Origin of the sequence: Sphingomonas populi (genome assembly GCF_004208535.1) — a bacterium.
Taxonomy (GTDB): Bacteria; Pseudomonadota; Alphaproteobacteria; order Sphingomonadales; family Sphingomonadaceae; genus Sphingomonas; species Sphingomonas populi.
This window is the reverse complement of record NZ_SGIS01000010.1, coordinates 1-112760: the sequence shown is the minus strand read 5'-3', so window position 1 is coordinate 112760 and position 112760 is coordinate 1. Positions and strand designations below refer to the sequence as shown.

At 65.2% G+C, this 112760-nt stretch carries 109 protein-coding genes, 2 tRNA genes, 1 other RNA gene, 1 pseudogene and 2 riboswitches (1 of these 115 running past the window's edge); of the genes and pseudogenes, 48 read left to right on the top strand and 65 right to left on the bottom strand.

Features of this window, described 5'->3' with window-relative positions:
- The 3 genes from EWE75_RS08750 to EWE75_RS08740 form a co-directional block, all read right to left on the bottom strand.
- Positions 1-798, bottom strand: partial view of an alpha/beta hydrolase gene (locus EWE75_RS08750; protein WP_130156521.1) — the 5' portion only. The gene continues 51 nt to the left of window position 1, outside the view; 798 of the gene's 849 nt are visible here — the first part of the coding sequence; it begins with the start codon at positions 796-798; its stop codon lies off the left edge, out of view.
- A gap of 8 nt (positions 799-806) precedes the next feature.
- Entirely contained in the window at positions 807-1586 is a 780-nt protein-coding gene (locus EWE75_RS08745) for an IclR family transcriptional regulator (RefSeq protein ID WP_130156519.1), read from the bottom strand.
- A 94-nt stretch (positions 1587-1680) separates the two neighbouring features.
- Positions 1681-2367: an HPP family protein gene (locus EWE75_RS08740; RefSeq protein WP_231708283.1), complete on the bottom strand. Its 687-nt coding sequence runs from the start codon at positions 2365-2367 to the stop codon at positions 1681-1683.
- 71 nt (positions 2368-2438) lie between these two features.
- Between EWE75_RS08740 and EWE75_RS08735 the strand changes: the two genes are divergently transcribed.
- Both EWE75_RS08735 and EWE75_RS08730 read left to right on the top strand, forming a co-directional pair.
- Positions 2439-3152, top strand: a complete 714-nt coding sequence (locus tag EWE75_RS08735; protein ID WP_231708282.1) for a LamG domain-containing protein — start codon at positions 2439-2441, stop codon at positions 3150-3152.
- Between the two features lie 24 nt (positions 3153-3176).
- Positions 3177-4163: an MBL fold metallo-hydrolase gene (locus EWE75_RS08730; protein WP_130156517.1), complete on the top strand. Its 987-nt coding sequence runs from the start codon at positions 3177-3179 to the stop codon at positions 4161-4163.
- A 66-nt stretch (positions 4164-4229) separates the two neighbouring features.
- Here EWE75_RS08730 and EWE75_RS08725 read toward each other — a convergent pair.
- Positions 4230-4356, bottom strand: a pseudogene (locus EWE75_RS08725) (hypothetical protein); the annotation flags it as partial.
- Between the two features lie 311 nt (positions 4357-4667).
- On the opposite strand from EWE75_RS08725, the gene EWE75_RS08720 reads away from it, so the two are divergent.
- Both EWE75_RS08720 and EWE75_RS08715 read left to right on the top strand, forming a co-directional pair.
- The gene (locus EWE75_RS08720) at positions 4668-5018 is read left to right on the top strand and encodes a hypothetical protein (RefSeq protein ID WP_130156515.1); all 351 of its coding nucleotides are present in this window, start codon (positions 4668-4670) and stop codon (positions 5016-5018) included.
- Between the two features lie 113 nt (positions 5019-5131).
- The gene (locus EWE75_RS08715) at positions 5132-5515 is read left to right on the top strand and encodes a hypothetical protein (protein ID WP_130156513.1); all 384 of its coding nucleotides are present in this window, start codon (positions 5132-5134) and stop codon (positions 5513-5515) included.
- Between the two features lie 97 nt (positions 5516-5612).
- On the opposite strand, the gene EWE75_RS08710 is transcribed toward EWE75_RS08715, so the two are convergent.
- Complete coding sequence (locus tag EWE75_RS08710) at positions 5613-5936, bottom strand: hypothetical protein (protein WP_231708281.1); 324 nt, start codon at positions 5934-5936, stop codon at positions 5613-5615.
- A gap of 363 nt (positions 5937-6299) precedes the next feature.
- Positions 6300-6755 carry a tellurite resistance TerB family protein gene (locus tag EWE75_RS08705; protein ID WP_165388307.1) on the bottom strand — a complete coding sequence of 152 codons (456 nt, stop codon included), beginning with the start codon at positions 6753-6755 and terminating at the stop codon, positions 6300-6302.
- Between the two features lie 448 nt (positions 6756-7203).
- On the opposite strand from EWE75_RS08705, the gene EWE75_RS08700 reads away from it, so the two are divergent.
- Complete coding sequence (locus EWE75_RS08700) at positions 7204-8877, top strand: alpha-L-fucosidase (RefSeq protein WP_130156509.1); 1674 nt, start codon at positions 7204-7206, stop codon at positions 8875-8877.
- Between the two features lie 371 nt (positions 8878-9248).
- Here EWE75_RS08700 and EWE75_RS08695 read toward each other — a convergent pair whose 3' ends face one another.
- Genes EWE75_RS08695 through EWE75_RS24950 form a run of 3 tightly spaced genes read right to left on the bottom strand, consistent with a single transcriptional unit; the run spans position 9249 to position 12873 of the window.
- On the bottom strand, positions 9249-10304 hold the full coding sequence (locus EWE75_RS08695; RefSeq protein ID WP_130156507.1) for an acetate/propionate family kinase: 1056 nt from the start codon (positions 10302-10304) through the stop codon (positions 9249-9251).
- Complete coding sequence (locus tag EWE75_RS08690; protein WP_427915777.1) at positions 10292-12700, bottom strand: phosphoketolase family protein; 2409 nt, start codon at positions 12698-12700, stop codon at positions 10292-10294. The genes EWE75_RS08695 and EWE75_RS08690 overlap by 13 nt, the downstream gene beginning before the upstream one ends.
- A gap of 2 nt (positions 12701-12702) precedes the next feature.
- Positions 12703-12873: a hypothetical protein gene (locus EWE75_RS24950; protein ID WP_165388306.1), complete on the bottom strand. Its 171-nt coding sequence runs from the start codon at positions 12871-12873 to the stop codon at positions 12703-12705.
- Between the two features lie 171 nt (positions 12874-13044).
- On the opposite strand from EWE75_RS24950, the gene EWE75_RS08685 reads away from it, so the two are divergent.
- Complete coding sequence (locus EWE75_RS08685) at positions 13045-13692, top strand: YoaK family protein (RefSeq protein ID WP_130156505.1); 648 nt, start codon at positions 13045-13047, stop codon at positions 13690-13692.
- Between the two features lie 6 nt (positions 13693-13698).
- Here the strand turns inward: EWE75_RS08685 and EWE75_RS08680 are convergent, their stop codons facing one another.
- Positions 13699-14019 carry a Rap1a/Tai family immunity protein gene (locus tag EWE75_RS08680; protein ID WP_130156503.1) on the bottom strand — a complete coding sequence of 107 codons (321 nt, stop codon included), beginning with the start codon at positions 14017-14019 and terminating at the stop codon, positions 13699-13701.
- Between the two features lie 101 nt (positions 14020-14120).
- Between EWE75_RS08680 and EWE75_RS08675 the strand changes: the two genes are divergently transcribed.
- The 7 genes from EWE75_RS08675 (at position 14121) to glpX (ending at position 18951) form a co-directional block, all read left to right on the top strand.
- Positions 14121-14513: a hypothetical protein gene (locus tag EWE75_RS08675; protein ID WP_231708280.1), complete on the top strand. Its 393-nt coding sequence runs from the start codon at positions 14121-14123 to the stop codon at positions 14511-14513.
- Positions 14514-14582: 69 nt separating this feature from the next.
- Positions 14583-14975, top strand: coding sequence for a hypothetical protein (locus EWE75_RS08670; RefSeq protein ID WP_130156501.1), 393 nt, complete (start codon positions 14583-14585; stop codon positions 14973-14975).
- Between the two features lie 147 nt (positions 14976-15122).
- Positions 15123-15485, top strand: coding sequence for a hypothetical protein (locus tag EWE75_RS08665; protein ID WP_231708279.1), 363 nt, complete (start codon positions 15123-15125; stop codon positions 15483-15485).
- Between the two features lie 77 nt (positions 15486-15562).
- Positions 15563-16228 carry a pyrimidine 5'-nucleotidase gene (locus EWE75_RS08660; RefSeq protein WP_130156499.1) on the top strand — a complete coding sequence of 222 codons (666 nt, stop codon included), beginning with the start codon at positions 15563-15565 and terminating at the stop codon, positions 16226-16228.
- Positions 16225-17049, top strand: coding sequence for a 2,3,4,5-tetrahydropyridine-2,6-dicarboxylate N-succinyltransferase (dapD, locus tag EWE75_RS08655; protein WP_130156497.1), 825 nt, complete (start codon positions 16225-16227; stop codon positions 17047-17049). Before EWE75_RS08660 ends, dapD begins: the two co-directional genes overlap by 4 nt.
- On the top strand, positions 17049-17810 hold the full coding sequence (locus EWE75_RS08650; protein ID WP_130156495.1) for a glutaminyl-peptide cyclotransferase: 762 nt from the start codon (positions 17049-17051) through the stop codon (positions 17808-17810). The genes dapD and EWE75_RS08650 overlap by 1 nt, the downstream gene beginning before the upstream one ends.
- Before the next feature lie 175 nt (positions 17811-17985).
- The gene (glpX, locus tag EWE75_RS08645) at positions 17986-18951 is read left to right on the top strand and encodes a class II fructose-bisphosphatase (RefSeq protein WP_130156493.1); all 966 of its coding nucleotides are present in this window, start codon (positions 17986-17988) and stop codon (positions 18949-18951) included.
- A gap of 34 nt (positions 18952-18985) precedes the next feature.
- Here the strand turns inward: glpX and EWE75_RS08640 are convergent, their stop codons facing one another.
- Positions 18986-19477, bottom strand: a complete 492-nt coding sequence (locus tag EWE75_RS08640) for a GNAT family N-acetyltransferase (RefSeq protein ID WP_130156491.1) — start codon at positions 19475-19477, stop codon at positions 18986-18988.
- A 186-nt stretch (positions 19478-19663) separates the two neighbouring features.
- On the opposite strand from EWE75_RS08640, the gene EWE75_RS08635 reads away from it, so the two are divergent.
- Together EWE75_RS08635 and EWE75_RS08630 are read left to right on the top strand one after the other, a co-directional pair.
- Positions 19664-21760, top strand: a complete 2097-nt coding sequence (locus EWE75_RS08635; RefSeq protein WP_206364724.1) for an ATP-binding protein — start codon at positions 19664-19666, stop codon at positions 21758-21760.
- 135 nt (positions 21761-21895) lie between these two features.
- On the top strand, positions 21896-22687 hold the full coding sequence (locus tag EWE75_RS08630; RefSeq protein ID WP_130156489.1) for a FadR/GntR family transcriptional regulator: 792 nt from the start codon (positions 21896-21898) through the stop codon (positions 22685-22687).
- A 71-nt stretch (positions 22688-22758) separates the two neighbouring features.
- Here EWE75_RS08630 and gcvPB read toward each other — a convergent pair whose 3' ends face one another.
- From gcvPB to EWE75_RS08605, 5 genes are all read right to left on the bottom strand, one after another.
- Entirely contained in the window at positions 22759-24333 is a 1575-nt protein-coding gene (gene gcvPB / locus EWE75_RS08625; protein WP_130156487.1) for an aminomethyl-transferring glycine dehydrogenase subunit GcvPB, read from the bottom strand.
- Entirely contained in the window at positions 24330-25688 is a 1359-nt protein-coding gene (gene gcvPA / locus EWE75_RS08620; RefSeq protein WP_130156485.1) for an aminomethyl-transferring glycine dehydrogenase subunit GcvPA, read from the bottom strand. Before gcvPA ends, gcvPB begins: the two co-directional genes overlap by 4 nt.
- Before the next feature lie 120 nt (positions 25689-25808).
- Complete coding sequence (gcvH, locus tag EWE75_RS08615; RefSeq protein WP_130156483.1) at positions 25809-26180, bottom strand: glycine cleavage system protein GcvH; 372 nt, start codon at positions 26178-26180, stop codon at positions 25809-25811.
- Between the two features lie 15 nt (positions 26181-26195).
- Positions 26196-27356, bottom strand: a complete 1161-nt coding sequence (gcvT, locus tag EWE75_RS08610; RefSeq protein WP_130156481.1) for a glycine cleavage system aminomethyltransferase GcvT — start codon at positions 27354-27356, stop codon at positions 26196-26198.
- 62 nt (positions 27357-27418) lie between these two features.
- A riboswitch (glycine riboswitch) is annotated at positions 27419-27528 on the bottom strand.
- A riboswitch (glycine riboswitch) is annotated at positions 27529-27617 on the bottom strand. It lies immediately after the preceding riboswitch.
- A gap of 239 nt (positions 27618-27856) precedes the next feature.
- Positions 27857-28501 carry a hypothetical protein gene (locus tag EWE75_RS08605; RefSeq protein WP_130156479.1) on the bottom strand — a complete coding sequence of 215 codons (645 nt, stop codon included), beginning with the start codon at positions 28499-28501 and terminating at the stop codon, positions 27857-27859.
- Between the two features lie 114 nt (positions 28502-28615).
- Between EWE75_RS08605 and ispH the strand changes: the two genes are divergently transcribed.
- The 8 genes from ispH to bfr all read left to right on the top strand — a co-directional run bounded on the left by ispH (position 28616) and on the right by bfr (position 36138).
- Positions 28616-29587: a 4-hydroxy-3-methylbut-2-enyl diphosphate reductase gene (ispH, locus tag EWE75_RS08600; RefSeq protein WP_130156477.1), complete on the top strand. Its 972-nt coding sequence runs from the start codon at positions 28616-28618 to the stop codon at positions 29585-29587.
- Between the two features lie 122 nt (positions 29588-29709).
- Positions 29710-30669 (top strand): homoserine kinase, encoded by a 960-nt coding sequence (gene thrB / locus EWE75_RS08595; RefSeq protein WP_130156475.1) that lies wholly within the window; start codon positions 29710-29712, stop codon positions 30667-30669.
- Positions 30666-31127 carry a ribonuclease HI gene (rnhA, locus tag EWE75_RS08590; RefSeq protein ID WP_130156473.1) on the top strand — a complete coding sequence of 154 codons (462 nt, stop codon included), beginning with the start codon at positions 30666-30668 and terminating at the stop codon, positions 31125-31127. The genes thrB and rnhA overlap by 4 nt, the downstream gene beginning before the upstream one ends.
- A gap of 69 nt (positions 31128-31196) precedes the next feature.
- On the top strand, positions 31197-32501 hold the full coding sequence (locus EWE75_RS08585; protein ID WP_130156471.1) for a VWA domain-containing protein: 1305 nt from the start codon (positions 31197-31199) through the stop codon (positions 32499-32501).
- A 65-nt stretch (positions 32502-32566) separates the two neighbouring features.
- Entirely contained in the window at positions 32567-34798 is a 2232-nt protein-coding gene (gene purL / locus EWE75_RS08580) for a phosphoribosylformylglycinamidine synthase subunit PurL (RefSeq protein ID WP_130156469.1), read from the top strand.
- 94 nt (positions 34799-34892) lie between these two features.
- Positions 34893-35372: a hypothetical protein gene (locus EWE75_RS08575; RefSeq protein ID WP_130156467.1), complete on the top strand. Its 480-nt coding sequence runs from the start codon at positions 34893-34895 to the stop codon at positions 35370-35372.
- A gap of 80 nt (positions 35373-35452) precedes the next feature.
- The gene (locus tag EWE75_RS08570) at positions 35453-35623 is read left to right on the top strand and encodes a (2Fe-2S)-binding protein (protein ID WP_130156465.1); all 171 of its coding nucleotides are present in this window, start codon (positions 35453-35455) and stop codon (positions 35621-35623) included.
- A 29-nt stretch (positions 35624-35652) separates the two neighbouring features.
- Positions 35653-36138, top strand: a complete 486-nt coding sequence (bfr, locus tag EWE75_RS08565) for a bacterioferritin (RefSeq protein ID WP_130156463.1) — start codon at positions 35653-35655, stop codon at positions 36136-36138.
- Between the two features lie 144 nt (positions 36139-36282).
- Here bfr and EWE75_RS08560 read toward each other — a convergent pair whose 3' ends face one another.
- From EWE75_RS08560 to EWE75_RS08440, 26 genes are all read right to left on the bottom strand, one after another.
- Complete coding sequence (locus EWE75_RS08560) at positions 36283-36567, bottom strand: DUF1467 family protein (protein ID WP_130156461.1); 285 nt, start codon at positions 36565-36567, stop codon at positions 36283-36285.
- Positions 36568-36673: 106 nt separating this feature from the next.
- Positions 36674-38308 carry a ribonuclease J gene (locus EWE75_RS08555; RefSeq protein WP_165388308.1) on the bottom strand — a complete coding sequence of 545 codons (1635 nt, stop codon included), beginning with the start codon at positions 38306-38308 and terminating at the stop codon, positions 36674-36676.
- Between the two features lie 186 nt (positions 38309-38494).
- Entirely contained in the window at positions 38495-39277 is a 783-nt protein-coding gene (locus tag EWE75_RS08550; RefSeq protein ID WP_130156457.1) for a type III pantothenate kinase, read from the bottom strand.
- Between the two features lie 40 nt (positions 39278-39317).
- A complete protein-coding gene (locus EWE75_RS08545; RefSeq protein WP_130156455.1) occupies positions 39318-40022 on the bottom strand; it encodes a biotin--[acetyl-CoA-carboxylase] ligase in 705 nt (234 codons plus the stop codon).
- A gap of 28 nt (positions 40023-40050) precedes the next feature.
- Complete coding sequence (gene nuoN / locus EWE75_RS08540) at positions 40051-41505, bottom strand: NADH-quinone oxidoreductase subunit NuoN (RefSeq protein ID WP_130156453.1); 1455 nt, start codon at positions 41503-41505, stop codon at positions 40051-40053.
- Positions 41502-43028 carry an NADH-quinone oxidoreductase subunit M gene (locus tag EWE75_RS08535; protein WP_130156451.1) on the bottom strand — a complete coding sequence of 509 codons (1527 nt, stop codon included), beginning with the start codon at positions 43026-43028 and terminating at the stop codon, positions 41502-41504. The genes nuoN and EWE75_RS08535 overlap by 4 nt, the downstream gene beginning before the upstream one ends.
- On the bottom strand, positions 43025-45082 hold the full coding sequence (gene nuoL / locus EWE75_RS08530; protein ID WP_130156449.1) for an NADH-quinone oxidoreductase subunit L: 2058 nt from the start codon (positions 45080-45082) through the stop codon (positions 43025-43027). Before nuoL ends, EWE75_RS08535 begins: the two co-directional genes overlap by 4 nt.
- 7 nt (positions 45083-45089) lie before the next feature.
- Entirely contained in the window at positions 45090-45395 is a 306-nt protein-coding gene (nuoK, locus tag EWE75_RS08525) for an NADH-quinone oxidoreductase subunit NuoK (protein ID WP_130156446.1), read from the bottom strand.
- Complete coding sequence (locus EWE75_RS08520) at positions 45392-46003, bottom strand: NADH-quinone oxidoreductase subunit J (RefSeq protein WP_130156444.1); 612 nt, start codon at positions 46001-46003, stop codon at positions 45392-45394. Before EWE75_RS08520 ends, nuoK begins: the two co-directional genes overlap by 4 nt.
- Positions 46004-46123: 120 nt before the next feature.
- Entirely contained in the window at positions 46124-46609 is a 486-nt protein-coding gene (gene nuoI, locus EWE75_RS08515; RefSeq protein ID WP_130156442.1) for an NADH-quinone oxidoreductase subunit NuoI, read from the bottom strand.
- On the bottom strand, positions 46606-47658 hold the full coding sequence (gene nuoH / locus EWE75_RS08510) for an NADH-quinone oxidoreductase subunit NuoH (protein ID WP_130156440.1): 1053 nt from the start codon (positions 47656-47658) through the stop codon (positions 46606-46608). Before nuoH ends, nuoI begins: the two co-directional genes overlap by 4 nt.
- Positions 47655-49655, bottom strand: coding sequence for an NADH-quinone oxidoreductase subunit NuoG (nuoG, locus tag EWE75_RS08505; protein ID WP_130156438.1), 2001 nt, complete (start codon positions 49653-49655; stop codon positions 47655-47657). The genes nuoH and nuoG overlap by 4 nt, the downstream gene beginning before the upstream one ends.
- A gap of 3 nt (positions 49656-49658) precedes the next feature.
- The gene (locus EWE75_RS08500) at positions 49659-50303 is read right to left on the bottom strand and encodes a hypothetical protein (RefSeq protein WP_130156436.1); all 645 of its coding nucleotides are present in this window, start codon (positions 50301-50303) and stop codon (positions 49659-49661) included.
- Complete coding sequence (gene nuoF / locus EWE75_RS08495; RefSeq protein ID WP_130156434.1) at positions 50300-51604, bottom strand: NADH-quinone oxidoreductase subunit NuoF; 1305 nt, start codon at positions 51602-51604, stop codon at positions 50300-50302. The genes EWE75_RS08500 and nuoF overlap by 4 nt, the downstream gene beginning before the upstream one ends.
- Positions 51604-51768 (bottom strand): hypothetical protein, encoded by a 165-nt coding sequence (locus EWE75_RS24945; RefSeq protein ID WP_165388303.1) that lies wholly within the window; start codon positions 51766-51768, stop codon positions 51604-51606. Before EWE75_RS24945 ends, nuoF begins: the two co-directional genes overlap by 1 nt.
- A complete protein-coding gene (locus EWE75_RS08490; protein WP_130156432.1) occupies positions 51765-52436 on the bottom strand; it encodes a complex I 24 kDa subunit family protein in 672 nt (223 codons plus the stop codon). The genes EWE75_RS24945 and EWE75_RS08490 overlap by 4 nt, the downstream gene beginning before the upstream one ends.
- Entirely contained in the window at positions 52436-52774 is a 339-nt protein-coding gene (locus tag EWE75_RS08485; protein ID WP_130156430.1) for a nuclear transport factor 2 family protein, read from the bottom strand. Before EWE75_RS08485 ends, EWE75_RS08490 begins: the two co-directional genes overlap by 1 nt.
- Entirely contained in the window at positions 52767-52949 is a 183-nt protein-coding gene (locus tag EWE75_RS08480) for a hypothetical protein (protein ID WP_130156428.1), read from the bottom strand. The genes EWE75_RS08485 and EWE75_RS08480 overlap by 8 nt, the downstream gene beginning before the upstream one ends.
- Positions 52946-54181 (bottom strand): NADH-quinone oxidoreductase subunit D, encoded by a 1236-nt coding sequence (locus tag EWE75_RS08475; protein ID WP_130156427.1) that lies wholly within the window; start codon positions 54179-54181, stop codon positions 52946-52948. Before EWE75_RS08475 ends, EWE75_RS08480 begins: the two co-directional genes overlap by 4 nt.
- Positions 54181-54948 (bottom strand): NADH-quinone oxidoreductase subunit C, encoded by a 768-nt coding sequence (locus EWE75_RS08470; RefSeq protein WP_130156425.1) that lies wholly within the window; start codon positions 54946-54948, stop codon positions 54181-54183. The genes EWE75_RS08475 and EWE75_RS08470 overlap by 1 nt, the downstream gene beginning before the upstream one ends.
- On the bottom strand, positions 54945-55490 hold the full coding sequence (locus EWE75_RS08465) for a NuoB/complex I 20 kDa subunit family protein (RefSeq protein WP_130156423.1): 546 nt from the start codon (positions 55488-55490) through the stop codon (positions 54945-54947). Before EWE75_RS08465 ends, EWE75_RS08470 begins: the two co-directional genes overlap by 4 nt.
- Entirely contained in the window at positions 55481-55867 is a 387-nt protein-coding gene (gene ndhC / locus EWE75_RS08460) for an NADH-quinone oxidoreductase subunit A (protein WP_069206701.1), read from the bottom strand. The genes EWE75_RS08465 and ndhC overlap by 10 nt, the downstream gene beginning before the upstream one ends.
- A gap of 205 nt (positions 55868-56072) precedes the next feature.
- Positions 56073-56885, bottom strand: coding sequence for an inositol monophosphatase family protein (locus EWE75_RS08455; protein ID WP_130156421.1), 813 nt, complete (start codon positions 56883-56885; stop codon positions 56073-56075).
- A 118-nt stretch (positions 56886-57003) separates the two neighbouring features.
- Positions 57004-57567 carry an elongation factor P gene (efp, locus tag EWE75_RS08450; RefSeq protein ID WP_130156418.1) on the bottom strand — a complete coding sequence of 188 codons (564 nt, stop codon included), beginning with the start codon at positions 57565-57567 and terminating at the stop codon, positions 57004-57006.
- Positions 57568-57609: 42 nt separating this feature from the next.
- Positions 57610-58221 carry a M23 family metallopeptidase gene (locus EWE75_RS08445; RefSeq protein WP_130156416.1) on the bottom strand — a complete coding sequence of 204 codons (612 nt, stop codon included), beginning with the start codon at positions 58219-58221 and terminating at the stop codon, positions 57610-57612.
- Position 58222: 1 nt separating this feature from the next.
- A complete protein-coding gene (locus tag EWE75_RS08440) occupies positions 58223-59230 on the bottom strand; it encodes a L,D-transpeptidase family protein (protein WP_130156414.1) in 1008 nt (335 codons plus the stop codon).
- Between the two features lie 25 nt (positions 59231-59255).
- Here EWE75_RS08440 and EWE75_RS08435 point away from each other — a divergent pair, with 25 nt between their 5' ends.
- Together EWE75_RS08435 and EWE75_RS08430 are read left to right on the top strand one after the other, a co-directional pair.
- The gene (locus tag EWE75_RS08435; RefSeq protein WP_130156412.1) at positions 59256-59849 is read left to right on the top strand and encodes a peptidoglycan L,D-endopeptidase MepK; all 594 of its coding nucleotides are present in this window, start codon (positions 59256-59258) and stop codon (positions 59847-59849) included.
- A gap of 68 nt (positions 59850-59917) precedes the next feature.
- A complete protein-coding gene (locus EWE75_RS08430; protein WP_231708278.1) occupies positions 59918-60994 on the top strand; it encodes a potassium channel family protein in 1077 nt (358 codons plus the stop codon).
- Positions 60995-61110: 116 nt separating this feature from the next.
- On the opposite strand, the gene thiE is transcribed toward EWE75_RS08430, so the two are convergent.
- From thiE to EWE75_RS08415, 3 genes are all read right to left on the bottom strand, one after another.
- Positions 61111-61791: a thiamine phosphate synthase gene (gene thiE / locus EWE75_RS08425; RefSeq protein WP_130156407.1), complete on the bottom strand. Its 681-nt coding sequence runs from the start codon at positions 61789-61791 to the stop codon at positions 61111-61113.
- Between the two features lie 123 nt (positions 61792-61914).
- Positions 61915-62463 (bottom strand): glutathione peroxidase, encoded by a 549-nt coding sequence (locus tag EWE75_RS08420; protein ID WP_130156405.1) that lies wholly within the window; start codon positions 62461-62463, stop codon positions 61915-61917.
- A gap of 95 nt (positions 62464-62558) precedes the next feature.
- Positions 62559-63470: a fructose bisphosphate aldolase gene (locus EWE75_RS08415; protein WP_130156404.1), complete on the bottom strand. Its 912-nt coding sequence runs from the start codon at positions 63468-63470 to the stop codon at positions 62559-62561.
- Between the two features lie 145 nt (positions 63471-63615).
- Here EWE75_RS08415 and EWE75_RS08410 point away from each other — a divergent pair, with 145 nt between their 5' ends.
- Positions 63616-64146 carry a TlpA family protein disulfide reductase gene (locus tag EWE75_RS08410; RefSeq protein ID WP_130156402.1) on the top strand — a complete coding sequence of 177 codons (531 nt, stop codon included), beginning with the start codon at positions 63616-63618 and terminating at the stop codon, positions 64144-64146.
- Here EWE75_RS08410 and EWE75_RS08405 read toward each other — a convergent pair.
- On the bottom strand, positions 64143-65336 hold the full coding sequence (locus EWE75_RS08405) for a phosphoglycerate kinase (RefSeq protein WP_206364723.1): 1194 nt from the start codon (positions 65334-65336) through the stop codon (positions 64143-64145). The two genes, EWE75_RS08410 and EWE75_RS08405, sit on opposite strands and share 4 nt — an antisense overlap.
- A gap of 140 nt (positions 65337-65476) precedes the next feature.
- Positions 65477-66487 carry a type I glyceraldehyde-3-phosphate dehydrogenase gene (gene gap / locus EWE75_RS08400; RefSeq protein WP_130156398.1) on the bottom strand — a complete coding sequence of 337 codons (1011 nt, stop codon included), beginning with the start codon at positions 66485-66487 and terminating at the stop codon, positions 65477-65479.
- A 167-nt stretch (positions 66488-66654) separates the two neighbouring features.
- On the opposite strand from gap, the gene EWE75_RS08395 reads away from it, so the two are divergent.
- The 5 genes from EWE75_RS08395 to EWE75_RS08380 all read left to right on the top strand — a co-directional run bounded on the left by EWE75_RS08395 (position 66655) and on the right by EWE75_RS08380 (position 68086).
- On the top strand, positions 66655-66843 hold the full coding sequence (locus EWE75_RS08395; protein WP_130156397.1) for a hypothetical protein: 189 nt from the start codon (positions 66655-66657) through the stop codon (positions 66841-66843).
- Positions 66843-67145, top strand: coding sequence for a cell division protein ZapA (locus EWE75_RS08390; protein ID WP_130156394.1), 303 nt, complete (start codon positions 66843-66845; stop codon positions 67143-67145). The genes EWE75_RS08395 and EWE75_RS08390 overlap by 1 nt, the downstream gene beginning before the upstream one ends.
- A gap of 12 nt (positions 67146-67157) precedes the next feature.
- Positions 67158-67314, top strand: a non-coding RNA gene (gene ssrS, locus EWE75_RS26235) — 6S RNA.
- A 23-nt stretch (positions 67315-67337) separates the two neighbouring features.
- Positions 67338-67883: a 5-formyltetrahydrofolate cyclo-ligase gene (locus EWE75_RS08385; RefSeq protein WP_130156392.1), complete on the top strand. Its 546-nt coding sequence runs from the start codon at positions 67338-67340 to the stop codon at positions 67881-67883.
- Positions 67880-68086 carry a DUF2842 domain-containing protein gene (locus tag EWE75_RS08380; protein ID WP_130156390.1) on the top strand — a complete coding sequence of 69 codons (207 nt, stop codon included), beginning with the start codon at positions 67880-67882 and terminating at the stop codon, positions 68084-68086. The genes EWE75_RS08385 and EWE75_RS08380 overlap by 4 nt, the downstream gene beginning before the upstream one ends.
- Positions 68087-68218: 132 nt before the next feature.
- Here the strand turns inward: EWE75_RS08380 and EWE75_RS08375 are convergent.
- Together EWE75_RS08375 and EWE75_RS08370 are read right to left on the bottom strand one after the other, a co-directional pair.
- Positions 68219-68295 (bottom strand) — tRNA-Asp (locus EWE75_RS08375).
- Positions 68296-68340: 45 nt separating this feature from the next.
- Positions 68341-69486, bottom strand: a complete 1146-nt coding sequence (locus EWE75_RS08370; RefSeq protein WP_130156554.1) for an AI-2E family transporter — start codon at positions 69484-69486, stop codon at positions 68341-68343.
- 217 nt (positions 69487-69703) lie between these two features.
- Here EWE75_RS08370 and EWE75_RS08365 point away from each other — a divergent pair, with 217 nt between their 5' ends.
- The 3 genes from EWE75_RS08365 (at position 69704) to EWE75_RS08355 (ending at position 74127) form a co-directional block, all read left to right on the top strand.
- Positions 69704-71452: a chloride channel protein gene (locus EWE75_RS08365; protein ID WP_130156388.1), complete on the top strand. Its 1749-nt coding sequence runs from the start codon at positions 69704-69706 to the stop codon at positions 71450-71452.
- Positions 71453-71910: 458 nt separating this feature from the next.
- Positions 71911-72423 carry a hypothetical protein gene (locus tag EWE75_RS08360; protein ID WP_130156386.1) on the top strand — a complete coding sequence of 171 codons (513 nt, stop codon included), beginning with the start codon at positions 71911-71913 and terminating at the stop codon, positions 72421-72423.
- Between the two features lie 81 nt (positions 72424-72504).
- Positions 72505-74127 carry an NAD(P)/FAD-dependent oxidoreductase gene (locus tag EWE75_RS08355; protein WP_130156384.1) on the top strand — a complete coding sequence of 541 codons (1623 nt, stop codon included), beginning with the start codon at positions 72505-72507 and terminating at the stop codon, positions 74125-74127.
- Between the two features lie 340 nt (positions 74128-74467).
- Here EWE75_RS08355 and EWE75_RS08350 read toward each other — a convergent pair whose 3' ends face one another.
- Positions 74468-75019, bottom strand: coding sequence for a VOC family protein (locus EWE75_RS08350; RefSeq protein WP_130156382.1), 552 nt, complete (start codon positions 75017-75019; stop codon positions 74468-74470).
- Between the two features lie 246 nt (positions 75020-75265).
- Entirely contained in the window at positions 75266-76606 is a 1341-nt protein-coding gene (locus EWE75_RS08345; RefSeq protein WP_130156380.1) for a hypothetical protein, read from the bottom strand.
- Positions 76607-76742: 136 nt separating this feature from the next.
- Between EWE75_RS08345 and EWE75_RS08340 the strand changes: the two genes are divergently transcribed.
- A complete protein-coding gene (locus EWE75_RS08340) occupies positions 76743-77609 on the top strand; it encodes an acyl-CoA thioesterase (RefSeq protein WP_130156378.1) in 867 nt (288 codons plus the stop codon).
- Between the two features lie 194 nt (positions 77610-77803).
- On the opposite strand, the gene EWE75_RS08335 is transcribed toward EWE75_RS08340, so the two are convergent.
- The 4 genes from EWE75_RS08335 to EWE75_RS08320 form a co-directional block, all read right to left on the bottom strand.
- A complete protein-coding gene (locus tag EWE75_RS08335; RefSeq protein ID WP_130156376.1) occupies positions 77804-78583 on the bottom strand; it encodes an inositol monophosphatase family protein in 780 nt (259 codons plus the stop codon).
- Positions 78576-79922: a TldD/PmbA family protein gene (locus tag EWE75_RS08330; RefSeq protein WP_130156374.1), complete on the bottom strand. Its 1347-nt coding sequence runs from the start codon at positions 79920-79922 to the stop codon at positions 78576-78578. The genes EWE75_RS08335 and EWE75_RS08330 overlap by 8 nt, the downstream gene beginning before the upstream one ends.
- Positions 79923-79953: 31 nt before the next feature.
- Positions 79954-80871 carry a 4-hydroxybenzoate octaprenyltransferase gene (gene ubiA, locus EWE75_RS08325; protein WP_130156372.1) on the bottom strand — a complete coding sequence of 306 codons (918 nt, stop codon included), beginning with the start codon at positions 80869-80871 and terminating at the stop codon, positions 79954-79956.
- Positions 80872-81241: 370 nt separating this feature from the next.
- Positions 81242-83023 carry an ABC transporter transmembrane domain-containing protein gene (locus EWE75_RS08320; protein ID WP_130156370.1) on the bottom strand — a complete coding sequence of 594 codons (1782 nt, stop codon included), beginning with the start codon at positions 83021-83023 and terminating at the stop codon, positions 81242-81244.
- A gap of 255 nt (positions 83024-83278) precedes the next feature.
- Here EWE75_RS08320 and EWE75_RS08315 point away from each other — a divergent pair, with 255 nt between their 5' ends.
- Positions 83279-84493: a polyhydroxyalkanoate depolymerase gene (locus tag EWE75_RS08315; protein ID WP_130156368.1), complete on the top strand. Its 1215-nt coding sequence runs from the start codon at positions 83279-83281 to the stop codon at positions 84491-84493.
- Between the two features lie 53 nt (positions 84494-84546).
- On the opposite strand, the gene EWE75_RS08310 is transcribed toward EWE75_RS08315, so the two are convergent.
- Entirely contained in the window at positions 84547-85026 is a 480-nt protein-coding gene (locus tag EWE75_RS08310) for a pyridoxamine 5'-phosphate oxidase family protein (protein ID WP_130156366.1), read from the bottom strand.
- Between the two features lie 142 nt (positions 85027-85168).
- Between EWE75_RS08310 and EWE75_RS08305 the strand changes: the two genes are divergently transcribed.
- Entirely contained in the window at positions 85169-86074 is a 906-nt protein-coding gene (locus EWE75_RS08305) for a DUF2167 domain-containing protein (RefSeq protein WP_130156364.1), read from the top strand.
- A 35-nt stretch (positions 86075-86109) separates the two neighbouring features.
- Here the strand turns inward: EWE75_RS08305 and EWE75_RS08300 are convergent, their stop codons facing one another.
- The 3 genes from EWE75_RS08300 to EWE75_RS08290 form a co-directional block, all read right to left on the bottom strand.
- Complete coding sequence (locus EWE75_RS08300) at positions 86110-87330, bottom strand: mannosyltransferase family protein (protein WP_130156362.1); 1221 nt, start codon at positions 87328-87330, stop codon at positions 86110-86112.
- A 132-nt stretch (positions 87331-87462) separates the two neighbouring features.
- Positions 87463-88644 carry a mechanosensitive ion channel family protein gene (locus tag EWE75_RS08295; protein ID WP_130156360.1) on the bottom strand — a complete coding sequence of 394 codons (1182 nt, stop codon included), beginning with the start codon at positions 88642-88644 and terminating at the stop codon, positions 87463-87465.
- A 5-nt stretch (positions 88645-88649) separates the two neighbouring features.
- A complete protein-coding gene (locus EWE75_RS08290) occupies positions 88650-89654 on the bottom strand; it encodes a DNA topoisomerase IB (RefSeq protein WP_130156358.1) in 1005 nt (334 codons plus the stop codon).
- Positions 89655-89756: 102 nt separating this feature from the next.
- On the opposite strand from EWE75_RS08290, the gene EWE75_RS08285 reads away from it, so the two are divergent.
- A complete protein-coding gene (locus EWE75_RS08285) occupies positions 89757-90308 on the top strand; it encodes a type 1 glutamine amidotransferase domain-containing protein (RefSeq protein WP_130156356.1) in 552 nt (183 codons plus the stop codon).
- Positions 90309-90462: 154 nt separating this feature from the next.
- Here EWE75_RS08285 and EWE75_RS08280 read toward each other — a convergent pair whose 3' ends face one another.
- Both EWE75_RS08280 and EWE75_RS24940 read right to left on the bottom strand, forming a co-directional pair.
- Positions 90463-91827 carry a putative O-glycosylation ligase, exosortase A system-associated gene (locus EWE75_RS08280; protein WP_130156354.1) on the bottom strand — a complete coding sequence of 455 codons (1365 nt, stop codon included), beginning with the start codon at positions 91825-91827 and terminating at the stop codon, positions 90463-90465.
- Complete coding sequence (locus tag EWE75_RS24940; RefSeq protein ID WP_165388305.1) at positions 91820-91987, bottom strand: hypothetical protein; 168 nt, start codon at positions 91985-91987, stop codon at positions 91820-91822. The genes EWE75_RS08280 and EWE75_RS24940 overlap by 8 nt, the downstream gene beginning before the upstream one ends.
- A 100-nt stretch (positions 91988-92087) precedes the next feature.
- Here EWE75_RS24940 and EWE75_RS08275 point away from each other — a divergent pair, with 100 nt between their 5' ends.
- From EWE75_RS08275 to EWE75_RS08250, 6 genes are all read left to right on the top strand, one after another.
- On the top strand, positions 92088-93326 hold the full coding sequence (locus tag EWE75_RS08275) for a TIGR04063 family PEP-CTERM/XrtA system glycosyltransferase (protein WP_130156352.1): 1239 nt from the start codon (positions 92088-92090) through the stop codon (positions 93324-93326).
- A complete protein-coding gene (locus EWE75_RS08270; RefSeq protein WP_130156350.1) occupies positions 93299-94120 on the top strand; it encodes a hypothetical protein in 822 nt (273 codons plus the stop codon). The genes EWE75_RS08275 and EWE75_RS08270 overlap by 28 nt, the downstream gene beginning before the upstream one ends.
- Before the next feature lie 37 nt (positions 94121-94157).
- A complete protein-coding gene (gene cysS / locus EWE75_RS08265) occupies positions 94158-95591 on the top strand; it encodes a cysteine--tRNA ligase (protein ID WP_130156348.1) in 1434 nt (477 codons plus the stop codon).
- A 261-nt stretch (positions 95592-95852) separates the two neighbouring features.
- A complete protein-coding gene (locus tag EWE75_RS08260) occupies positions 95853-97439 on the top strand; it encodes a class II 3-deoxy-7-phosphoheptulonate synthase (RefSeq protein ID WP_130156346.1) in 1587 nt (528 codons plus the stop codon).
- A gap of 62 nt (positions 97440-97501) precedes the next feature.
- A tRNA-Glu gene (locus EWE75_RS08255) sits at positions 97502-97576 on the top strand.
- A gap of 311 nt (positions 97577-97887) precedes the next feature.
- Complete coding sequence (locus EWE75_RS08250; protein WP_130156344.1) at positions 97888-104427, top strand: P-loop NTPase family protein; 6540 nt, start codon at positions 97888-97890, stop codon at positions 104425-104427.
- Between the two features lie 303 nt (positions 104428-104730).
- Here the strand turns inward: EWE75_RS08250 and traA are convergent, their stop codons facing one another.
- Positions 104731-107544 (bottom strand): Ti-type conjugative transfer relaxase TraA, encoded by a 2814-nt coding sequence (gene traA / locus EWE75_RS08245; protein WP_130156342.1) that lies wholly within the window; start codon positions 107542-107544, stop codon positions 104731-104733.
- Positions 107545-107715: 171 nt separating this feature from the next.
- Here traA and EWE75_RS08240 point away from each other — a divergent pair, with 171 nt between their 5' ends.
- The 3 genes from EWE75_RS08240 to EWE75_RS08230 all read left to right on the top strand — a co-directional run bounded on the left by EWE75_RS08240 (position 107716) and on the right by EWE75_RS08230 (position 108918).
- Positions 107716-108042 (top strand): conjugal transfer protein TraD, encoded by a 327-nt coding sequence (locus tag EWE75_RS08240; RefSeq protein WP_130156340.1) that lies wholly within the window; start codon positions 107716-107718, stop codon positions 108040-108042.
- Positions 108005-108283, top strand: a complete 279-nt coding sequence (locus EWE75_RS08235; RefSeq protein ID WP_130156338.1) for a conjugal transfer protein TraD — start codon at positions 108005-108007, stop codon at positions 108281-108283. Before EWE75_RS08240 ends, EWE75_RS08235 begins: the two co-directional genes overlap by 38 nt.
- A gap of 92 nt (positions 108284-108375) precedes the next feature.
- The gene (locus tag EWE75_RS08230) at positions 108376-108918 is read left to right on the top strand and encodes a Ros/MucR family transcriptional regulator (protein ID WP_130156336.1); all 543 of its coding nucleotides are present in this window, start codon (positions 108376-108378) and stop codon (positions 108916-108918) included.
- Positions 108919-108991: 73 nt separating this feature from the next.
- Here EWE75_RS08230 and EWE75_RS08225 read toward each other — a convergent pair whose 3' ends face one another.
- Positions 108992-109957, bottom strand: a complete 966-nt coding sequence (locus tag EWE75_RS08225; RefSeq protein ID WP_165388304.1) for a FecR family protein — start codon at positions 109955-109957, stop codon at positions 108992-108994.
- Between the two features lie 16 nt (positions 109958-109973).
- Positions 109974-110504 carry an RNA polymerase sigma factor gene (locus EWE75_RS08220; RefSeq protein ID WP_130156332.1) on the bottom strand — a complete coding sequence of 177 codons (531 nt, stop codon included), beginning with the start codon at positions 110502-110504 and terminating at the stop codon, positions 109974-109976.
- Positions 110505-110616: 112 nt separating this feature from the next.
- On the opposite strand from EWE75_RS08220, the gene EWE75_RS08215 reads away from it, so the two are divergent.
- Positions 110617-110847: a helix-turn-helix domain-containing protein gene (locus EWE75_RS08215; protein ID WP_130156330.1), complete on the top strand. Its 231-nt coding sequence runs from the start codon at positions 110617-110619 to the stop codon at positions 110845-110847.
- 122 nt (positions 110848-110969) lie between these two features.
- Here the strand turns inward: EWE75_RS08215 and EWE75_RS08210 are convergent, their stop codons facing one another.
- The gene (locus EWE75_RS08210; protein WP_130156328.1) at positions 110970-112715 is read right to left on the bottom strand and encodes a ParB/RepB/Spo0J family partition protein; all 1746 of its coding nucleotides are present in this window, start codon (positions 112713-112715) and stop codon (positions 110970-110972) included.
- Positions 112716-112760 lie beyond the last annotated feature (45 nt).

The window sequence follows — 112760 nt, the reverse complement described above, 5'->3', positions numbered from 1 at the left end:
CGACACCGGCAACCCCGGCGTATCGAGCGCGAAACCGTGCGGCGCATCGCCGAAAATATGCAAATCGGCCACCCCGCCGGCCCCGCGCACAGCGCCATAAAGCCGCAGCGCATTCTCGACCGGAACCACCGGATCGTTGCCCGAATAGACGATGAACATCGGCGGCGGTCCGGGCAGAAGCTGCGTGTCGGGCTGGAGCCGATCGTACATCGCTTGCTTCTCGGCAGGTGGCAGCGGCGGCTTGTCGGGCAGCAGCGTGCGACCCTTGGCGTTGGTCGAGAGCGGACCGTAGCCGACCACCAGCACATCGGGCCGCGTCGGCAGCGCGGCGCGGGGCGACGGCGGTTCGGTCCATTCGGCCGGATATTCGGCGGCAAGGCACGCGGCGAGATGCCCGCCCGACGACAGACCAACGACACCCAGCCCGTCCGGCGCCAGCCCGCGCACGCGGATACGGCGCATCGCCTCCCGCGCGTCATCGAGCGGCGCCGACGGCCCCGTCGCCGCCTCGGGAAAGCGGTGGATCAGCACGAAGGCGTGGTAGCCGAGGCCGGTCAGCCACCGCGCGACCTGGACGCCCTCGCGCCCCGCCATCAGCGCGACATAACCGCCACCGCCGAGCACCAGCATCGCCCTGCCGTTGGGCACGGCGGGCGCGAAGCCGAGCAGCACCGGCGCCGCCACCGCCGTCACCACCGCTTGCTCGGGCGGCGCGGCCACGTCCTGCACCGTGAAGGCGTCCCCGCCCACAGTGTCAGCCCATAACGGCCAGACGGTATCGGCGCCGAGGTTCGTCATACGGTCCGCTACTTCGCGCCCTTGTAGCCGATCGCCGCGCTGACCTGATTGGCCGCGCGCGCGACTTGCGCGGCGAGATCGTCGATCGTGTCCTCGGTCAGATAATGTGCCGCGCTGGCGATGCTGATCGCGATGCAGATCTGGCCGCGCGCATCGCGCACCGGCGCGGCGATCGAGCGGACGCCATCGCCGAGCTCGCTGTCGTGAAGCACCAGCCCGCGCTCGCGATTCGTGTGCATCATCTCGATGAAACGCGTGCTGCGCGCCGAGCCGGCGGGTTCGCCGGTCGCCTGCATGTAGAGCTGGGCCCAATGCTCGTCCGGCTCGTCGAGCAGCAACGCCTTGCCGATCCCGGTCTCCGCGATCGGGCGGCGGTCGCCCGGCGAGGTCGCGACGCGCAGCCGCTGCTGCCCGGTCACGCGGTCGAGATGGCGCGACCAGTCGCCCTCACGCTTGCCCGCGAACACGCAGAAGCCGGTGCGTTCGGACAGCAATTCCATGAACGGTCGGGCGATATGCATGAAGTTGATCTGCTCGGTCGCCAACGCGCCGAGCTGGAGCAGTTTCGGCCCCAGCGCGAAGCCGGTCGGCGTCACCTGCAGATACTTGCGCGAGGCGAGCGCCTGCACCAGCCGGTGCGCGGTCGTCTTGCTCATCCCCAGCTTGCGCGCGAGATCGGTCGCGCGGATCGGTCCGGCGATCACTTCGTCCATGATATCGAGCGCGCGCATCAGCGTCTGCGCGCCTTTCACGCCCGCCGGTTCCTGCTTTTCGTCCTGCTCGTCCATCACTCTCGTCTCGCTCCACGCGGCAGCGCGGGTTGCCGGACCTACGCCGAGTCGGTGGCACAAGTCAGCAGCTTTTTAATGGCAGGGCGTATGGTCAGGCTCGGCGGCGGAGGTCTTCGTACAAGGCTCTCAGGTCCGCCGCGTCGATGTCGAGCGTCTCGCCATAGTCGGCGAGCACCGCGTCAAAATCGTCGGGGGTGAGCGCGTCGGGCGCGGGCCGCGCGGTGGCGTGCGCCCGGTGCGGATAGGAAGGGCCGGTCGCGGTGTTGAAGAGGATCGCGACAATCGTCAGCAACACCGAGTTAAGCAGCACCGGCTCCAGTGCGAAACCATAGCCCGCCGCCGTGATGTGACTGCCGCCGAGCACCGCCGTCAGCGCAACCGCGCCGCTCGGCGGATGGACACAGCGCAACGCCGACATCGCCGCGATGCTGATCCCCAGCGCGAGCGCGGCCGCCACCACCGGCTCCGCGACCCAGCGCGCCGCCGTCACGCCGATCAGCGCGGCGATCACATTGCCGCCGACGATCGGCCACGGCTGCGCGAGTGGGCTGGCCGGCACCGCAAACAACAACACCGCCGATGCGCCGAGCGGCGCGATCAGGAACGGCAGGCCGGACGAAGCCGCGCCCATCCACCACGCCGAAACGACCCCGATCAGCACGATGCCGATCGCCGCGCCGAGCGCGCCGCGCATCCGCTCACGCCAGCCAGTCGCGGGCGGCGGCGGTACGAAGGCGGCCCAGAAGCTTCGCATCTCAGGGGTTTCCCGGTCGATCATGATGGTGCGCGTCGCTAACGGATTTGCACGGCACGAGCCACCGATGATAGCAAGCCGGTAACGGGAGGCACATGATGCGCAGGCGAGATCTTTTACGCGGCGCACTGCCGCTGGCCACGCTTGCGATGCCGCGCGTCGCCTGGGCGAGACCGGCCGGTGAGCTGTGGCAGTTCGATTCGCTGCGCTCGGTCGGCGGGCAGGCCGTCGAGCTGGTCGGCGCGCCTACCCTCGTCGATAGTCCGTGGGGACGCGCGACCGCGTTCGACGGCATCGATGACGCGCTGCTGATCGGTCGTCATCCGCTGGTTGGCGCGAAGGCCTTCACCATCGAGGCGCTGTTCCGCCCCGATGGCGGCGCGTTCGAACAGCGCTGGTTTCACCTCGAAGCCGATGACGGCTCGGGTGCGCCGCCGGGCACCGGCAAGACGCGGATGTTGTTCGAGATCCGCGTCGTCGAGCAGAGCTGGTATCTCGATGCCTTCGTCACCGGCCCCGGCTACAAACAGACGCTGATCGACCCGACGCGGCGCTTCCCCGTCGGGCCTTGGTATCATGTCGCGCAAAGCTGTGACGGCCAGACCTTTCGCTCCTTCGTCGACGGCAAGCTCCAGGCCGAAGCGCCGATCACCTTCACCCCGCAGCAATCGCCGGGCGGACCGGGGCGCGCCGCGATCGGGATGCGGATGAACCGCGTCAACTATTTCCACGGCGCGGTCCGCGCGGCGTTCTTCGCGAAGCGCGCGCTCGATCCGAAAGATTTCCGGCTGTTGCCGCGAACACGCTGAATTCCATCCAAGGCCGCTTTCCGAATGCCCAAGCGCAATCCCTATTATACCGGCCCCGTCAGCGATCATTTCGACGGACTGCGCTTCCGCAACGTCGCGGGCGAGCCGGAGACCGATCGCTCACTCGGCGACGTGCTGCGCTGGCGGCGCGCGGCGCCCGACACGCCCTGGCCGGACACGCTGCCGGTAACGCCGGTCGTCCCCGACGCGCGCGTGGCGGGGCTATGCGTGACGATGATCGGCCATGCCGCGGTGCTGATCCAGATCGCCGGCCTCAACATCCTCACCGATCCGGTCTGGTCGCCGCGCGCCAGCCCGCTCGCTTTCGCCGGGCCGAAGCGGATCACCGCGCCGGGCGTGACGCTCGACGCGCTGCCGCCGATCGATGCGATCCTGCTGTCACACAACCATTACGACCATCTCGATGTCGCCACGCTGCGCGCGCTCCACGCCCGCCACGCTCCGCTGATCGTCACCCCGCTCGGCAACGATACGATCGTGCGGCGACACATCCCGGCCGCGCGGACAATCGCGCGTGACTGGGGCGAGCACGCCGAAATCGCGCCCGGCGCCGAGGCGCATGTCGTGCCGGCACTGCACTGGTCTTCGCGTGGCGTACGCGACCGGCGGATGGCATTATGGGGCGGCTTCATGCTGCGCGTCGCGGGCCGGCAGGTCTATTTCGCCGGCGACACCGGCTATGGCACCGGCGCGATCTTCCGCGCGATCCACGCGCGCTTCGGCGCGCCCGATCTCGCGCTGCTGCCGATCGGCGCCTATGATCCGCGCTGGTTCATGGCCGCGCAGCACACCGACCCCGACGAGGCGATCCAGATCATGACCGATCTCGACGCCCGCGCCGCGATCGGCATCCACTGGGGCACCTTCAAGCTGACCGACGAACCCCGCGACGATCCGGCGCTGCGGCTCGCCGCCGGGTTGGCCACGCGCGGGATCGACCCCGCCCGCTTCGTCGCGCTGCAACCGGCGGAGATCTTCACCCCGGCCTGACGCCCACCTGTCCGCCCCGCCCCGTTCGTCCCGAGCGAAGTCGAGGGATGATGGCCAGAGGAGACCTTACCCCCAGTGCGCCCGCTTCGAGGTCTGGCCGATGCCGGGGTTGAAGCTGTTGGTCGGATCGAGCGCGCGATAATGATCGGCGAGCGCCGGCTTGGCGGCAGAGATGGCCGACATTATGCTCCGCCGAAGCGTGAACGTCGTAACCGGTGATCTTCGCCATCTTTAGGGTGCCTGGCGGGGTGATCGTCATGGTCCATGTCATCGATGCTATCGGCGTGGTGGCTGTGCAAGGCTGCGCGCCTTTTTCGCGGCGGGATGGGCGGCTGTACGCGCGGTAGCCCTTCCCTGAGATAGCGCTGGTTTCGTCCCAATTGCAGATGCCAATAGCAGCCCCGGCGGAGGTTCGAATTGCAGGTAGTCGTGGCGTTCCAGCGCTCATTGCCAAGCTCCGACAGACGATCCATAGAGGACCGTCTGAAATAAGCAGGGTGACGAATGTTCATTGTTTGGAGCGGCTTGGGGTTCCTTTCGATCCTTATCGTCGGCTTTGTATCGATCGTCGTCGGGGTAATCTTGGACCTTGTGTTCGGAGCGCTGGGCTACCCTCAACTGATCGTTCTTGCGGCCGACATCGGTCTTTTGGCCGGTGCAGCGGCGAACTGGTATGTCGGCAAGCGCCTCAACAGCGTACCGCCGCGCGAATTGCTCGATACCCAGACGGGTCAGCGCGTACTGCTGACACGCCGCCACAAGCTTTTCTGGATCGAGATGCAATATTGGTCGATCCCAGTGGCGTTGTTCGCAGTGTTAATGCTGCTGACAATGCTGTTAACGCTGCACACCTGATTGTGACGGGGTTTGAGTGAAACAGGGGGTCACGAATGACCGCAAGCGCCCCGTTTCGGTCGTTCCATAGTTGGACGCGTAAGCCTATAAGTTGCGGTAGGAGACGCACTATTGTGGGCAAAATCGAACGGTGGATCAGGCAAAAGCTGGGCTCGGCCGTCGCTGCCGGGAGTGGTGAATGGGCCGCTTCCCCGCCTTCGAATTTCGGGCAGCCGATCTATAAATTCGCAGACGGTTCGATGACGCTCACGCTCTCGGAACTGGGCTTCAGTTATGACGGGCCTACGCCTGGTATAGAGCGTAGGTATGACGAGGTCGAAGCACTCGAGCTCGCGCCTCTTGAGAACATTATGAGGCTACGCGGCGACCTAAACGCTCCGATAACGATCGGGGTGATCATTCGCGGCGCATCTGTTCCCGTCGAGATGAGGTGGCCGCTCCGCGTCTATTCAAATGTGGCTACAGTGCTTGATCGGATCGTGAGAGAGTTAGCCTGATCATACGGGAATGGCTGCTTCCCACCATCTATCGCTGTTCCGGTCTCGTGCCTACCACAACTGTACTTCCAGAAGAGCTTCAATCCTTCGCGCGCCGTCACTCCCAAACAAAGATCGTTCGCAATTTGCAGCCACTCGGTTCCTGTCCTTCTTGAAACAAGCGGACCCGTTTGATCGCCGCCATTTGCGACGACCGCATCCGGGATTGCGACACGAAATAGGCAGTGGCGTGAGCGCCGTTCCAGATCGCGACCTCATACCCATTTTTCACGCGCCGCTGCGCGAATATTGCCGGTTTGTCGGCGGCCGGCGGGGTCAACATCCGCCCCTTCGCAGGCGATGCCCAGCCGATACCTTGAACCTCAAATGAGCCGAACGGGCCTTCCCAGCGAAAGCTGCCGCTATGAATGCCCCCTTCCAACGTTGTTACCTTCTCGCCCGGGAGCAGGTCGATGATTGGAGCGTATCCGCAGAAACGGGCTGGCCCCTCTAGTTCAGTGGTAAGCGCGGGCACTGGGGATACCAGCAGGGCGGCGGCGACGGCCGAATGTATAGACCTCATGCTGGTTCCCGAACGTCGTGTGCCGCTGATATACCAAGGAACCGCGCTTTACGGGAAGGGCAGCTTTCCATCCAAACCCTGCCGCTCCGCTTAGGGCGTCATTCCGCCCTCAGCCGGAACCGACCCCTGCCTGCTGGGCAGGGATCGTGGCGACGACGAACTCGAATGCCAGCGGATAGGCCGATGTGCCCCGCGAACGAACGATGACGCGGGGCACAGATGTCAGTTCAGAAATTCGGAAGGATCGACGCCGAGTTCGCGAGCGATCATTTCGACCGCCTTCTTTTCGCTGGGATCGAAATTGCCGTCCGCCTTGCCGATAACCACGGCTGATCGGACGATCATGCGCGCGACATCCGGGTTGGAGCGGAACTTGCCAATCACCCGCAGCGCCTCGCTGCGACCGACATCGAGGTCGAAATCAAAGCGATCGGCATGGCCGTTGAAAGATTTGATAACCTGATCGACCGGGTAGGCGCCCGTCAACGGGCTGTTCTTCAGCACGCCAACCATCTTTGCCTTTTCGCTGGCATCGATGACGCCATCGGCTGCCGCGACGAGCGTGCTGGCGGCGACCAGGGCCTCAAGGATGTCCTTGTTCTTGAACTTCGTGACTTCGGTCTCCAGAGCGCTTTTGGCGTCCGTGAGTTTGCTTCGTATGGAATCGAACAACGACATTTTACTTCCTCTTCTGCAATTCTCACGGGTCATCCTGACCCGTTCGGTTCGAGCTGAGTCACCGATGCCGACTACGCCCGAGTTGGCTGCCACTTCACAATGGCGGCAACCCAGACGTAGCTCAGCACGGGGGTATGTAGGTATGCCCCGGCCGGTCTGCATCGGGAAGCCCACACGCCGTCATCGAAGGGGCGGGAATACGGCTCATACAGCGGGCATCGCAGCGCAGGATAAGGGCCGGCCGTTCCCATCTGCGCTGATGAACGTCCGCTGCCACTCGGCATAGTCGAAGCAAACGAACGACAACCGCCACCTTTCACCGTTCGACGGTGATTTCTATACGCCCCGAGAGCGGACATTCAACACTCCATCTAGACGCCAACATGCACATGTGCAAAATGGCTTTTACATTTGAGAATTTGAGATGGTTGCGGAAGCGGGAGAGATCATGAAAATCAGTCGGCGCGAAACGCTGGGCGTCTTTGGTGCTGCCGGGGCCGCAGGCGCATTGGGCGGTAGCGCATCTGCTCTTGCACAACCGGTCGCCGGCCCGTTCACCGCCGATTGGGCGTCGTTGGCTAAAGGCTATCGCGCACCCGACTGGTTCCGCGATGCCAAGTTTGGCATGTGGGCTCACTGGAGCGCGCAATGCGTGCCCGAGGAAGGCGACTGGTACGCCCGTGAAATGTACCGGCAGGGCACGCGGGCGAACAAGGCGCATGTCGCCAAATATGGCCACCCGAGCACATTTGGTTTCATGGAAATCGAGAATCTGTGGACGGCGGAGAAGTGGCAACCGGAGCGCCTGATCGCCCTGTATCAGCGCGCCGGCGCAAAGTATTTCGTCGCGCTGGCCAACCACCACGACAATTTCGACACCTATGCCTCGACGCACCATCCCTGGAACTCGACCCGGATCGGGCCGCGCAAGGACATTATCGGCATCTGGGCGAAACTGGCGCGCGAACGGGGCCTGCGTTTTGGCGTGTCGAACCACAGCGCACACACCTGGCATTGGTTTCAGACCGCCTATGGCTATGACCCCGAAGGACCGATGCGCGGTCAGCGCTACGATGCGGCGCGACTGACGGCGGCGGACGGCAAGGGCAAGTGGTGGGACGGGCTGGACCCGCGCACGCTGTATGCCAAGCCGGTAATGCCGCTGCCCGACGGCGTGACGACCATTGTCGAGGCCAATGAGATACACGAGCGTACCGACCGGCTGTGGAGCGAAGCGATCCCGGCGCAGAACCCTGAATTCGCGCGTAACTGGGCGCTGCGCTGTCGCGAGTTGATCGACAAATATCAGCCGGACCTACTGTATTTCGACAATTTCGATCTGCCGTTCCAGCAGATCGGGCTGGAGATCGCCGCGCATTATTACAATGCCAATCGCGCTTGGCATAATGGCAATCTTGAGGCGGTGTTGAACGTCAAGATGGTCCCGCCCGAACGGCGAATGGGGCTGGTCGAGGATGTCGAGCGCGGCGGAAAATCCCATATCGAGACCTATCCCTGGCAGACCGACACCTGCATCGGCGATTGGCATTACGACCGCGCCTTGTATGAACGCGATGGCTACAAGACCGCCGCGACAATCATCCACACGCTGTGCGATGTGGTATCGAAAAACGGCAATCTCCTGCTCAACGTGCCGATACGGGGCGACGGGTCTATCGACGAGAAAGAGGAGCGGATCGTCGAGGAGATCGCGGCCTGGATGGGTCGCTTTGGCGAGGCGATCTATGGCACGCGGCCGTGGCGCATTCATGCCGAAGGGCCGACCAAACCCAATAGCGGCATGTTTGCCGAAGGCGGACCGAAATCACCCTATACCCCGCGCGATGTGCGTTATGTACGCAAGGGAGAAAATGTACATGGGCTGGTCATGGGCTGGCCAGATGACGGAATAGTCCGCCTGACGCTGTGGAGCCGGAACAACCCAGTCGGACGCGGCGAGGTTGAGCGCGTGACGGTGCCGGGGTCGAACGCTCCACTGCCATTCAAGCGGACCGATGCCGCGCTTGAAGTGACGGTGCCACAAGGCCTCCGCAACACCATCGGTATTCCGCTGATACTTTCGGGGCGCGGACTAACGGATGGCAGTTTAGCCGATATCTGAAGGCGCAACCGTCTCCCACGTTCTGCTGCTCGAATCGGCCAGTCTCACCTACCCATAGGGTGATCGGCGCTACCGAGTGAACGCCGGGTATCGCTGAGACCGGCCGTTGCCGCCATCCTCGCGAACGGCCGAGTTGTCCCCACTGCGGCCGTTAAGAGGGGGCGTTGCGAACGAACGCTGCCCACCATTTTTCGCCGTACGTCACACGCCACGACCTGTCCTACACGTACCGTTTCCGCTATATTTCCGGTCCCGCTCTTTGACACTGTCAGCGCCAGCAGCACCGGCTCCGTTCGCACCGCGCGACGGAGCTGCCGCCCATCCGCACGCCCAAAAGTGACACTCCGGCACGGTGCGTCGGATGCACGACCTTAGCCGCCTTTCGGCCCGTGGCGCGCGATCAGCGCCGCGGTATCGCGCGCGATCTGCTCTTCCTCGTCGGGCGCGCAGACGCGTATGCGCACGCTGCCGCCCGCTGCCAAGCCCGCCCAGGCGAGGTCGGCGCAGATCGCATCGCGGGTCGCGGCGTCATGCTCGCCGATGCCGCCGCTGAAGACGAGCAGGTCGATACCGCCGAGGCTCACGATCATCGCCGCGATCTGCTTGGCGACCGACCGGCAGAAGATGTCGATCGCCAGCCGCGCATCGGGCGCAGTATCCTGCACCTCCCGAAGCGCCTTCATGTCGCCGGAGCGATCCGAGATGCCGAGCAGGCCCGATCGTTTGTCGACGAGATCCTCCAGCGTCGCCGCCGTCATGCCCCGCTCGCGCAGCAGGAACAGCAGGAGGCCAGGATCGACATCGCCGCTGCGCGTCGCCATCACGACGCCGCCCGACGGTGTCAGCCCCATCGAGGTATCGACCGAGCGGCCGGCGCGCACCGCCGTCACGCTGGCGCCGCTGCCGAGATGCGCGATCACCACGCGGTCGGGCAGGTCGTCGCCGAGCTGGCGGACGATCGACCGGCACGACAGGCCGTGGAAGCCGTAACGCCGGATGCCCTCGGCACGCAGCGACCTCGGCACGGGCAGCACCGCCGCAACCGGCGGCAGATCGCGGTGGAAGCCGGTGTCGAAGCAGGCGACCTGCGGAATGTCCGGGAAATGCCGCCGCGCTGCCGCGATCAGCGACAGCGCCGCCGGGCCGTGCAGCGGCGCGAAGGCGGACGCGGCTTCGAGCCGTCGGGTCACGTCGGCGTCGATCACGACCGGATCGAACAGGTCCGGCCCGCCGTGGACGATGCGATGGCCGATCGCGTCGGGCGTCGCGCCGTCGAGCTTGGCCACGATCGTCTCCAAGCCCTCGGCATGGCCCGCGCCCGCCACGGTGCCGCCGGCCACGCCCTCACAACGATCGCCGTCGATCGTGAACGCGCCGTATTTGAGCGACGACGACCCGCCATTGAGCGCGAGGATCAACGCGCCCATTGCCAGTCGCGCACCTCGGGCAGATCGTCGCCCTCTTCGGCGACATACAGCTTGTGCCGCTCCATCATCGCCCAATAGCGCGCCGTCTCGGCGGGCACGCGATCCTTCAGGCGCGGCACCCGCTCGATCGCGTCGAGCGCGAGCCGGTAGCGGTCGAGATCGTTCATCACCACCATGTCGAACGGCGTCGTGGTGGTGCCCTCGCCCTTGTAGCCGCGAACGTGGAAATTGTGGTGCCCGGCGCGGGCATACGCGAGCCGGTGGATCAGCGAGGGGAAGCCGTGGAACGCGAAGATCACCGGCCTGTCGGTGGTGAACATCGCATCGAACGCGCGATCGTCCAGCCCGTGCGGATGCGCCTTCTGCGGCTGCAACACCATCAGATCGACGACGTTGACGACGCGGATGCGGATGTCCGGCACATAGTCGCGCAGCAGCATCGCGGCGGCGAGCGTCTCCAACGTCGGCACGTCGCCGGCGCAGGCGAGCACCACCTCGGGGTCGCCGTCATCGCTCGCCCACTCCCAGATGCCCGCGCCGATCGTGCAGTGGCGCACCGCCGCGTCGATACCGAGCCACTGCCGTTCGGGCTGTTTGCCGGCGACGATGACATTGATGTAGCCGCGGCTGCGCAGGCAATGGTCCGCCACCGACAGCAGGCAATTGGCATCGGGCGGCAGATAGATGCGGGCGACGTCGGCGGTCTTGTTCGCGACATGATCGAGGAAGCCGGGGTCTTGATGCGACGACCCGTTATGGTCCTGCCGCCAGACGTGCGAGGTGAGCAGATAGTTGAGCGACGCAATCGGCCTGCGCCACGGGATCGAACGTGTGGTCTTCAGCCATTTGGCATGCTGGTTGACCATCGAATCGACGATGTGGACGAACGCCTCGTAGCAGGAGAACAGCCCGTGCCGGCCGGTGAGCAAATAGCCCTCCAGCCAGCCCTGGCAGAGATGCTCGCTCAACACCTCCATCACCCGGCCATCGGTGCTGAGATCGGTATCGTCGGGACGGGTTTCGGCCATCCACGTCTTGCCGGTGACGTCATACACCGCCTGCAAACGGTTCGAGGCGGTCTCGTCCGGCCCGAACAGGCGGAAATTGGCGGTGGCGAGGTTGAGCGCCATCACGTCCCTGAGATACCCGCCGAGCGTCGCCGTGGCGGCCGCCTTGACGCACCCGGGCGTCGCCACCGCCACGGCATGCGCGCGGAAATCCGGCAAAGTGAGCGGCAGCATCAGCTCGCCGCCGTTCGCATGCGGGTTTGAGCCCATCCGCCGGTGGCCGGTCGGGGCGAGGCTGGCGAACTCGGCGAGGAACTTGCCGTTGCCGTCGAACAGTTCCTCGGGACGGTAGCTGCGCAGCCAGGTTTCGAGCTGGACGAGATGCTCGGAATCTTCGAAATCGGCGATCGGCACCTGATGCGCGCGCCACGTTCCCTCGACCGGCTTGCCATCGACGATCTTCGGCCCGGTCCAGCCCTTCGGCGTTCGCAGGACGATCATCGGCCAGATCGGCCGCACGCTCGGCTCCGTGCCCGATCGCGCGTGGTGCTGGATGGCGCGGATGCGGTGCATCACCGTATCGAGCGTCGCCGCCAGGTGCTGATGGACGATCATCGGATCATCACCGCTGACGAAGAACGGTTCGTAGCCATAGCCGCGCATCAGGCTGGCGAGTTCATCCTCGGGAATGCGGGCGAGGACGGTCGGGTTGGCGATCTTGAAGCCGTTGAGATGCAGGATCGGGAGGACCGCGCCATCGGACGCGGGATTGAGGAACTTGTTACTGTGCCAGCTCGCGGCGAGCGCGCCGGTCTCGGCCTCGCCGTCGCCGATCACGCAGGCGACGACCAGATCGGGATTGTCGAATGCAGCGCCATAGGCATGCGCGAGCGCATAACCGAGTTCGCCGCCCTCATGGATCGAGCCGGGGGTTTCGGGCGCGACATGGCTGGGGATGCCGCCGGGCCAGGAAAATTGCCGGAACAGCCGCTCCATCCCGCCCCGGCTGCGCTCGATCGCGGGGTAACGCTCAGTGTAAGAGCCTTCGAGATAGGTCTGCGCGACCAGCCCCGGCCCGCCGTGGCCGGGGCCGATCACCGCGATCATGTCGACATCCTGCTCGACGATCAGCCGGTTGAGATGGACGTAGAGCAGGTTCAGCCCCGGCGTGGTGCCCCAATGGCCGAGCAGGCGGGGTTTGATGTCGGCGCGGGTGAGCCGGCGCTCCAGCAGCGGATTGGCGCGCAGATAGATCTGCCCGACCGAGAGGTAATTGGCGGCGCGCCAATAGCCGTGCATGCGGTGGAGCAACTCGGCGGACAGCGGCCCCGCCGGTGCGCCGGCTGCCTGATCGGCTTCGGCCTGCCCCACGCCCGGATGTGTCGTCACGCTCAACGCCCCCGCCTCTTCAGAGGGCTTTCGAGGACGCGCGCATCAGCCTCGTCCGAATGCAGGATCGACAGCCGTTGATGGATCATGCGCGCCATGTTGGTGGCCGAGCGATCGGCCATCCCCTGTTCGAACAATGCGCGCCTGCGATGCGTGTTGCGAAGGACCGGCATAGGAGTCTCCCGTGAAGCGGGAGCACGACGGTCTCTCAGCCATCGCGGTGCCCGGGGCGTAAACGACGGTGAGAGCCTATACCACGGTCACGGCCTGCGGCGAAGGCCGAACGGCGGGCGGGATCGCCTGCGGGGTGGAAGCGCGCTCGGCATCCGCGCTATGACCAGCCGATGCGTCACTACGAACACCCTCACCGCCTGCTGGCGATCGGACTCGCCGCGCTGGCGGGCTTCGTCGATGCGCTCGGCTTTTTGAAGCTGGGCGGGATGTTCGTGTCGTTCATGAGCGGCAATTCGACTCGGCTTGCGGTCGGCGTCGCGGGCAACGGGTCCGGCAGTCTGTTCGTGGGCGTGGTGATCGCCGCGTTCGTGATCGGGGTGATGCTGGGGGCCACCGTCGGGCGGATGGGGGGGCAGTGGCGCAAGCAGGCTGTGCTCGGGTTCGTGCTCGCAGAACTGGTGGTCGCGGCGGCGGTGGCGTCGCTCGGCGGTGGCATGGTGGTCGCACCGCTGCTGATGGCAAACGCGATGGGCGCGCTCAACGCGGTGTTCCAGCGCGATGGCGAGGTCAGCGTGGGCGTGACCTATATGACCGGCACGCTCGTCAAATTCGGCCAGCATCTCGCCGCCGCGCTCGCCGGCGGGCCGCGCTTCGCCTGGGTGCCGTATCTACTGCTGTGGCTCGGGCTGGTCACGGGAGCGGTCGCCGGCGCGGCGGTGTTCCCCGCACTGGGCTTGCGCGCGCTGTGGATCGCGGTGGTGGCGACAGTGCTGTTGCTGGCGGCGACGGTGGCTATCGGGCCGGTGCGGGAGGACTGAGCGCACCTATTTTCGGCAGGGATACGCCTTCTTGAACGCCCGCAGCACGACGATGCTGCCCTGCCGGTCGCGATCCGCAGGGTTCTTGTCCATATATTTGACCGTGACCTTGGCGAGCGTCTTGATCGTCGCGTCGGTCGGGATGCAGACCTGCCGCACGTTGCGCCGGTTCGCCCATTGCGTGACGGCGATGCCATCGGCCGCGCCCTCGACATAGCGAAGGCATTGCAGACGCTCGGCCTCGTCGCCCTTGCATAAGGCGTACAGATCCTGCCCGTCCATGAACGTGGCGCTTTCCGCCGCCAGAAGCATCAACAGGCCGATCATGGCACTCTCCTTCTACGCGCTGTTTGCATATCGCGGAGTGATCCACAATCGCAGCCGGGCGGCGGCTTTGGCGATCGGCGCGATCCGGGGTAGAAGGCGGCATGACTCGTTCGATGCCATCGCGCTTTGGCGCGCTCCCGATTGCGTTTGCCCTCGTTGCGGGCGTTTGCTGCTGCCCCGCGTTCGCGCAGGCGCCCGCGCCGTCCGCGACCGACCAGCCCGCACCGCCCGCCAGCGACACGATCCGGCTGAGCGACCGGGAGCGCGATGCGATCCTCGACAGCAACACCGTCGAAAGCGCCGCCGCAGCGCGGGGTGAACTGGGCGAATCAGGCGGTGGTGGACGCGGCATCCACGGCGAGGTCGGCGCGATGATCGGATCGAACGGCACGCGCGGCGCCTATGGCGTGGCGGCGATCCCGCTTGGTGACAATGCCGGGGCGGTGGTGTCGTTTGAGAGCAGCCAGTTCGGCGGATATCGGCGCAGCCGCTGAGCGTGGCGGGGCATTTGATGAAAATCGACATCAATGCGGTAACGCGGATCGCTCGATTTGGATGGGCAGATGAAAGAAATTCGCGCGTTTTTGTTGTCTCCTGTGCCGGCAGCCCTGCTCGGCGCGCTTGTCTCTTGGGCCACCGGCGGCTTTCCGCGCCCTATTTCAATCGCTGTATTCTATCTGTTGCTGCTCTATATAGCGCAATTGCTGTTTGGCTTGGCCGTTCGCGCCTTCCTCATAAATAAGATGCGCAAATCACCCGTAGATTTTGCCTTCGGGGGTGCGGTCATGACCGGAATTCCGTCGATCACCTATCTGCTATGGGCAACGATTCAACGCGAGGCCCATTGGGCCCAGGGGATTGAAGTGCTCGCAGTTTGGTTAGTGCTCGGTGCCCTGACGGGTTTGAGCTATTGGCGCCTTTCGAGGCCGAGCGTCAAAGCGCCAGCGAGAGCCTGAACGGCTGATGTAGGTTGCTCGGGCGACCTAATGACGCCGGCTTCTGGTCCGGTCAGGACAGCACATGATCTATTTACCGTCGTTGAGATCGTCAGGAGAAGCTCCTTCTCCTGACCCCGTCGATGTTTATATCGGAGCTTTACGAACGTGGCGCCAGAAACCCTAATCGAATGGAACGGCGCGACCGTGCGGACATGGCTGGAGCGCCGCATCGTCGCGGCGCGCACGGATCAGGTGCGGGCCGAGCGCGGCGGGTACGAATTTCAGGACGATTGCGACAAGGCGGCGGCCGAGGAGATGGTCTGCGCCGCGCTGAAGGGCAAAGCCTCGGTCGATGTGCAGAGCGCTTTCGCCGAAGAGTTGCGCGGGCTGCTGGCGCGTGACGAGTACATCTGGCGCGGCGTGTATAACGATACGCGGTTCGACCGGCACGTCCGCAGCTACATCCGCAAGCTCGTCAAGATGACCAAGCTCAACAGCGGGTTCGGGAACACCACGCATTATCAGTGACGGCCGATGCCACGATGCGTCGGTTGGCCGATCAGGCCACCTTGCTCCCCGCCCCCACGCCCCCTAGAGCGTCGGCGATGCTTCAGCGCCTCGCTCATGTCCGCAACTGGATCTTCGATCTCGACAACACGCTGTATCCGGCGAGAGCGGACCTGTTCCGCCAGATCGACGCGAAGATGACAGCCTATATCGCCAACCGTTTCGCGGTCGATACAGCGGAAGCCTACCGGCTGCAGAAGAGCTATTTCCTCGGCCACGGCACCACGCTCGCCGGGCTGATGGCCGAGCACGAGGTCGATCCGCACGCGTTCCTCGACTTCGTCCACGATGTCGAGATGGACGTGCTGGAGGAGAACGTTCCGCTCGCCGCCGCGATTGCGCGGTTGCCGGGGCGCAAGATCGTCTTCACCAACGGCGACGGGCCGTATGCCGGGCGCGTGCTGGAGCGGCTCGGGCTGTCGCAGAGCTTTGAGGCGATCCACGACATTCATGCGATGGACCTGATCCCCAAGCCGCAGGCTTCGGCTTACGCGGGGCTGTGCGCCGCGTTCGATCTCGATCCGGCGCAGTCGCTTTTCGCCGACGATATGGCGCGCAACCTCGCGCCGGCCAAGGCGATCGGCATGACGACGGTGTGGGTCGATAACGGCTCCGAACAGGGGCATGACGCCGACCGCGCCTTCATCGACTTTACCACCCACGACATCACGCACTGGCTGCACGACATTCTGGAGGATCAATGAGCGACGACCTGCAAACGACCATCGAGGCGGCATGGGACGCGCGTGATACGATCGGTTTCACGACCGGCGCGCCGGTGCGCGACGCGGTCGAAAGCGCGCTGGCGTTGCTCGATGCCGGCAAGGCGCGCGTCGCCGAGCCGTCGGGGGACGGCTGGGTCGTCAACCAGTGGCTCAAGAAGGCGGTGCTGCTGTCGTTCCGGCTCAACGACAACAGCCTGATCGATGGCGGCGCGGGCGGCGCGGCCGCGTTCGACAAGGTGCCCTCCAAGTTCGCCGGCTGGGGCGAGGCTGAGTTCCGCGCGGGCGGTTTCCGCGTGGTGCCCGGTGCGGTCGCGCGGCGCGGGTCGTTCATCGCCAAGGGCGCGATCCTGATGCCGAGCTTCGTCAACATCGGCGCCTATGTCGGTGAAGGCACGATGGTCGATACCTGGGCGACCGTGGGATCGTGCGCGCAGATCGGCAAGAATGTGCATCTGTCAGGCGGCGCGGGGATCGGCGGTGTGCTCGAACCACTCCAGGCCGATCCAGTCATCATCGGCGACGGCGCGTTCATCGGCGCGCGCGCGGAAGTGGCCGAGGGCGTTCGCGTTGGCGAGGGCGCGGTGCTGTCGATGGGCGTATACCTCGGCGCATCGACCAAGATCATCGATCGCGCGACCGGCGAAGTGCATATCGGATCGGTGCCGCCCTATGCGGTGGTGGTGCCGGGGTCGATCGGCGGCGGGGAGGGCAAACCCGCTTTGTACTGCGCCGTCATCGTCAAGCGCGTGGATGCGCAGACGCGATCGAAGACCAGCATCAACGAACTGCTGCGCGATTGATGCGCGCTTTTGGCCTGTTCGCGCTGCTGTGGGTCGCCGTCGCTCCGGCGGCGGCCGATCCGTTGCCGCTCGAACCGGCCAAGGTGATCGCCACCTTCCCGCATGACACCGGCGCCTATACCGAGGGCCTGTTCTACCGCGACGGCGATCTCTACGAGAGCACCGGCATGGAGGGCCGCTCGACGATCCGGCAGGTCGAGATCAAGACTGGCGCAGTGCGGCGCAAGGTGTCGATTCCACCGTCCGATTTCGGCGAGGGGATCGTCGATTCGGGCGACCAGATCGTCAGCCTGACGTGGCAGGGCGGGCACGGCTATCGCTGGACACTCGGCGGGTTCAAGCGCGTCGGCAGCTTTCGCTATCCCGGCGAAGGCTGGGCGCTGACCAAGGACGCGCACCACATCATCATGTCGGACGGGACGCCGATGCTGCGCTTCCTCGATCCGAAGACGTTGCGAATCGTCAAGCGGGTGAAGGTGACGGCGGATGGCAATCCGGTCGCGAACCTCAACGAGCTCGAATATGTCGATGGCGAAATCCTCGCCAACATCTGGATGACTGACCTGATCGCGCGAATCGACCCCGCCTCGGGGCATGTGATCGGCTGGATCGACGTGAGCGCACTGACCAAGCAGGCCGATGCCGGCGGCGGCGATGCGGTCGCGAACGGGATCGCCTGGGACGCGAAGCAGCGGCGGCTGTTCGTGACCGGCAAGAACTGGCCGCTGCTGTTCGAGATCGCCCCGCCGCATGCGCGGTGAGTGGTAACGCTACCGTCGCCAGCTTGGCTGCGCGAAGTGTTGCGGGCACCACGTGAAGAGTAAAACTCTGAGTAAAAGCTTTCCACCCGCGCGGTGCAAGAAGACTCCCGCTACGCCTCGACAACGTCACATCCGCTGCCTATCCGCAGATCACAGCCATCAGGGGAAACCGTACATGTCGATCGTCAGCAACGTTCTGGACCGCGTCCTCGTCCTCGAAATGGTCCGCGTGACCGAAGCGGCGGCGATCGCCTGCTCGACCCTGATCGGCCACGGTGACGAGAAAGCGGCGGACGCGGCAGCGGTCGATGCGATGCGGACCGCACTTAACAGCCTCTACATGGACGGCACTGTCGTGATCGGCGAGGGCGAGCGCGACGAGGCGCCGATGCTCTACATTGGCGAGAAGGTCGGCTCGGCGATCGGCAAAGGACCGAAGATCGATATCGCGCTCGATCCGCTCGAAGGCACCACGATCTGCGCCACCGCCGGGCCGAACAGCCTCGCAGTGCTGGCGATCGCCGAGGAAGGCGGGCTCCTCAACGCGCCGGACGTGTACATGGACAAGATCGCGGTCGGCCCCGGCTACCCCGACAACATCATCGATCTCGACAAGTCGCCGACCGAGAACGTCAGAGCGGTCGCCGCCGCCAAGGGTGTCGAGCCTTCGAAAATCATGTGTTGCGTGCTCAATCGCCCGCGCCACGAAAAGCTGATCGCCGAACTGCGGTCGCTCGGCTGCGGCGTGATGCTGATCGGCGACGGCGACGTTGCGGGCGTGATCGCGACGACCAACCCCGAGACGACGATCGACATCTACATGGGTTCGGGCGGCGCGCCCGAGGGCGTGCTGGCGGCGGCGGCGCTCCGCTGCGTCGGTGGCCAGTTCAAGGGCCGGCTGCTGTTCCGCAACGACGACGAGCGCGCGCGCGCCGCGAAGTGGGGCGTGACCGATCTCGACAAGCAGTACGACCTCACCGAACTCGCCAAGGGCGACTGCATCTTCGCCGCGACGGGCGTGACCGATGGCTCGCTGCTCGCGGGCGTGAAGCGCAAGAAGGGCGTGATGACCACCGAAAGCGTGGTGATGCGCGCGTCCTCGGGCACGGTACGCTGGGTGAAGGGCGAACACCGGATCTGACGGAATACTCCTCCTCCCCACTGCGTGGGGAGGACTAGAGTGTGCGCTGGAGAAAAAGCACGTCGAGCGAGCGGCCGAATTTTTCGCCGATATCATGGAGCCGACCGACTTCGCGGAAGCCGAGTTTGCCGTGTAGCGCAACCGAGGCGGGTTCGGGGCCGCCGACGACCGCGACCATTTCGCGGAAGCCGGCCGCCGGCGCGGCCGCGATCAGCGCGCCGAGCAACATCGTGCCGACGCCGCTGCCGCGCGCTTCCTCGGCGATGTAGATACTGTCCTCGCACGAGGCGCGATATGCCGCGCGATCCCGAAACTGCGCGGCATAGGCATAGCCGAGCACCCTGCCCTCGCGTTCGGCGACGAGGAAGGGCCAACCGCGCGCAAGAATGTCCGCGATCCTGTCGCGCCAGTGCGCCGCCGTCGGTGGATCGATATCGAAGGTGCCGGTGCCGTGCAGGACGTGGTGCGCGTAAATCGCGGTGACCGCGTCGGCATCGGCTTTGCTTACGGGGCGGATCGTCGTCATGGTCACGCTTTGGCAGAAATACGGGCAGCATCAAACCGTCCCGTTTTCGCGCACCCGGTCGCTCCGCCAGGAATTGCGACCCCCTCCTCCGCCGGCATGTGTTCCATAAGGCTATGAATCCATCGCAATTTCGGTATTTCCGTGCCGCCAACGTGATATGACGCGCGCGTTGAGGACAGGGTCGTCATGATCGACAACAGTATCGAGCCTTTCGACCCGGAAGCGGGTTGGTCGCGACTGGCGGCGGCGAGCGAGCGGCTTGCCACGACTCGTTCGCTCGACGAGGTCGTGGTGGTGCTGCGCGAGACGGCACGCGCGGTCGTCGGCGCGGAGGGCATCGCCGTCGTTATCCGCGAGGCCGATACCTGCTTCTACGCGGCCGAGGATGCGGTCGGCCCACTGTGGATGGGGAGCCGCTTCGCGATCGAAAGCTGCGTGTCGGGCTGGGCGATGCTGAACCGCCAGACGGTCGTTATCCCTGACATCCGCAGCGATGACCGCATCCCGCAGGATGCCTATCGGCCGACCTTCGTGCGCAGCCTGGTGATGGCGCCGGTAGGAAAGCCCGAGCCGATCGCCGCGATCGGCGCGTATTGGTCGGCGGTGCGCGAGCATGACGCCACCGCGATCGCGCGGCTCGAAGCGCTCGCCCGCTCGGCGGCGATCGCGGTCGAGAATGCGCGGCTGCTCGCCTCGATCCGCGACAGCGAGCGTCAGCGTGAGATCGCGCTTGCCGCCGGACGAATGGGGGTATGGTCGGTCGATCTGCCGACCCGCACGCTCAAGACCTCGGCGATGTGCAGGGCCACGTTCGGACGCGATCCCGGGGAAGAATTCTCCTTCGCCGCGATGCGCGCGGCAATCCACCCGGACGATCGCGAAAGCGTCTTCGCGACGATCGCGCAGAGTATTGCCAGCGCCAACGATTGCGATCTCGAACATCGGGTGGTGACGGCCAGCGGCGAGACGTGCTGGATCGCAATCCGCGCACAGCCGACCTATGCGGCGGATGGCACGCCGCTGATGCTCGCCGGCGTCTCGGTCGACATCACTGCGCGCAAGCGGATGGAGGAGGCGCTACGCGACGCCGCCGCCACGTTCGAGCATCTTGTTGTCGAGCGCACGCGCGAACTGGTCCAGACGCAGGAGGCGCTACGCGAGTCGCAGAAACTGGAGGCGATGGGCCAACTCACCGGCGGCGTCGCGCACGATTTCAACAATCTGCTCACCCCGATCATCGGCAGCCTCGATTTGCTGCAACGCCGTGCGGTGGGCGGCGAGCGGGAGCAACGGCTGATTTCGGGCGCGCTCGAATCGGCCGATCGCGCCAAGACCCTGGTGCAGCGGCTGCTCGCCTTCGCACGCCGCCAGCCGCTCAACCCCGGCGCGATCGACATCGTCACGCTGCTGATCGAGATGAGCACGCTGATCGGCACCACGATCGGCCCGCAGATCGCGTTTCACCTCGATATCGCCGACGATTTACCGCTCGCGCACGCGGACGCCAACCAGGTCGAGATGGCGATCCTCAACCTCGCGGTGAACGCACGCGACGCGATGCCCGACGGCGGAGCGCTGACGATCACCGCGAAGCTCGACACCGCCCGGCTGGAGCATCGTGCCGGCTTGAGCGAAGGCCAATATATCCTGTTGTCGGTCGCGGACACCGGCACCGGCATGGACGAGGAAACGCGCACGCGCGCGATCGAGCCGTTCTTCTCGACCAAGGGCGTCGGGCGCGGCACCGGGCTTGGCCTGTCGATGGCGCACGGCCTCGCGCTCCAGCTCGGCGGTGCGCTCGCCGTCACCAGTAAGGTCGGCGCAGGCACGCTGATCGAACTGTGGTTGCCGGTGTCCGATGTCACGATACTCGCGGTCGCCACGCCGCCGGTCGCGGAACCGCCGCTGCAACAGTCGGGCACCGCGCTGCTGGTCGATGACGAGGATCTGGTACGCGCGGCGACCGCCGATATGCTCGCCGAACTGGGTTTCGTGGTGATCGAGGCGCGGTCTGGCGCGGAGGCGCTCGTGCTGTTGGACGCACATGCCAGCATCGATATCCTCGTCACCGACCATGTCATGCCGCATATGACCGGCGCCGAACTGGCGCACGCCGCGATGCTGCGCCGCCCCGGCCTGCGCGTGCTGGTGGTGTCGGGCTATTCCGACGCGGGCGGCCTGTCGCCCGACCTGCCCCGGCTGGAGAAGCCCTTCCGGCAAGCCGATCTCGCGACGCATATCGCCGCGGTGATGCACATGCCGCTGGCGCCGCCCTCCGCCTGATTGGTCAATCCGATCACGGCGATGGTCGCGCGATTGGAAAGAACCCCGAGACAGACCCCGTTCGGATATGGCAGGAAGCGCCGGTGGCGCGCCAAATCGCAAGGGTTGCGGGCGGCCACCGCAGCGGAGTGGGGAATGAAGGCCGGAAGCGAAACACAGGTCGATGGTTCGGGCGAAGGCCGCGACCGGCTGTACCAGCAGCTTGCGCGCAAATTGTTCGAGGATCTGACGTCGGGTCGCTATGCGATCGGCGATCGGCTGCCGGCCGAACGCGACCTCGCGATCGAACATGGCGTCAGCCGCCCGACCGTGCGCGAGGCGATCATCGCGCTCGAGGTGCAGGGCTTCGTCGAGGTGCGGATCGGCGCGGGCGCCTATGTGCGCCGCATTCCGGGCACAGCAGAGACGCCCGGCTTCCACGTCACCGGCTTCGAGTTGATGGAGGCGCGGATCGCGATCGAAGGCGAGGCGGCGGCGCTGGCGGCGGTGCAGATCACCGATGCCGAACTCGATCTGCTCGACGAACTGGTCGAGCGGATCGACCAGCTCAACCGGATGAGCGCCAACCCCGACGATGCTGATGAAACCGACCGCGAATTTCATCAGGTGATCGCGCGGGCGACCCGCAACGCGGCGATGATCAACACCGTCGAGCAAATGTGGCAGTTGCGCGCGAGTTCGCCCGATATCGCGCTGCTGCTCACCAAGGCGCGCGCCGCCAAGGTGAAGCCGGTCGTCGAGGAACATCGTGTGATCGCCGAGGCGCTGCGCTCACGCGATCCGGCGCAGGCGCGGGCGGCGATGCGCGCGCATATCGCGGCGGTGCTCGACCATCTGCTGTTCGCGACCGAAGAGGCGGCTGTCGCCGAGGCGCGGCGCGCGGCGCAGACCACGCGCGAGCGGTTCAGCCGGTTGAGCGGGCTTTAGAGAGCGTCCGTTCGTACCGAGGGTAGCGCAGGCGCCTCGACTGCGCTCGGCACGAACGGAATAGGCGCGCCCTATTCCGCCGCTTGCGCCAGCACCGCGTCCCTCCACACCAGCACCGGCTTGCGCGCCGCCTGCGTCTCATCGAGGCGGCTGCGGGGCGCGAAATGCGGTGCGGTCTTGAGGCTGACGTCACCCGCCTTCGCGCGTTCGGCCACAGAGCGCAGCGCGGCGATGAACTCGTCGATGCCGGCCTTGCTCTCGGTTTCGGTCGGTTCGACCAGCATCGCACCGTGGACGACCAGCGGGAAATAGACCGTCATCGGGTGGAAGCCCTCGTCGATCAGTCCCTTCGCCACGTCGAGCGTCGAGAAGCCCTCCGGGAAGCCATCGTCCGAGAATAAGGCCTCGTGCATGCACGGCCCTGACGCGGCGAAGGGCGCGGACAAAGCGCCCTCCAGGCTGCGCAGGATGTAATTGGCGTTAAGCACAGCATCCTCGGCGACCTGCTTCAGCCCGTCCGCGCCGTGGCTGAGGATGTAGGTGAGCGCGCGGGTGAACATGCCCATCTGGCCGTGGAACGCGACCATCCGGCCGAAGCTCTGTGGGTGGTCGTCGCCGGCGGTCTCTTCCTCGACGAGCGCGAAATGGCCGTCGGCATGCTTGGCGACGAACGGCAGCGGGCCGAACGGCGACAGGGCTTCGGACAGCACCACCGGCCCCGAGCCGGGACCGCCGCCGCCGTGCGGGGTGGAGAAGGTCTTGTGCAGGTTGATGTGCATCGCGTCGATGCCGAGATCGCCCGGGCGGACCTTGCCGACGATCGCGTTGAAGTTGGCGCCGTCGCAATAGACGAAGCCGCCGACCGCGTGGACCGCGTCCGAGATCGTCTTCATGTCGCGCTCGAACAGGCCGCAGGTGTTGGGGTTGGTGATCATCACCGCTGCCACATCCGGGCCGAGCCGGGCGATCAGCGCGGCGCTATCGACGCGACCCTCGGCGGTGGCGGGGATGTTCTCGACCGCATAGCCCGCAAACGCGGCGGTCGCCGGGTTGGTGCCGTGCGCGCTTTCGGGGACGAGGATGACCTTGCGGTGCCCCTCGCCCTTCGCCTCAAGCGCCGCCTTGATCGCGAGGATGCCGCACAATTCACCGTGCGCGCCCGCCTTGGGGCTCATCGCGACGCCGTGCATGCCCGTCAGCGTGATGAGCCACACCGCGAGTTCCTGGATCACCGCCAGCGCACCCTGCACGGTATCGACCGGCTGGAGCGGGTGGACGTCGGCGAAACCGGGCAGCCGCGCCATCTTTTCGTTGAGGCGCGGATTGTGCTTCATCGTGCACGAGCCGAGCGGGAACAACCCGAGGTCGATCGCGTAATTCTGGCGGCTGAGGCGGGTGTAGTGCCGCATCGCCTCGGGCTCGGACAGGCCCGGCAGGCCGATCGCGGTGGTGCGTTCGAGGTTGCCGAGGCGCGGCTTGCCGGCGGGCGGCTCGGCGAGATCGACGCCGGTGGTGAGCGTTGAGCCGACCTCGAAGATCAGCGGCTCTTCAAGCATCAGCGCGCGGTTGCCGGTGACGGTCGCGGGGGCTGCGTTGGCGGCGGTCTCAGGGCGCTCGGGGCGCCAGCCAGCGGGATTGATGCTCATGCCAGTTCCTCCGCGAGCGCCTGGGCCAGCGCTTCGACATCGTCTTCGGTGGTGGTTTCGGTGACGGCGACGACGAGGCCGTTCGCCAGCGCGCCCTCACCCGGATAAAGCCGCCCCAGCGACACGCCGGCGAGAATGCCGCGATCGGCCAGCGCGCGCACGACCGGGCGCGCTTCCTTGCTCAACTTTAGCGTGAACTCGTTGAAGAAGCTGGTGTTGACCAGCTCGACACCCGGCACTTCGGCGAGCCGGTCGGCCGCCGCAGCAGCGCCGAGATGGTTGAGATCGGCGAGCCGTCGCAGCCCGGCTTCGCCCAGCAGCGTCATGTGCGCCGACATCGCCAGCGCGCACAACACCGAGGAGGTGCAGATGTTCGAGGTCGCCTTCTCACGTCGGATATGCTGCTCGCGGGTCGAGAGTGTCAGCACGAAGCCGCGCTTGCCCTCGGCATCGACGGTCTCGCCGCACAGCCGGCCGGGCATCTGGCGGACATATTTGTCCTTGCAGCCGAACAAGCCAACATAAGGTCCGCCGAACTGGAGGCCGACGCCCAGCGACTGACCTTCGCCGACGACGATGTCCGCGTCCATTTCGCCGGGCGAGCGGATCGCGCCCAGCGCGACCGGCTCGGTGACAACCGCGACCAGCAGCGCCTTGTTGGCGTGGCACGCGTCGGCGAGCGCGGAGAGATCAGCGATGCGGCCGAGGATGTCGGGATATTGCACGACCACGCACGAGGTCTCGCCGTCGATCTTCGCGATCAGCGCGTCGATGCCGAAGTCATCATCGAGCGTCGGCAGCGCGGTATCGAGCGCGTCGCCGGTGTATTTCGCCATCGTCTTCGCGACCGAGACGTAATGCGGGTGCAGGCCCGGCGAGAGGATCGCCTTGGCGCGCTTGGTGATGCGGCGCGCCATGCCGATCGCTTCCCAGCACGCGGTCGAACCGTCGTACATCGAGGCGTTGGCGACATCGGTGCCGAGCAGCCGCGCGACCTGGGTCTGGAATTCGAACATCACCTGCAACGTGCCCTGCGCGATCTCGGGCTGGTAGGGCGTGTAGGCGGTGAGGAACTCGCCGCGCTGGATGATGTGATCGACGCTGGCCGGCACATGATGCCGGTATGCGCCGCAGCCGAGGAAGAACGGCACCTGCCCGGCGACCGTGTTGCGCGCGGCAAGCGCGCTCATGTGGCGCTCGACCGCCATCTCGCTGGCGTGCATCGGCAGCCCGGCGATCGGCCCCGACAGGCGCGCGGCCTCGGGCACGTCGATAAACAGGTCATCGATCGAGGACGCGCCGACCACGCTGAGCATCGCCTGGCGATCGGTATCGGTTAAGGGCAGGTAGCGCATTCGGATCTCCTCCCCTCCCGCGTGCGGGAGGGGCTGGGGGAGGGCTTGTCCGCACACATCCGGCGGGAGGGTGGACAGGCCCTCCCCCGCCCCCTCCCGCACGCGGGAGGGGAGAAAGGTTTACTGCTTCGCGACGAACGCCGCGTAGGCGGCTTCATCCATCAGGCTCGCCAATTCCGAAGGATCGGACAGCGTCAGCTTGAAGAACCAGCCCTGCCCTTCGGCATCCTCGTTGACCAACGCCGGATTGTCGGCGAGCGCGGGATTGCCCTCGGTCACCGTGCCGGACACCGGCGCGTAGACGTCCGACGCAGCCTTGACGCTCTCGACCACGGCGGCGTCGCCGCCCTTGGTCAGCGCCTTGCCGGCCTCGGGCACATCGACGAACACGATGTCGCCGAGCTGCCCTTGCGCGAATTCGGAGATGCCGACCGTGCCGGTATCGCCCTCGACATCGACCCACTCATGATCTTCGGTGAAATAGCGGCTCATGGCACGGGCCTCCTGTTAGCGGACGTAGTGGTGGGGAATGAACGGCATCGCGGTGACGGTCGCGTGATGGACCTTGCCGCGCTGCGAAAGCTGGATGCGGGTGCCGATCGCGGCGAGCGCGGCGGGCACATAGGCCATCGCGATCGGCGCGTTGAGGCTGGGCGCGAACCCGCCCGAGGTGACGCGGCCGACTTCACCGCCATCGGCACCAAGCACGGCGGCGCCTTCGCGCACCGGCTGGCGGCCTTCGACGAGCAAACCGACACGCTTGACGGCGGGACCGCCCTCGCGCTCGGCGAGGATTCGCGTCGCGCCGGGGAAATTGGCTTCCTCACGGCGGCGCTTGGAGAGCGCGAAGCCGAGATCGGCGACGACCGGCGTGATCGCCTCGTCGAGATCATGGCCGTAGAGCGGCAGGCCCGCCTCCAGCCGCAGCGAGTCGCGCGCACCGAGGCCAATCGGCTTGACCTCGGGCTGCGCGCACAGTGCGTCGGCGAGCGCCTCGACATATGCGCCGTCGATCGAAATCTCGAAACCGTCCTCGCCGGTATAGCCGGAGCGGCCGATCCACACCGGCTTGCCGTCCCATTCGAATGGCGCGGCGGTCATGAAGACGAGATCGCGCACGCCCGGCACCAGCCGCGCCAGCGCATCGACCGCCTTCGGCCCCTGCAACGCGAGCAGCGCCTGATCTTCCATGTGGTTGATCAGCACGTCCTCGGGCAGTTGATCGAGGAAATAGGCGATATCGTCGAATTTGGTCGCGCCGTTGACGACCATATAGAGGCCCTGCACGTCGAACGGATTCTCATCGGGCAGGCGCGTGACCATCAGATCGTCGAGAATGCCGCCATCCTCGGCGAGCAGCAGCGAGTAGCGCTGACGGCCCGGCTTCAGCCCAGCGATGTCGCCGGGCAGGACCGATTCGAGCGCGCCATCGAGATCGGCGCCGTCTTCGGTGCGGAACAGCAACTGGCCCATGTGGCTGACGTCGAACAGCCCCGCCGAGTCGCGCACCCACAGATGCTCGGGCATTACGCCTTCATATTGGACGGGCATGTGGTAGCCGGCGAACTCGACCATGCGGCCGCCCCGCGCCCGGTGCCACGCGTCGAGCGGCAGCGTCAGGATGGCAGGCTCTTCGCCGGTATCGTCGATCAAATCTGCTTCGCTCATGCCGGTCTCCATGCATAGGTCAGACGGCGAACACGGCGCGCACGCATGCCCGCCACGGTTCACCGCCCCCTCTGTCACGGAACCTGAGAGCTTTCACCAGCCGAATGAACGGATGGTTTACCCCTTCGGTGGGCCGCGCGAGATGTGCGAGGCCGCTTTCCAGAGTGTCGATTCGACCGGCACGGTCCACTTTGCCTGAGAGATTCCGGGGCGGTTGCTCCTTCGGCGGCGGGTCTCCCCGCACTCTCCCGTGCCTGCCCATGCCGGTTGCCCGGCATCGACGGGTTCGGTGTGACGCGGTGCAGCAACGGTGTCAATCGGAGTCGGCGTGGTAAGCGTGAAATAGGCTCCCGGCATCCAGCCCATCCGTGCTGACGGCTCAAAACCCTCCCGTTCGTGCTGATCTTGTCGAAACACGTTTCCCCATCCGCTCGCGTTGAGTTTGGGGCACGCCCTTCGAGGTCGCTCAGGACGACCAGAAAGCAGGTTGCGCCCTCACCTTACCGCGTCGCGTTGTACTTGAGCTGGTCGTCGGTGAGCTGGAAGCCGACCAGCGCCTCGAAGGTGGCGCGGGCGACGGCCTGACGGATGTCGGGGCGGGTCAGCGGGTCGGTGGCGGCATCCTGCTCGCCCGCCTTGCGCTTCTCGGTCAGCTTGTCGCGGACTTCCTTGGGCAAGGTCGCCGCCGAACGATCGACGCTGGCGCCGCCGGTGCCGGTCGCGCTCGCCCGCACGCTGCCGGCATCGAAGTGCAGCGTGACGTGGCCGATGCGCTTGGCGACGACGGCGGTGCCGCCCTGCATCACCGCGACGAAGAACGGCAGCGTCACGTCGCGCGCACCCTCGGCGCTGGCACGGCGCGCGCGCACGTCGAAGGTGACGGTGGTGGCGATGTTCTCGGTCTGGTCGTTGCAGGTCGAGCGGACGTTGGTGAGCGTCGCTACGACGTCGATCGCCTTGGCGTCGCGGCTCTGCGGCGGGTTGAAGAGGGTGATGTCGCCCGTCGCGGCCGGCACGGCGACCGTCGGACAGGCCGAGCGGATCGCGGAAATCCCCCCGGTCTCATCGAAATCGCCGACCGTGGAGCACCCCGCGAGCACCGTGAGGAGAGCGGGAGCGGCGAATTTGCGGCCTGTCAGGAACATACGCACCTTAGTCACGAAGGAAGGGGCCGCGGCTTGTGATCGCCCGGCCCCGATGGCATGGCACCATAGGAAGCGGCTTCCGCCCGTGCAAGCAATCGCGTAGAAGGTTCGGCAATGACCCCCTCTCCCAGCCAAGCGCCCGGCAAACCCCGGCTCGACCTCGTGATCGCCGCACCGCGCGGGTTTTGCGCAGGTGTCGACCGTGCCATCCAGATCGTCGAACTGGCGATCGAGAAACATGGCGCGCCGGTCTATGTCCGCCACGAGATCGTCCACAACAAGCATGTTGTGGACGCGTTGAAGGCCAAGGGCGCCGTGTTCGTCGAGGAACTGGACGAAGTGCCAGACGCGGCGCCGGTGGTGTTCTCCGCGCATGGCGTGCCCAAATCGGTCCCCGCCGAGGCGACCGTGCGCGGGCTGTCGTGGCTCGATGCGACCTGCCCGTTGGTGTCGAAGGTCCACCGCCAGGCCGAGCGGCATGTTGCCAATGGCCGCCACATCGTCTTCATCGGCCATGCCGGCCATCCCGAGGTGATCGGCACGCTCGGCCAGGTTCCAGCGGGGGCGATGTCGCTCCTGGAAACCTGCGCGGACGTGGCAGCTTTCGAACCGGCCGATCCCGACAATCTCGCTTTCCTCACGCAGACGACGCTGTCGGTCGACGACACGGCGGAGATCGTCGCCGCGCTGAAGGCGAAGTTCCCGACCATCCAGGGGCCGCGCGGCGAGGATATTTGCTACGCCACCTCGAACCGGCAGGAAGCGGTGAAGGCGATCGCGCAGGATTGCGATGCGATGCTGGTGATCGGCGCATACAATTCGTCAAATTCGGTGCGGCTGGTCGAGGTGTCACGGCGCCAAGGCACGCCCGCGCAGTTGATTCCTAGCGCCTCCGAACTGGACTTCTCCTTCCTCGAGGGGGTGAAGACGCTCGGCATCAGCGCCGGCGCGTCGGCGCCCGAAGTGCTGGTGCGCGATCTCGTCGCCAAGCTGGCGGAGCGCTTCGACATCGTCGAGCGTGAGGTCGAGACGACGCGCGAGACGATCGCCTTCAAGCTGCCGCGCGGCCTCGAAGCCGCCGCGTGACGGTTTTCTCAATGCCGTTCTCCCGCGCAAGCGGGAGCCCAGAGCCAAGCAGCGCCGCGTTCGTGGCTCTGGACCCCCGCGTGCGCGGGGGAACGGCTTGCTGCAAGCACCGGTAGTTTCACATGGCCGTCTATACTCAAGTGTCAGCCGAGGCGCTGGCCGCTTTCCTGTCGCGCTATGATTGCGGCGAACTGATCTCCGCCAAGGGCATTGCCGAGGGGGTGGAGAACACCAATTACCTCGTCGATACCACCGCCGACCGCTTCATCCTGACGCTCTACGAAAAGCGAGTCGCGGCGGACGACCTCCCGTTCTTCATGGCGCTGCTCGAACATCTCGCCGCCAAGGGCCTCAACGTGCCGCCGGCGATCAAGGATCGCTCGGGGCGCGAGATTCAGGAACTTGAGGGGCGCCCCGCCTGCCTCATCAAGTTCCTGTCGGGCGTGTCAGTGTCCCATCCCACCCCGGCGCAGGCCGAGGCGGCGGGCCGGGCGATGGCCGAGATGCACGCGGCGGTCAGCGACTTCACGGGCACGCGCGACAATTCGATGGGCGTGGCGAGCTGGCGCTTGCTGTTCGAGCGGTGCGGGCGCAGCCTCGATCAGATCGCGCCGGGTTTGTACGACGATCTCGGTCATGCGCTCGATGTGGTGACGGCGGCTTGGCCCGATGTGGGGTTTGACCGGATCGCGATCCATGCCGATCTGTTCCCGGACAATGTGCTGATGCTCGGCGATACCGTCTCCGGGCTGATCGACTTCTATTTCGCCAGCACGGACCTTCGGCTCTACGATCTCGCGATCATGCACACCGCCTGGAGCTTCGATGCCACTGGCGAGACCTATCACGCCGCGATCGGCGAGGCGCTGATTCGCGGCTATGAGAGCCGTTTTCCGCTCCAGCCCTTCGAGCGCGCCGCGTTCGACACGCTGGCGAGCGGCGCGTGCATCCGCTTCGCGCTGTCGCGGGCGTGGGACTGGCTCAACACGCCCGCCGACGCCCTCGTCACGCGCAAAGACCCGCTCGCCTATCTGCGCCGACTTTCCCATTATGCCCCCTCGCTGGTGACACACGTACAATGAGCGAACTCGACAAGGTCGAAATCTTCACCGACGGCGCGTGCAAGGGCAATCCCGGCCCCGGCGGCTGGGGCGTGGTGCTGCGCATGGGCAGCGCCGAGAAGGAGCTTTCGGGCGGCGAGACGCTCACCACCAACAATCGCATGGAGATGACTGCGGCGATCGAGGGGCTGAAGGCGCTGACCCGGCCGTGCAACGTCGTGCTGGCGACCGACAGCCGCTATGTGATGGATGGCCTCACCAAATGGATCAAAGGCTGGCAGAAGAACGGCTGGAAGACCGCCGACAAGAAGCCGGTCAAGAACGCCGAACTCTGGCAGGATCTGCTCGCCGCCGCCAAGCCGCACCGGATCGAATGGAAATGGGTGAAGGGCCACGCCGGCCACCCCGAGAACGAACGCGCCGACAAGCTCGCCAGCGACGCTGCACTATCGCAGGGGCGAGCGACCCGGCGGGCTTGAGCCGTCCGCCCGCTGGACATGCGCGGTGCGGTGTGGGACCTCGCTACCGCGTGTGAACGGGAGTAGCGTATGCGTATCATGAAGCCGGGCGAGAAGCGGCCGATCACCGAAGTGACGGCCGAGCGCCGGATTACCCTGACCGTCACCCATACTCCAGCCGACATCGATATCACCGCGTTCGGCCTCGGCGCCGACGGCAGGATCGGCGATGATCGCTACGTCGTGCTGTTCAGCAACGAACGCAGCCCGGAAGGCGCGATCACCCATACGAAGCGCGGCGACGCGACCGACATAACCGTCGATCTCGACCGCTTGCCACCAGCGATCGACCGGGTTTCGATCTCCGCGACTCATGATTCGCTGCCGCTTCGGAATGCGAGCGCGCTCAGCGTCGGGATCGCGGGCGCGGCGACGCTCGATGCCAAAGCCGCGCTGAGCGACGAAAAGGCGATCATGCTGGTCGATCTCTATCGCCACGGCGGCGACTGGCGGCTCGGCTGCGTGGTGCAGGGCTTCAACGGCGGCCTCGCCACGCTGATCCAGCATTTCGGCGGCGATGTGGCAGACGATAGCGCCGCCCCGCCCCCTGCGCCGTCACCCTCACCCGCTCCGGCACCGTCGCCCGCTCCCGTGTCGTTGAGCAAGGTCGATCTGCGCAAACAGAAGGTCGGCATTTCGCTCAAGAAGCTCGGCATCGAGCATGAAAAGGCCGAGGTCAGCTTCATCATCGACGCGAGCGGATCGATGTCGCACCTCTATGCGAACGGTGTCGTGCAGGAGACCGTCGAGCGGATCGCGCCGGTCGCGTTGCGGCTGGATGACGACGGCAGCATGGATACGTGGTTCTATGCCGATCGCTGCCAGCAGGTCGAAGCGTTGCAGGCGGACAATCTCGAAGGCTTCCTCGCACGGACTCTCGCCCACCCCGGCGCGCGCATCGGCGCGGTCGATACCGGCAAGAAGGGCCTGTTCGGCGGCGCGAAGAAGCAGGGCGGCACGTCGATCGGCTTCGGCAACAACGAGCCGGTGGTGATGAAGGCGCTGCTTGCCACCGAACCGTCGCGCCGAACGGTGCCGCGTCTCGTGATCTTCCTGACCGATGGCGGAATCTACCCTTCGACGTCGCGGGTCATCGAAGATATCCTGCGATCCTCCTCGCGCCTGCCGATCTTCTGGCAGTTCATCGGCGTCGGCCATGCCGATTATGGCATCCTGCGCGAATTCGACACGATCGACGGGCGCGTGGTCGACAATGCCGGCTTCTTCAGTGTCGATGATCTCACCGGGATCAGCGACGAAGTGCTGTACGACCGTATCCTCGGCGAATTCCCGGCGTGGCTGCGCGCGGCGCGGGCGGCGGGCATCCTGCGGTAACGAGACGCGCGCGCCAACCGCGCGTTGATGGTGACGAAGCGGATCGACCTCGCTATGGCGCACGCATGAGCCAGATCACCCCCGAGATCGTCGCCCAGCACGGGCTGTCCGAAGACGAATATGCCCGAGTCCTCAAGGCACTCGGCCGCGAGCCGAACCTGACCGAACTCGGCATCTTCTCGGTGATGTGGTCCGAGCATTGCAGCTACAAATCGAGCCGAATCCATCTCAAGAAGCTGCCGACCACCGGCCCGCAGGTGATCTGCGGCCCGGGCGAGAATGCCGGCGTGGTCGATATCGGCGACGGTCAGGCGGCGATCTTCAAGATGGAGTCGCATAACCACCCCTCGTACATCGAGCCGTACCAGGGCGCGGCAACCGGCGTCGGCGGCATTTTGCGCGACGTGTTCACGATGGGCGCGCGGCCGATCGCCAACCTCAACGCCTTGCGCTTCGGCTCGCCCGATCACCCCAAGACGCGCCACCTGATCGCGGGCGTCGTCCACGGCATCGGCGGCTACGGCAATTGCGTGGGCGTGCCGACGGTTGGCGGCGAGGTCAATTTCCACAAGGCGTATGACGGCAACATCCTCGTCAACGCGATGACGGTCGGCATCGCCGATACCGACAAGATCTTCTATTCGGCCGCCAGCGGCATCGGCAATCCGATCGTCTATGTCGGATCGAAGACCGGCCGCGACGGCATCCACGGCGCGACGATGGCCTCGGCCGATTTCGGCGAGGATTCGGACGCCAAGCGCCCGACCGTTCAGGTCGGCGATCCCTTTACCGAGAAGCTGTTGATCGAGGCGTGCCTCGAACTGATGGCCTCGGACGCGATCGTCGCGATTCAGGACATGGGCGCGGCGGGCCTCACCTCCTCCTCGGTCGAGATGGCGTCGAAGGGCGGCGTCGGTATCGAGCTCAACATGAACGCGGTGCCGCAGCGCGAAACCGGCATGACGCCCTATGAGATGATGCTGAGCGAGAGCCAGGAACGGATGCTCATGGTGCTCAAGCCCGGCCGCGAGGATTTCGCCGAAGCGATCTTCCGCAAGTGGGAGCTCGATTTCGCGGTGATCGGCACCGTGACCGATACCGGCCGGATGGTGCTGACCTTCAACGGTGAAACGGTGTGCGACATCCCGCTCGCGCCGCTCGCCGACGAAGCGCCGCTGTACGACCGCCCTTCGGTCAGCCGCGAGGAATACAAGGCGTGGGCCGGCGTGAAGCCGCTCGACGACACGCCGACCACCACGGACATCTGCGGCGATCTGCTCAAGCTGATGGCCTCCCCCGACATCGCCTCGCGGCGGTGGATCTGGGAGCAGTATGACACGCAGGTCGGCGGCGACACGGTGCAGCGCCCCGGCGGCGATTCGGCAGTGGTGCGCGTCCACGGCACGCAGAAGGGCATCGCGATCAGCACCGATTGCACGCCGCGCTATTGCTATGCCGACCCCTATGAGGGCGGCAAGCAGGCGATCGCGGAATGCTATCGCAACCTCTCGGCGGTCGGCGCGCTGCCGCTGGCGGTAACGAACTGCCTCAACTTCGCCAACCCGCAGCGCCCCGAGATCATGGCGCAGATCACCGGCTGCCTCGATGGCATGAGCGAAGCCTGTCGCGCGCTCGACTTCCCGATCGTGAGCGGCAACGTCTCGCTCTACAACGAATCGAAGGCGACCGGCGGCGGCTCCGCGATCCTGCCGACGCCGGCGATCGGCGGGATCGGGCTGCTCAAGGATTGGTCGAAGTCGGCGACAATCGGCTTCAAGGGCACCGGCGACGTGATCGTACTGATCGGCAGCCGCACGGGCCATCTCGGCCAGTCGCTGTGGCTGCGTGAGCTTCACGGCCGCGAGGACGGCACGCCGCCTCCGGTCGATCTCGATGCCGAGCGCGCAGCCGGCACGTTCGTCCGCGACGCGATCCGCGCCGGCGCGCTGACCGCAGTGCATGACGTGTCCGATGGCGGCGTCGCGGTGACGATCGCCGAGATGGCGCTGGCTGGCGGCTATGGCGCGATGCTCAACGCACCACTGCCCTGCGGCGTCGCCTGCGCTTTGTTCGGCGAGGATCAGGGGCTGTACGTGGCGACGGTCGCCGATCATCTGCTGATGGAGACGTTGCAGCGCGGTTATGCGGCCGGCGTCGAGGTCGAGCGGATCGGGCGGACGATCGCCGACCGGATCATTTTCGAACTGCCCGACGACGACCATGTCGTGACGCTCGCCGATCTGCGCACCGCGCACGAAGGCTTCTTCCCGGCGCTGATGGGGGATGTGATCGCCTGATGTTCGGGCGAGTCGCGGCCCGATCTCCGCGTTCGGGCGTTTACCGAGGCGAAGTGCGCGCATATCCGCGCGCGCTGACGATCGAGGCTGCGGCATGACGACACCCTATACCCGATCGGGCACATGGCGCGGACTGGTGCTGGCGACGGCGGTTTCGGGAACGTTGCTGTTGCTGGCGGGGTTCGCCGGAGCGATCTGGTCGGGCGGCAGCCCGCTGGCGATGCTGACCAGCACTGCCAGCGGCGTGATCGGCGACGCGGCATGGCGTGGCCCCGTCACCGGGCCGCTGCTCGGGCTGCTGGTGCATTTCGTGCTGATCGGCGTGATCGTCGATCTGTATGTGATCGCGGCGGTTCGCTTGCCCGCGCTGGTCCGGCACTGGCGCGTCAGCGGCGTGCTGTTCGGTATCCTCGCGTGGATGCTGCGCACCGTGATCGCCTCACCACGCGACTGGCCGCCGGCATTCCTCAACCTGACGCCGCGCGAAGCGGCGGTACAGATCCTGCTCCATATCCTGCTGCTCGGCCTGCCCACGGCATTCCTGGTCAAGTTGGCGAACCGCTGGCGCGCGTAATTCTTATTGCGACCGCGCCGCAATAGACTTGCGATGAATTCGCATTATCGCTATTTGAGGGGTAGCGGAGGGTGCGTCTAATGGTCGTGTGTATCTGTAATGCGATTCGGGAAAATGACGTTCGCGCGGCGGCGCGCCAAGGCTGCGCCACACCGTGCCAGGTTCACCAGGCACTTGGTCGTCCGCCGAAATGCGGGAAATGCGCCGCTTATACGCGCTCCATCATCGACGAGGAACGCGCTGTCGCCTAAGCAGCCCTCTTTCTGACTGGGAGCGGCATATGCGCGGCGACGACAAGGTTATCGAGTTCTTGAACGAAGTGCTCAAGAACGAACTCACCGCGATCAACCAATATTGGCTGCACTACCGGATGCTCGATCATTGGGGCGTCGGTCGCCTCGCCGATTTCGAGCGCCACGAATCGATCGACGAGATGAAGCACGCCGATTGGGTGTCGGAGCGAATCCTGTTTCTCGACGGGCTGCCCAATTTCCAGTTGCTCGGCCGGCTGCGCATCGGCGAAACCGTCGAGGAAGTGCTCAAGGCCGACCTGGCGCTCGAAATGGATGCGCTGCCGGTGCTGCGCGACGCGATCGCGCATTGCGAGGCGGTGCGCGATTTCATCAGCCGCGACCTGTTCAAGAAAATCCTCGCCAGCGAAGAAGACCATGTCGATACGCTGGAGCGCCAGTTCGACATGATCGCGCGCATGGGCCTGGAGAATTACATCCAGTTGCAGAGCAAGCCGGCCGACGAGCAAGCGTAAGCGCCGGGCGTTCCCGAACATTCGGGAATGCCGCCCCGCCCCAGCGTTCGCCCTGAGCTTGCCGAAGGGCGTGCCCCAGGCTCTGCGTCTTTGGCACATGCTTCGACAAGCTCGGCACGAACGGACGTATTGCGGTGCGCCTCGCTACGAGGTCGCCGAATCGTTCCACGTATCGAGCACGTCGATCATCTGCGGCGTGACCCAATCGTAGCGATAGTTGAGCATGAACAGCCCCCACAGGATCGTTCCGACGATCAGCACACGCAGCGCTGTGCGACCGGGGCGGAAATCATGTGGGGCGCTTTCGGCCTGACCGGGCACATGTTCAACGCCCGCTTCTTCGGCGGTGCGGACACCGAACGGCAGCACGAAGAACACCGACAGAGAGCAAAACAGGAACCAGATCGCGAGCGCCGACGTCCATCGCATAGCCTAGTCCCTATCTGCTACCCAAACCGTTCGCGCCGAGCGAAGTCGAGGCGCCCGCGCTGGACGGTCCCTCGACTTCGCTCGGAACGAACGGTTTGAGAGATGATTACGCCTCGATCAGCAGCACGTCGACGATCGGCTTCTTGCCGGTCCAACGCGTCGCGACACGGCGGGCGGCGAGGCGGACCGCCTCGCGCAGTTTCTCGCGATCCTTGGGCGGCTGCTTGGTCGCCGCGATCACCGCTTCTACGGTTTCCTCGATGAAGGGCGCACGATCCTCCTCGACCGGGATACCATTGTAGCGCACCTGCGGCCGGCCGATCAGCCCGCGACCGCCGACCGCCACCGCAACCGACATCTGGCCGTTGACGGCGAGCTTGCGTCGCTCGTTGATCGTCCCACCGTCACCGGGCAGGATCACATCGCCGTCGAGCACCAGCCGCCCGACGGGCGCGTGACCGATCTTCTCGGGCGCGCCCGGCGCGAGCCGGACGATCTCGCCGTTGGTTTGCACCAACGTTTGGGGCACGCCTTGCGACAGGCCGAAGCGCGCCTGTTCCATCAGGTGCCGCATCTCGCCGTGGACCGGCATCAGGATATCGGGGCGAAGCCAGCCGTACATCTGCGCCAGCTCGGGCCGGCCCGGATGCCCGGACACATGGACGTGCGCCTGACGATCGGTGACCATCACGATGCCCTTGGCGGCGAGCTGGTTCTGGATGCGACCGATCGCGACCTCGTTGCCGGGGATCTGCTTCGACGAGAACACGACAGTATCGCCAGCGTCGAGCTTGATCGGGTGGCTGCCGAACGCGACGCGCGACAGCGCGGCGCGATCCTCGCCCTGCCCGCCGGTCGCGACCACCATCACCTTGTCGCGCGGCAGCCGCATCGCCGCCTCGGGATCGATAGTCGCGGGGAGATCGCGCAGATAGCCCGTCGCCTTAGCGACTTTGATGATCCGGTCGAGCGAGCGCCCAGCCACGCACAGCGCACGGCCGGTTTCCTTGGCGACCTGACCAAGCGTGTGCAGACGTGCGGCATTCGACGCGAAGGTCGTCACCAGCACGCGCCCGCGCGCCTTGGCGATCACTTCGGTGAGACCGACCCGCACATCCGCCTCCGAGCCCGACGGCTCGCTGTTGAACACGTTGGTCGAATCGCACACCAGCGCGAGTACGCCCTTGTCGCCGATCGCGGCGAGCGCGTCCGGCGCTGCGGGCTTGCCGATCACCGGCGCGGTATCGAGTTTCCAGTCGCCGGTGTGGAACACGCGGCCATAGGGCGTCGCGATCGACAGCGCGTTCATCTCGGGAATCGAGTGCGACAGCGGCACGAAATCGATGCCGAACGGCCCGAGTTGAAGCGTCTTGGCAGGATCGACGACGTTGAGCGCGACGCGCTTGACGTTGCCTTCCTCCTCCAGCTTGCCGCGGATCAGCCCGGCGGTGAAGGCGGTCGCATAGATCGGCACGCCGAGATCCTCGGCGAGATACGGCAAGGCGCCGATATGATCCTCATGCCCGTGCGTCAGCACGATGCCGAGCAGATCGTCGAGCCGTTCCTCTATGAACTGGAGATCAGGCAGGATCAGTTCGATGCCGGGATAGTTCGGATCGGCGAAGGTGATGCCGCAATCGACCATCAGCCATTTGCCCTGGCATCCGTAGAGATTGACGTTCATGCCGATTTCGCCAGATCCGCCGAGCGCGACGAAAAGCAGTTCGTTCTTTGGGGTAATCACTAAGTTTCTGTTCTTTCAAATAACGGCACTTGGCCGGGCGTTACGGCTTTTGGCCGGGGAATTTCGGGGTCATCGCCGGGAAACGGCATTCCGTCGCACCGGCGCTGATAGCAGCCTGTGGGCGATGGAGTCTGACCTAAGCCAGAATGACGTGGCGCGATATCGGCGTGAGGCCGACATGCTTCAGTGTGCCATATGGGCGCGATCCCACAGCATCGCCAGCCCCTGAATGGTGAGATCGGGTTCGATCGCGTCGAAAACCGAGGTATTCTGCTCGAACAGGGTCGCGAGGCCGCCGGTGGCGATCACCTTCACCGGGCGGCCGATCTCGACCTTCATACGCGCGACCAGTCCCTCGATCATCGCGATATAGCCCCAATAGATGCCGATGTGCATCTGGCTGACGGTGTCGCGGCCGATCACGCTGGTCGATGCCGGCGCCTCGATCGCGATGCGCGGCAGCTTGGCGGCGGCGGTAACAAGCGCGTCGAGCGACAGGTTGATGCCCGGCGCGATGATGCCGCCCTTATAGGCGCCGTTGTAATCCGCGACATCGAAGGTGGTGGCGGTGCCGAAATCGATGATGATGAGGTCTCCGTCGTGCAGCGCATGGCCGGCGATGACATTGACGGCGCGGTCGGCGCCGACCGACTGGGGTTCCTCGACATCGAGCGCGATCCCCCATTCGGCTTCGCCCTGCCCTGCGATCAGCGGTTCGAAGCTGAAATATTTGCGCGACAGCGTCTGGAGGTTGTGCAGCGCGCGCGGCACCACGGTGGCGATGATGACGCCGGTCACCGTCTTGCGGTCATACCCTTCGAGAGCGAGCAACTGGCTGAGCCACACCGCATATTCATCGGCAGTGCGGCGCGCATCGGTGGCGATGCGCCAGCGCGCGCGGATATTGCCCTCATCGAGCAAGGCAAAGACGACGTTCGTGTTGCCGGCGTCGATCGCAAGTTGCATCGTTTATCCTCCCCCGTGCGGTGGCCGCGTCAAAGCGCGGTCACAGCAGGAATATATCGCCGGCATGAATGACACGCCGCCCGCCGTCCGCCAAGCGCAACACGAGCGCGCCGCTGGCGTCGAGGCCATCGAACAGCCCGTCGAGCGCGCTGCCGTCGGGCAGGCGCGCGGTGAGCGGCGTGCCGGGCGAGTGCGCGCGTTCCAGCCAGCGCGTGCGAACCGGAGCGAGCCCCTGCCCGCGCCACACGCCGAGCCAGCGCGCGAACGCGTCGGCGAGCGTTTCCTGAAAGGCGGCGGGATCGACGATCGCGCCGTGCGCGGCGAGGCTGGTCGCAGCACGGTCGAGATCGTGCGGATGGTGTGCGAGGTTGACGCCGATGCCGATCACTACCGCGTCACCGGCGCGTTCGAGCAATATGCCGGACAGCTTGGCGCCGTCCAGCAGCAGATCGTTGGGCCATTTGAGCATGGCCACCACTGCGTCGCCGAGGTGCGCGCGAACCGCTTCCTCGAGCGCCACCGCCGCGACCAAGGCGAGCGACGCTGCCTCGGGGTCGGTCGGGCGCAATCGGACGAGCGTGCTGGTGTAGAGATTGCCGGGCGGCGATACCCACGTCCGCCCCTGCCGGCCACGTCCGCCGGTCTGACGTTCGGCGCGCAACCACAACCCTTCTGACGCGCCGCTACGGGCGAGATCGAGCATGTCGGCGTTGGTCGAGCCGGTCTCGGCGAGGGTGCGGATCATCGTTCCGCACCCCTTATGCTCCAAGCGTTCAGAACAGCGACCCGGCCGCCGCCATGGTCGCCAGCCCGAGCGGTGCGAGCACCAGCCAGCCAACGGGCGACACGAACACCGCCGCGACGGTAATCAGCCCGCCCTCGACGATATCGCCGCTTTTCGGGAAGCCGTCACCGATCGGCTCGTCGAAGTACATCACCTTGACGACGCGCAGATAATAATAGGCGCCGATCACCGAGGCGACGAAGCCGACCACCGCGAGCGGATACAGCCCGGCCGCCATCGCCGCGTTGAACACAGCCAGCTTGGCGTTGAAGCCGAGCAGCGGCGGGATGCCAGCGAGGCTGAACATGAAGATCGCCATCGCCAGGGCGAGACCCGGACGCGTGCGCGACATGCCCGACAGGCTGGCGAGCGTCTCGACAGGCTGGCCATCGGCATCACGCATCTGGAGCACGACGAGGAAGCTGCCGAGCGTCATCACGACATAGACGGTGAGGTAGAACAGCACCGCAGCGACCCCGGCCTGCGTCCCGGCGGCGAGACCGACCAGCAGGAAGCCGACATTGTTGATCGACGAATAGGCGAGCAGCCGCTTAACGTTGGTCTGCCCGATCGCCGCGACCGCACCGAAGATGATCGAGGCGAGGCTCGCGAAGATCACGATCTGGCGCCACTGATCGACCGCCGGACCCATTGCCTCTACCGCGACACGCACCGCGAGCCCGACCGCCGCCACCTTGGGCGCCGAGGCGAAGAATGCCGTCACCGGCGTCGGCGCGCCTTCGTACACGTCGGGCGTCCACATGTGGAACGGAACCGCACTCATCTTGAAGGCCAAGCCGGCGAACACGAACACCAGCCCGAACATCAGCCCGAAATTGTGCGTACCCGGTGCGATCCCCGCATAAGCATTTGCGATCTGCGGGAACAGCGTCGAGCCGCTGAAGCCGTACACGAGGCTGATGCCGTAGAGCAGGATGCCGCTCGCCAGCGCGCCGAGCACGAAATACTTCAGGCCCGCCTCAGCCGAGCGCGTATCGCGGCGCATGAAGCTCGCCAGCACATAGGCCGCGAGGCTCTGCAGCTCGAGACCGACATACAGCACCAGCAGATCGCCCGCCGAAACCATCATCCCCATGCCGCAGGCCGACAGCAGCAGCAGTACGGGATATTCAGGACGGAGATCGTCGCCGCTGGTCTGCTTGAAGAAGCGCGGCGCGAGCAGGATCGACACCGCGGTCGCGCCGTAGATCAACACCTTGGAGAACGCGGCAAAGCCATCGGCGCGGAACAGACCGTCGAACGCAACGCCGCCGCTCGATGCCGGCCCGAGCAGCGCGATCATCGCGCCGGCCAGAACCGCCACCGCGACCCACGAGATCATCCGCGTCGAAGCCTGTCCGCCCCAGGCGGCGATCAGCATCAGCACGATCGATCCGATCGAGAGGATCTCCTCGGGGAGGACCATCATCAGCGAGTCGGTCATGGCCGTGCCTCCACATGGGCAGCGGGGATCACCGCATGTCCCGCCGTCGGCAGCGAGTCACCGGCCGGCTTGGCACGCTCGACGCGCGCGACCAGCGTCGCGACATCGCCGCGCATCGGCGCGAGGAAGCTCTCCGGGTACACCCCCATCCACAACACCACCGCCGCGACCGGCGCGAGCAGCGCGATTTCACGCAGGCTAAGATCAGGCATCACCCGCACGTCATCCTTGGTCAGATCGCCGAACACGACGCGGCGATAGAGGTAAAGCATATAAGCGGCGCCGAGAATGATGCCGGTCGTGCAGACCGCCGTCGCCACGGTCGAGACCTGATAGGTGCCGAGCAGGCTGAGGAATTCGGCGACGAAGCCGCTCGTCCCCGGCAAGCCGATCGAGGCCATCGTGAAGAACAGGAACAGCAAGGCGTAGCGCGGCATGTTGATCGCGAGGCCGCCGTAACGGTCGATCTCGCGGGTGTGGAGCCGGTCGTAGATCACGCCGACACACAGGAACAAAGCGCCCGAAACGAGGCCGTGGCTGAGCATCATCACCATCGCGCCTTCGATGCCCTGCTGGTTGAAGGCGAACAGGCCGATCGTGACGATCGCCATGTGCGCGACTGACGAATAGGCGATCAGCTTCTTCATGTCGGACTGCACCAGCGCGACGAGCGAGGTGTACACCACCGCGATCCCCGACAGCGCGAGGATCAGCCACGTCAGTTGCGACGAGGCTTCTGGGAACATCGGCACCGAGAAGCGCAGGAAGCCATAGCCGCCGAGCTTGAGCAGCACGCCAGCCAGGATCACCGAGCCGGCGGTCGGCGCCTGAACGTGCGCGTCGGGCAACCAGGTGTGGACCGGCCACATCGGCATCTTCACCGCGAACGAGGCGAAGAAGGCGAGCCAGAGCCAGGTCTGCACCTGACGCGGGAAATCGGTCTTGAGCAGGGTCGGGATATCGGTGGTGCCGGTATAATGGATCATCCACAGCATCGCGACGAGCATCAGCAGCGAGCCGAGCAACGTGTACAGGAAGAACTTGTACGACGCGTAGATGCGGTTGGCCCCGCCCCAGATGCCGATAATGAGGTACATCGGGATCAGGCCGGCTTCAAAGAAGATGTAGAACAGCAGCAGATCCTGCGCGGCAAACGTCCCGATCATCAGCACTTCGGTGATGAGGAAGCAGGCCATATATTCCTGCACGCGCTTCTGCACCGCCACCCAGCTCGCGCCGATGCAGATCGGCATCAGGAACACACTGAGCATGATGAGCATCAGCGCGAAACCATCGATCCCGAGCTTCCAGTCGAACACGCCGACGCTGCCGGCATTCTCGACGAACTGCCACTGCGCGCCGCCGATATCGAAATTCGCCCACAGCCCGATGCCGAGCACGAAATCGACCAGTGTCGCGATCAGAGCCAGCCACCGCGCGCCCGACGGGCTTAGGAACAGGCAGCCGACCGCCGCGACCGTCGGGATCGCGAGCATCAGGGAGAGAATGGGGAAACCGCTCATCGTGTGATCGCCCAGGTCATCGCTGCGGTCAGCCCGATAAGCATGACGAACGCATAGGTGTAGAGATATCCGGTCTGCAGGCGGCCAGCCACTCGGCTACCCAGCGAGACCATCCAAGCGGAACCGTCGGGTCCGAACCGATTGATCGTCTTCTCGTCGCCGCGATGCCAGAAGAAGCGGCCGATCGCGAAGGCGGGCTTGACGAAGATCAGGTCGTACAGCTCGTCGAAATACCATTTGTGGAGCAGGAAATCGTACAGCACGCTGAACTGCTTCGCGACCGCCGCCGGCACGCCGGGCTTGACGATATACGCATACCAGGCGCTGACGAGGCCGAGCAACATCGCGATCGTCGCCGACAGCTTCACCAGCGTCGGCAGATGCTCGACCGCTTCCGACAGATGCTCGTGGAACGCCAATGCGCCGCGCCAGTAGGATTCGCCCGCCGTCGGATCGGTGAAGAACGGGTGGAACACGAACCCGGCGAACACCGCGCCGATCGACAATACAATCAGCGGAATGAGGATCGGCAGCGGGCTTTCGTGCGGATGATAGCCGGCGGTGCCATCGTCGTGCGCGTGGTGATCGTGGTCGTGCGAGCCATGTGCCGCGTGGGCATGATCGTCATGCGCATGATCGTCATGGCCGTGGCCGTGCGCGTCGTGGATCGCATGCTGGATATGTTCAGACTGCGCCCAGCGCGGCTTGCCCCAGAAGGTGAGGAACATCAGCCGCCACGAATAGAAGCTCGTGAGCAACGCGACGAGGATACCGACGATCGATGCGCCCTGCTGGTTCGCAGCCCAGGCCGACAGGATGATGGCATCCTTCGAATAGAAGCCAGCGAAGCCGAACACGCCCTCGATGCCAACGCCGGTGATCGCGAGCGTACCCGCCATCATCGCCCAGAAGGTGATCGGGATGCTTTTGCGCAGGCCACCGTAATAACGCATGTCCTGCTCGTGGTGCATCGCGTGGATCACCGAGCCGGCGCCGAGGAACAGCAGCGCCTTGAAGAACGCGTGCGTGAAAAGGTGGAACATCGCGGCGCCATAGGCACCGCAGCCCGCCGCGAAGAACATGTAGCCGAGCTGCGAACAGGTCGAATAGGCGATCACGCGCTTGATGTCGGTCTGCACGAGGCCGCAGCTCGCGGCGAACAGGCAGGTCGCGGCACCGATCGTCATGACGACATGCATCGCGACCGGCGAGGCCTCGAACATCGGCGACAGGCGGCAGACCATGAACACGCCCGCCGTGACCATCGTCGCGGCGTGGATCAGCGCCGACACCGGGGTCGGGCCTTCCATCGCATCGGGCAGCCAGGTGTGCAGGCCGAGCTGCGCGGACTTGCCGCACGCGCCGACGAACAGCAGCAGGCACAGCACCGTCATCGTGTCGAAGCGGCCGCCGAAGAAACCGATCGTCGAGCCCGCCATGTGCGGTGCGGCGGTCAGGATTTCGTCGATCGACACCGTCTTGAAGACGAGGAACGTCCCGAAGATGCCGAGCATGAAGCCAAGATCGCCGACGCGGTTGACGACGAACGCCTTGATCGCGGCGGCATTGGCGGTGGGCTTGCGGAACCAGAAACCGATCAGCAGGTACGAGGCGAGACCGACGCCTTCCCAGCCGAAGAACATCTGGATGAGGTTGTCCGCCGTCACCAACATCAGCATCGCGAAAGTGAACAGCGACAGATAGGCGAAGAAGCGCGGCTGGTCGGGATCGTCCGACATATAGCCCCAGCTATAGAGGTGGACCAGCGCCGAGACACTCGTCACCACCACCAGCATCACCGCCGTCAGCGCGTCGACGCGCAGCGACCACGACACATGCATGTCGCCCGACTGGATGAAGTTGAGCACCGGCGTGACGACTTTTTCGCCGCCACCGAGATAATGGATGAATACCGGCCACGACAGCGCGCAGGCGACGAACAAAGCGACGGTCGTCACCGCCTTCGGGAAGAAGGTGCCGAACGACTTGTTCGAAAAGCCGGCGAGGATCGATGCCGCGAGCGGCAGGAAGACGATGAAGAGGATCGAAGTCACGCCGGTATTACCCCTTCATCCGGTTGACGTCGTCGACCGCGATCGTGCCGCGACCACGGAAGTAGATCACGAGAATGGCAAGTCCGATCGCCGCCTCGCCCGCCGCCACCGTCAGCACGAACATCGCGAAGATCTGGCCGACGAGATCGTGCAGGAAGGCCGAGAAGGCGACGAGATTGAGGTTCACCGCGAGCAGGATCAGCTCGATCGCCATCAGCATGACGATGAGGTTCTTGCGATTGGCGATGAGCCCGAGCACGCCGAGCGCGAACAGGATCGCCGCGACGACGAGATAATGCGTGAGGCCGATCACAGTTCGATTCCCTGTCCGACGGTCGGCCGGGTGTTGCGCGTGGCGTCCTGCGGACGGCGCTTGACCTGGCGGCTGATGTTCTGCGGGCGGACCCCGCTGCGCTCCCGGTGCGTCAGCACGATCGCGCCGATCATCGCGACGAGCAGCACCAGCCCGGCGCCTTCGAACACGAACAGATAGCGCGAGTAGAGCAGCAACCCGAGCGCTTCGATGTTCGGCACCGCATCCGGGGTCGGCGCGGCGCGGCGCCCGAGTTCGATCGTGCCCGCGCTCCACGCACCGAATGCGATCATGATCTCGGCGGCCAGCGCGACCGCGAAGGCCAGCCCGATCAGCGCGTAGCGGACGAAGCCCGCGCGCAGCTCGGCGAAATCGATGTTGAGCATCATCACGACGAACAGGAACAGCACCGCGACCGCGCCGACATAGACGATGACGAGCAGCATCGCGATGAACTCGGCACCGACCAGCACCATCAGCCCGGCGGCGTTGAAGAAGGCGAGGATCAACCACAACACGGCATGGACCGGGTTGCGCGCGGTGATCGTCAGCACGGCTGACGCGATCACGATGATCGCGAAGAGATAGAAGGCGAAGGCCTGGATCACGATGTTACTTCGAACCCCCGTTCGCCAAATTCTGTGGGACTGACTGTGAGAAGACCGTCGCCTCGCCTGTTGGCGATGGCAGCGCGTGCGCGGACGGCATGGAATCGATGTGGCCGCGCATTACCGGTACGGCGCGTCGGCGGCAAGGTTCGCCGCGATCGCGCTCTCCCAACGGTCACCGTTATCGAGCAGCTTATCCTTGTCGTAGATCAGCTCCTCGCGCGTCTCGGTCGCGAACTCGAAGTTCGGGCCTTCGACGATCGCATCGACCGGGCACGCTTCCTGACAGAAGCCGCAATAGATGCACTTGGTCATGTCGATGTCGTAGCGCGTGGTGCGGCGCGAACCGTCATCGCGCGGCTCGGCCTCGATCGTGATCGCCTGCGCGGGGCAAATCGCCTCACACAATTTGCACGCGATGCAACGCTCCTCACCGCTCGGATAGCGCCGCAGCGCGTGTTCACCGCGGAAGCGCGGCGACAGCGGGTTCTTCTCGAACGGATAGTTGATCGTCGCCTTGGCCTTGAAGAAATACTTCAGGGTCAGCGCGTGCGCCTTCACGAACTCCCAGAGCGTGTAGGTCTTGATCAGATGGCCGATGCTCATGCCGGTACTCCAACCCGCACGAGCATCAGATAGCCCGACACGAGGAAAACGAAGATCAGCGACATCGGCAGGAAGATTTTCCAGCCCAGCCGCATAAGCTGGTCGTAACGATAGCGCGGGACGGTCGCCTTGACCCAACTGAACAGGAAGAAGAACGCCGCCATCTTCAGCAGCAGCCAGACGATGCCCGGCACCACATACAGGAAGCCGATGTCGAGCGGCGGCAGATACCCGCCCCAGAACAACGTCGCGTTGAGCGCGCACATCAGGATGACGTTGGCGTATTCACCCAGCCAGAACAAAGCGAAGCTCATCGACGAATATTCGGTCTGATAGCCGGCGACGAGTTCGCTCTCCGCCTCGGTCAGATCGAACGGTGCGCGCTGCGTCTCGGCGAGCGACGAGATGAAGAACACCACCGCCATCGGGAACAGCAGCGGGTTGCACCAATGGCCGTTGAGGAACCCGTAATACCCCTTCTGGTTCTCGACGATCGCGCCGAGATTGAAGCTGCCCGAATAGAGCACCACCGAAATCAGCACGAAGCCGATCGCGACTTCGTAACTGACCATCTGCGCAGCCGCACGGATCGCCGAGTAGAACGGATATTTCGAGTTGGACGACCAGCCCGCCAGGATGATGCCGTACACGCCGAGCGACGAGGCCGCGAGCACGTAAAGCAATCCAACATTGATGTTGGCGACCGATGCGTCCTTGGCAAACGGCACCACCGCCCACACGATCAGCGCGACGGTGAAGGTGATGATCGGCGCGAGCAGGAAAAGCGTCTTGTTCGCCGCGATCGGGATGATCGTCTCTTGCAGGAAGACCTTGAGGCCATCCGCGAAAGATTGCAGCAGACCGAACGGCCCGACCACGTTCGGCCCGCGGCGCAGCGCCATCGACGCCCAGATCTTGCGATCGACGTAGATGATCATCGCCACCGCCAGCATCAGCGGCAGCGCGATGAGGAGGATGTCGATCAGCGTGGCGACAAACCACGAAATTCCGAAATCCCAGCCGAAGCGATAGGTGAAGAACGAAGTCATTCCGCCGCCTCCGCGAAATCCTGGCCGTGGAGGATTTCAGCCGAACAGCGCTGCATCGTCGGGCTGGCCCGGCAGATCGCGTTGGTCAAATAGAAGTCCTTGATCGGATAGGCGATTTCGCCCTGCCCGGTCGCGTCGAGCGACGGCGGGTTCCAGGCGAAGGTCTTGAGGCCGAGCGTGGCGAGATCGGGCGTATCGACGCCCATCGCCGCGCGCAGTTCCTCGATCGAGTCGAACGGCAGCGTGTGGCCGAGCACCGCCGACAGCGCGCGCAGGATCGTCCAGTCCTCTCGCGCGTCGCCCGGCGGGAACACCGCCCGCTCGCCGCGCTGAACGCGGCCTTCGAGGTTGACGTAGGTGCCCGACTTCTCGGCATAGCTCGCGCCCGGCAACACGACATCGGCAGCCGCCGCGCCCTTGTCGCCGTGATGGCCGATATAGACCTTGAAGCTGCCAGCGAACTTCGAGAAATCGACTTCGTCGGCGCCGAGGAAGAAGGCGAGCTTGGGGTCCGCCGCCGCGACATCGGCGATGCCGCCCTTCTGCGCGAAGCCGAGCATCAGCCCGCCGTTGCGGGCTGCCGCCGCGTGAAGAACGTTATAGCCGTTCCAGCCGTCGCGAATGAGGTTGAGCGTCTTCGCCAGCGCGAGCGTGGCGCCGTGGCCGCCTTTCAGCGCCGCGCCGCCGACGATCACCATCGGCCGCTTGGCCGTGTCGAACGCCTGCGCGACCTCTTCGGGCAGTTTGCCGAGCAGCGACAGATCGTTGCCGAGCCAGGTCGCCTTATAGGTCAGGTCGAGTTCCGGCCCGATCGCGAAGACCTTGGCGCCCTTCTTGATCGCCTTGCGGATGCGCGTGTTCACCAGCGGCGCTTCCCAGCGCAGATTGGTGCCGACCAGCAGGATCGCGTCGGCGGTCTCGGTGCCGGCGATCGTCGTGTTGAACGTGACGGCGGCGAGGTTCGACGTGTCGTAGTCCATGCCGGTCTGGCGGCCTTCGAGCAGGGTCGAACCCATGCTCGCGAGCAGCGCCTTGGCGGCATACATCGTCTCGCAATCGAGCAGGTCGCCGTGGATTGCCGCGACGCTGCTGCCAGCATCGACTGCCTTGATCGCCGCGAACGCCTCATCCCAGCTCGCCGCGACCAGCTTGCCGTCCTTGCGAACATAAGGCCGATCAAGCCGCCGCCGCACCAGTCCGTCAACCGCGTGGCGGGTCTTGTCCGAAGCCCATTCCTCGTTGACGTCCTCGTTGATGACGGGGAGCGCACGCAGCACCTGCCGCCCGCGCGAATCGAGCCGGATGTTGGTGCCGACCGCGTCCATCACATCGATCGTCAGCGTCTTGCGCAGCTCCCACGGGCGCGCCTCGAACGCATACGGCTTCGAGGTGAGCGCACCGACCGGGCACAGATCGACGACATTGCCCGACAGCTCGCTCGTCACAGCCTGTTCAAGATACGAGGTGATCTGCATGTTCTCGCCGCGATAGATCGCACCGATTTCCTCAACGCCGGCGACTTCCTCGGCGAACCGGATGCAGCGCGTACACTGGATGCAGCGCGTCATCACCGTCTTGACGATCGGCCCCATGTACTTCTCGGTGACGGCGCGCTTGTTCTCGTCATAGCGCGACGCGCCCCGGCCATAAGCGACCGACTGGTCCTGCAGATCGCACTCGCCGCCCTGATCGCAGATCGGGCAATCGAGCGGGTGGTTGATGAGCAGGAATTCCATCACGCCTTCGCGCGCGGCCTTCACCATCGGGCTGTTGGTGAAGATTTCCTGCTTGTCAGCAGCGGGCAGCGCGCACGATGCCTGCGGCTTTGGCGGCCCCGGCTTCACTTCGACCAGGCACATCCGGCAATTGCCGGCGATGCTCAGCCGCTCGTGATAACAGAAGCGCGGGATTTCCTTGCCCGCGAGCTCGCACGCCTGAAGCACGGTTGCGCCGGCAGGCACTTCGACTTCTACGCCATCGACTTTGACTATCGGCATCCGTCAGGCTCCAACCAACTGATTGGCTACGCGATAGGTAGCGACGGCCACTAACAGTCGGATTTCAAAAGGCTTGAAAGTAAGTCCGCCCTCGGCGGGCATGCACGCTTGCAGCGCCGGCATGATCGCACGGAATTGAGCGGCCTCCTCCGGACTCTCGGGTTTCTGGTCGAGCATCTTGGCAGCATCGGACGGTTGCGCGCGAACCGCACAATCAAACAGCCGCTGCTTGGCATCCTTGTCGAGGCCGACCAGCCGCTGCGCCGGCACAGGCGTAGACATGCGCACCTTGTCGAGTGACCCGGCTTGTTCTTTCAGAAGCGCTTCGGCCATGACGCCCTTCAGATCGGAAGCGCGCAGGGTCGCCGAGCCGCCGACGGCTTTCATGCAATTCTCAAGCTGCGAAATGAGCTTCGTTCCAGCCGCCTTGTCCGCGTCAGAACCCCCAGCCGCCACGACGAAAGCCGATGCAACCTTGGGCTCACGCCTCGCAACGCAACGACCGAGACCCTGCGACGCTTCAAGACGCGACATCGTTCGTCCATACGCCGAAAAATGGCCAGGCGCAGTCTGCGCCACGGCGGCACCCGCCAGTATCGACGCTACGCCCGCCGCAACACCACACGCTGTTTGAACGGCAACGCTCACTCCGCCGCCTCCATCATCGGCGCTTCGCCGCCACCGTTCTTGGCGATGATGCGACGCTCCATCTCGGGGCGGAAATGCTTGATGAGGCCTTGGATCGGCCATGCGGCGGCGTCACCAAGCGCGCAGATCGTGTGGCCCTCGACCTGCTTGGTCACCTGATACAGCGTATCGATCTCGGAGATGTCGGCGTCGCCGGTACGCATCCGCTCCATCACGCGCCACATCCAGCCGGTGCCTTCGCGGCACGGTGTACACTGGCCGCAACTCTCGTGCTTGTAGAAGTAGCTCAAGCGGCTGATCGCGCGGACGATGTCGGTGGACTTGTCCATGACGATGATCGCGGCGGTGCCGAGGCCGGATCCGACCTTCTTCAGCCCGTCGAAATCCATCGGGCAATCCATAATCTCGGCGGCCGGCACAAGTGGCACCGACGATCCCCCCGGGATCACCGCGAGCAGATTGTCCCACCCGCCGCGAATGCCGCCGCAATGCTCTTCGATCAACTGGCGGAACGGGATGCTCATCGCTTCCTCGACCACGCAGGGCTTGTTCACATGCCCGCTGATCTGGAACAGCTTGGTGCCCTTGTTGCCCTCAGCGCCGAAGCTCGAGAACCACGCCGCACCACGCCGCAGGATCGTCGGCGCGACCGCGATCGATTCGACGTTGTTGACCGTGGTCGGGCAGCCGTACAGGCCAGCACCCGCCGGGAACGGCGGCTTGAGGCGCGGCTGGCCCTTTTTGCCTTCGAGGCTTTCGAGCATCGCGGTCTCTTCGCCGCAGATGTACGCACCCGCGCCACGGTGGACGAACACGTCGAAATCATAGCCCGAGCCGCTGGCGTTCTTACCGATCAGGCCCTTGTCGTAAGCCTCGGCGACCGCCGCGAACAGCACTTCGGCCTCGCGGATATATTCACCGCGAATGTAGATATAAGCGGCGCGCGCGCGCATCGCATAGCCGGCGATCAGCGCGCCTTCGATCAGCTTGTGCGGATCGTGGCGGATGATCTCGCGGTCCTTGCACGAACCCGGCTCGGATTCGTCGGCGTTGATGACGAGGAAGCTCGGGCGGCCATCCTTGGATTCCTTGGGCATGAAGCTCCACTTCATGCCGGTCGGGAAGCCCGCCCCGCCCCGCCCGCGCAGACCCGACGCCTTGATGACGTCGATGATCGCATCCTGGCCGAGCGCCATCAGATCCTTGGTATTGTCCCAATCGCCGCGCATCATCGCGGCGTCCAGGTTCCACGGCTGGAAACCGTAGACGTTGGTGAAGATCCGGTCCTTGTCGGCGAGCATCAGAGCCGCCCCCCCTTGTTCTTCGAAAGCGCGAGATAGATGACCACACCGAGGCCGATCACGATGATCGGGCCGAGCAGCGAGAAGGTCAGCTTGAGCAGCCAGCCGAGCACGACGATGCCGCCGATGATCGCTAGGATGGTGACGATGGCGTTCTTGTTCACGACGCCCACTCCCCGCGATAATCGTGGTTGGCATCGACCATCGCTTGCAGGTTGGTCGGCCCGCCGATCGCGCAGCTATCACGCCGGCCGGTCTGCGAGCCCGGCGTCACCGGCCTGTCCTCGGCCAGCGCTTCCAGCAGCGCGGTGGTCTTATCGTAGTCGAGATCCTCGAAATTGTCGTCGTTGATCTGGACCATCGGCGCGTTGGCGCAAGCGCCGAGGCATTCGACTTCGGTCAGCGTGAACAGGCCGTCCGGGGTCGTATGGCCCTTCGACAAGCCCTTGTTCTTGCACGCGGCGAGCACATCGTCCGAGCCGCCGAGCAGGCACGGCGTCGTACCGCAAACCTGGACGTGATATTTGCCAACCGGCGCCAGGTTGAACATCGTATAGAAGGTCGCGACCTCGAACACGCGCATGTACGGCACGCCGATCTGGCGCGCGACATATTCGATCACCGGCACCGGCAACCAGCCTTGCGTGTTGGTGTCCGCGCCGACCTGGCGCTGCGCGAGATCGAGGAACGGGATCGACGCCGATTGTTCGCGACCCTTGGGGTAGCGGGCAAGGATTTCATCGGCCTTGACCTGATTCTCTGGCGTCCACGCGAACGCGCCCCAGCGTGCGCGGGTCTCAGCTTCGTCGGGGATCTTGGGGGCGTCGGCCATTACCGGATGAACTCCACGCGGTCGACCTTGTCGCCGACGAACGAATAGATGGACATGACTTCAAACGTCTCGCCGCCGGGCACGCGCGACACGTCTTCGTGCAGCACGACCGTCTCGCCGAGGACGTAAGATTTCAAGATTTCGGCGCGATTCTCGGGGAATTGCGCGAACATCGCCTTGAGGCCCGAACGCACGCCTTCCTTGCCCTCGCGCACGACCGCGCCGCGATAGGTCGCCTCGCAGGCGGTGTCGGTCATGTATTCGACATACCCATCCGCATCCTGCGCGTTGTAGAGCGCGATCATACGGTGGGTGGTTTCAAGTCGCGTATCAGTCATGGCGCGCCCGCATCCGCATGCCGCGCTGCGCCACATACGCCGTCCACGCGGTAGCCCCCAACGCGGCGACGACCATGCCCGCGCCCGGCTGAAGCTGCGCAACCGCAAACGCGGCGACAGCGATCGCAGCCGCAACGGCGACGAACACCCACATCGGGAACACAGCGCCGCTCACCGGTCGCACTCGCCGAACACGATGTCCATCGCGCCGAGGATAGCGGTGGTGTCGGCGAGCATGTGCCCCTTCGACATGAAATCCGCCGCCTGGAGATGCGAAAACGCAGTAGGGCGGATCTTGCAGCGGTACGGCTTGTTGGTGCCGTCCGACACCAGATACACGCCGAACTCGCCCTTGGGGCTTTCGGTGCCGACATACACATCGCCGGCGGGTACGTGGAAGCCTTCCGTATACAGCTTGAAGTGGTGGATCAGCGCTTCCATCGAGCGCTTCATCTCGCCGCGCTTGGGCGGCACCACCTTGCGATCGAGGCTCGCGATCGGCCCCTCGGGCATCTCGTTGAGGCACTGGCGCATGATCCGCGCCGACTGGCGGACTTCCTCGACGCGCACCATGAAGCGATCATAGCAGTCGCCGCGCGTGCCGACCGGCACCTCGAAGTCCATCTTGGCATAAGCATCATATGGCTGCGACTTGCGCAGATCCCAGGCGATGCCCGAACCCCGGATCATCGGGCCGGAGAAGCCCCATTTGATCGCGTCGTCGCGGCTCACCGTCGCGATATCGACGTTGCGCTGCTTGAAGATACGGTTGTCGGCGACGAGGCTGATCGCATCCTCGAACAGACGCGGCAGGCGCGTGTCGAGCCATTCGCCGATGTCGGCGAGCAGCTTGAGCGGCACATCCTGATGCACGCCGCCGGGCCGGAAATACGCCGAATGCATGCGCGCGCCCGAGGCGCGTTCGAAGAAGTTGAGGCAATCCTCGCGGATTTCGAACAGCCACAGGTTCGGCGTCATCGCGCCGACGTCCATGACATGCGAACCGAGGTTGAGCATGTGGTTCGAGATGCGCGTCAGCTCGGCGAAGAACACGCGGAGATATTGCGCGCGGATCGGCACTTCGAGATCGAGCAGCTTCTCGACCGCGAGCACATAGCTGTGCTCCATGCAGAGCGGCGAGCAGTAATCGAGCCTATCGAAATACGGCAGCGCCTGCATGTAGGTCTTGTATTCGATCAGCTTCTCGGTGCCGCGATGGAGCAGGCCGATGTGCGGATCGACACGTTCGATGATCTCGCCGTCGAGTTCCAGCACAAGGCGCAACACGCCGTGCGCGGCTGGATGCTGCGGGCCGAAGTTGATCGTGTAATTTTGGATGTCGATATCGCCGAGCGTCGGATCGGCCGCGTCGGTGATGCCTTCGAGCTTCTCGAGATAATCGGCCATTACTTCGGCTCCGCCTTGCCCGCGCCGGTTTGCGCCGGGCTGTCGGTGGTCTTCGGCTCGGTCGGCGCCGCCTTGGCGGATTGCGCGGCATCGGCCTTCTGGATCTGGTCAGCCTTGAGCGGGGTCGGCGCGCCCTTTTCCTCGGGCAGCTTCGCCTTCTCGTCGCCGGGGAGGATGTACTCCGCCCCTTCCCACGGGCTCATGAAGTCGAAATTGCGGAAATCCTGCGCAAGCTGGACCGGCTCATACACGACGCGCTTGGCTTCTTCCGAATAGCGCAGTTCGACATAGCCCGAGAGCGGGAAGTCCTTGCGCTGCGGATGGCCGCGAAAACCGTAATCGGTGAGGATGCGGCGGAGATCCGCGTTGCCCGAGAACAGCACGCCGTACATGTCGTACACTTCGCGTTCGAGCCAACCGGCGACCGGCCAGATCCCCGTCACCGACGGCACCGGCAGCGTGTCATCGGTGCGGACATGCACACGGATGCGGTGGTTGCGCGTCAGCGAGAGCAGGCAATAGACCACCTCGAAGCGCTCGACCCCACGATCGGGGTAATCGACGCCGGCGATTTCCATCAACTGCTGATATTCGAGGCCCGGCGTGTCGCGCAGCGCGAGCATCGTTTCGACCAGGCTTTCACGCACGACATGCAGAGCGACCTCGCCGACCAGTTCGGTCGCGAGATCAAGCTTGCCGCCGAGCGCTGCGGTGGCGGCGTCGATCACACCGTCATTGACGGCATAGGCTGGAGCGGGCGCCCTCACCGTTCCACCGTTCCCGTGCGGCGGATTTTCCGCTGCAACTGCATGATGCCGTAGAGCAACGCCTCAGCGGTCGGCGGACAACCGGGTACGTAGATGTCGATCGGCACGATCCGGTCGCAGCCGCGCACCACCGAATAGCTGTAATGGTAATAGCCGCCGCCATTGGCGCACGACCCCATCGAAATAACGTATTTCGGCTCGCTCATCTGATCGTAGACGCGGCGCAGCGCGGGCGCCATCTTGTTGCAGAGCGTGCCCGCGACGATCATCACGTCCGACTGGCGCGGCGATGCGCGCGGCGCGGCGCCGAAGCGTTCGAGATCATAACGCGGCATGTTGACGTGGATCATCTCGACCGCGCAGCACGCGAGGCCGAACGTCATCCACCACAACGAGCCGGTGCGCGCCCACTGGAACAGCTCCTCGGTCGAGGTGACGAGGAAACCCTTGTCGGTGAGTTCGCCGTTGAGCCCGTCGAAGAAGCTCTGGTCGGGCGGGAGCAATACGTCGCCGCTCGCGGGGCGGGTGAGTTCTACTCCCATTCGAGAGCTCCCTTCTTCCAGGCATAGACGAGGCCGAGCGCCAGTTCGCCGATGAACACCATCATCGCGATCCACGCCGTCCAGCTCGCCCAGCCGCCAAATTTGAAGACGCTGACCGCCCACGGATAGATGAACGCCGCCTCCAGATCGAAGACGATGAACAGGATCGCGACCAGATAGAAGCGCACGTCGAACTGGCTGCGCGGATCTTCGAACGCGGGGAAGCCGCATTCATATTCGCTAAGCTTTTCAGGGCTTGGCTTGTGCGCGCCGGTCAGCCGGCCGACGATGATCGGCAGGACGACGAAGGCGGTGGATAGCGCCAACGCCACGCCGAGGAACAGCAGGATCGGCAGATATTGCAGCGGATCGAACAATGGGTTTCTCGCAGGTGCGAAGTGGATGACCGGGGCTTTAGGACGATGGTTTCTGCCGGGCAAGGGCATGGGGCGGTGAGAATGAATCGCAACAGGCGACACATCCCCCGCGCGGCCCATCGACACGCCTCTATACGCCGCTAAGCGGCTGTGTGCGTTACCATTTCACAACGACAGACGCCGATGCAGGCGGCGCGGCGTGCGCTCAGCGCAGAGCGCCTGCGATCAGCTTGTGGAGGCGCGATTGCAGCGCGTCGTTCGCCGCGAGGAATTCGTTGCGCTCCATCATCTTGTCGCCGCCGCGGAAATCGGTGACGAAGCCGCCCGCTTCCTTGACGAGCAGCATCCCCGCCGCGACGTCCCACGGCTTGAGGCTCGATTCCCAGAAGCCGTCGAACCGACCCGCCGCGACCCAGGCGAGATCGAGCGCAGCCGAGCCGAGCCGGCGGATACCAGCCACTTCGGGCGCGACCGCACCGAAGATGCGGCTCCACTGCGCGAAATCGCCGTGGCCGAGGAACGGGATGCCGGTGGCGATGACCGATTCGGAGAGATCGCGGCGTGCCGAAACGCGCAAGCGCTGCTCCTGCACCCAGGCGCCCCGGCCCTTCTCGGCCCAGAAACTCTCGTCGGTGAGCGGCTGATAGACCACGCCCGAGGTGATCTCGCGCTTGCCGTTCACCATCGGCTCCTCGACCGCGATCGAGATCGAGAAGTGCGGGATGCCGTGGAGGAAATTGGTGGTGCCGTCGAGCGGATCGACGATGAAGCGCGGCTTGGACGGATCACCGGCGATCTCGCCGCGCTCCTCCATCAAAAAGCCCCAGTCGGGCCGCGCCTTGGAGAGTTCCTCATAGATCGTCTGTTCGGCGCGCTGGTCGGCCATCGAGACGAAATCGGCCGGCCCCTTGCGGCTGACCTGGAGATGCTGAACCTCGTTGAAATCACGCCGTAGCCGCGGCGCAGCCTTGCGCGCGGCGCGGTCCATGACGGTGAGGAGGCCGGAATGGGATGCCATTGTGTTTGTCTTTCTTCTCCCCTCCCGATTGCGGGAGGGGTCGGGGGAGGGCCTGTCAACAAACGCGAAGCCGGAGACACGCCCTCCCCTAGCCCCTCCCGCAAGCGGGAGGAGGACTTTAGTCAGCGCGCTTTACATATGTCCGCTCGTAGACATCGACGACGATCTTCGTGCCCGCGCCGATATGCGGCGGCACCATCACGCGCACGCCGTTGTCGAGCACCGCCGGCTTGTAGCTCGACGAGGCAGTCTGCCCCTTCACCACCGCGTCGGCCTCGACGATCGTCGCTTCGATCTGGCTCGGCAGCTCAACCGAGAGCGGACGCTCGTCGTACAACTCCATCACGACATCCATGCCGTCCTGCAGAAACTCGGCGGCATCGCCGAGGATGCCAGCATCAAGCGTGATCTGCTCGTAATTGTCCTTGTCCATAAAGGTCAGCGCGTCACCGTCGCGGAACAGGAACTGGAAATCCTTGGTATCGAGCCGAACCCGCTCCACCGTCTCGGCCGAGCGGAAGCGAACGTTGTTCTTGCGACCGTCGATGAGATTCTTCATCTCGACCTGCATGTACGCGCCGCCCTTGCCGGGCTGGGTGTGCTGAATCTTGACGGCTTTCCAGATGCCGCCTTCATATTCGATGATATTGCCGGGACGAATGTCCACGCCGCTGATCTTCATTGGGTGTACCTGTGGAAAGAGCGAAGGCTGCGGCCTTTAGCCTCAGCGGCCCGATCCGGCAACCCGCCGCCCGGTGAGATAGGGAAACGGATCGATACCCTCCCCTTCGTACCAACGCTGATCGGGCGTGGTGCGGGTGAGGCTGAAATGGAGGTGGTAGTTCCCTGCCCCCGCATCACCGGTATCGCCAACATAGCCGAGCGGATCGCCGGTGCGGACCTGTTGCCCCTCGTGCAGCCCCGGCGCGTAGCCCGAGAGGTGCGCGTAATAATAGGTCCAGTCGCGCGCGGGCGAGCGGACATAAATGGTGGTGCCGCCGGCGTTGCTCTCGAACAGCTTTTCCACGGTGCCGGGGGCGGCCGCCGTCACCACAGTCCCGGCGGCGGCGGGGATATCGGTGCCGTGATGCTGGCGCAGGCCGTTTTCGCGCGGATCGCCCCAGCTATCGGTGATCGCCGCGCGCGCCACGCCTGCTACGGGCACGGCAAGCAGCCCGGCGGGCCGGCGCTCCCGCGCTCCGGTCGTGGGTTCGGCTTTGGCGACCGGAGTCGGCGAGGCCTTGCCGCGCGGCGCATCGGGGAGGTTCAGCAGTGCCAGCCACCCTGCGATCAGCAGGGCGGCAAGCAGGATCAGGATGAGGCCGAGCCGCCGCATGTCATTCCTGGAAGACGGCGGGCGTGCCGGGCTTGATCATCAGCGACAGCCGCGCGACGTCCCAGTTGGTGAGGCGAATGCAGCCGTGGCTCTCGGCTCGGCCGATCGTCGAGGGTTCAGGCGTGCCGTGGATGCCGTAATGCGGCTTGGAGAGATCGAGCCACACCACCCCGACCGGCCCATTCGGCCCGGGCGGGAGAGTCGCCTTCTTCTCACCCTTCTTGGCATCCCAGAACAGCTTCGGATTGTAGTGGAATGGCGGGTTGTAGGCCGGGCCGAGGATCTTCCACGTCCCAATCGGCAACGGATCGTGCTTGCTGCCCATCGTCGCCTGGAATTGCGCGACGAGCTTGCCGTCGGCATCGAGGACGCGCAGCACCTGATCCGACTTGTCCACGACGATCTTGGCGCCCTGCGGCTGCTGCGAATCGACATTGAGACCGCTCAGCGTCTGGCGCCACTTTTCGGGCAGCTTGGGATCGTAATCGCGCGCGGTGGCGATCGCGTTCGGTACGGTGATCTTGACGCCGGGCGACAGCTTCGTGTCGGCGCTGTTGAGCGCGATCAGCACCGCCGGCGTTGTGTGAAACATCTCACCAAACTTCTCCATCGCATTGCGATAGCCGAGTTCGGGCAGGTCCGCCTGCTTGGCCGGGCTTTTCGGCAGCGGATTGGTGTACGGGCCGGCGAGCAGTTCCGGGGTGAGCGTCACGGTCTGCGTGGCGGGGATAGACTGGTATTTTGCCATCGCCGTTTGCGTCGACTTGTCGAGCGTTCCGTTCACGTCGAGACCGTTCGCCTCCTGAAAGCCCTTCACCGCCGTGGTCAGCGACATGCCCGATTTGCCGTCCAGCACGCCGGGCGAAAAGCCGAGATGATCGAGGATGACCTGCGTCTGGAGCACCCCTTGATCGACAGCCACGGCGGCTTTGGTTCCCGCCGCCGAAGCTGGAACAGGCCCAAGCGAGGCAGATGCCAGACAAGCCGCGAGCAGTGCTGTTCTTCTCATGGTTTCAACATCCTAAGTGACCTTCATGCTAACAACGACAGACTCTGCGGTTGTTTCCGCGCCGCAACGATTCCTCTCGCGCCGGGGGCTTCTCGGCGGCCTTGCTGGCCTCGGCGCGATCGCGGCGATGCCGGGTCCGGCACAGGCGCTTGCCGGCACGCGCGAATGGCGCCTCGCCATTCGCAACGTCCACACCAACGAGAGCGTCGATGCGCTGTTCGCGCGAAACGGGCAGTTCGTGCCCGAGGGCCTCGCCGAACTGAATCATGGCCTGCGCGACTGGCGCACCGGCGAAGCGACCGTGATGGACCGCAAGCTGCTCGCGCTGCTGGTCAGCCTCCGCCGCACACTCGACGTCGGCGACAATCGCAAGATCGACCTGATCTCAGGCTATCGCTCCCCCAAGACCAACGCGGGCTTGCGCGCGCGCGGCGGCCAGCACACCGGCGTCGCCAGCCAGAGCCAGCACATGCTCGGCAAGGCGACCGATATCATGGTGCCCGGCGTGTCGCTCGATCGGCTGCATGGCGCCGCGCTGGCGCTCGGCGGCGGCGGGGTCGGCTTCTATCCGCGCGATGGCTTCGTCCATGTCGATACCGGGCGCGTGCGCCACTGGTGATAGGCTGATCGGCTAGCGCCCGTCGCGGCGCTGGACAGGTCATGACGTGTCCGTCACAGTCCGCGTCCGTGCCCATCCTCTCCAATGCCGAAAACGCGCTCGGCTCGCCGGTGCGCAACCTCGCCTGGATCGTCGGCTTCGTGCTGGTGGTCGTGGTGGTGGCGACGTTCGGCTATATGGCGGCGGGCTGGAGCTTCGCAGACGCCATCTACATGGTGCTGCTGACGGTCTACACCGTTGGATATGGCGAAGTCCGGCCGATCGACACGCCGTATCTGGAAGGTGTGACGATCGGCACGATGGTACTGGGCTGTACCGGCATGATCCTGTTCACCGGCGCACTCGTTCAATTTTTCACCGTCCTCCAGATCCGGCAAATCCTGGGAGCCAACCGCATGCACAGCCGTATCGACAAACTGACCGGCCATGTGGTGATCTGCGGCTTCGGGCGGATCGGCGTCATGCTCGCGCGGGATCTTGCCCAAGGCGGCGTGCCGCTGGTGGTGGTGGAGCGCGGCACCGCACGCCTCGCCGAAGCGGAAGCCGCAGGGCACCTCTGCATCGGCGGGGACGCGACCGAGGAGGAAACACTTGTCGCCGCCGGCATCCTGCGCGCCCGCACGCTGGCGACGGTGTTACCCGACGATGCCGCCAATGTGTTCATCGCGCTTTCCGCGCGCAACCTTAACGCCGCGCTTGAGATCATCGCGCGCGGTGAAGCGCCGACCACCGAACGGAAATTGCTCCGCGCCGGCGCCAACCACGTCGTGCAGCCGACGCATATCGGCGCCGAACGGATGGCGCGGATGATCCTGTTCCCCGCCAGCGCCAGCCTCGAAACGGAGGCGCAGGTAACCCGCATGAAGGGCGATTTGGGCGAACTTGGTCTCGATTTGGAGCTGGTGCCGGTGCGCGCCGGCTCCGCAATGGCGAACCTGACCGTGCAAGCCGCCGAGCGGCAGGCGGCGGGCGCTTTCTTCATCGTCCAGATTCGCCGGGGCGACGTCACCATCACGCGCCCTGCCACCGACGAAAACCTGCTCCCCGAGGATCAGGTATTGGTGCTGGTGCGCGATTCCGGCAACGCGGCGCGACGATTGTTCACGACCCGCGCCGAGATACGCGCGGGTCGAAACCGATATTGATCGCACCTGCCTGATAGCGATTCGTGCTGGGTGCCTAATATCTTACGCGCTCTACACACAGGCCAGATGCGAGACGGCACAAATCGCAGGCTCATCGAGCTGACGGGCCGTCGTGTTCAGCCCAATACAGCCGCGAACGCCTTCACCGCCGCCGCCTCGTCGCCGCCCCAGACCGCGCCTGACACCGCGAGGAAATCCGCGCCAGCCGTGACCAGCGGCGCGGCGTTGGCGGGGGTGATGCCACCGATCGCGACGCTGGGGAGTTCGAACATCGTCGCCCACCAGCTCAGGATCACCGGCTCGGGGTGATGCTCGACCGTCTTGGTGGTGGTCGGATAGAAAGCGCCGAACGCGACGTAATCGGCGCCCGCCTCGCCCGCTTCCATCGCGAGGTGGCGGCTGTCGTGGCAGGTCACGCCGATCTGCGCGTTGGGGCCGAGCACGCTGCGCGCCTCGCGCGGATCTCCGTCGCCCTGACCGAGATGCACACCATCCGCGCCGAGTCGCTTGGCGAGCGCAATGCTGTCGTTAACGAGGAACGCCACGTCACGCTCCGCGCAGATGCGCTGGAGCGGCTCGGCCAACCGCGCCGCCTCATGCTGGTCGATATCCTTGATGCGGAACTGGAACGCCGCGACCGGACCGGCGTCGAGAGCACGCGCCAGCCGGTCTGCGAAGGCCCCGGTCACGTCGAGCGGCGAGATGAGGTAGAGCTGGCACGGTGGCCGGCGGTCGTCGCGGCGAAACTGTTTCGCGAAATCGGGATCGAGTGGGCCGAGCGGATCATCTTCTGTCATCGCGCCGCCCTAGCGCGGATTTCGCGCCAGTTGAACCACCACCGTTCGTTCCGGGCAAAGTCGAGGGACCCGCTCGAGATGCAGGTGCCTCAACTTGGCTTGGCCCGAACGGCGGTGGGACGCTTATTTCGCCAGTTCTGCCTCAATCGCCGCGACCAGCGCGGGGTCATCCGGGGCGGTCGAGGGGGCGAAGCGGCCGGCGACCGAGCCATCACGCGCGATCAGGAATTTCTCGAAGTTCCACAACAGCTCGGGCGCTTCGTTGGGCGTCATGCCATAGCCGCGCAGCCGCGTGCGGAACGCCTCGGCATCGTCGCCCGCCAATTCCGGCTCGGCGGCGATCAGCGCGGCGTAGAGCGGGTGCTTGCCGGGGCCGGTGACGGTGATCTTGGAGAACATCGGAAAATCGACGTCGTAGCTGGTCTTGCAGAAATCCGCGATCTCGGCGTCGCCGCCCGGCTCCTGCCCGGCGAAATCGTTGGCGGGGAAGCCGAGCACCTTGAAGCCGCGATCACGATATTGGCGGAACAGCGCCTCAAGTGCTTCATATTGCGGGGTCAGCCCGCATTTTGAGGCGACGTTGACGACGAGAAGCACGTCGCCGGCATAAGCGGCGAGGCTGGTCTGGTCGCCGTCGATCGTCTTGACTGGGGTTTCGAGGAGGGTCGTCATGGGGTTTCTCCGGGGCGTATCATGGGCGCCCTCCCGTTGTGGGGCTGGCGTTGCGGTTCACTACAAGGCAACCCCGGCCTTCGCCGGGGTGACGATCACGCCGCGACGGGCTGCGCTACCTTGTGGACCGATGCCGTGTATATCTCGTCGATCGCCGCCGAGAGCGATGCATCGAACTCCGCGTCGGTCATCTGGTGGCGCAGGTCCGAGAGCAATGCGCGGCTGAAGCTGGCGATGATGCCGCGGTTCTTGGCGAGTTCGGCGCACGCCTCGCCGCGCGAATAGCCGCCCGACAGCGCGACGACGAGCAGCACGCGCGGATGATCGACGAGCGAATCGAACAGCCCGGCCTTCTCCGGGATCGAGAGCTTGAGCATCACCTTGTCGTCGCCGGTCATCGCATCGAGCGCCTTGAGCAGTTCGTCGCGCAGGATCACTTCGGCCTCGGCGCGCTCGGGGCTCTTGATGTTGAGTTCGGGTTCGAGGATCGGCATTAGACCGCCCGCGATCACCTGCCGGCCGATGTCGAACTGCTGCGCGACGATCGCGGCGATGCCCTCCTGGTTGGCGAGGTTGATGACCGACCGCTCCTTGGTGCCGAACACACCAAGCGCCTTGGACCGCGCGAGCAACGCGTCGAGTTCGGGCATCGGCTTCATCAGTTGGACGCCGTTGGCCTCAGCTTCGAGGCCCTTGTCGATCTTGATGAACGGCACGACGCCGCGTTCGATCAGCGCGGCGGGGGCGGGCTTGCCGGCGACCATGCCGTCCATCGTGCGCTCGAATAGGATCGCGCCGATCACCTTGTCCCCGGTGAAGCTCGGCGCGGTGATGATGCGGCTGCGCATGTCGTGGATGAGCGCGTACATTTCCTCGTCGTTCGACCACGAACCGTCCGCGATGCCGTAGCCGGTGAGCGCCTTGGGCGTGGAGCCGCCGCTCTGGTCGAGCGCGGCGATAAAGCCGTTGCCGGCGGCGATATTGGCGGTCATCTCGGCTGTATTCATGGCGTACCACTCCCCATATGCTGCATATGCTGCGCTGCGTCATCTCGTGTTAGCGAGACAGTCCGGGCTGAGCAACGGGCAAGCGCGCGCTTGACCGCAGCTTTGCAAAGTTTCAGCGTGACGTTACATTCGGGGGAACGACATCATGGCCGGCACGTCGCGCGTCTTGAAACATCTTGCGCTTGTCTTGGTAGCGCTAGCATCAATTGGTGCCAAGGCGCCTGAAGTCGGCGTCCAGGCGCCGCCGTTCGAATTGACGCTGGTCGATGGAACCAAAGTTTCCTCGGCAGACCTGCGTGGTCAGGTAATTGTCCTCAATTTCTGGGCGACGTGGTGCGTGCCGTGCAAACAGGAATTACCGACGCTCGACGCCTATTACGCGGCCACCAGCAAGTATGGCCTGCGGGTCTTCGCGGTGACGACCGAGGATTCGGTGCCGCTTTCCCAGATGAAGCGGCTGTTCGCGGCGCTGCACATCTCACCGGTGCGCAAGATACGCGGGCCATATGACGTGATGCGCGGCGTGCCGACCAACTATGTGATCGATCGCGCCGGTCGGCTGCGATACGCGCAGGCTGGCGCGTTCGATCTGGATGCGCTCAACACGGTGCTGATCCCACTGCTCAAGGAGCCGGCGCCGACGCAGCCGGCGCCCGCCCGGCAACCTGAGTCTTAGCGCGCCAGTGCCGCGACGCCCGGCAGTTCCTTGCCTTCCATCCATTCGAGGAAGGCGCCGCCGGCCGTCGAGACGAAGGTGAAGTCGTCGCCCGCTCCCGCCTGGTTGAGCGCGGCGACGGTATCGCCGCCGCCTGCTACCGAGACGAGCGAGCCGCCCACCGTCAGCGCCGCCGCTGTCTTGGCGAGCGCGACCGTGGCGGCGTCGAACGGCGGCGTCTCGAACGCGCCGAGCGGGCCGTTCCAGACCAAGGTCTTGCAGGTCTTGAGCACGTCGGCCAGCGCCTCGACCGCCGAGGGGCCGACGTCGAGGATCATCTCGTCAGCGGCGACTTCATGGACGTTGCAGGTCCGCAGGCTCGGCGGGTTGGGCGCGAATTCCTTCGAGACGACCACGTCATAAGGCAGATGGATCGTGCAGTTCGCGCCCTCGGCGGCGGTGAAAATCTCCTCGGCGGTGCCGACCAGATCATGCTCGCACAGCGACTTGCCGACGTCGACTCCGCGCGCGGCGAGGAAGGTGTTGGCCATGCCGCCGCCGATGATGAGGTGATCGACCTTGGTGACGAGATGCTTGAGCACGTCGAGCTTGGACGAAACCTTGGCACCGCCGACCACCGCCGCGACCGGATGCTCGGGATTGCCGAGCGCCTTGTCGAGCGCGTCGAGTTCGGCCTCCATCGCGCGGCCGGCGAACGCGGGCAGGACGTGCGCCAGCCCTTCGGTAGAGGCGTGCGCGCGGTGCGCGGCAGAGAAAGCGTCGTTGACGTAGAGATCGCCGAGTTTGGCGATGTCGGCAACCAAAGCCGGATCGTTCTTCTCTTCGCCAGCGAAGAAGCGGGTGTTCTCCAGCACCGCGATGTCGCCGGGCTGAAGCGTGGCGACGGCGGCGTCCGCGCCGTCCCAGTCGATGAAACGCACCGGACGGCCGAGCACCGCCGAATAGGGCTTCACCACCATCGCCAGCGACATCTCGGGGTTGCGCTGCCCCTTGGGACGACCGAAATGCGCGAGGACGAGAACGATCGCGCCCTTGTCGGCGAGTTCGCCAACCGTCGCGACGGTGGCGCGCAACCGGGTGCCGTCCGTGACGGCACCATCGGCCATCGGCACGTTGAGATCCTCGCGGACCAGCACGCGCTTGCCGTGAATGTCACCCATGTCGTCGAGCGTTTTGAAAGTGCGCGCCATATTCATTCCCGTCGCTGGAGCTTCGCCCTCACCCTTCCCACCCGGCTTCGCCGGGCGGGCCCCTTCCCTCTCCCATCGGGAGAGGGAGGGAGGAGCGCAGCGACGGAAGGGTGAGGGTGATGTCTATTTTACGCTTCGTTTTAGAGAAACTTCGCCATCGCGCCGGCGGTGTCGATCATGCGGTTCGAGAAACCCCATTCGTTGTCGTACCAGCTCACCACCCGGACCAGCTTGCCGTCGAGCACGGCCGTCTCGAGGCTGTCGACGGTCGAGGAGAACGGTGTGTGGACGATGTCGATCGACACCAAAGGCTCGTCCGAGAACGCCAGGATGCCTGCGAGCGGGCCGCTTTCCGACGCCGCCTTGAGGATCGCGTTGATCTCGTCCTTGGTGGTGTCGCGCTTGGGGGTGAAGGTCAGATCGACGAGGCTGCCGTCCGGGGTCGGCACGCGGATCGCCGAGCCATCGAGCTTGCCCTTCAGTTCGGGCAGCACCTCACCCACCGCACGCGCAGCGCCCGTCGTGGTCGGGATGATGTTCATCGCGGCGGCACGCGCACGGCGCAGATCGGGGTGGATCTGGTCGAGTATCTTCTGGTCGTTGGTATAGGCGTGGATCGTCGTCATCAGGCCGCGCTCGATGCCGACGGTGTCGTTGAGCACCTTGGCGATCGGCGCGAGGCAGTTGGTGGTGCACGACGCGTTCGAGACGATCGTGTGCTCTGCCGTCAGCTTGTCGTTGTTGACGCCGAAGACGACCGTCAGATCGACGTTCTTGCCCGGTGCCGAGATCAGAACCTTCTTGGCGCCGGCGTCGAGATGCTTCTGGCAGCTCACGTTGTCGGTGAAGAAGCCGGTGCATTCGAGCACGATGTCGACGCCCAGTTCGGCGTGCGGCAGGTTGGCGGGGTCACGCTCGGCGGTGACGCGGATGTGCTTGCCGTCGATGACGATGTCATTGCCCTCGGCGACGACGGTGCCGGGATATTTGCCGTGGACGCTGTCACGGCTGAACAGCCACGCGTTCGATTTCGCATCGGCGAGATCGTTGATCGCGACCAGTTCGAGGCCGGTGTCGGCACGCTCCATCAATGCCCGCGCCACGAGGCGCCCGATCCGCCCGAATCCGTTGATCGCTACCTTAACCGTCATCGCATGCGCTCCTGTCGCCAATGGCGGAGTCGGGCTGCTAATGCAGCAGGCATTCCCCGCCGATTCCCTCGTGTTCGCGGCGTCTTTGCGGTGGGAGGAGGCTGGCGTCAACCAGTGCGAAACAATTCGAATATTGTCAGACAACCCTCTCATGCTATCGCGCGGCAATGGCAGAAGTATTGTCCCCTGCCGCGATCGACCGGATCGAACGCGCCATCGCCCGTATCGACGCAGCGGTCTCGGATCGCGAACGCGCCCAGGCGGCGCTTGCAAAACGCCATGACGCGCTGCGCGCACGGATCGAGGCGGCGATCGTCGCGCTCGATACGGTGATGGCTGGCGAGGAGGCGGACTGATGGCGGACGTGACGATCACCATCGGCGACCGGCGCCACGTCGTCGCCTGCCGCGCCGGCGAAGAAGCGCGGCTGACCAAGCTCGGCACGCTGCTCGATTCACGCTGGGAGGATGCGACGCGCGCCTCGGGCGGCCTGAGCGGCGAGCGCACGATGCTGTTCATCGCGCTGTTGCTCGCCGACTCGCTCGACGAGGCGGAACGCCGCCCCGCCGAGCTTGCCGAATCGCATACGCTGGACCGTGTCGCGGAGCGGCTGGAGGAACTTGCCGATGCCCTTGAGAATCGCAGCACCAACGCCTAGATTGGCAAGTGGCGGGCACTGCCCGGTACGAGCCTTACCGAACATCCCTGAGGCGATTATTCTTCCTAGGGGGTTGTCCCTGTTCTGGTCCTGGCCAGATGCATATGATCCCCACCTGATGCTAACGGCGTCAGAGGATATTCAGGCAAACGGCCACGGCGGTCCCGCCACCCGCTTTTCTCCGGCTGCGGCATGACGCTCGACAAGCGTGCGTTGCGTGCCCGGATGCGTGCCGCCCGCGACGCGTTCTTCGCGACATCGCCCCCGCCGATATTCGCGGGTGCCGAATTTGCCGCCCTCCTGCCCCACGCCGCGACGGTTGCGTCCTATGTGCCGATCGGTAGCGAGGCCGACCCGATGTGGCTGGCGCGCGCCGCTGTCGAGCAGGGCTGCGCGATCGTGCTGCCGCACGTCACCAGCCGCGCCGAGCCGATTCGTTTTCTCGCCTGGGATGCGGAGGACGATCTCGCCCCCGGCCCATTCGGGTTGCAGCAACCACACCATGCCTCGCCAGCGCTCGCGCCCGATCTCGTGCTGACGCCGCTGGTTGCGTTCGATTCGGCGCTCAACCGGCTCGGCCAGGGCGCGGGGCATTACGACCGCGCCTTCGCAGAATTTCCGAATGCGGTGCGAATCGGTGTGGCGTGGAGCGTTCAGCAGGTCGATACCCTCCCCGCCGACCCGTGGGACATGCCGCTCCACGCGATCGCGACCGAGACAGGATGGATCACACGATGACACCGAGCTGGCGCAAACCCTTCGGCATGTTCGTGATCCTCGCTTTGATCCTGGTGTGGGTGGTGATCGTGGCGAGCTTCTCGGGCTGGGTCGGGCGCTGGCACCCGCTGCTGCAGGCGCTGTTCTACGTGGTGACCGGGCTGGTGTGGATCGCACCGCTCAAGCCGCTGCTGGCGTGGATGGAGACCGGGCGCTGGCGTTAGACCAACGGTTCGTCCCCAGCGAAGTCGAGCGACAATGCCGGTGCGCAAACCTCGGCGCCTCGACTTAGCTCGGCATGAACGGGGAAATATGAAAGTCTCAACCGCTTGATCCGCCAACCCTTTTTGAAAGGGTGGCGCGAGTGACGGGGCTCGAACCCGCGACCTCCGGCGTGACAGGCCGGCGCTCTAACCAACTGAGCTACACCCGCTTGGAAAGCGTGAGGCGCGCCAACTAGGTCAGGGGTGCGAGGCTGTCAACCGACTTCGCCACGACTTTCTTCAGCCTCGCCATTTTTTGGCGGCGAACCCTTGGCCATCGCGCCGTGTTCGAACAGGAAACCGGCGATATCTGGCTTGCCGACCGCACCCAGCACAGTTTGCAGGATGATGAGCAACGGCACCGCCAGCAGCGCGCCGGGCGTGCCCCACACCCAGCTCCAGAAGCTGATCGAGATGAGAATCAGAATCGGGTTGATGGTCAGCCGCCGTCCGACGATCAGCGGTGTGATGGCGTTGGCCTCGACGAGATGGCAGCCGATCATCAGGAACGCCGGGAACAGCGCCGCCCAAATGTCGCGGAAGGTCATCAGCCCGCCCAGCCCGAGCAGCAGCGCAGCCGCGATCGGCCCGAAATACGGCACGTAGTTGAGCAACGCGACGATACCGCCCCACATCAGCGGATACGGCATCCCCATCGTCCACAGCACGCCCGAGACGAGCAGCCCGAGCGCGAGGTTGATGACGGTGATCGTGCCCAGGTAGGCGGCGGTATCGTCGACGACATGCTGGATCACCCGCGCGGTCGCCATCGCGCCGCCGAAGCTGGAGCGGCTGGTGATCGTGCGCCGCCTGAGCCGCGTCCAGCCGGCGAGGAAGAAATAGATCACGAGGATGCCGAAGAACACCTGCACGATCGCGCCCGGCGCCGAGGTGGCGGCGAGTTCGAGGATCGAACTCGGTGGCGATACGGCGGTGGTCTGCGGCGTCTTGATCGGACCCGTCGCGGCGAGATGCCGCACCGCGCGGTTGAGGTAGCGCTCGAGGCTCGAATAGAGATCGATCAGCGGCGCGATGTTCATCTGGATTCGGTCGATCCGCTCGGGCAGCTTGCGGAAGAACTCCACCGCCGGCACCACGATCGCGGCGAGCGCGATGTTGGCGGCGAGCAGGAACATCAGGATGCAGACCAGCGCCGCCAGCGCCGACGGGATGCGATGCCGTTCGAACCATTCGAGAATCGGCACCATCGCGATCGCGATCACCAAAGCCGCCGTGGTCGGCAGGAAGAACTCCGCCCCCGCCTTGAGCGCGAACGGGGTGGCAAGCGCGAGGCCGATGCCCGCGAACAGGGTCAGCGTGGCGAGGATGCGGTCGCGCCGCATCGCCAGCACCAGCATCATCTCTTCGGGATCGGCCGCAGCGGGGATGCGCGGAAACGGGCCGACCGTCGGCGGAGCGAGGCGGGCTTCGTCATCCCGTATGTCTACGCTGGTTTCGTTCACGCCCGCCCGCTCCTACGCAACTCGCAGCAAACCCTAGCGGCATTCCCCCTTCATGCAATCGGCGCTACGGAGCGAAATGCCCGTCCCGCCCCGTACTCCGCGCAAGCGCTGAACGATGTCGCCGCGACTTCGTCTCGTCCGGCCCGTGAACTGGCTGCGGCGCCGGCTGCGCGCGAGCGAGGCAGCGTTCATCCTGCTCGCGATCGGCATCGGCGGCGCGGCGGGCGCGCTCAGCGTCGCGCAGGGCGCGCTGGCGCGGACGCTGCAACACTGGTTCTTCGCGCTGCCCGGCACCTCACGGCTGAGCGCGCAGCCGGAACTGTCGCTTGCCGCCTTGCTGGTGCTGCCGATCGGCGGCGTGGCGCTGGGACTCTTCACGCTGGCGACGCGCGCCCGCAAGCGCGGCCTGGTCGATACGGTTGAGGCGAACGCTTTGCACGGCGGGCGGATGAGGATCGGCGACAGTCTGGTGATTTCGGGGCAGACGATCCTGTCCAACGGGTTCGGCGCGTCGGTCGGGCTAGAGGCGGCCTATGCGCAGCTCGGCGGCGCGGTCGCCTCGTTCACCGGCGGGCTGCTCAACCTGCGCCGGCCCGATCTGCGCAACCTCGTCGGCGCGGGCGCGGGCGCGGCAATCGCCGCCGCGTTCGGTGCGCCGCTTGCCGGCGCCTTCTACGCGTTCGAGATCGTGATCGGCGCGTATACGCCCTCCGCAATCGCGCCGGTCGCCGCGGCCGCGCTGTCGGCGGTGCTCATCTCCCAGACGCTCGGCGCGCATCCCTATGTCGTCGAGACCGCCTCGGGCGCAGTCACCGAGACGCATCATTACCTTGCCTATGCCGGGCTGGGCGCCGCCTGCGCCGCGTTCGGGATCGTGCTGATGCGTGCGGTCGCGCTGCTCGAACACGGCGTACGACGGTCGCGCATCCCCGACTGGGCGCGGCCGGCGATCGGCGGTGCGCTGCTGGTGCCGATCGCGCTGATCTCGCCGCAGGTGCTGTCCTCGGGGCATGGCGCGCTTCACAATGATCTGGTGGCGGGCACGCCGCTCGCCTTCATCGCGGTGATCTTCGTGGCGAAGTCGCTGGCGTCGATCGTGTCGCTCGGCTTCGGCTTTCGCGGCGGGCTGTTCTTCGCCTCGCTGTTCCTCGGCACGCTGGCTGGGACCCTGTTCGCGGCCGGGCTGACGGCGGTGGCCGGGTTCCAGATCGTCGATCCGCACAACGCCGCGATCGTCGGCATGGCCGCGCTCGGCGTCGCGGTGATCGGCGGGCCGATGACGATGGCGATGCTGGTGCTGGAAGCGACTCACGATTTCGGGCTGACCGGCGCCGCCATCGCCGCCTCGCTGGTCTCCTCGACGATCGTGCGCGAGCTGTTCGGCTATTCCTTCTCGACGTGGCGGCTGCATTTGCGTGGCGAGACGATCAAGAGCGCGCGCGACGTCGGCTGGGTCAAGACGCTCACCGCCGGGCGGATGATGCGCCGCGAGACGCGCGAGACGCCGGCGGAGACGACGATCGCCGAGTTCCGCCGCCGCTATCCGCTCGGCTCGGCGAGCCGCGTCGTGCTGATCGACGCGGACGCGCAATACGCGGGCATCGTACGGACGAGCGACGCCTTCGCCGAGACGCTCGATCCGGCCGCGTCGGTGGCGAGCGTGGCGGTCAATACCGAGGCGGCGATCAAGCCCGACATGGACATCAAACAGGTGATGACCGCGTTCGACGCGACCGGCGCCGACGAACTGGCGGTGCTGGCGACGGACCGGACCGTGCTCGGCGTGCTGTCCGAGACCTATGTCCGGCGGCGCTACGCCGAGGAGCTGGAGAAGGCGCAGCGCGAGCTGTTCGGGGAGCGGTGAGGCGGTTGGCGGCCGCGTATTATGGCAAAGGTTGCCCACGGGAGGCACCGTGGGGGAGTGTCACTTTCGGGCGTGGCGGACGGGCGGGTACGCCTCCCGCGCGCGGCGAATGGGAACGTGTTACAGATAGCGTGGCACTGTCGAAGAGCGGACCGGGAGTATGGCGGCTGCGGTGCGTGTAGGACAGGTTTGACAGCGGCGCTGGTTGGATGGCCAGTATTGGTGGTGAGCACCTCGGCCACCAGACCCATACATCACCGATCATTACTGCCACTCCGGTCGGCCTACGTCCGGCTATCGGATCGGTGTTTCCAAGGCGAAAGGTCGGATTGTGGGCGATTGATGGCGTCGCGACATGGTGAATTTGCAATGTTCCGCTTTTGACGCCAGAGTGATGACGGTCGCTTTTCCGCAGGTCGAGTAACCGATCGGGCATCAACCAAGCAGAGAACGAAGCAATGGTCGGGATTTTCAGGAAACTGTTCGGCGCAAAGAACGATACGTCCGAAACCGTCTCGCAGGGGCAGCCGTCCGATATATCGAAGGGTATGCCGGCGAGCATTGCGGAAGGGATGGAATGGCAGGCGACTGACTTCATAGAGGCGTTTTCACCTGAAGGCTCGCCCATTGACGGGAGCAAGCTCGACTATAGCGAAGCGTCCCTAGAACTCGTCGATCAGGTGCTGGACGACTTCTATCGCCAACAAGCGCCGCTTCCAGACGATCTTCACTTTCTGACATCAGCCTATATCTTCGAAGTAGCACGTCGCGCGTTCGGCGGGCGATATCTGCGCGGGGATGAGGAGAACCCTTTCATACTCGTCATTGGCGAGGGCACTGCCGAAGTCGGAGTCTGCGTCATGTCCAAGGTGCGGGGTCGCGCGGTGAATGGGCCGGAGGACAGCATTCCGTTCTTCTATGCTGGTATCGCTCCGCTGGTAGCTGCCGGGACCAACGCGACGTTGATTTAAGAAGCTCGCCGAAGGTCGCGTTCTGGCGACAACCACCCGCGCCATTTGGCGCATCGCCCCTGACGCTGTACAGGCCCGGCGATGCTCCGTCTTTCCGGTCTCTACCTCCCGCTCGATCATCCCCCTGAGGCGATCGCGCCCGCGATCTGCGCGCGGCTTGGCATCGCGCCCGCCGATCTGCGCGGGTACACGCTCTACCGGCGCGGCAACGATGCGCGGCGGCGCAATGCCGTGCAGCTCGTCTATACGTTCGATGTCGATCTCGCCGACGAGAGCGACGTGCTGGCGCGTCTCTCCGGCGACAAGGATGTCCGCCCCACCCCCGACATGACCTACCGCCCGCCCGTCACCGTACCCGCCGGCTGGAGCGCCAAGCGGCCGGTGGTGATCGGCGCGGGGCCGTGCGGATTGTTCGCGGGGCTGATCCTCGCGCAGATGGGGTTTCGCCCGATCATCCTCGATCGCGGCAAGGCGGTGCGCGAGCGGACCAAGGATACCTGGGGGCTGTGGCGGCGCGGCGTGCTCGACCCCGATTCGAACGTCCAGTTCGGCGAGGGTGGTGCCGGCACCTTCTCCGACGGCAAGCTCTATTGCCGGGTGAAGGACCCGCGCTTCCTCGGGCGCAAGGTGCTGGAGGAATTCGTCCGCGCCGGCGCACCCGACGACATCCTGTGGGAAGCGCATCCGCATATCGGCACGTTCCGGCTGGTCTCGATGGTCGAATCGATGCGTGCGCAGATCGAGTCGCTCGGCGGCGAGTATCGCTGGCAGACGCGCGTCGACGATCTGGAACTGGAGCGCATCGCCGACGGCCACCGTCGCGTGCGCGGGCTGCACCTGCACGACGGCGGCTTTCTGGAGGCCGACCATGTCGTGCTCGCGGTCGGCCACAGCGCGCGGCCGACGTTCGAGATGCTCCACGCGCGCGGCGTGCATATCGAGGCCAAGCCGTTCTCGATCGGCGTGCGGATCGAGCATCCGCAAGGCTGGATCGACCGCGCCCGCTTCGGCGCCTGCGCGGGGCATCCCGATCTCGGTCCGGCGGCGTACAGCCTGTCGCACCACTGCGCGAACGGGCGCACCGTCTACAGCTTCTGCATGTGCCCCGGCGGGCGCGTGGTGGCGGCGACCTCCGAAGAGGGCCGCGTCGTCACCAACGGCATGAGCCAATATTCGCGCGCCGAGTTCAACGCCAATTCGGGCCTCGTCGTCGCGATCGATCCGGCGCGGGATTATCCGGGCGGACCGCTCGCGGGGATCGCGTTCCAGCGGCATTGGGAGTCGCTGGCCTATGTCACGGGTGGCTCCTCCTATCACGCGCCGGGGCAGCGGGTCGGGGATTTCCTCGCGCAGCGGCCCTCCACCGCGCTTGGGGCGGTCACGCCCTCGTACCAGCCCGGCGTGACGCCGACCGACCTTGCTCAATGTCTGCCCGACTATGCGATCGAGGCGATCCGCGAGGCGCTGCCGGTGTTCGGCCGGCAGATCGCGCGCTACGACGATCCCGATGCGGTGATGACCGGGGTCGAGACGCGCACCTCCTCGCCGATCCGAATTACGCGCGGGGCGGATTTCCAGAGCCTCAATTGCGACGGGCTGTTTCCGGCCGGGGAAGGCGCTGGCTATGCGGGCGGGATTCTGTCGGCGGCGATCGACGGGATCAAGGTGGCGGAAGCGGTCGCGGCGCGGATCGTGGCGGGATAGTGGAGGTTCGGATCGATCGTGGCGAGTGCGGTGCGAACGGCGAAACGTCGCAAAGGTTGTCCACTGAACGCACCGTGCGGGGGTGTCACTTTTGGGCGTGTCCGACGGCCGGGCACACCCGCCGCGCGCCGCGAAGGTGGACCATTACGGTTGGCGCTGACACAGTCAAAGAGCGTGGCCGGGAGTATGGTCGAAGCCGCGTCTGTAGGACAGGTCCGACAGCAACGCTTATTGGACGACGAAAATTGGTGGGGAACGGACAGGCAGCTTTCAGGAGGCCGTTAGCGATAGCTGCCGTTCCCGAAAAGGATGGTGAAACGGGAAAGCTCCCGCAGACCCATTACTGGGCTGGCGGCTGCATAAGCTCTATCGTGATATGATCGGGGCCTGAAACGTAGGCCACCAAAGTCCCCTTCCGTGGACCACCCGCGATTGGCAGCGGACTACCCTTGGCCTTCCATCCTGCTGCTTCGACGCGGCTGATGGCGGCATGAATGTCCTTCACGGTCAAAGCCAGGTGAGCCGCACCGATCGCCCCCGCGCTGGAAGGCACCACCCCGTTTTGGCGCCCTTTCGAATATTGCAACAATTCGACCGCGTAACCGCTTGGTGCCCTGACGATCGCCGTTTTCACACCCGGATCGTCGACACCTGTCACCTGATGCAGGAAGTCGCCCCCCATCTCCGATTGTCGCTCAAGTGTGAATCCAAGCGCTCCCGTCCAAAACCGAATGGCTTCGTCCAGAGACGATACGGCGAAGCCCGTGTGGTCCACGGTAATTACGTTTGCGGCGTCGTTCATTGCTGCACTCTCGCTGGGCCGTGCTTGCGCTATCTGTACCTGTGCCCCGGCTGCAACCGACGCCAACAGCATGGCGAACATGATCTTCATGGTGACGCTTTAGGGCACGGATGCTTTTTCGAAAAGGAAGGTACAGCGGGAAAGGCGTGGTGCGGCAGTGGTTTCATCGTCGCCAAGCGAGCCGCTTTCCCAAAATCTGTTCCCGATTGAGTTTTCCCGAAATTGCCTGCCGGACATGGAAAAACGGGAATCTGATGATGGCTCGAACGGCAGGTTTCAGGATCGTGCACGTACAGACTGAGCGACCGGGTTTGGGGCGATTCCCGACCATCCGCCTCAGATCCGCTCCGCTCGCGGTTCGCCCGCCTCACCCCGCCGCAGCAGCCGTGCGATCATCCAGCCGGCGGCGAGGATCAGGAAGGGCATCGCCGGATAATGGTAGCGCACCTGCCCGGTGAAGGCGAAGGCGGTGAGCGTCACGAACGCCGGCATGCAGCCGAGCAGCAGGATCGCCCGCTCGCCCTCGCGCGCACGCCCGCCGCGCCACAGTGACGGCACCGCGACCGCGAGCCCCGCGAAGCCGAACAGCAGCACGCCGATGTAATAGAGCTGGTTGACCACCTGCGCGGCGGTGAAGGTCGCGCCGAGGCCGGGATAGCTCGCGTCCACGCCCCACAGCCCGTCGCTGTCCTTGCGCCACACGAACAGCACTTTGCGGGCGCCTAGCGCGATCCATCGTGCCGGATGGTGGGCGATCCAGTCCTTCGCGAGCGCCTTGAAGCGCTGGTCGAGTTCGACCTGACGGTAGACATGCTCGCGGTACGGGATGCCGACGCCGGTCGCGTCCCAGATCGGCGTGCGCTCCCATGCGTACCAGTCGCCGGTCGCGCGGTCGTTGGCCCCGTAATAGAGCGCGATGCCGCCGTTGGTGGAGACGGGAATGAAAGCGCCCATCTCGACGGTATTGCGGATGCTCCACGGCAGCACCACCGCCGCCAGCGCGAGATGGACCGGCAGCACCGCGCGCAGCAGCCCGCGCCAGCCGAAATCACTGAAACACAAGGCCATCGCGATCAGCGCGCCGATGGGGAAGAACATCACCTGCGCGCGCATCAGCGTCGCCGCACCGAACAGCAGCCCCGCCCCCGCCAGCGCCCACAGCCGCGCGCGCCCGGCCACCATCACCACGAACGCCGCCATCACCAGCGCGGTCGATAGCGTTTCCGCGAAGGTCTGGCCGGTGTAGGCGATGTGCGCGGGGTAGACCGCGTAGAGCAACGCCGCGATCCTACGCCCGAGCGGTCCTATGCCGAGCAACGCGCCGAAGCGGAGCATCAACGCGACGATCGCAGCGGCGGCGGCGAGGTTAAGCGCCATCGGCCCGAGCAGCGACGGCCCGGCGACGATCATGCTCGCGGCGAGCGCGGCGGGGTAGCCGACCGGCCAGAATGCGGTCGGACGGCCCTGTTCCTGAAAGCCCAGACCGCGCACCATTTCTTGCGCGCGGTCCATATACCATAATCCGTCGGACATCGGTTGTTGCGGCATCAGCAGCATCAGCGCGAGGCGCAGGCCGACCGCGAGCGCGAAGATCGCCGGCACGACCCAGCGCGCCGTCTCGAACGTGCCGAGCCAGCCCCGCCGCGCGTGGGGATGCGCCGCAACGTCTAATGCCATGTCCATCGCCACACTCCCGCTTTCCGGCCCGCTTTCCGGCGCGGCGAGCCTAGCGGAACTGTGTTAACGGATCGCATCGTCTTGACTTGGCCGGTGCGGGCGCAAACGAGGGACACGCGCACTGTGGAAGCCAATGATGACCGATCCCAAGCCTGACGATGTCGCCCGCCAGCTCGTGACCTTGCTCGATGTCGAGGAGATCGACACCGATCTGTTCCGTGGCCCCCGTTTGCCCGGTGCGGTCGGTCGCGTGTTCGGCGGGCAGGTGATCGCGCAGGCGCTGCAAGCCGCGCAACGCTCGACCGAGGCGCCCAAGATCGCACACTCGCTCCACGCCTATTTCATGCGGCCGGGCAATGACGATTACCCGATCGTGTTCCGCGTGGTGCGCGATTTCGACGGGCGCAGCTTCGCGACGCGGCGCGTGATCGCGACGCAGAAGGGCGTACCGATCCTGACGATGACGGCGAGCTTCCAGCTTCCCGAGGACGGGCTGCACCATCAGGATGCGATGCCCGATGTGCCCGGGCCGGAGGGGTTGAAGAACCAACTTGAGTTTCGCGCCGGAACGGCCGCGAACAAGGCGTCACCGCCGCCCGCCTTCACCCGTGCGATCGAAGTTCGACCGGTCGAGCCGGCGCTTTGGGCGTTGCCCGAGGCGGGGCCGGCGGTGCTCAACGTATGGTTGCGCGCGATCGGCACGATCGGCGACGACCCGGCGATGCACCGCGCCGCGCTCGCCTATGCGTCCGATCTCGGGCTGATCGCGGCGGCGCGGTCACCGCACCCGATCACGTTGTTCGATCCGCGCGTCCAGGGCGCCAGCCTCGACCATGCTTTGTGGCTGCACGAGCCGTTCCGAGCGGACGAGTGGCTGCTCTATTCGATCGACTCGCCCTGGTCCGGCCATGCGCGCGGGCTGGGGCGCGGTCGCATCTTCACGCGCGACGGGCGTCTGGTCGCGAGCAGCGCTCAGGAGGGGTTGATGCGCTGGCGGGGGTGATTAGGCTCGGGTGATCGAGCGTATCCCAACCCGTTCGTGTCGCGCGAAATCGAAACACCTGCGCTGGGGTCTGCCCCTCGACTTCGCTCGGGGCGAACGGGTTTGGGTGCGAGTGTGCCCGCCCCACGCCGTTCGCCCCGAGCGAAGTCGAGGGGCATGCCAGGAACGCAACGCTTGAGGCTCGGGCGTGACGGTTAGCGCGCGCTTGCCGCCAGCGCGCGCTCGCGTAGCCGGGCCGCCGCCGCAACGTGGATGCCGGGGGCGGTGGCTAGGATGCCGAAGGCTTCGGCGGCCTCGGTGTTGAAGGCGAGCGCGCCGCAGAGCGCGTCGGTGATGATCGCGCCGGCTTCGGTCGCGATCAGCGCGGCGGCGGCGATGTCCCATTCGTTGCCCCAGCGCGCGGTCGCGACGAGATCGGCCTCGCCGGCGGCGACCATCGCGATGCGCAACGCGATCGAATTGGGTTTGTCGACGATGACGAGATCGCGGTCGGCCTTGGGCAAGGCGTCGGTCGGCACGCGCGCGCCGACCAACTCGGTGCGGTCGCTCGCTTGCAAGGCCGCGCCGTTGCGCAGCGCCCCGCCGCCCCGCGTGGCCAGCCACACTTCGCCGCGTGCGGGCGCGTCGAGCACGCCGATCAGCGGCATGCCGTTCTCGATCAGCGCGACCGACACGGACCAGCCGGGCCGCCCGCGCAGATAATCGCGCGTGCCGTCAATCGGATCGACCACCCACAACCGGCTGCAGGATAGCCGCGCGGCGCTGTCGGCGGTTTCCTCCGACAGCCACCCGGCTTCGGGATCGAGTGCGGAAAGCCGCGCGTGGAGCAGCGCGTTGACTTCGAGATCGATGTCGCTGACCGGATTGCCGGGCGATTTCTCCCAGCGCGCGAAATCGGTCTGCCAGCGCGCCATCGCCAGCGCGCCCGCCTCCGCCGCGATATCGGCGATCCGGTCGGCGAGTGTATCAGCCACTCGCGACCGTCATGCCGTCGATGCGGATGGTGGGGACGTTGGTGGCGTAGCGATATTCGAGGTCATTCGCGGGGGTAAGCTCGCGGAACATATCCTTGAGATTGCCCGCGATGGTGAACTCGGCGACCGGCGTGGTGATCTCGCCATTCTCGATCAGGAAGCCGGCGGCGCCACGGCTGTAATCGCCGGTGACACCGTTGACGCCCATGCCGATCAGCTCGGTGACGTAGATGCCGCGCGTGATGTCGCCGATCAGCGCCTGCACCGACAGATGGCCCGCCGCCATATGGAGGTTGCTGGTCGCGACGCCGGGCGCGCCGCCGACCCCGCGTGCGGCATGGCCAGTCGGCTCCAGCCCGAGCTGCCGCGCCGAGGCGCTGTCGAGCAGCCAGCTTTCGAGCATACCGTCCTGCACGATCGCGAACGGCGACACTGGCAGCCCCTCGCCGTCGAACGGACGCGAGCGAAGCCCGCGCGGGCGGTGCGGGTCGTCCTCGATCCGCACGCCGGGGGCGAAGACGGCGGTGCCGAGCGCGTCGAGCAGGAAGCTGGTCCGCCGCGTGATCGCCTGTCCGCCGATCGCGCCGATGAAATGGCCGAGCAGGCTGGAGCCGACGCGCGGATCGAACACCACCGGCAGCGCGCCGCTTTCGACCCGGCCCGGGTTGGCGCGGGCGACGGTGCGTTCGCCGGCGCGCGTGCCGATATCTTCGGCGCTGTCGAGATCGCGGCGGCGGCGAGTCGAGTGATAGGCGTAATCGCGCACCATCAGCCCGCCCTCCCCCGCCAATACGCTTGCCGACAGGCCGTAGCCGGTCGCAGCATAGGCAGCGGCGAAACCGTGGCTGGTGGCGAGCGCCCAGATCGAGCGCGAGGCGCTGGCCGATCCGCCTTCGCTGTTGGTGACACCGGCGACAGCGCGCGCGGCGTCTTCAGCGGCAAGCGCGGCTTCGCGCAGCGATTCGGGCGAGGCTTCGCCGCCGTCGTCGAGATCGAGCTGCGGCGGCGCGCCGTGCATCAGGCGTTCTTTGGGGGCGAGGCCGGCCCAGGCATCCTCGGGTGCCTCGCGCGCCATCGCGACCGCGCGCTCGACCAGCGCGGCGAGCGCATGTTCGCTGAAGTCCGAGGTTGAGACGCTGGCGGAGCGGTTGCCGGCGAACACGCGCAGGCCGAGTTCCTGACTTTCGCTGCGGCCGACATCCTCGAGCGCGCCGAGCCGCACCGACACGTCGAGCGCGGTATCGGCGGCGAAAACGGCATCGGCGGCGTCGGCGCCGGCGGCCCGGGCGCGATCTACGATAGCGGCGGCGCGATCCTGCGCCTGTTCGATGGTCAACATATGTCGGACTTAGGCACGGACCCCGCGAAGGTCAAAGCGTCGCGACCGTCCCGATGACGAAACACGCGCAGAACACGAGAAATCCGGCAAAGCGGTTGGACCGGAAACGCGCGAGCGCGCCGGCGCCGTCATCGGGCGAGAGCGTGCCGACCTGCCAGCCGAAATGCGCGGCGACCGGCAGCAGCGCGGCGAGCGCGAGCGGATCGGGGCGGACCAGCCACAAAGCCACGCCCCACAGCAGCAGCGCGGCCACGTAGAACAGGCCGACGCCGAGCCGGACCCGGCTGCCCATCCGCAGCGCCGACGAGCGCACGCCGATCAGCGCATCGTCCTCGCGGTCTTGCAGCGCGTAGATCGTGTCATAGCCGATCACCCACGCGATCGACCCGGCGTAGAGCAGCAGACCGGGAATGGTGAGCTTGCCCGCGATCTCGCTCCAGCCGACCAGGCAGGCCCAGGAGAACACCATGCCGAGCCACGCCTGCGGCCACCACGTAATGCGCTTCATGAACGGATAGCCGGCGACCAGCGCGAGGCTGAGCAAAGCGACGATCGCGGCGTAGAGGTTCAGTTGCAGCAGGACGACGAGGCCGATCAGGCACAGAGCGACCAGCCAGACCCACGCCGCCCTGAGGCTGACCGCGCCGCTCGCCAGCGGGCGGCTGCGCGTGCGGGCGACCTGCCGGTCGAGATCGCGATCGACGATGTCGTTGTAGACGCAGCCCGCGCCGCGCATCGCGATGCTGCCGGCGAGCAGCCACAGGATCAGATCCCAACGCGTGATCGCGCCGCCGGCGAGCGCGACGCCCCATGCGCCGGGCCAGAACAGCAGCCACCAGCCGATCGGCCGGTCGAACCGCGCCAGCAACGCGAACGGGCGGGCTGCGGCGGGGAGCAGGGCGACGAGGCCGCGATGTTCGGTGTCGGGGGTGAGGTCGGTGGTGGTCATGCGCGGAACGTGCTCCCCTCCCTGAAAGGGAGGGGATGGGGGTGGGTCGGTTTGGGGCGGGCGTCACCTTCCCTCGCAAGCAACCCACCCCCGGCCCCTCCCTTCCAGGGAGGGGAGAAAACAGCGACTCGATTGTCGGGGGTTAGGTCGGTCGTGGACATGCGCACGGCGCGCCCCTTACCTCCCCTCCCTGACAGGGAGGGGCCGGGGGTGGGTTGGCCCGCGTGGGACCGTAGCGACTGCCGCAACCGACCCACCCCCAGCCCAGCATCGGGTCGGTCATGCCCCCGGCATGACCTGAACAGCGCGGGGCGCTGTTCACCCGATGCTCTTCCAGGGAGGGAAGCGGGTTGCGCTCGCGGAAAGGCCCTCACGCCGCCTCGCTGAATTGCAAGCTGGCGAGCCGCGCGTACAGGCCGCCGGCGCCGATCAGCTCGGCGTGGCTGCCGCTCTCGACGATGCGGCCCTCGTTCATCACGATGATGCGCCGCGCCGCGCGCACGGTGGCGAGGCGGTGGGCGATGACGAGCGTGGTGCGGTTCACCATCAGCCGTTCGAGCGCCTGCTGGACGAGTCGCTCGCTCTCGGCGTCGAGCGCGCTGGTCGCTTCGTCGAGCAGCAGGATCGGCGCGTCGCGGAGCAGCGCGCGGGCGATCGCGAGGCGCTGGCGCTGGCCACCCGACAGGCGCGCCCCGCCCTCGCCGAGAAACGTGTCGAGTCCGCCGGGCAGCTTGCGCAGGAACTCGGCGGCGTTGGCGGCCTCGGCGGCGGCCCAGAGCTGATCGTCGCTCGCCTGCCAGCGACCGTAGCGCAGGTTGTCGCGCGCCGACGCGCCGAAGATCACGGTATCCTGCGGCACCATCGCGATCCGCTCGCGGATTGCGGCGGGATCGGCGAGCGGCAGCGCGACACCGTCGATCCGCACTTCGCCCGCATCGGGATCGTAGAAGCGCTGGAGCAACTGGAACAAGGTCGATTTGCCAGCGCCCGAGGGGCCGACGATCGCGACGGTCTCGCCGGGTGCGACGCTGACGTTGAAGTCGTGCAGCGCCGCCACGTCGCGGCGGGTCGGGTAGCGGAACTCGACGTGCGAGAACTCGACCGTGCCGCGCGGCGGCTCGGGCAAGGCGACCGGCGAGGCTGGCGCGGCGATCGAAGGGCGTTCCGCGAGCAGTTCGGACAGACGGCCGGCGGCACCCGACGCGCGGAGCAGGTCGCCATAGACTTCGGTCAGCGAGCCGAACGAGCCGGTGACGATGCCGGCGGTCAGCACGAAGGCGGCGAGCGAGCCGCTCGACAGGCGTCCGCTCGCGACGTCGTTGACGGTGTCCCACATCAGCAGCGTCACCGCGCCGAACAGCAGCCCCATCACCAGCGCGGTCATGACCGCGCGCAGCCGGAAGCGGCGCTTGGCCGATTCGAAGCTCTGATCGACGGCAGCGCGGAAGCGCTCGCCCTCGCGGGCTTCCTGCCCGAACGCCTGCACGATCTTCATCGCACCAAGCGTCTCGACCGCGAGCGCGCCGATATCGGCGACACGGTCCTGGCTGGAGCGCGAATATTGCCGCACGCGCCGGCCGAGCAGGAAGATCGGCGTGATGATGATCGGAATGCCGACGATCAGCGACAGCGCCAGTTTGGGCGCGAGCGCGAACAGATAAGCGATGCCACCGATGCCGATGACAAGGCTGCGCAGCGCCACCGAAATCGTGCTGCCGACCGCATTCTCGATCTGGCCGGTGTCCGACGTCAGCCGCGAAGCGATCTCCGACGGGCGATTCTCCTCGAACCAGGCCGGCGACAGCGTCAGCAGATTGGCGTGGACCGCCGTGCGGATATCCGCGACGGTGCGCTCGCCGAGCCACGACACGCTGTAGAACCGCACCGCCGTCGCCACCGCGAGCACCAGCACGACGATGATGAGATGGTGGAAATAGGGCGCGACCGCGCCTGCGTTGGCGTGTTCGGCGAAACCGTTGTCGACGATCTGCTTGAAGGTCGCCGGGAAGGCGAGCGTCGCCCCCGCCGCCACGACCAGCGCCACCAGCGCGGTCGCGATCCGGGCGGGATAGCGCGTGGCATGACGCCACACCATGCCGAGATTGCTCAACTTGCGCGATCCGCGCGGCTCGGCGTTGTCGACTTCGGCCATGCGAGCCGCGTAGCAAAGCCGCCGCGCGGGCGCCACTGCTCACGACGATAACATTTTGTTCCCCCGCGAAGGCGGGGGTCTAGAACCACGAGCGCAGCACTGCTTGGCTCTGGACCCCCGCCTTCGCGGGGGAACCACGAATTACGAGAGTCCGTCACCTCTGATCGAGACAGCCGATCACGCTATCCGAAACTTGCCGCCCGCCGGTGCGTTCTACTGTATGGTCATTCACCGATAGATCGCTACATACGCCTCATGCTGTACAATGCCTACGAACTGCAACGTTCCTTCCTCGCCGGCGCAAGCGCAATGGCCGATTTCAGCGCCGAGCTGCTCCAGAACCCGGTAAACCCGTTTTCCTATTTCGGCGGCGGGCCGGTGATCGCCTCCGCGCTGGAGGTGTTCGCGCATGCGGCCGCACCGCGCGGCAAGCCCGATTTCGGGCTTGATCGCACGCTGGTCGACGGCAAGGAGGTCGATGTCGTCGAGGAGATCGTGCTGCGCAAGCCGTTCGGGCAGCTCAAGCATTTCGCGAGGGCCGGTGTCGAGGGCGGCCCCAAGCTGCTGATCGTGGCGCCGATGTCGGGCCATTTCGCGACACTGCTGCGCGGCACGGTCGAGCGGATGCTGCCGGTCGCGGATGTGTACATCACCGACTGGCGCGACGCCAAGCTGGTGCCGATGTCGGACGGCGGTTTCGATTTCGAGGATTATGTCGATTACGTGATCGCCTACCTTGAGGCGATCGGGCCGGATACGCACATGCTCGCGGTCTGCCAGCCGTCGGTGCCGTGCTATGCCGCCGCCTGCGTGATGAGCGCGGACAACAACCCCTGCCGCCCCAAGACGCTGACGATGATGGGCGGACCCGTCGATACGCGCGAGGCGCCGACTGCAGTCAACACGCTCGCGACCGAACGGCCGCATAGCTGGTTCGAGCAGAACGTGATCGTCAAGGTGCCGCTCACCTATCCGGGTGCGGGGCGGAAGGTGTATCCGGGCTTCCTCCAGCTCGCCGGCTTCATGTCGATGAACCTCGGCAACCACCTGATGTCGCATTGGGAGATGTTCAAGCATCTCGTGCAGGGCGACGATGAGAGCGCGGATTCAACCAAGCGCTTCTACGAAGAATATCGCTCGGTCTGCGACATGACCGCCGAATTCTACCTGCAGACGATCGATCTGGTGTTCCAGAACCATTCGCTGCCCAAGGGCGAGATGACGCACCGTGGCCGCAAGGTCGATCCGGCGGCGATCACCGATATCGGCATTTTGGCGATCGAGGGGTTGCGCGACGATATTTCGGGAGTTGGCCAGACGCGCGCGGCGCTCAAGATCGCGACCAGCCTGCCCGACGAAAAGAAGCGCTATTTCACCGTCGATGCCGGGCATTACGGCATCTTCAACGGCAGCAAATGGCGTAATCAGGTCGCGCCGGTGGTCGAGCAGTGGATGGCCGCCAACGCGTGATTGGCGGTTCGGTTCGGGTGGGTTGAGGCGGGGGTTTCCCCCCGCCCCCAGCCTCAGACCGCCGTCGTCTCGACGAAGGCGTGGCTGCTGCTCTCGTCGCTCTTGATCGTGCCGCCGAACAGCATCTTGAGCCGCCCCGACAGCGAGATATCGGTTTCCCACAGTTCCGCGCTCGAAATATCGAGCCGCAGCAGCGCGAGGTTAGGGTCGCTCTTGCCGCCGGGGAACCACGCTTCGACCTGGTTATTCCACAGCTTGTCGATCAGCGCGGGATCATTGTCCTGGCGGATATCGCCGGCGAGGCAGGCGAAGAAATCATGTCCCTTAGATACGAACTGCGCCATCGCGCTGCCGCCTGACGCGAGGCGGTTGTCCTTGCCGACGAAGAAGAACAGGGTGTCGACCTGATCGCGGTCGAGCTGGGCGGTCAGCGGTTCGCTGTGCTGGCCGCTTCCGGTGAGGCCGACCATCAGGAACGGGCTTTGCGCCATCTTGTCCCACATCGTTTGCTTGATCTTGTGTGTATCGGTCATCGTCGCTCTCCTCATTCGGATACAGTGGGTGAACGACGCAATCGCGGCTTGGTTGCGCTCGTGACGCGAGGGCTGTTATGCCTGTGCGTGCCGCGCCCGGCACAGCACCGGCCCGGACTGTGTATCGATCCGGGGGGACGAGATGACGAAGACACGTACAGCGGCCATGCTGGTGCTCGGCCTTATGCTCGCCCAACCGGCCGTCGCCGAGGTGCAGGCGCAACGCATCCCGCCCGAACTCGTCACGTTCGAGAAGGGCTTGCACAAACAGACCGGCGATGTCGCCATCCCGGCGGCGCACGCGCAGCTTCACCTCGGCGACCGCTATTATTTCGTGCCCGCTGACGAGGCGAAGACGATCCTGACCAAAGTGTGGGGCAATCCGCCGCAGAGCGCCGACGGCGTGCTCGGCATCGTGTTCGAAAAAGGGCGGACGATCTTCGACAACGTCTGGGGCGCGGTCGTCACTTATGAGGATACGGGTTACGTCTCCGATGCGAACGCCAAGTCCGAAGATTACAATCAGGTGCTCGAGTCGATCCGAAAGGGTGAGAGCGAGGAGAACACCAAACGCAAACAGGGTGGCTTCCCGCAACTTCATCTCGTCGGGTGGGCACAGCCGCCGGCCTATGATCCCGCCTCGCACGCGCTGATCTGGGCGCGCGACATCCGGTTTTCCGATAGCGCCACCGACGCGCTCAATTACGACGTGCGGCTGCTCGGGCGGCGCGGCGTGCTGAGCCTCAACATGCTCTCCAGCATGGATCACCTTTCGGACGTGCGTGCCGCCGCTGCGGATTTCGGCAAGGCGGCGGCGTTCGATCGGGGTTCGGCCTATGCCGATTTCGACAAGACGATCGACAAGAGCGCTGGCTACGGCCTTGCCGGGCTGGTCGCGGCGGGGGCCGGCGTGGTGGTCGCCAAGAAGCTCGGGCTGCTGGCGATCGCGCTCGGCTTCGGCAAGTATCTGCTGGCGGCACTCGCGGTCGGGGTGGCGGGGATGCGCCGGTTCTTCGGGCGGATTTTCGGCAGGAAGAACGCGGAGTAGCCGTTCGTTGCCACGCGCCTTCCGCCGCGATCGGCTTACATCGTCACCTTCAGCGCCAGCGTCCACGCCACCATCATGAACCCGCTCAGCATCGCGAGCACCGAGATGACCGCGATGGCAGCCTTCGGTCGCGCGGCAAGCGCATTGGCGACGACCAGCCAGAGCGGAAAGATCACCAGCGCGTAGCGCGCGAAGGACGCTATGCCGCCGGTGAGCGGCACCAGAGTCAGGAAAAGCGCGAGGGCGAGCAGGAGCGGACGCCGGAGGAGAACGAGCCTCACCAGCACGCCGATGGCGAGCCACGCCACGACGAAGCTGACAAAGTTCACGTCCGGCACCCGATCGGGATGCAACACGCCGTCCAGCAGAGTCGAAAAGGGATCCCCGAAGCTCCGGCCCCAGGCTTTTTGCACATGCACGAAGGCGAGCGCGTCGCCGGTCCGCGATCTAAGATGCAGCATGAAAGCCGCGAGCGCGAACATCGGGGGAAGAATGCCCGCGACGATGCCGACCACCTCGGACGGGCGGAGTGCCGGCTTGCCTTTCCGGTCGAGAAAGAGGCGCTCTGTCGCCGCCCAGGCATAGGGCAGCAGCAATCCCACGCCGAGGTTGCGGGTCAACACCGCCGCTGCGGCCACCGTCCCCGCCGCCATCCATTTCCGGCTTCGGATCAGACAAAACGCAGCCGTCAGGCACAGCAGGAAGAGCGATTCGGTATAGGCAGCCGAGAAGATGTAACTCCCCGGAACGACGCAGAGCAGTATCACGGCCAGATCGGCGGTCTTCCTGTCGAACTCGGCACAGGCGAGCCGGTGGATGAGAACCAGCGCCGCCAGAAAGCTCAGGTTGGAGATCACCAGCATGGCTTCGAAGGCGCTCAGCCCGGTGACGGTCGCGATCCCGGCGGCGAGCGCGGGATAGGCCGGGAAGAACGCCCAGTTCGCCTGCCCGTCCGGCCCGGCGAGAGGCTGATAGCCATGTTTGGCGAGGCCGACGTACCAGCCCGTATCCCAGGTTCCCCACATGTTCAGCCACCGATGGGGACTGAAACGCAGATCGGGGTCGAGCGTCGTGACCGGCCGGACATAGCGCTCGGTCAGCAGCCCCACCACCAACAGCGTCAATCGGCTGAGCGTGAAGCCGTATATCACGACCGAATAGTGTCGCAGCGCCCCGGCAAGCGCGCGCAGCGGCGCGTGCCGAGCGCGCTGGCTGGGCGTCGATACCGACTCGGTGGCCCCGCCGCCGTCTTCCAAAGAAAATCTCCCCGCTTCGTCTGCGGCGGATATCGCTTTATAGGCCGAATACCCAGCGTCGCCGTCCGAAGCTGGTCGCTATCGCCTCAACCTTCGGCGATCACAATATGGCTTGGCATGGGCCGACACGGCTTACGGCTTGGCACCCTCCGCGTCCACCCGCTCGACCTTTTGCGGGTCGGGATAGGGCATGATGAGCGTGCCATCGGGCGCGGCGGTGAAGCTGGTCTGCGTCGGATACGCAAGCGAGATGCCTTCCTTGGCGAAACGGCGCAGGATCGCCACCATCAAGCGGTCGCGCGTGGCATGCGCGGTGCCCCAGTTGTCGCCGGGAATGTCGAACTGCACGGCGAAATCGAGCGTGCTCGCGCCGAAGGATTCGAAGCCATTGCGTGCCGAGGTGGCACCTTCCGCCTCGATCAGCTCCTTGAGGATACCGGGCAGCCGCTCCAGCGTGTCGGGCGGGGTCTCATAGGCGACGCCGAGCGTGAACCCGATGCGGATGTGGTTGCGCTGCGAGACGTTGAGAATTTCCTTGTCGAGCAGGTTCTTGTTGGCGATCACGCGTTCCTCGCCGGTATAGGCGCGGATGCGGGTCGATTTCAGGCCGATACTCTCGATGATGCCGCTCGAATCGCCGAAGCTGATCTTGTCGCCGCGCTTGAAGGGCCGGTCGAACAGGATGGCGAGCGCGGCGAACAGATCGGCGAAGATGCCCTGCGCGGCGAGGCCGATCGCGATACCGCCGACGCCGAGGCCGGCGACCAGACCCGTGACGTTGACCCCGAGATTGTCGAGCACGACGATGAAGGCGATCGCGAACACCGCGAAGGTGACGAGCAGGCTGATGATGCCCATCGCGCTTTGCAACGCCTCGCCCGAATAGCTTTCCGAATGCGTGCGATGCTCGATCGCGCCGAGGATGATCTCGCGCGCCCAGATCGCGACCTGGAACACGCTGGCGATAGTGAACAGGAATTTGATCGTCGTCGCGACTTCTGGGGGTGCGCCGGCATAGCCCTGCACCAGCTTGGCGGCGACCATCACGATGAAGAAGTTGTTGGTCTTGACCACCGCGCGGCCCAGCACCGCCCCCCAGCCGGCGATGCCGCCGCGGGTGCTGCACAATTTCTGGCCGAGCTTGCGCGCGGTGGCGAGCGCGATGACGATCACCGCGCCAATCGCGAGCGCGATCAGGATTTGCAGCCAGTGCGTGCCGAGCCAGTCCATTGTGGCGCCGATCAGATCGCGCACCTGCGCGTTGATGTCGCGCACCTTCACCGGCGGAAGGATCGCCGTCGTTGTATTGCTCATCGCGGTTATGCTGCCTCTGCGATTGCGGGGGTGCCGCCCGTTTCGAGAAACGCGATCAGGCCACGCTCGGCGCGGGTAAGATAGCGCGTCGCGCGCGGCAAGCGCGTGGCGCGCACCGCCGCCTGCCCGTGCTTCACCGCCGCGATCAGCAGCGGGTGGACATAGGATTTGCGGCTGATCGCGGGGGTGTTGCCGAGCGCGTCGGCGACGGGTTCGAGCATCGTCTTGAGGCCGATGTCGTGGCCGGCACCGACGAGCGTCTCGAACGCGATCACGCTCGCGCCCCAGGTGCGGAAATGTTTCGCGGTGTAATCGCCGCCCATCGCCTCGCGGATATAGGCGTTGACGTCCGATGAGGTGACGGGATGCGTGGCGCCATCGTCATCGACCCAGCGGAACAGATGCTGGCCAGGCAGATCCTGGCATTTCTTGACGAAGCGGCTGAGCGACGAATCGGTGATCGTCAACAGCCGGACCTTGCCCGATTTGGCCTTGTACTGGAGCTTGATCGTCTTGCCCTTGAGCACCGCATGGCGGCGGCGCAGCGTGGTCGCGCCGTAGCTCTTGTTGGCCTTCACATAGCCTTCGTTGCCGATGCGGACATGGCCGAGATCGAGCAGCCGCACGATCGCCGCGACGGCTACGTCCTTGCCGAGCCCGCGCCGCGCCAGATCGGCCTCGACGCGCGCACGCAATTTGGGAAGCGCATGGCCGAACGGCGCACACAGATCGTACTTCGCGCAATCCTGCGCGGCGCGGAATTCGAGGTGATAGCGATATTGCTTGCGACCGCGCTCGTCCCAGCCGACCGCCTGGATATGGCCGCACGGGTCCGGGCTGAACCACGCGTCGCGATAGGCGGGCGGCAGGCCGATCGCGTTGAGCCGGTCGATCTCGTCGCGATCGGTGATGCGCTTGGCCGAAGCATCCCAATAGCCCCAGCCGTGGCGCATTTTCCGGCGGGTGATGCCGGGCTCGGTATCGTCGCAATAGGTGATCTCGGCGTCCATCGCGTCCCTCGTCAGAGCCTTAAAAATGCGCGGTCGGTCGCTTCGTTCCGGAACGGGCCGCATCGGCTGGGGGTTTGGACGGCATCCACGAAGGAGAATCCCGTGACAAACCTATCGCACGCGCACGTCCTGATCGTCGCCACCAACGGCTTCGAACAGTCCGAACTGTTCGAACCACGCCAGGCCTTGCTCGATGCGGGCGTGAAGGTGACGCTCGCCTCGCTCTCGACCGATCCGATCCAGGGCATGAAACACGATGAGAAGGGCGACACGATCACGCCCGATCTGACCGTCGATGACGTCAATACGCAGGATTACACCGCGCTGCTGCTGCCCGGCGGCGTCGCCAACCCCGATACGCTGCGCACCAGCGACCGCGCGGTCGAGATCGTCGAGGAGTTCGTCGATGACGACAAGCTGGTCGCGGCAATCTGCCACGGCCCCTGGCTGCTGGTCGAGGCCGATGTCGTCGATGGCCGCACCATGACGAGTTGGCCGTCGATCCGCACTGATCTGGAGAATGCCGGCGCCGAGGTGGTCGATGAGGAAGTGGTGCGCGACGGCCAGTTCATCACCAGCCGCAAGCCCGAGGATATTCCGGCGTTCAACAAGGCGATTCTTGAGGCGCTCGCTGAAGAGACCGAGGATGCGTAAGCCCGATGCGTAAGAACCCACTCACAAAACCGTTCGTGTCGAGCGAAGTCGAGACACCTGCGCTACAGCGCATGTCCCTCGACTTCGCTCGGGACGAACGGAGGTTGCTTCGCTCGGGACGAACGAGTGTTACGTCGCTCGGGCGAACGGATGGTTAGGTGGAGGCGACTTCGAGAGACGTCGGCTTCACCTTGCGGAACGGCCGCCACGCCGCCTCCGAGCGCTTCCGCGCCAGATACGTGTCCAGCCCGATCTGCGCGCCGATCAACTGGTAGATGAAGGGCTGGAAGGCGATGCCGACGAACGCCGCGCCGAGCAGGTAGATCAGCAGCGCCGATTGCAGCGCGCCGGCGAGCGGCGCGATCCACGCCTCGTCGGGCGGCGCCTTGCGGTAGCGGCGGCGCAGTATCTCCATGCGGAGGATGCCGATCACGTTGAGCCCGCCCCATAGCAGGATGCCGGGCCAGCCCTGTTCGCCGAGCATCTCGAAATACGAGCTGTGATACGCGCGTGCGCGGTCCGTGGTCGGGGTGTGCTTGAGCGTCAGGCTGTTGCCGCTGCCTTCGGTCGTGACCAGATCATAGTTGAGCACGTCCTGCCGGTACATGTCGAAGCCGCCGCCGAACGGATGCGTCTTCGCGTAATTCCACGTCCACTGCCACACAGCGAGCCGGGTCGAGGCGGATTCATCGGCCTTGTAGGTCTTGATCGTCCCCATCCGCGCGACGAAGGCCGAGGGCAGGAACGGCACCGCCACCACGCCGATCGCAGCGATCAGCCCGAGGTAGAGCAGTTTGCGCTTCACATCGCGCAGCATCAGCACCGCCGCCAGCACGACGCACAGCAGCCCGGTCCGCGCCGAGGTGCCGACGGGAATCATGCAGCACGCGAACACCAAAGCGTAGCAGAAGATTTTCACCTTCCAGTCGGGCTTGAAGACCGTGCCGTGGTTGGAGAACCACAGCACCAGCGGCACGATCGCCACCGCCACGGTCGAGATGATCGAGCCTTCGTACAGGCCGCTGTTGTTCGACACCATCAGGTTGAGCGAGCCATAGCCGCCGCCCGACACGACCGTCTTAATGCCGCCGACGATGATGATCGACGACGCCGACAACACCATGAACAGCAGCAAGGATTCGATCCTGAGCTTCGTGCGCAAGGTGAGCGGCAGGAAGGCGGCGAACACCAAAGCCTTCCACACCCAATCCCATTTATCGAGCGCTTCCATCGGGAAATCGGCGGTGCGCGTGGTGATGCCGCAATAGAGCAGCAGCAGCAGGATGATGATCTGGCGCGGGGCGATCCGCACGTCGCGCTTGTCGTCGATCAGCGCCCAGCTCAGCACCGCCGCGCAGAAGGCGATCAGCGAGATCGGCATCGAATTGAGCAGCAGATAGGTCAGCCGCTGCGGGCTGACGATATCGATATAGATATAGGCGAGGATGAAGATGAACGGCTTGCGCAAGCCGGCCAGAAAGAACGCGCCGAGGAACGCGACGAAGATGAGATCACGCAACCGGCCGATCCTCTTCCTCGGGCTTGGCCGCGCGCAGGCGGCCGCGCATGTCGCGATCGAGCGGCCCCGGCTCGTGATCGAGATCGGGCCGCCTGAGCAGCGCCCAGATCGCGAGCAGCATCAGCCCGTGGCTGACCAGAAGCGCGAAATTGTCGATCATGCCTGTGCCCTTCGAACGCGCTTCGCGACTTCGCCGGGGGTGCGAATAAGCCCATCCGAGTTGAGGCTCCGTTAAGCACTGGCGTGGCAGGTGGAGCGCGATGAAAATCCTCCACGTCCTCGACCACGGTTTGCCGTTGCAGAGCGGCTATACCTTCCGCACCCGCGCGATCCTCAAGGCGCAGCAGGCGCGCGGCTGGCAGGTCGCCGCCGTCACCGGCATACGGCAGGGCGCGTCGGCCACCGCAGCCGAGACGGTCGACGGGATCGACTTCCATCGCACGCCCGTCATCGGAAAGTTGCCGCCGGTGCTGGCCGAGGTGCGCGAGATCCACGCGCTGTCGCGCCGTGTCGCCGAGGTGGCGAAGGTGTTCCGCCCCGATATCCTTCACGCGCATTCGCCGGTGCTCGGCGCGCTTGCCGCTCTCCGCGTCGCGCGGGCGATGCGGCTGCCGCTGGTCTATGAGATCCGCGCGTTCTGGGAGGATGCCTCGGTCGGCAACGGCACCGGGCACGAGGGATCAGCGCGCTACCGGGCGACGCGGATGCTCGAGACCTGGGCGGTGCGCCGCGCCGATGCGGTGTCGGTGATCTGCGAGGGGTTGCGCGGCGACCTGATCGCGCGCGGTATCGCGCCGGACAAAATCCTCGTCTCGCCCAATGGGGTAGACCTCGCGCTGTTCGGCGCTCCATTGGAATACGATCAGCCGCTCGCCCGCCAGATCGGCGTCGAGGGTGCCGAGGTGATCGGCTTCATCGGCAGCTTCTACGATTACGAAGGCATCGACGATCTGATCGCGGCGATGCCCGCGCTGGTCGCCGCGCGCCCGACCGCGCGACTGCTGCTGGTCGGCGGCGGGCCGATGGAAGCGGCGTTGCGCGCGCAAGCGGCGGCCTCGCCGGTGGCGGGGCATATCCACTTCGTCGGGCGTGTGCCGCACAACGAAGTCGATCGCTATTACTCGCTGGTCGATATCCTCGCCTATCCGCGCAAACGGATGCGGCTGACCGATCTCGTCACGCCGCTCAAACCGCTGGAGGCGATGGCGCAGCGCCGGCTGGTCGCCGCATCGGATGTCGGTGGCCACCGCGAGTTGATCCGGGACGGCATCACCGGCACGTTGTTCCCGCCCGGCGATCCGGCCGGCATCGCGACGGCACTCACCGATCTGCTCGGCAATCGCGACGGCTGGGAAGCCCGGCGCGAGCGCGGTCGCAGCTTCGTCGAGGCGGAGCGCAACTGGGCGGTGAACGTCGGTCGTTACGAACCTGTTTACCAAAAACTTACCAGTGACGTGGCATCACCCCATGCATGGTCGCGTCCCCCCGTCAGCGTCTGATCCTGCCCATCGCGCCGCTCGGCGCAGGTGTGACGGGCGCGTTCACCGCCTTGCTGTTCCTCATGATGCCGTCGAGCGCGCTCGAATCGCTCGTCTTAGAGAGTGGCGTCGCGACGTTGCTCAACGCGGCCCAGCCGCCGCTCGGCTTCACCGCGCGGGCGGTGCTGGCGCTTACCGGCGGCGGCGTGTGTGCGCTGCTCGCGTGGATCGCGCTGTTCGTTGCGGTCGGTACGCGGCTGGTGATCGTCAACGGGTCTTTGGCGACCGGCGACGCGGTGCCGCCGCAGCGCCGCGCCGATTCGCACCCCGATGCGCCACCGCGCCAGCCGGTGTTCGCCAACCGCGATCTCGGCACGCCGTTCCTCGACGTCCGCGCCGAAGCGCCTGCATCGCGCCCGATCGGCCCGGCGCGCGCGCGGCCGCTGCCCGCCAATCTCGACATGCCGCTGTCGCTGTTCGATCCGGTCTCGTTCGCCGCGCCCACCGCGCCGGCGCCCGCGCCCGACCCGGTCGAGATCATCGAGCCGACCCCGATCGTCCGCGAACAGCGCAGCGCAGCGCCGATCCCGATCCGGCGCGACACCAGTGGCGCGATCGACCTGATCGCCGCGTCGATGCGGTCCGCGCCGCCGATCCGCCGCGTCGAGGCCGAATCGCCCGCTTCGATCCGCGCGCTGCTCGACCGGCTCGAACGCAGCGTCGCGCAGCGCGACGCCGCGCCCGCCCCGGCGCGACCCGAATCGATCCGCGACACGCTCGAAACGCTGCGCGGGCTGACGACGCGCACGGGCTGATTTGCCCGCCACCGCGCGCGCCGCTAAGGCCCGTTCGATGACCGGCAGCCCCCTCACCCTCTACAACAGCCTGACGCGCGCGACCGAGACGTTCGCGCCGCTCGATCCCGCCAATGTGCGCGTCTATTCGTGCGGGCCGACCGTCTACAATTACGCGCACATCGGCAATTTGCGCGCCTATGTCTTCACCGACACGCTGAGCCGGGTGCTGACGTGGAAAGGCTACCCCCTCACCCACATCATCAACATCACCGATGTCGGCCACCTCACCTCGGACGCCGATGCTGGCGACGACAAGATGGAAGCCGCCGCGCGCGCGCGCGCGATGAGCATCTGGGACATCGCCGCGCATTACACGCAAGCGTTCAAGCAGAACCTCAGCGATCTCAACATCCGCGAACCGAGCAAATTCCCGCTCGCGACCGACCACATCGCCGAGATGATCGCGTTCGGCGAAAAGATCGCGCGGAAGCATTGCTACGTGCTGGAGAGCGGCCTGTATTTCGACGTGTCGACCGTGCCCGATTACGGTCGGCTCGCCCGCGTGGCGGACGACGAGCGCGAAGGCCGGATCGATCCGGTCGCGGGCAAGCGCAACCCGCAGGATTTCGCGATCTGGCGCACCTCCGCGCCGGGCGAGAACCGGCAGATGGAGTGGGATTCGCCCTGGGGCCGGGGCGCGCCGGGCTGGCATCTCGAATGCTCGGTGATGAGTCGTAAATATCTCGGGGATGGTTTCGACATCCACACCGGCGGCATCGACCACCGCGAGATCCACCACCCCAATGAGATCGCGCAAAACCAGGCGCATTGCGACTGCGCCGATACCGGCGCGCGGTTCTGGATGCACAACAATTTCCTCGTCGAGCGCGCGGGCAAGATGTCGAAGTCTTCGGGCGATTTCACGACGTTGCAGACGCTGGTCGATCGCGGCTTCCACCCCCTCGCCTACCGGCTGATGTGCCTTTCGGCACACTACCGCAGCGAACTTGAGTTTTCGTGGGAGAACCTCGCGGCGTCGTTTACCCGGCTCAAGCGGCTGGTGATGGCGGTCGAGGCGTTGCGCGCGCGCGACGATGGCGCGCAAAAGGGCGATGCGACGCCATATCTCGCGCGGTTGGACGAAGCGGTCTCCGACGATCTCGGTACACCGCGCGCGCTGCCCGTGCTCGACGAGTTGCTCGCGGACAAGAAGCTGTCGCCGGCCACGCGCCTCGCGGCGTTGGGCGCGTTCGTCGATGTGCTTGGCCTGCCGCTGCTGACGCTGGCGCGCGCCGATCTGCGCGTGATGCCGGCGGGTGCGACGATTACGCCCGCCGAGATCGACGCGCACCTGGCCGAACGCAAGGCAGCCCGTGTCGCCAAGGACTTCGCCCGCTCAGACGCGCTGCGCGACGGTCTCACCGCCGCCGGCGTCGAGGTGATGGACGGCGATCCGCTGGGGTGGGACTGGAAGGCGATTATCGATTGAGTCCGCTGCGGCGGAAAGATGGTTCACGCGGAGGCGCGGAGGCGCAGAGAAGAGAGAGAAAGCGGCCGAAGGCCGCATAATGCGCAAGTGGGGAAACCTCGGGCACACCATTAGCGCTGACTCCTCCTCTTCTCTCCGCGCCTCCGCGCCTCCGCGCCTCCGCGTGCAAAAACCTTCTTTTAACCCCTCAAACCGCATTTACCCGAATAGCGTAAAACATCCCTTGCGCGCTTTACCCCATCCGGGTAATGCGCGCCTCCCATGACGACACTCGCAGGCATCAAGATCAAGCGCTTCCGTGAGGAGCGCACCCTCAGCCGGGCCGCTTTCGGCGCGTGGTATGGCGCGCCCGGCAGCACCGTGCAGGGCTGGGAAGAAGACGGCAAACGCGCCGGCAGCCAGATCGTCAACCAGATCGCGGCCAACGGCATCGCCACCCACGCCGACTGGTACGTCCAAATTCGAACGGAGAACGACATGAGCACCTGGTCGCCCGATAGCTGGACGCGCGCCGAAGCGCGGCAGATGCCGACCTATCCCGACGCCGCCGCGCTCGACGCGGCGACCGATACGCTCGCCAGCTTCCCGCCGCTGGTCTTCGCCGGCGAGGCGCGCAACCTCACCGCCGATCTCGGCAAGGTCGCCGAGGGCAAGGCGTTCCTGCTGCAGGGCGGCGACTGCGCCGAATCGTTCGCCGAGCACAGCGCCAACAACATCCGCGATACCTTCCGCGTCATCCTCCAGATGGCGGTGGTGCTCACCTATGCGTCGAAGCTGCCGGTGGTGAAAGTCGGCCGCATGGCGGGCCAGTTCGCCAAGCCGCGCTCGACCGACATGGAGACGCTGAACGGCGTCGAATTGCCGAGTTATCGCGGCGACATCGTCAACGACATCGCCTTCACCCCCGAAAGCCGCATCCCCGATCCGCAACGGATGGTGCGCGCCTATAGCCAGTCGGCGGCGACGCTCAACCTGCTGCGCGCGTTCGCCGGCGGCGGTTATGCCAATCTCCACCAGGTCCACCGCTGGACGCATGACTTCATGGGCCGCAGCCCGTGGTCGCAGAAATATGCCGACGTCGCCGACCGGATCGGCGAGGCGCTCGACTTCATGGAAGCCTGCGGGATCAACCCCGAGACGGTGCCGCAGCTCGCCGAGACGCGTTTCTACACCAGCCACGAGGCGCTGCTGCTGCGCTACGAACAGGCGCTGACCCGGCAGGATTCGCTGACCGGCGACTGGTACGACACCTCCGCGCACATGCTCTGGATCGGCGACCGCACCCGCTTCGAGGGATCGGCGCACGTCGAGTACTTGCGCGGCATCGGCAACCCGATCGGCATGAAGTGCGGACCGAGCCTCGAGCCGGACGCGCTGCTACGGCTGCTCGACACGCTCAATCCGGCGCGCGTGCCCGGCCGGATGTCGCTCATCACCCGCTACGGCCACGACAAGATCGAGGCGGGCCTGCCCAAGCTGGTGCGCGCGGTGATGCGCGAGGGGCATCCGGTGGTGTGGAGCTGCGACCCGATGCACGGCAACGTCGTCAAGGCCGCCAACGGCTACAAGACGCGGCCGTTCGACCGTATCCTGGCGGAAGTGCGCGGCTTCTTCGCGGTCCACCGCGCCGAAGGCTCGATCGCGGGCGGCATCCACGCCGAGATGACCGGGCAGAACGTCACCGAATGCACCGGCGGCGCGGTCGATGTGACCGAACAGTCGCTCGCCGACCGCTACCACACCCACTGCGACCCCCGCCTCAACGCCGGTCAGAGCCTGGAGCTGGCGTTCCTGCTCGCCGAGATGCTCAACGCCGAAATGTCCGAACGCCGCCGCGCGGCGGCGTAAGCGCGACAATCCATCTTGACCGAAGGAGGCGCGCGCCGTAAAGCCGCGCCTCCAACGTATACGGCCCCTTCGTCTAGCGGTTAGGACGACGCCCTCTCACGGCGTAAGCACGAGTTCGATTCTCGTAGGGGTCACCATCGTCAAGCGGAAAATGGCAGAAATCCGCCATTTCGGACGATTTGACCAAAGCCCTCCCCACTTTCCGTCCCACATTTTCTCGCGGCTTCACTGGCATGAAGTGGCATGCCCTTGGACGGCGTTTGCGATTCTCTTCCCGAAAGCTCGATCATTATCGACTGCTTCTGGGTCGCTAGCCGCCAGTCCGCTTTCAGCTCGGATCGTCGGACCGCGGCCATGCGCCAACTGTACGTTCATCTAGAACTCCACGCCCGATGAGGCGCCAACCGACCCTTCCAAAATCTACGAATGTTGCTAGTCTGTTCACACGATGAGCAAAGAAGATCAACAAGGTGAATACGGCCAGAGCGCGATCGATACCGTTCGTGCCTCTAGAGATGGACACGCTTTCCACGAAGCTTGGGCGGCTCGGTCGGCTTTAGAGTTGCTCCCTCCAGCGACGACGCTGACAGCGATCGCGCTTGAAGATTTTTCGATCGAGGATGCAGAAGGCATCAGCGACGAAGCGGCAGAAATAGCCGACATGGTCCGATACTACGGATCAACCAACGTTACCCGCGCTGATCAGGTCGCGGTGACTCAGTTTAAGTATTCGGTCCGCAAGAAGGACGTTGCGATCAGGGCCGCAGACTTGAGGAAGACGCTCAAGAAATTTCTGCAAGCCGACCTCGATTTCCGCGTCAAACATGATGACGCGACCGTGGAAGCGGTCGTGCGGTACGAGTTTGCCACCAACCGGCCCATTCATGAGAATCTGCTAGCGGCAATCACGGCGGTCATAGCGAGAGACGATGGGACCGGCGACGTCGCAACTCAGGTCGGTCAACTGAAGGATGCCAATCGCGAGAAGGAGGCCGATCTTCCCTCAGTTCTTAAGCGGCTTACCCTGTCGGGGAATCTCGGCAGTCTCAAAGAAGCGGAGCACAGCGCTCGCCATCTGCTCGCTTCTTGGAGCGATGCCAGCGACCCGGATTCTCGTAAGAAGCTTTTGCAACTACGCAGTTTGGTTCGAAGCAAAGCTGGCTTTGAAGGGCAAGGCAATAACCTGATCGACCGTGTTTCGGTGCTTGCTGAGCTTGAGATCGACCACGAGAGCCAACTTTATCCGACGCCCGATGCATTTCCTCCGGTTGGCAACGTCATTCAACGACCCATCGCGAAGGACATCGAACTCGCGACCCGCTCTCAAACGCTTCCCGTCATTGTCCATGCTGCCGGGGGAATGGGAAAGACCGTCCTTATGCAGGCGGTCGCCGAGCAGATGCGACCGCAGGATGAGGTCGTAGTATTCGACGGCTTCGGCGCCGGTAAATGGCGGGACATCTCGGACGGAAGGCATCGTCCGGAGCGCACGCTCGTCCATCTCGCCAACCTTCTCGCCGGTGAGGGCGTCTGCGACATTCTGCTGCCGCTCTACGATCACACGACATTGATGGCAGCATTTCGCCGCCGGCTCGAGCAGGCGGTCAGCACAATCAACCAGACGTCCGAGACCGCGCGCGTCGTCCTGGTTCTCGACGCGATCGATCACGCCGCGATGCAGGCAAAGGAGGACGGCACCCAATCGTTCGCACACCTGCTTTTGGAGAGCCTTGCCATCACCCCAATTGATGGCGTCGTGGTTATCGCATCTTGTCGAACCGAACGGTTGGCGTTGGCCGTCCGGAACGCGGCGCATTTTCCTATTCAGGTGCCGCCTTTCAGCGACGAAGAAGCGGAGCGGCTCATTCTGGCCCGAGACTTGGCTGCCGGCGCAGCCGAGATCGCTGCGTTGCAAGGACGCTCTGGAAACAACCCCCGCGTTCTGGACGCGTTACTAAATGCCGGGCGACCGTACGATGGCCCTCGCCCGGGCGGCGAGGAGGCGACCGATGACCAAGTGCTCGATGCTTTGCTCTCAGACCGGATCGGCAAGGCGCGCGACGCGGCGCTCGAAAAGGGCGTAAAGCCGGACGAGATCGACCTATTGCTTTCGGGCCTTGCGGTGCTGCCGCCCCCCGTTCCTCTGGCGGAACTCGCTGCCGCCCATGGGCTTCCCGACGCTGAGGTCGAGAGCTTCGCAGCCGATTTAACGCCCCTGCTTGAGCGTACCCCGCACGGCCTGATGTTCCGCGACGAACCGACGGAAACATTCATCCGCAAGACGATGGCACAACGGCCGGAAACGCGTGATCGCGTGGTTGCGCGACTGCAGGAGCGGCAGTCGACATCGGATTATGCCGCGCGCGCCCTTCCGGCAGTTCTGACCGCATTGGGTCGTACGGATGAATTGATCGTGCTGGCGTTTGACGAGCGGGTGCCGCCTGGAGCTAGCAAGGTGAGCCAACGCGATATTCGCCTCGCGAGGCTTGTAGCCGCGCTACAGGTCTGCGCGGCAAGCGGCCGTCACGACGACACTTTCCAACTACTGCTTGAAGCTTCGCAGGTGGCAGCAGGCCATGAGCGTTCGGATCGCTTCCTGTATGAGCATCCAGACCTCGCGGCGGTGGTTGGCGATAGCGAGGCCCTTCGCCGCCTCTTCGCAACGAAGGTAGGTTGGCCGGGCGGCCGTCATGCTGCTTTGTCGCTCGCATACGCCTTCGCCGGCGACATGGGAGAGGCAAAGAGAAATAGTCAACGCGCCATTGACTGGCACAACTGGGCGGCGGCGGGCAACGGACGAGCAGACTTCAACAATCGTAATGTCTCTACCGAATTGGATGATGTGGGTTTCACCTACACCGAGATGGTCAGCGGCAACCAGAATCGCGTTGCGCAGTGGCTTGCAAAGCGTGACGAGAGTGAGGCCTATCAAAAATTCGCTGACCTGTTGGACCTTCTGGAACGGCAGGCTGCTCAACCCGGTGTAGTCTTCGCGCCCAAGGCGCGGTTGGACAGCGCTCTCACACACTGCCGCCTCACCTCTCGCGCGCTCTACATGGCTGCAATCACGTACTCGGATCGCGACGCAAAACGCGATCGGACGTTGATCGATCGTTTGGCGAACTGCCCGGTACCTGAAGCGGGTAAAAAGGCCGGGGGATCGGCGCTTCTTTCGGCAGTCGCCCGGGCTATCAGCCTTGGAATGAAGGCCCACGCGAAATCGCTGTTGGCCACCTTCAATGAACGACCAAGGGTCTACGATTTTTCGTATGCTTTTCCCGAGCGAGGGCCCGAGCGCTCCGTCATCGCTGCCGGGCTGGGGGTGGCTCTCAGACGCAATCCCGCCTCGCTGATGGATGTGTCGCCTGCCGACTTCCTTGAGCTGGTCCCGGTTAGGGTGAAGAGGCAAGGCGCACAGGCGTTTGAAGTAGCGCTCAACGCAGCATTGGCCGATCGCCAAAGCCCTGCCCCACGCTCGAAAGCTAGAGGCAAAGGGTCGTCGCGGGCGCGCAAAGCTTCCCCGAGTTACGAAGATAAGCAGCGGCATCAGAACGCGCTAACCCATCGGATTGCGCCTCTGGTGTCCTATGCCGACTTGGTCGCAAAGATGGTTGCTCCGCCGCCGGGTACGCCGTCCACGAGCATTTTGGCTGAAGGTCTCGACAAGCTTGCCAGCGATGTCTCCGCAGCGTCCAACTACCCTTACCGGGACGGAAAGGCCTATATTGGCCGCCTCGGCGCGTTGGTCATTTTCCATGTCGCGGATGCAGTTGATGCGTTCGATGCAGTGCAGGCCGAGCGCTTTGTGTCCTGGGTTAAGGAGGGGCACGGCCTTCACATTCCCGAACTCATGCGCATGACGGCGAGACTGTCTCGCAAAGCAGACCTTCACGATTCAGCGCTGTCATTAGCGGCGTATGTGGAAGCCCTCATCCAGAGCGATACAGACACGGGTTCTAAGATCGCTTCTTATGGGAAGCTTGCACGCGCTGTTTGGCGCGTGTCCCCGGATGAAGCGGCGGTCTATTTTCGGCGTGCCCTGGACCTCGCGGAAGCGGTTGGCTCGGATGACTTTGATCGTACCAATCATCTACTCGCACTAAGCGGGCGCTATGATGGACCCGAACTGGAACCGCAGGCATCATACAACCTTGCGCGCATTTTGGAGCTGAACACTCACGAGGCGGGCAAATTTCCATGGAATGAGTACGCGGACGCGCTCGCCCCGACCGCAGGATTGGGTTCGTTGGCGATTATCAGTCGTATCGATGACCGGGACCACGCGAGTTTGGGCCAGACGCTTACGCCAATGTTGGGCGTTCTTGTTTCCACTGGCCGCCTACCTGCAGACATCGCAACCGGCATCATGGGGTTGGGCGCGCCCGTCGAACGGTGGTCCTGGCGCCTAGACAACTTCGCGGACCGCGTCGTGCCGAACCTCGACAAGGAACGCCACGAGTGGTTCTTCGAGAGATTGCTCGTCGAGATCGATCGAACCGATTGCCTCTCTCCTTGGAAAGACACCATTGACGGGCTTCTCAAGCTCGCTGGACGGTCTCTGCCGGCCACGTCGCCTTCAATAATGAGGCTAGAGGCGCTGTCGGCGCGTCTTGCCCGAAAGGATTCGAGCACTCATTTTGCCGTACCGGCAGTACCACAGCCGGAGCGTATCGAGCGCTACGACGTGGCCGATCCAGATGAAATCGATCGCGCCATCGGCGCTGATTTGGCTGCCAATCCCAGAAATCCTTTCCCGCAACGTACAATCGGAGAACTCGCTGCTACCGTCAGTACGCCGGCACAGAGGCTTGCTCTTGTGCGTGCGGTAGCGAAGGCCAACTCAGCGACGCTTTCAGAAAAACTAGGCGCGCTCGACGACTATCTTCCCAGCTGGGCGGCGCGATCGGCAGCGCTCAATGAGGCGCTTCCGCAAATCGCTCTTGAGTTGGCCGGCCGGCATGCCTCCGAGTTGGTTGGCCATTCATGGGAGACGGATCGCGGCTGGCGCGAATTGCTCACAACCTTCCGCGCCGATCGCACTGCACTTACCGCCAAAGTGATCGCGTCACTCGGCCCGACCGCTACCGAGGTAAGCGGCGATTCTTGGATTGGACTGGCGGCCCACTTAGCTCCCGCGATCGCGAGCGACCCGTTCCGTCGGGGCTTGAACCGGTACCTTCTGTTGGCTGGGGCGAAGATTCCAGAAGAGGTAGGCGATGGTCCTTGGCACGAAGATCTAGATGGATCGGGAGACCCTCTTGAACTGACGGCCAAGCTGATTTGGGTCAGGCTCGGAAACTTCCAGGCACGCGCGAGGTGGCGGGCGTCTCACGCCATTCGTCAGCTCGCATGCGCCGGTCGTTTTGACGTGATCGACAAGATCGTTGAGCGGTTCGATGTTGACGCACCGCGCGCGTTCGTCTCACCGAAGTTTCCATTTTTCGTGATGCACGCGCGTCTCTGGTTATTGATCGCTCTAGCCCGTATCTCTCGCGATTATCCGGCGCAGATGAACAAACATCGAAACCTGCTTGAACGTGTAGCCTTCGACCCAGAGTTTCCCCACGTTGCGATGCGGTCCTATGCCGCAAAAGCACTGAGAGAAATCGTCCCAATGCTGCCGGCGGGAGACCAAACTGAGTGGCGGGACAGGCTGGCCAAGGTCAACGCCTCACCATTTCCGCTAAGCACCGGAAAACCGCAGAAACAGCACCGGTACGCCAGTCGGCCGGAGGGTAACCCAGCCCCAGCCAATGAATTCCACTTGGAATACGAATTCAACAAAGACGAGGTGTCGGACCTGGCGGCCCTGTTTGATCTTCCCGACTGGGAAATCTCTGACCGGATCACCCGCTGGGTACGCACGTGGGACGCTGACGTGCGCGGTATGTATGCCTGCGAGCGGATTGGTGGCGGCGATTACCACGCAGGAAGCTGGTCCAACGGCCCACCCGAAACCGAGCGGTATGGCGGCTACCTTGGCTGGCACGCGTTCATGCTCGTGGCAGGCGAGTTGTTGGCCTCTTTGCCGCTCGCGAAGCATAGTTGGAAAGACGATGCTTGGGCGGATTTCCTTCAGGAGATCAGTTTGACTCGGCCGGATGGGCTTTGGCTTTCAGATGCGACCGACCTCTATCCGGTCAATCTGGGAGCCGATCTACCGATGCCCGACGCTGACAAATCCGGCCTTCAGACTGAGGATCGAGCCTTGCTCGCACCGCTAGTCGGCTTGGAAAATGGCGGCGAACTCGCAGAGCAAATTGTAGTGAGCGGTTCCATGCATCTCGGTGAGGACGTCACGGTGGATATCCGCTCGGTCTTGGTGGATCGCGGAGATGCCGAGGCAGCGATGTTGGCGGCACTGGCCGATAGGAAGTTTTCGCAGTGGCTGCCAAGCGAGGAGAGCGAAATTGATAGCGAGTTCTGGCGAGAAGACGACAACGCTATAGGTCTCGTTGCTCTCATTCGTACAAACGACGAGCGGTACGCATACTTCGATCGGCACGATCCGTATGCGTCGCCCCACACGGCCAAACGCGCTGAACCGAGCACGTGGCTTAGTGAGCTAGATCTTCTGACCGCTACCGATCCGATCGTGAGGACGTGGCGGGCTCACGACGGTACAACGTTGATGACGGAAGAGTGGGGCACCAGCGGCGGCCGGGGAGAACACCGCTGGGAGGACCACGGCGATCGAGTGATCATGAATACGGGCTTCCTACGAGGCTTGCTGGCGCAAACCGGCAAGACGTTAGTCGGGCTAATAAAAGCACAGAAATACTTCAAAGAACGGAGCAACTTCGGGCTCGAAGGAACCAACCCGTTTTCCCACCGCGTGTTTGCTTTCAGCCTCAATGCAGAAGGACAGATCGGAACCATTCAGAGGATTTCTCGAAAGACGCGAGCTGCGGTCGATGGGCTGGACGAGAATTCCCGCTTCAACTTTGCCGACCGATTTTTGGCGATCAGAAAAGCACGTCAGCGATGATGGCACACTGTGCAATCTTTGGCTACTTCTCGGCCGGTAACTGACCCTAAGACCGAAATTTTTGCCATTGGTCACGACTTCTAACGCGCTTGCCTAGGGTCCGACCAGCTTGCCCAATGAATATTGAGAGACACAATAAGCGCAGTGGTTTACCACCAAAGGAGTTCGTCGGCGACAGGTTCGGAATGTCCGCCTTCCCATCCAAAAGTAGACGCTAGTGGGTCAGCTGAACGAATGCCGGCTTCTCAGCGCTGGCCAGCATGTGCTGAACGACCGAAAATCGGGCGCAAAGCTGAAACCGCTCTAGCGGCCAAGCCCGCGGCCCCGCCCGAAGTCGATTCCGTGATTGAATGCCAGCTCCGCTCCGAGGCGGCGGCCGGTATCGATCGTGATCCCGAGCTGCGCTTTGCGGACTGCGAGAATCGATTCCATCTGCGGATCTCGTTCGAGGCTCTTCGCCATGCCCGCCATCTCGCTCCGAATGACCTTTTGGCTCGTCACATCGCCCGCCACATAGGCGCGCTGGGATTGCTTCTGTAGCTTATCCCAGCGCGCGATGAACTGGTCGGCGCGCTTGGCTGGATCTGCCCGCATCTCTGCTTCCAACGCCATCGCCCGGATCGCCCTTTGCGGTCGGCCGTTCGCCGCTTCATCGATCGTGGTGCGATCGGCATTGAACACGTTCTGCAGGTCGCGCTTAACGCCGGGGCGTAGCCCATCCATTTCAGCAACAGCCTTGTTGAGTGCGGCACGCTGATGCGGAAGTTCCGCAGAGCCTTCGGCTCGGACGCGCAGGATATCGGCTGCCGAACGGGCCACGCGCACCACTGCTCGTTCGAACGGAGAGAGTTCCGGCACATCCGGCGTGACGCGAAGCTTCAGTCCGGCGAAGCGGTTATGCCCCGGCTGCACGTGCACGCGTTCGGGCGACGGATAGTCCGCAGCCATGTCCTTGCCGCGTTCCCGCGACAGCGCCCGAGTCAGAGCTTGCCGATCTGCGAAATCATTGCGACCATAATGGAGATCGACGCTGTCGCGGTGACGAGACAACGCGACATAGGCAGCGTGTCGGTCGAGCCCCGGCGTGGCCAGCACATGCACGCGGTCCACTGTCACACCCTGCGCCTTGTGCACCGTCGCGGCATAGCCGTGGTCGAGGTTCGCATAGTCCTTCACATCGAACGCGATCGAACGCCCGTCGTCGAGCAGCACCGCCATGCGTGCCTGGGTGGCCGACTGCACCTGTCCAAGCGTGCCATTCTTCACACCCAGGCCGCGCTCATTGCGCAGAAACATGATCCGGTCTCCGGGCGCGAATTCACGCTTCCCTCGCTCGGTCTTGATCACCACATCCTCGCCCAGCTCACCGCCAGCGCGCAACCGATCGCGCGCGGCGAGATTGAGTTCGCGCACCTCGTCGTTGGTGTGGGTAACGATGATCCGCGAAGCGCCCGGCGCTTCGGAACGACCCCGATCCCACCGATCGATCAGATCGGCGCGTGCATCCTCACGCGTCTCAGCATCATGAATGCGGTCGTGCCGGCTATACGAGCTGATCGCTTCCGCCGTCCGCTCGGTGGCGAGGTAGCGTGTCGCATCACGCTGCCAATCCTCGCGCTGGCGACGGATCTCGGTGATCTCGATACTGCCGTACCGCTCGGCGGTCGCGCGAAACGCGGCGCCTGCTTCTATCGCCTGGAGCTGTTCGGGATCGCCGACCAGCACGACCTTGGCGCCACGCCTTTCGGCTTCGGTAAGCACGCGCTCCATCTGCCGAGTGCCGATCATTCCGGCCTCGTCGATCACCAGCACATCGCGGTTGGTCAGCAATTCCCGGCCATCGGCCCATTGATGCTCCATGCTCGCAATGGTGCGTGAAGCTATGCCTGAGCCGCTCTCCAAATTCTCGACGGCAATGCCGGACAGCGCTACGCCGCGGACCGAATAGCCGGCACTCTCCCACGCTTCACGCGCGACCCCGAGCATCGCCGATTTTCCAGTGCCGGCATAGCCGATGACCACACCAAGTCCTTGGCCTTTGGTGACATGGTCGAAGGCACTGCGCTGCTCGCTCGATAGCACCAGTCCACGCATTTCCGCGCGCACCAGAGCGAGCGTGCGATGTTGCTCGTCCATGCCGTGCCGACGGCTCGCCTCAAGCCGAACAGTAGCACGCTCGAGCCGCTTCTCGGTCTGGATCATGTCGCGGCTGGTGAAACGGTCCTGGCCGCGTCCATCCTTGCCGAGCGTGACCAATTCCGGTGACGCTCGCACCGCAGCCATCACGCGGTCGAACTGATCCTTCCCCTCGCTATGCCGGTGCACAAACATCGCGAGGTCGCGTGTGGTGAAGGTTGCCTGGGTGCGGGTGATCGCGTCGAGCGCCAGCGCCGGGTTCGCCAGCAGCTTTTCGCCATTGGCGTGGGCAATGGCGTGATGCCCTTCCAACCGTTCGGAGGCGAGCCCCTGCTCCGCCATCCGAGCGGCGGCCGGGCCGATCTTGTGCTGAGGCTCGAGGTCGATGCCTTGCGCTTCCAGCGAGCGGTGATCGACACTTGCATCGATATCGAGTTCAGCCAGCCGTGTATTGACGTGCTCGGCCCAGCGCTCGCGCCATTTCTCCAGAAGGTCGGTGCGATTCCAGTCGCGGTTCTTCTTGCCGAAGCCGTGCTCATCGACATCGCGAAGCGAGAGCATCACATGGGCGTGCGGCTTGGGTTCACCGTCGGCGCCGATGTCCCAGTGGACATTGAGGTCGGCGATCATCCCCCGCACGACGAACTGCCCTTCGACGAAGTCGCGCGCCAGCCGAATGCCTTCGGCCTGGTCCAGCTCGCGCGGGATGGCGAACTCCACTTCGCGGGATAGCTGGGCGTCCTTGCGCAGCTCGGCCGCCTCAACCGCATTCCAGAGTTTCTCGCGGTCAGCGAGATGCTCGGGCGCACCGTCCGGCAACAGCACTTCGGAATGGACGACGCCGGCCTTATTGGAGAAGTCGTGATGGCGATCGAGGCGCTCATCATGCAGCCGAGAGGCGGAGCGATAGGCAGCGGAGGCCAGCGCGGACGATCCGTTGGCGCGGGAAATGATCTTGGCCGAGAAATGGTAGATCGCCATAACGGCAATCCACTTACACTACACAAGCGACGTCGGCACGACGTATAAGCGCGCCCTCGAAAGATTTCATCTATCTCGGGACGCCGTGGTCCCAGAAGATATCACGACATTTACGCCGATCGATACAGCCGATAACCGGATCGTCCTTGCACCACAACACGGACGATCCCGATGCGTAAACCGCGTGACTATGACGCCGAACTCGACTCGCTCGATCAGAAGGCGAAAGCGCTCAAACAGCGCAAGATCAGCCAGCTCGGCGAGTTGGTGATCGCGTGTCGCGCCGACACAGTACCGGTCGATGTTCTGGCGGGTGCATTGCTCTCGGTTTCCAGCAGCAGCGCGTCAGTACAGGAGGCGTGGCGGAAAGCTGGCGCGGCGATGTTTCAGCGCAAAGCCAGAAGCAACAAACGCCGAACGACTGCGCCGAACCCTGCATCAGCTTCGGCGGCTGATAGCGATGCGTTACCACTTGATCGCCAGCCGCGCACGGCATGATACGCGCGACTGGCAAGTGAAGCGCCGCGAGCGCACACGCCAGTTGATCGAACTGGACGGACTCGTCGCCAAGTCCGGGCTGATCGATCTCACCGATGACGATCGTGCGGTGATCTTCGGCATCCTCGTCGAAGCCGCTGCGAGATTGCGCGGGGAAGATAAAGACCAGTCCATTATGGTGTGGCGACGTCGCGGCAAGCGCGCGTTCGAAGATGATTCTATCAATGACCATTTGCGCTGATCGCGATTCTTCGTCACAGCGGTGTTGTCCGATACTGGATACCCCCTTTGGTCGCAGCGAAACATCGCAGCAACACATATGGACATATTGATATGACTGAAGAAACCGCAAACCCAGTCGAACTCGCAACCGAACTGACGATCGCGTGGCTCGGCAACCAGAACAATCGCGTATCGGCTGACGATGTGCCGGCGTTCTTGCGCACGATGCACACTACGATTGTCGAACTCGGTTCTGGTTCATCGGCAGCGGACGTGTCGGGCAGCGAAGCGGCCCCGACGGAAGAGTTCACGCCCGCCGTCTCGGTGCGCAAGTCGCTTGCCTCAAAGGATCACATCATCTCGATGATCGACGGCAAGCCTTACAAGACGCTGCGCCGCCATCTCTCGACGCATGGTCTGACCGACGTGCAGTACCGCGAGCGCTACAATCTGCGCCCGGATTATCCGATGGTCTCCGAGAACTATTCGCTCGCGCGCCGTGAAATGGCGCAGCGGATCGGCCTTGGCCGCAAGGGTCGCGGTGGCGCAGCAACGCCCGCCGAAACGCCTGCCGCCAGCGAAGCGAGCGTGGAGTCCGCACCCACCCCTACCCCGGCGAAGCGCACGCGCCGCAAGGCTGCTGAAAACGCCTGATGTCTTGCTCGCATCGTCCGGCATTCGTCGGGCGATGCGAGCCATTTTCTGACACCTGCACGATCGGCACTATTCACGGGCGCAGCGTGACCGATCCGTCGCTGTTGGTCTGCGCCTTGAGCGGCAACAGTGCAGTGACCGCCGTCGTGAAACTGCCGACGTCGCCTGTCTCGACAGAACCGCTGATGCGTGCGTTGGCAAAGCCGGGCGCATCGAGGCGAACTGGCGTATTTACGTAGCGATTGACCTCGCCGATCGCGTGTTCGAGCGTCATGCCGTCGAGCACGATCCGGCCTTGCGTCCACGCAATCGTCGGCGTCGTGTCGATCGCCTGAACCGGACTTGTGCGGGAGCCGTCAACGATCACCCGCTGCCCGGCTTGCAACTGCGCAACCGACCGCTCCTGCGAACTGATCCGCACCCTGCCCTCGACCAATGTGACATCGATCCGGTCACCGCTGCGCTGGACATCGAACTGCGTGCCCGTCGCGAGGACGCGCGTACCGCCAGCGTCCACCGTGAAGGGTCGCGCTGCATCATGCGCGACCGTGAAATAGGCTTGGCCCCTGCCGAGTGAAATACGGCGCGCATCTCTGGCGAAGCTAACCGTCAGCGCGGTGTCGGTATCGAGCATCACCTTCGATCCATCGGCGAGCCTGATGCTGCGCTGCTCGCCGATTTTGGTCGCGTAGCGCTCGCCGCCCGAGGGCCACACCGCGAAGGCCGTCAGGCCAACCGCAACCACGCCGACCACCGCCGCCGCCATCGTCCCCAACCACGGGTATCGTCTGCTAGGCGGAGCGGCGGATCGCGTCATCGCCTGCTCGGTAGCGGTGATAATAGCGGGGCGATCCACGAGCGTGCCGGTCTTCCGATAAAGCCGATCGACGGCGTCGAAGGCTTCACGATTCCCCTCGCCCTTTCGCCACTCGAAGAACTGCTCGAGCGTTCGGGCCGACACCGGCAGCGTCTGCAACCGCGCGTACCAGTGCGCGGCTTGCGTGCACGCATCGCCGCCGCTCGCATCATTGTCGTTCATGGACATGCGCCGTCGCTTAGTCGCGCAATCTGCTCATGCACAATGCCAGCGCCTTACCCATCCGCCATTCCACGGTCTTGATCGAGATGCCGAGCGTTGTCGCGATCTCCGCATTGCTCATATGCCGGAAACGGCTGAGCACGAAGACGTCGCGCATCTTTTCAGGCAGATCGAGCACGATCCGCTCCAGTTCGAGAATGGCCTCCTGCTCGGACATACCATGCCCGTCACCGCGACCCTGATCGGCGGTGACGCCCTCGCGATGCTGCTGGCGAACCGCCTCGCGCCGCTTGCGGTCGCGGAACAGGTTGAGCGCCGTCTGAAACAGGAAGGCTCGCGGGTGGGTGATTTCGGTGGTCGCCGGTCGTGCGGCCCGCAGCCAGGTATCCTGCACGATGTCGTCGACATCGGCGGGCTGCATACGCAGGCGCGCGGCGACCAACCGCCGAAGCCAGTCGCCGTGGTCCCGGTATAGGTCTTCGATTGCCGCCGCACGCGTACCCTCTCCAATCGGGCGCCTTTGCAAATCGTCTTTCCGTCCCGCCATCAGCGCGCTCCTCGCAGCGAACGCCTCGACCTTTTCAAAACCATCCTCGGAAAGCGTCTTTGTAGAGTATACTCCGTGGTGAAATACTCTTCAAGATCGTGCTTCCTTTCACATGGAGGCGCGAGAAATTCTGGCCCGCAATCTGCGGATTCTTCGACGCATCAGGGGATGGTCGCAGGAGGAACTCGCTGACCGTGCGGAGATAGACCGCACCTACGTGAGTGCGCTTGAGCGCTGCATCTATGCGGCGAGCGTGGATGTCCTCGACCGGCTCGCTGAAGCCCTGAATGTCAATGTCGCCGCCCTGTTAAACGTGGATGCGACCGAAAGTTTCGAACCTTAGCCTAACGCTTCGGTTTACAGCGCCACCCAACGTTCGCGTCTTCCGATGCGCACCCGCGCGGCGCGGCGTTGTAACGATCGGACGATGACCGGCGGCGCTTTTAAGCGCCGCCGGTCATCGGATCATGCCGCACGGGCGATGGTAACGATCTGCGGCATTACCGCTTCGACGAGGCCGCCCAACCCCTCGGTGCGACTGACCGTCTGCACGCCGCCGCGCGTCGTGTAGGCGGCGGGCGGAAACGCCATCCATCGCGGCACCCAGTTCTCGACCTTTGTCCGCCTGTTCTCACCGGTCAGGCAATCGCGGATGATCTGCCGCTTCACCTTGCCGGTCGCGGCCTCGTTGGCGGTTGCCACGCCGTCGCCCGCGACCTCGGTAAGGAGGCACTCAAGCACGTCACGATCGCGGATCAGATCGAGCAACGCGTCGTCGGCCTGCCATGCGTCGCGCATGTCGATACTGAGGTGGATGCCGAGCAATTCGATCAATGCGCTGCCCGCTTCCAGTGTCTCGGCCATGACGATGGCGAGCACATCGCGAACCGCAGTATCGGTCAGCCCGAGCAACCGGACGAACAGGCCAGCGACGCCGTGATCGTCCTCATAGCCGCCGATAATGGTGGGGGTATCGGGATCGAAGCCGAGCAACGCCAGCACCGCCCGCCGCCGTTCATCGAACGCGGCTTCCGAGACGCAGTTCTCGACACTCTCGGCAATGGCGTCGTTCGCCGTCCGTTGTGGCTCGACCGACACGCGCCACAGTGACGATCCGACAATCGCGTGTGCAACCATCAAGCGCAGCGCTACCGACGGGTTTGCTGCCACCGCCGACCGCACGGCGGCATGACGATGAAGATCAACATAGCTCTGGATCGCAGCACTGATCTCGGGGCGGGCCGGCTTGTCCGCCACCGTGGCACCCATTGCCAGCCTTCGCGCTTCCTTGGTGGTCAGATAGCCTTCGTGGAAGGTGACATCGCCGCGCGGCCCCACGACCACGAACACCTTGCCGCCCTTGCGCTTGGGGGTGCGCTCGTGCTCCCATGTGTGAAACGGTTCCCCGGTCGGCAAAACGACGACATCGGCCCACCCCGCCCCGACGCAAGCCTCGACGCGCTCGGCAATCGCGGCATTCTGCGCGGCCCAGAACGTCTGCGGGTCAGCGAAATAGCGGTCGTCGCCGAACAGGTCGGACACGATCTCGCCGGGATAGCCGTCGATGTCGAACAGCGCCGCGCGCACTGGGATCGAAGCACCACCGCACGCCCATGCCTTGACCTGATAACCCGTGGGACAATGCGCATCGGGATCATCGAGCAACGCCAGCCACTCGCGCTGCCGGGCCTTCGAGAGAAGGGTCAAGTGCCGAACGGTCGCCGCATCAATCTCGCCCTTGCGATACAGGGTGCGAATGCGCGGCAGCAGATTGCCTAGCGCCAGCGTCCGCTTCACCTGCAACTCGGTGAGACCGAAGGTCAGCGCGATATCCTCCGGGGTTCGGCCTTCGCGCACCAGCCGCGTGAAGCTCTCCCAGCGCGTCACCTCGTCGGGGTCCACCCGCGCGATGTTCTCGATCAGCGACGCTTCCAGTGCCGCCCCATTATCGCCCGCCGCCATCACCGCGCACGGCAGCGGCTCGGCTTCGCCGGTTTCCTGCGCGACCGCCAGCGCGGCATGATAGCGCCGCTTGCCCGCCACGATCTCGTATGTGTCCGGCGATCCATTCTGCCGCACGATCAGCGGCACCAGCACGCCCCGCGCGCGCACCGATGGCAGGATGTTGGTCAGGTCCACGGGCTTGCCCTTCACCCGCATGTTGGCAGGCGAGACAGACAGATTGGCGATGTCGATATGCTTGAGTTCCATTGCCTTCACTCCTTCAAACACCGCACCCGGCGCCGGAATGGCGGG

What these genes read in the sequence shown, in the direction of transcription:
- EWE75_RS08560 (WP_130156461.1), bottom strand. Translation starts at nt 36,567, where the DNA reads ATGCGATGGACGTCGGCGCTCGCGATCTGGTTCCTGTTTTGCTCTCTG.
- EWE75_RS08585 (WP_130156471.1), top strand. Translation starts at nt 31,197, where the DNA reads ATGCGTATCATGAAGCCGGGCGAGAAGCGGCCGATCACCGAAGTGACG.
- EWE75_RS08350 (WP_130156382.1), bottom strand. Translation starts at nt 75,019, where the DNA reads ATGAAGATCATGTTCGCCATGCTGTTGGCGTCGGTTGCAGCCGGGGCA.
- EWE75_RS08440 (WP_130156414.1), bottom strand. Translation starts at nt 59,230, where the DNA reads ATGAGAAGAACAGCACTGCTCGCGGCTTGTCTGGCATCTGCCTCGCTT.
- EWE75_RS08490 (WP_130156432.1), bottom strand. Translation starts at nt 52,436, where the DNA reads ATGGCCGACGCCCCCAAGATCCCCGACGAAGCTGAGACCCGCGCACGC.
- EWE75_RS08310 (WP_130156366.1), bottom strand. Translation starts at nt 85,026, where the DNA reads ATGACCGATACACACAAGATCAAGCAAACGATGTGGGACAAGATGGCG.
- EWE75_RS08640 (WP_130156491.1), bottom strand. Translation starts at nt 19,477, where the DNA reads ATGACGACGATCCGCCCCGTAAGCAAAGCCGATGCCGACGCGGTCACC.
- dapD (WP_130156497.1), top strand. Translation starts at nt 16,225, where the DNA reads ATGAGCGACGACCTGCAAACGACCATCGAGGCGGCATGGGACGCGCGT.
- EWE75_RS08295 (WP_130156360.1), bottom strand. Translation starts at nt 88,644, where the DNA reads ATGAGCAATACAACGACGGCGATCCTTCCGCCGGTGAAGGTGCGCGAC.
- gap (WP_130156398.1), bottom strand. Translation starts at nt 66,487, where the DNA reads ATGACGGTTAAGGTAGCGATCAACGGATTCGGGCGGATCGGGCGCCTC.
- EWE75_RS08235 (WP_130156338.1), top strand. Translation starts at nt 108,005, where the DNA reads ATGCGTTACCACTTGATCGCCAGCCGCGCACGGCATGATACGCGCGAC.
- purL (WP_130156469.1), top strand. Translation starts at nt 32,567, where the DNA reads ATGAGCCAGATCACCCCCGAGATCGTCGCCCAGCACGGGCTGTCCGAA.
- EWE75_RS08395 (WP_130156397.1), top strand. Translation starts at nt 66,655, where the DNA reads ATGGCAGAAGTATTGTCCCCTGCCGCGATCGACCGGATCGAACGCGCC.
- bfr (WP_130156463.1), top strand. Translation starts at nt 35,653, where the DNA reads ATGCGCGGCGACGACAAGGTTATCGAGTTCTTGAACGAAGTGCTCAAG.
- gcvPA (WP_130156485.1), bottom strand. Translation starts at nt 25,688, where the DNA reads ATGCGCTACCTGCCCTTAACCGATACCGATCGCCAGGCGATGCTCAGC.
- EWE75_RS08355 (WP_130156384.1), top strand. Translation starts at nt 72,505, where the DNA reads ATGCTCCGTCTTTCCGGTCTCTACCTCCCGCTCGATCATCCCCCTGAG.
- EWE75_RS08210 (WP_130156328.1), bottom strand. Translation starts at nt 112,715, where the DNA reads ATGGAACTCAAGCATATCGACATCGCCAATCTGTCTGTCTCGCCTGCC.
- EWE75_RS08630 (WP_130156489.1), top strand. Translation starts at nt 21,896, where the DNA reads ATGAAGGCCGGAAGCGAAACACAGGTCGATGGTTCGGGCGAAGGCCGC.
- EWE75_RS08405 (WP_206364723.1), bottom strand. Translation starts at nt 65,336, where the DNA reads ATGGCGCGCACTTTCAAAACGCTCGACGACATGGGTGACATTCACGGC.
- EWE75_RS08680 (WP_130156503.1), bottom strand. Translation starts at nt 14,019, where the DNA reads ATGATCGGCCTGTTGATGCTTCTGGCGGCGGAAAGCGCCACGTTCATG.
- EWE75_RS08270 (WP_130156350.1), top strand. Translation starts at nt 93,299, where the DNA reads ATGGTCGCGTCCCCCCGTCAGCGTCTGATCCTGCCCATCGCGCCGCTC.
- EWE75_RS08420 (WP_130156405.1), bottom strand. Translation starts at nt 62,463, where the DNA reads ATGACGACCCTCCTCGAAACCCCAGTCAAGACGATCGACGGCGACCAG.
- traA (WP_130156342.1), bottom strand. Translation starts at nt 107,544, where the DNA reads ATGGCGATCTACCATTTCTCGGCCAAGATCATTTCCCGCGCCAACGGA.
- gcvH (WP_130156483.1), bottom strand. Translation starts at nt 26,180, where the DNA reads ATGAGCCGCTATTTCACCGAAGATCATGAGTGGGTCGATGTCGAGGGC.
- EWE75_RS08545 (WP_130156455.1), bottom strand. Translation starts at nt 40,022, where the DNA reads ATGATCCGCACCCTCGCCGAGACCGGCTCGACCAACGCCGACATGCTC.
- EWE75_RS08685 (WP_130156505.1), top strand. Translation starts at nt 13,045, where the DNA reads ATGCGTCACTACGAACACCCTCACCGCCTGCTGGCGATCGGACTCGCC.
- gcvT (WP_130156481.1), bottom strand. Translation starts at nt 27,356, where the DNA reads ATGAGCGAAGCAGATTTGATCGACGATACCGGCGAAGAGCCTGCCATC.
- EWE75_RS08650 (WP_130156495.1), top strand. Translation starts at nt 17,049, where the DNA reads ATGCGCGCTTTTGGCCTGTTCGCGCTGCTGTGGGTCGCCGTCGCTCCG.
- EWE75_RS08695 (WP_130156507.1), bottom strand. Translation starts at nt 10,304, where the DNA reads ATGGGCGCGTTGATCCTCGCGCTCAATGGCGGGTCGTCGTCGCTCAAA.
- EWE75_RS08225 (WP_165388304.1), bottom strand. Translation starts at nt 109,957, where the DNA reads ATGAACGACAATGATGCGAGCGGCGGCGATGCGTGCACGCAAGCCGCG.
- EWE75_RS08455 (WP_130156421.1), bottom strand. Translation starts at nt 56,885, where the DNA reads ATGGCATCCCATTCCGGCCTCCTCACCGTCATGGACCGCGCCGCGCGC.
- gcvPB (WP_130156487.1), bottom strand. Translation starts at nt 24,333, where the DNA reads ATGAGCATCAATCCCGCTGGCTGGCGCCCCGAGCGCCCTGAGACCGCC.
- EWE75_RS08305 (WP_130156364.1), top strand. Translation starts at nt 85,169, where the DNA reads ATGACGAAGACACGTACAGCGGCCATGCTGGTGCTCGGCCTTATGCTC.
- EWE75_RS08475 (WP_130156427.1), bottom strand. Translation starts at nt 54,181, where the DNA reads ATGGCCGATTATCTCGAGAAGCTCGAAGGCATCACCGACGCGGCCGAT.
- EWE75_RS08315 (WP_130156368.1), top strand. Translation starts at nt 83,279, where the DNA reads ATGCTGTACAATGCCTACGAACTGCAACGTTCCTTCCTCGCCGGCGCA.
- EWE75_RS08365 (WP_130156388.1), top strand. Translation starts at nt 69,704, where the DNA reads ATGTCGCCGCGACTTCGTCTCGTCCGGCCCGTGAACTGGCTGCGGCGC.
- nuoF (WP_130156434.1), bottom strand. Translation starts at nt 51,604, where the DNA reads ATGCTCGCCGACAAGGACCGGATCTTCACCAACGTCTACGGTTTCCAG.
- EWE75_RS08605 (WP_130156479.1), bottom strand. Translation starts at nt 28,501, where the DNA reads ATGTTCCTGACAGGCCGCAAATTCGCCGCTCCCGCTCTCCTCACGGTG.
- EWE75_RS08465 (WP_130156423.1), bottom strand. Translation starts at nt 55,490, where the DNA reads ATGGGAGTAGAACTCACCCGCCCCGCGAGCGGCGACGTATTGCTCCCG.
- EWE75_RS08705 (WP_165388307.1), bottom strand. Translation starts at nt 6,755, where the DNA reads ATGTCGTTGTTCGATTCCATACGAAGCAAACTCACGGACGCCAAAAGC.
- EWE75_RS08290 (WP_130156358.1), bottom strand. Translation starts at nt 89,654, where the DNA reads ATGGACGCCGAGATCACCTATTGCGACGATACCGAGCCCGGCATCACC.
- EWE75_RS08735 (WP_231708282.1), top strand. Translation starts at nt 2,439, where the DNA reads ATGATGCGCAGGCGAGATCTTTTACGCGGCGCACTGCCGCTGGCCACG.
- nuoH (WP_130156440.1), bottom strand. Translation starts at nt 47,658, where the DNA reads ATGACTTCGTTCTTCACCTATCGCTTCGGCTGGGATTTCGGAATTTCG.
- glpX (WP_130156493.1), top strand. Translation starts at nt 17,986, where the DNA reads ATGTCGATCGTCAGCAACGTTCTGGACCGCGTCCTCGTCCTCGAAATG.
- cysS (WP_130156348.1), top strand. Translation starts at nt 94,158, where the DNA reads ATGACCGGCAGCCCCCTCACCCTCTACAACAGCCTGACGCGCGCGACC.
- thiE (WP_130156407.1), bottom strand. Translation starts at nt 61,791, where the DNA reads ATGACAGAAGATGATCCGCTCGGCCCACTCGATCCCGATTTCGCGAAA.
- EWE75_RS08345 (WP_130156380.1), bottom strand. Translation starts at nt 76,606, where the DNA reads ATGGCATTAGACGTTGCGGCGCATCCCCACGCGCGGCGGGGCTGGCTC.
- efp (WP_130156418.1), bottom strand. Translation starts at nt 57,567, where the DNA reads ATGAAGATCAGCGGCGTGGACATTCGTCCCGGCAATATCATCGAATAT.
- thrB (WP_130156475.1), top strand. Translation starts at nt 29,710, where the DNA reads ATGGCCGTCTATACTCAAGTGTCAGCCGAGGCGCTGGCCGCTTTCCTG.
- EWE75_RS08230 (WP_130156336.1), top strand. Translation starts at nt 108,376, where the DNA reads ATGACTGAAGAAACCGCAAACCCAGTCGAACTCGCAACCGAACTGACG.
- EWE75_RS08370 (WP_130156554.1), bottom strand. Translation starts at nt 69,486, where the DNA reads ATGATGCTGGTGCTGGCGATGCGGCGCGACCGCATCCTCGCCACGCTG.
- ispH (WP_130156477.1), top strand. Translation starts at nt 28,616, where the DNA reads ATGACCCCCTCTCCCAGCCAAGCGCCCGGCAAACCCCGGCTCGACCTC.
- EWE75_RS08670 (WP_130156501.1), top strand. Translation starts at nt 14,583, where the DNA reads ATGAAAGAAATTCGCGCGTTTTTGTTGTCTCCTGTGCCGGCAGCCCTG.
- EWE75_RS08575 (WP_130156467.1), top strand. Translation starts at nt 34,893, where the DNA reads ATGACGACACCCTATACCCGATCGGGCACATGGCGCGGACTGGTGCTG.
- EWE75_RS08220 (WP_130156332.1), bottom strand. Translation starts at nt 110,504, where the DNA reads ATGGCGGGACGGAAAGACGATTTGCAAAGGCGCCCGATTGGAGAGGGT.
- EWE75_RS08550 (WP_130156457.1), bottom strand. Translation starts at nt 39,277, where the DNA reads ATGCAACTTGCGATCGACGCCGGCAACACGAACGTCGTCTTTGCCTTG.
- EWE75_RS08275 (WP_130156352.1), top strand. Translation starts at nt 92,088, where the DNA reads ATGAAAATCCTCCACGTCCTCGACCACGGTTTGCCGTTGCAGAGCGGC.
- EWE75_RS08240 (WP_130156340.1), top strand. Translation starts at nt 107,716, where the DNA reads ATGCGTAAACCGCGTGACTATGACGCCGAACTCGACTCGCTCGATCAG.
- EWE75_RS08535 (WP_130156451.1), bottom strand. Translation starts at nt 43,028, where the DNA reads ATGAGCGGTTTCCCCATTCTCTCCCTGATGCTCGCGATCCCGACGGTC.
- EWE75_RS08250 (WP_130156344.1), top strand. Translation starts at nt 97,888, where the DNA reads ATGAGCAAAGAAGATCAACAAGGTGAATACGGCCAGAGCGCGATCGAT.
- EWE75_RS08320 (WP_130156370.1), bottom strand. Translation starts at nt 83,023, where the DNA reads ATGGCCGAAGTCGACAACGCCGAGCCGCGCGGATCGCGCAAGTTGAGC.
- nuoN (WP_130156453.1), bottom strand. Translation starts at nt 41,505, where the DNA reads ATGACCGACTCGCTGATGATGGTCCTCCCCGAGGAGATCCTCTCGATC.
- rnhA (WP_130156473.1), top strand. Translation starts at nt 30,666, where the DNA reads ATGAGCGAACTCGACAAGGTCGAAATCTTCACCGACGGCGCGTGCAAG.
- EWE75_RS08445 (WP_130156416.1), bottom strand. Translation starts at nt 58,221, where the DNA reads ATGCGGCGGCTCGGCCTCATCCTGATCCTGCTTGCCGCCCTGCTGATC.
- EWE75_RS08340 (WP_130156378.1), top strand. Translation starts at nt 76,743, where the DNA reads ATGACCGATCCCAAGCCTGACGATGTCGCCCGCCAGCTCGTGACCTTG.
- EWE75_RS08435 (WP_130156412.1), top strand. Translation starts at nt 59,256, where the DNA reads ATGCTAACAACGACAGACTCTGCGGTTGTTTCCGCGCCGCAACGATTC.
- EWE75_RS08330 (WP_130156374.1), bottom strand. Translation starts at nt 79,922, where the DNA reads ATGTTGACCATCGAACAGGCGCAGGATCGCGCCGCCGCTATCGTAGAT.
- EWE75_RS08730 (WP_130156517.1), top strand. Translation starts at nt 3,177, where the DNA reads ATGCCCAAGCGCAATCCCTATTATACCGGCCCCGTCAGCGATCATTTC.
- EWE75_RS08720 (WP_130156515.1), top strand. Translation starts at nt 4,668, where the DNA reads ATGTTCATTGTTTGGAGCGGCTTGGGGTTCCTTTCGATCCTTATCGTC.
- EWE75_RS08700 (WP_130156509.1), top strand. Translation starts at nt 7,204, where the DNA reads ATGAAAATCAGTCGGCGCGAAACGCTGGGCGTCTTTGGTGCTGCCGGG.
- EWE75_RS08415 (WP_130156404.1), bottom strand. Translation starts at nt 63,470, where the DNA reads ATGAATACAGCCGAGATGACCGCCAATATCGCCGCCGGCAACGGCTTT.
- EWE75_RS08570 (WP_130156465.1), top strand. Translation starts at nt 35,453, where the DNA reads ATGGTCGTGTGTATCTGTAATGCGATTCGGGAAAATGACGTTCGCGCG.
- EWE75_RS08390 (WP_130156394.1), top strand. Translation starts at nt 66,843, where the DNA reads ATGGCGGACGTGACGATCACCATCGGCGACCGGCGCCACGTCGTCGCC.
- EWE75_RS08380 (WP_130156390.1), top strand. Translation starts at nt 67,880, where the DNA reads ATGACACCGAGCTGGCGCAAACCCTTCGGCATGTTCGTGATCCTCGCT.
- EWE75_RS08635 (WP_206364724.1), top strand. Translation starts at nt 19,664, where the DNA reads ATGATCGACAACAGTATCGAGCCTTTCGACCCGGAAGCGGGTTGGTCG.
- EWE75_RS08675 (WP_231708280.1), top strand. Translation starts at nt 14,121, where the DNA reads ATGACTCGTTCGATGCCATCGCGCTTTGGCGCGCTCCCGATTGCGTTT.
- EWE75_RS08740 (WP_231708283.1), bottom strand. Translation starts at nt 2,367, where the DNA reads ATGATCGACCGGGAAACCCCTGAGATGCGAAGCTTCTGGGCCGCCTTC.
- EWE75_RS08360 (WP_130156386.1), top strand. Translation starts at nt 71,911, where the DNA reads ATGGTCGGGATTTTCAGGAAACTGTTCGGCGCAAAGAACGATACGTCC.
- ubiA (WP_130156372.1), bottom strand. Translation starts at nt 80,871, where the DNA reads ATGACCACCACCGACCTCACCCCCGACACCGAACATCGCGGCCTCGTC.
- nuoG (WP_130156438.1), bottom strand. Translation starts at nt 49,655, where the DNA reads ATGCCGATAGTCAAAGTCGATGGCGTAGAAGTCGAAGTGCCTGCCGGC.
- nuoI (WP_130156442.1), bottom strand. Translation starts at nt 46,609, where the DNA reads ATGAGCATCGGCCATCTGATCAAGACCTACACGCTCTGGGAGTTCGTG.
- EWE75_RS08410 (WP_130156402.1), top strand. Translation starts at nt 63,616, where the DNA reads ATGGCCGGCACGTCGCGCGTCTTGAAACATCTTGCGCTTGTCTTGGTA.
- EWE75_RS08260 (WP_130156346.1), top strand. Translation starts at nt 95,853, where the DNA reads ATGACGACACTCGCAGGCATCAAGATCAAGCGCTTCCGTGAGGAGCGC.
- EWE75_RS24950 (WP_165388306.1), bottom strand. Translation starts at nt 12,873, where the DNA reads ATGCCGGTCCTTCGCAACACGCATCGCAGGCGCGCATTGTTCGAACAG.
- EWE75_RS08745 (WP_130156519.1), bottom strand. Translation starts at nt 1,586, where the DNA reads ATGGACGAGCAGGACGAAAAGCAGGAACCGGCGGGCGTGAAAGGCGCG.
- EWE75_RS08485 (WP_130156430.1), bottom strand. Translation starts at nt 52,774, where the DNA reads ATGACTGATACGCGACTTGAAACCACCCACCGTATGATCGCGCTCTAC.
- EWE75_RS08385 (WP_130156392.1), top strand. Translation starts at nt 67,338, where the DNA reads ATGACGCTCGACAAGCGTGCGTTGCGTGCCCGGATGCGTGCCGCCCGC.
- EWE75_RS08215 (WP_130156330.1), top strand. Translation starts at nt 110,617, where the DNA reads ATGGAGGCGCGAGAAATTCTGGCCCGCAATCTGCGGATTCTTCGACGC.
- EWE75_RS24940 (WP_165388305.1), bottom strand. Translation starts at nt 91,987, where the DNA reads ATGATCGACAATTTCGCGCTTCTGGTCAGCCACGGGCTGATGCTGCTC.
- EWE75_RS08660 (WP_130156499.1), top strand. Translation starts at nt 15,563, where the DNA reads ATGCTTCAGCGCCTCGCTCATGTCCGCAACTGGATCTTCGATCTCGAC.